Here is a 96,071-nt window from a genome sequence, read left to right as displayed (position 1 = left end):
GACGTCCGGCACGGTGCTGCTGCCGCCGGCGCAGGACGAGAAGTACATGGTGATCGGCGGCGGCGGGGTCGGCGAGTCCAAGCTGTCCAGCAACCGCACGCGGATCGTGGACCTGAAGGAGCCGGACCCGAAGTTCGTGGACGGTCCCACGCTGGAGAAGGGCACCCGCTACCCGCAGTCCTCGATCCTGCCCGACGACAGCGTGCTGGTCTCCGGCGGCTCGGAGGACTACCGCGGCCGCGGCGACTCCAACATCCTCCAGGCACGGCTGTACGACCCGAAGTCCAACGCGTTCAAGCGGGTCGCCGATCCGCTGGTCGGCCGCAACTACCACTCCGGGTCGATCCTGCTGCCCGACGGCCGGGTGATGTTCTTCGGCTCCGACTCGCTCTACGGCGACAAGGCCAACACCAAGCCCGGCAAGTTCGAGCAGCGCATCGAGATCTACACGCCGCCCTATCTGTACCGGGACGCGCGCCCCGACCTGTCCGGCGGCCCGAAGACCATCGAGCGCGGCGCCTCGGGCACGTTCACCTCGCAGCACGCCGCCACGATCAAGAAGGCCCGGCTGATCCGGCCGAGCGCGTCGACGCACGTGACGGACGTCGACCAGCGCTCGATCGCGTTGGACTACACGGTGTCCGGCGACAAGGTGACGGTGACGGTCCCGAAGAACCGCAACCTCGTCCCGTCCGGCTGGTACATGCTGTTCGTGGACGACGACCAGGGCACGCCGAGCACGGCGCAGTGGGTGCGGGTCCCCTAGGCCCTGACCCCGGTACGGCCAAGGGGCGCCCCCCGGTCGGGGGGCGCCCCTTCGTGCTGCCGCTGCCGCTCGGCTACTTCGACGCCCTGGCGAGCTTCAGGGCGTAGTCCGCCCACCACTCGCCCGCCTTCGGGCCGCCCTTGCACTCGCCGTCCGACTCCCCGGGGCGCTTCACCCACAGGTAGGCGTCGACCAGCGGGTCGGCCGTCTTCGTCGTCGGCGGCTCACCGAGCGCCCGGCCCGGCGGGTTGCACCAGCGCTCGTTCGTCTCGCCGCCGGTGTAGGGGCCGTTGCCGTTGCGGCTGGTGTCGATGACGAAGTGCTTGCCGCCGGTCTTCGCCGACAGCTGCCTGCCGTAGGCGATCGAGTCCTTGGTGGAGTAGAAGTTGGACACGTTGACCGCGAAGCCGTCGGCCTGGTCGACGCCCGCCCACTTCAGCGGCTCGACGACCTGATCGGGGTGGCCCCAGCCCGCGTTGCCCGCGTCCAGGTACACCTTGGTGTTCTTCAGCGCCTTCAGCTTGGCGATCGCACCCTTGAGCAGGTCGTAGCGCTCCTCGTGGAACTCGTCCGGGGTGCAGCCGTCCACCAGGTGCAGCACGGCGTCCGGTTCCAGGATCACCGTGGCCCCGCGGTCGCCGATGCCCTTCGCCACGCCGTCGATCCAGGCGCGGTAGGTGTCGCCGTCGGCTGCGCCGCCCTGCGAGTACTGGCCGCAGTCACGGTGCGGGATGTCGTACAGCACCAGCAGCGCGGTACGGCCGGCCTTGTCGGCGGCCTCGGTGAAGCCGCGCGCCTCGGCCTCGGGGTTCTCCGGGCCGATCCACTCACCGGTCGGCTGCTCGGCGATCTTGCGGATCTGGTCGGCCTCGGCCCGCTTGTCGTCCTTGAGGTAGGCCGCGACCTGCCGGGCCGCGGTGCCGTCCGGGTTGACCCAGAACGGGTCGGCCTCCTTGGGTTGCTGCGTGATCTGCGCGGCCGCCGCGCCTTCCTTGTCGTCACCGCTCCCGGAGGAACAACCGGCGATCAGCAGCGCCGCCCCCAGCGCTGCCGCCACCCCCCTCTTGCGGTACATCCAACTCCCCCTCGGGTGGCCTGTCTCGGGGCTCAATCCTGGCATACGACCCGCGACGCCCACGAGGTCGTCCCGGCTCACCGTCGGCGAGCTGTTACAGCCGGGTGCCCGTCAGGTAGGCGGACACGATCACGTTGGCCGTGTAGCTGCGGCTCGCCTTGTCGAAGGTGCCGCCGCAGGTGATCAGCCGCAGCTCGGCCCGCCCCGGCCGGTGGGGTCCGTAGGCGCGGTGGGCGTCGAAGTGGTCGCGGGGCAGGACCTCGACGTCGTCGACGGTGAACTCGGCGACATGGCCGTCGGCGCGCACGACACGGACCGTGCGGCCCGGCTTGAGCGTGCTGAGCTTGTAGAAGACGGCCGGTTTCGTCGCGGTGTCGACGTGCCCCACCATCAGCGCGGTCCCGGCCGCGCCCGGCGCCGCCCCGCCCGCGTACCAGCCGACCACCGCCGCCTGGTCGAACGGCGGCGGCTCGATGGCGCCCTCGGCGTCCAGCCCCCGCCCCACGACCGGCGCCTGCACACCCAGGTCGGGGATGTCGATGCGCTGCGGCGCGGCACCCTTCAGCGGCCGGGCGGCCGGGGGCAGCTCGGCGAGCGGCGGGCGGCCCGCGGCGGCCATGTCACCGGTGGTCGGCGCGGACCAGCCCTGCCGTACGTCGGTGACCTTCATCCCCCACAGCCACAGCCCCAGCAGCAGGACCGCCCAGGCCACGCCCATGACCAGGCGCGCGGTGCCGGAGGAGCGTTCGGTGTCCGCCATGGTCAGTGGGTCCCGCGGCTCCGGCGGGCGACACCGCGCACGCCCACGGCGGCCGCGGCGACACCGGCCAGGACCAGTCCCGTGACGGCCTGCGCGAGGCCGGGTCCCTCGGCGTGGGCGTCGGCGGCGGCGATGCGCGCGGTGCGCTCGGCGGTGAGCCGTGCGGTGCCGCCGCCGCCCGCGTGGACCGGGGCGATCGGGGAGGCCGGGGCGGACGCCGGCGGTTCGTGCGCGGGAGGGGCCGTGTGCCCGCCGCGCTCGACGACGGTGACCTTGCCCGCGACGGTGCGGCCGGCGCAACCGACCTTCACGTCGTAGGTGCCCGGTGCGGCGGAGGAACGGATCTTGCTCTCGCCGATGAGGGTGCCCTCGGCGCCGGCGAGGTGCGCGTCGGCGACGAAGGCGGGAGAGACGGCGGTGGCGGTGCGGGCGGCGCAGCCGTGCGCGCTCAGCGACACGTCGGCGCCGGGGGCCGGTGAGGCAGGGGACACCGAGACCGCGCCTCCGTCCGCCGCGTACGCCGCCGGGGTGAGCGCGGCGAGCACCGCGACGCCCGCACAGACAGTGACCTTCAGTGAGCCCATCGTGTACCTCCAGTTATCTGGAGGCTCCCCGTCCGGGACCGCCGACGCATCCGCTGGAACGCCGATTTTGCTCCGTCCGGGTGATGTTCCGGCCGGTCCGGGTTGGCCGGGGCCACCACGGACCGGCGACGGCCCCGCTCAGACCAGGTCGACCAGGTCCGCGATGGAGTCCACGACGTGCGAGGGCCGGTAGGGGAAGTTCTCCACCTGGCCGGTCGTGGTCAGACCGGTGAGCACCAGGAAGGTCTGCATCCCGGCCTCCATGCCGGCCAGCACGTCGGTGTCCATCCGGTCGCCGATCATCGCGCTGGTCTCGGAGTGCGCGCCGATGGCGTTCAGGCCGGTGCGCATCATCAGCGGGTTCGGCTTGCCCGCGAAGTACGGCTGCTTGCCGGTCGCCTTGGTGATCAGCGCGGCCACCGCGCCGGTCGCCGGGAGCGGGCCCTCGGTGGAGGGGCCGGTCTCGTCGGGGTTGGTGCAGATGAACCGGGCCCCGCCGTTGATCAGCCGCACGGCCTTGGTCATGGCCTCGAAGGAGTACGTGCGGGTCTCGCCGAGGACGACGTAGTCGGGCTCGTGGTCGGTGAGGATGTAGCCGATGTCGTGCAGCGCGGTGGTCAGACCGGCCTCGCCGATGACGTACGCGGAACCGCCGGGGCGCTGGTCGTCGAGGAACTTCGCGGTGGCCATCGCGGAGGTCCAGATGTTCTCGATCGGCACGTCCAGGCCCATGCGGGTCAGGCGGGCGTGCAGGTCACGCGGCGTGTACATGGAGTTGTTGGTCAGTACCAGGAACGGTTTGCCGGACTCGCGCAGCTTCTTCAGGAAGGCGTCGGCGCCGGGGATCGGCACTCCCTCGTGGATCAGGACGCCGTCCATGTCGGTGAGCCACGACTCGATGGGCTTGCGGTCTGCCATGTGCTGCGTCTCCTGGCGTACGTACGGTCCTACACGGGCTGGGGGCGCCGGAACCACGGCGTACCGACGCCCCCAGCCTAATCAGCGGTGGCCGGTCCCGGCCCCGCCGGAGCAGGTGATCTCGTCTGCCGGGCAGGGCCGCCGGGTCAGCTGCCGGTCTCAGCTGCCGGTCGCGGACTTCCAGTCGTCGACGTACGCGGTGAGGTTCTTCTCGATGTCGGACCAGTCCGGCTCGAAGACCTGGACGCCGTCCATCAGCCGGGCCAGCGCGATGGCGTCGGCGTCGGTGGCCTTGACGTCGGAGCGGGCGCTGAAGCCGCCGCCGATCTCACTGACCTGCTGCTGGGCGGCCTGGCCGAGCATGAAGTCGAGCAGCTTCCGGCCGTTCTCGCCGTGCGGGGCCTTGGTGACGAGACCGGCCGCGTACGGCAGCGCGAACGTGGTGGGCCTGCCGTCCTGGCCGGCCGGGAACCAGATGCCGAGGTGGGGCATGGTCTTGGACTGGGCGTGGTTCATCTGCACATCGCCGTTGGCGACGAGGAGTTCGCCCTTGTCGACCTTCGGCGCGAGCTTGCCGGTGGACGCGGACGGGCCGACGTTGTTGGCCTGGAGCTTGCCGAGGTAGTCCAGCGCGGGCTGCTTGCCGCCGAAGTCGTGCATGGCCTTGATCAGGACGGCGGTGCCGTCGCCGGCGACGCCGGGCGTGGAGTACTGGATCTTGTTCTTGTAGGTGCCGTCCAGCAGTTCCTGCCAGGTCTTCGGGGCCTTGGGCAGCCGCTCCTTGTTGTAGACGAATCCGAAGTAGTTGTTGACGACGGCCGTCCAGGTGCCGTCGGCGGCCTTGTCGGCGCCGCTGACGTGCTCGGAGCCCTTCGGGGCGTACTTCTGCAGCAGGCCCTTGCCGTCGGCCTGCTGGATGAACGGCGGCAGGGTGACCAGCACGTCGGCCTGCGGGTTGCTCTTCTCGCGGACGGCGCGCTGCACCATCTCGCCGGAGCCCCCCTCGACGTACTTGACCTTGATGCCGGTCTGCTTCTCGAAGTCCTTGAAGACGCGGTCGTACCAGCCGTCGCCGTTCTCGCCCTTCAGCCCGTCGGCGCTGTAGACGGTGACGGCCTTGTCGTCGGCGGCGGCGGAGGAGCCGCCGCAGGCGGTGAGCGCGGGGGCGGCGAGGACGGCGAGAACGGTGGCGATCGTGAGGGTGTTCTTGGGCATGGCGAGGCCAACTCCGGTCGTTTCCATGAGGTGAGGGTCAGCGGTGGGCGGCTTTGGTCCGTACGCGGGAGACGGCGAACAGCACGAGCAGCGTCGCCGCCATGAGGACCACCGCGACGGCGGACCCCGCGAACAGGGCGCCGCGGTCGGTGGCGGCGTAGATCAGGACGGGCAGCGGGGTCCAGTCGGGCGGGTAGAGCATCATCGTGGCGCTCAGCTCCCCCATGGACAGGGCGAAGCACAGGCCGGCGGCGGCGGTCAGCGACGGCAGCAGCAGCGGCAGCCGCACCCGCCACAGCACATGGGCGGGGCTCGCGCCCAGGGAGGCGGCGGCCTGCTCGTACACCGGGTCGAGGCGGCGGATCGCGGCGGACACCGACTGGTGGGCGAAGGCGGTGACCAGCACGGTGTGGGCGAGGATCACGATCCAGCGGGTGCCGTTGAGGAGCAGCGGCGGCCGGGAGAAGGCGACCAGCGCGGACAGGCCGACGACGACCGAGGGCACGGCGACGGGCAGGACGAACAGGGCGTCCAGCAACCGCCGGTGACGCTCCCTGAGCGCCGCGGCGGCCAGCGCCGCCCAGGTGCCGACGGTGAGGGCGAGCAGGCTCGCCGCGAGCGCGGTGAGCAGGCTGGTGGTGAGCGCCTGGAGGGCGTCGCCGCGGGTGGCGGCGCGGTAGTGGCCGAGCGTCGGGCCGGAGGGCAGGGCGCTCGACCAGTGGGTGGCGAAGGACGCGCCGAGGACGACGAGGAGGGGCAGCGCGAACAGGGGCAGGAAGAGCAGCGCGAAGAGTGCCCAGATCGCCCCCTTGGCGCGGCGGCTATGCACCAGCACGACGGCTCACCACCCGGTACAGGCCGTACAGGCCCACGGAGAGAAGGACGTTGACGACGGCGACGACACAGGCGCCCGGGTAGTCGGACTCCAGGATCGCCTTGCCGTAGACGAGGGTCGGCAGGGTGGTGACGCCCTTGGCGCCGGTGAACAGCACGATGCCGAACTCGTTGAGGCACAGGACGAGGACGAGGCTGCCGCCGGCGGCGAGCGCGGGCAGCGCCTCCGGCAGGATGATCTGCTGCACGATGCGCGGCGCGCGGGCGCCGAGCGAACCGGCCGCCTCCAGCTGCGCGGTGTCGAGCTGTGCGAACGCGGCGAGCAGCGGCCGCATGACGAACGGCGTGAAGTAGGTGACCTCCGCGAGCAGCACGCCCCACGGCGTGGTCAGGAACGGGAGGGACCCGACGATGCCGGTGGTGCCGTAGATGAACAGCAGCGCCAGCGTGATCAGGAACGACGGGAAGGACAGGTAGACGTCGATGAACCGGGCGGCCGCTTGCGCACCGGGGAACGGCACGAACGCGATGACCAGCGCCAGCAGGAAGCCGAGCACCAGGCAGCCGGCGGTCGATCCCAGCGCCAGCCACACAGTGGTCCACAGGGCGCGCCGGAACGCCTCGGAGGCGAGGACGTCGGCGTACGGCTGCACGGAGGTCCCGCCGCCGTCCGGCTGGAAGGACTGCCGGACGACCAGGGCCAGGGGGTAGAGGAAGAAGACGGAGAGGAGGGCCACCGGGGGGAGCGCCCACCACAGGCGACTACGCATCGGCGGCTCCGGCGGGCAGCAGCACCGCGTCCTGCTCGGCGAAGTGCAGGCTCACCGCGTCCCCGGGCGCCGGCGGATCCTTCAGTTCCACGACGTCCGCCGTCATCATCTGCCCGTCGACCTCGACGTACAGCCGGTGGGTGGCTCCGCGCCACTGGATCTCCCGCAGGACACCGGGGAGCCGGTTCGGCCCGTCGCCCAGCCCTACCAGATGCGGGCGTACGCACAAGGTGGCCCGCGCCCCCGCGACCGCGCCCGCCGTGTCGACCCGCACCTTGGTGCCGGCGAGAACGACACCCCCGGATGCCACGGTGACCGGCAGCAGGTTCGCGTTGCCGACGAAGGACGCGGTGAACGCGTTCGCGGGCGCCCGGTACAGCTCGCGCGGTGTGCCGCAGGCCTGCAGGCGGGCCCGGTCCATCACGGCGATCCGGTCGGCGAGGGTGAGCGCCTCGACCTGGTCGTGGGTGACGTACAGCATCGACACGTCGGGCAGTTCGCGGTGCAGCCGGGCCAGTTCGGTGAGCATTCCCGAGCGCAGGCGGGCGTCGAGCGCGGAGAGCGGCTCGTCCAGCAGCAGGACCGAGGGGCGGATCGCGAGCGCGCGGGCGATGGCGACGCGCTGCTGCTGGCCGCCGGACAGCTCCCGCGGGTGGCGGCGGGCGTATCCCGCCATGCCCACCATCTCCAGCGCCTCCGCGACCCGGGAGCGGATCTCGCTCCTGGCGGCCTTGCGGGCCTTGAGCCCGAAGGCGACGTTGTCCTCGACCCGCAGGTGCGGGAAGAGGGCGTAGCTCTGGACGACCATGCCGATGCCCCGGCGGTGCGGCGGCAGGTCGGTGACGTCCCGGCCGCCGAGGTGCACGCGCCCGGCGGCGGGCCGCACGAACCCGGCGACCGCCCGCAGCGCGGTGGTCTTGCCGGACCCGGACGGCCCGAGCAGCGCCATCACCTCGCCGGGTTCGACGGTGAGGTCGAGGGAGTCGAGGACGACGTGGCCGTCGTAGGCGACGGTGACGTTCTCGAAGCGGATGCCGCTGCTCATCCGAGGACTCCCGGCAACTCCGCGACGGAGTCGAGGACATGGGTGGCGCCGGCCCGGCGCAGTTCCGGCTCGCGGTGCGCGCCGGTGAGCACACCGGCCACCACGCCCGCCCCGGCCCGCACGCCGCTGAGCATGTCGTAGGAGGTGTCGCCGACGACGGCGACCTGGCGGACGTCGTCGGCGGCCTTCGTGCGCAGGAGGGCGGTGAGGACCATGTCCGGGTACGGCCGGCCGCGCCCGCCGGCGTCGGCGGGGCACAGGGTGAGCGGCACGAGGTCCTGCCAGCCGAGCGCGGCCAGGATGGCGTCCTGGGTGACGCGGGCGAAGCCGGTGCTCAGCACGACGGTCCGGCCGGCGGCCCGCAGCTTCTCGATGGCCTCGCGGGCGCCGGGCACGGCTGCCACGCGGCCGGCGTCCACGAGGTCGCCGTACGCCTTCTCGAAGGCGGTGTTGGCGCGCCGGGCGAGGTCCTCGGCGCCGAACAGGTGCCGGAAGACGGAGATCTTCGACTCGCCCATGGTGGCGCGGACGTAGGCGAGCCGGCCGGCGTGGTCCTCGCTGCCGGGCTCCACGCCCAGCTCTGCGGCGGCCGCCTCGAAGGCCTGCTCGACCAGGCCGCCGTCGGCGACGGTCGTACCGGCCATGTCGAGGACGACGAGGCGGATGTCGGGGGTCGTGTCGCTCATGGGAGGGTCACCAGTTCAGTTCGTTCGCGGTGGTCTCGGCTATCGCGGGCGAGCAGGTCATGCCGCGCCCGCCGGGCCCGGTGACCAGCCACACCCCCTCGCGCACCTGCTGCCGGTGCACGACCCTGCGCGGGTCCGTGCACTGCGCGTACACCCCGGCCCAGCGGCGCCGGATCCTCGGCAACGGCCTACCCAGCAGGGACTCGACGACGCCGGTGAGGTGCTCGTAGGGGTCCTCGAGGGTGTCGAAGGCGAAGGGGTGCTCGTACTCGTGGGTGTCGCCGATGGTCAGGCCGCCGTCGGCGCGCTGCACCATCAGCAGCTGCATCTTGTGCGCGGCGGCCGTCTTCGGCTGGGGCTGCCGGGCGTTGAGGTCGTCCAGGGCGGGCGAGGCGTACGCCGGGTAGTAGCGGAAACTGTCGGCGTCGGCGACGGAGGTGGTCAGGGGCTCGCCGAGCGGGTCGGTCTGCATCATCTGCAGCCGCACCCGGCGCACGGGCAGGTCCGGCCCGGCCAGTTCGCGCACCAGGCCGCCGAGCCAGGCGCCGGTGGCGAGGACGACGGCCTCGGCGCGGTGCACGTCGCCGTGGTCGTCGCGGACGGCACTCTCGCCGATCACCTCGCGGACCTCGCGGCCCGGCAGGAAGGTGTAGTCCGGCGACTTGGCCAGCTCGGCGCGCAGGGCGAGCTGCGCGGTGCGCGGCTCCACGGCCGCGTCGCGCTCGCAGTACAGGGCGGCGTCGAACGCGCCGCGCAGGGCGGGGTTCAGGGCGCGGGCCTCGTGCGGTGTGAGCAGCTTGTAGCCGCGGTCGGCCGCGTCCTCGCGGGCCACCGCGGCCTCGGCGACGGCGAGTTCGAGGGCGCCGCGGAGCGGGGTCAGCGAGCCGTTGGGGCGGAAGCCCAGCCCGGGCACCCGCGCGCCGATCTCCTGCCACAGCTCACGTGCCCGCAGGGCCGTCGCCAGCTCCTCACCCCCCGCCCGGCCACTGACCCAGATCTGGCCGAAGTTGCGCAGGGAAGCGCCGCGCGCCTCGCTCTCGCGCTCGATCTGTACGACCTGATGGCCGCGCTGGACTGCTTGCCAGGCGTGCATGGTCCCGACCACGCCGCCTCCGACGACTGTCACTCTCACGCCGGCCACGCTCCTCTCGCCCGGGGAACCGGAAGGGTCCGGTTCCCGACGAGAGCGTGAACGAGCCATCACGTTTGGGCTAGACCCGTTATCTTTTCGTGATCGATCGACGGCGGTGGACGTCGCCGGTTCTCAGCCCCGCAGATGCGTCGTGAACGAGAACCGGTCCCCCCGGTACAGGCTGCGCACCCGCTCCAGCGGCCGGCCCTCCGCGTCCCGGGAGACCCGGTGGATGAGCAGCATCGGCAGCGCGGGCGGGGTGCCGATGAGCAGCGCCTCGCGGGGGGTGGCCAGCACGGTCTCGATGCGCTCGTCGGCGTCGCCGAACGCGATGCCGCGGCCCTGGAGGTAGGCGTAGAAGGAGGAGTCCGGCTCGAAACCGGTGTCCAGGTCGGGCACCCGGGCCACGGCGACATATGTGCTCTCCAGACCGACCCGCTCGTCGTCGGCCAGCAGCACCCGCTCCAGATGCCACACGGGCTCGCCGCGCGTCAGCCCGGTCTCGGCGGCGAGCGCCGGAGGGCAGGGGAAGCGGTCCAGGGTGACGAGGGCACGGCCGGGGGTACGGCCCTGCCGGCGCACGCCCTCCGTGTAGCTGGCCAGCGACAGCGGCTGCGCCAGCTTGGGCCCCGCGACGACGGTGCCGCGCCCCTGCCGGCGCAGCTTGCCCTCCAGCACCAGCTCGCGCAGGGCCTGCCTCACCGTCTCGCGGGCCACGTCGTAGCGCTCGGCGAGGTCGCGTTCGGTGGGGATGACGCCGCCCTCGCCGAGTTCGGCGACGAGAGAGTCGATACGGGCCTTGACCGCGTAGTACTTCGGGATGCGCCCGTGCTCCGGGATGCCGGAGCGGACGGGGGCGCCGGGGGCCTGGTCGTTCGGGTAGTCCACGCGAGGATCGTCGCAGACGGGGCCGGCCCGAACGGCGGCGCCTCCGCTCGTGCTCGTGCTTGTGCTCGTGCTCGTGCTCGTGCTCGTGCTCGTCAGCGGAGTCTGCGGACCACGAGCAGCGCGGCGCCGCCCAGCAGCAGGGCCACGGCGGCGGCGAGCGCGCCGTCGGTGATGCCGGTGCGGGCGAGTTCGTCGGCGGCGAGCGCGCCGGTGGGGGCGGGCGTGGGGGCCGGGGTGGGGTCGGGGGTGGGCCTCGCGGTGGCGGGGGTGCGGGCGGGGCCGGGAGGTGTGGCGCCCGGGTCGGTTCCCGGGCTCGGCGGGGGCGGGGGTCCGTCCGCGTTCCGTACCGTGAAGCGGTAGTCGTCGGACTGGCCCACCCAGTCGCCGTCGTCGTCGTGCCGGCGTACGACCGCCGCCTCGGCGGTGACCTCGTTGGGTACGGCGTCGGCGGTGAACGCCAGCCGCACGCGCACTGTCAGGGTGCGGCGCGGCCCGACGCTGAACCCGGGGAAGCCGTCCGTCTCCCCGAACGCGCCGACCAGTTCGTCCTCGTCGGTCGTCTCGAACCGCACGGTGCGGGTGCGCGGGCCGTCGTCGAACTCCAGCAGCGGCTGAGCCGCCGTCAGCGCTCGCCGCTCGTCGACGAGGACGACGACCGGGTGGATGGCGGTGCAGGTGCCGGGGGTGGTGTTCGTCAGGTCCAGATACCAGACGCCGTATCCGCCACCGGCGTCGTACGCCGCCGGGCCACCGCGGATACGGGCCCGCAGGGGGAAGTCGGAGGAGCCGGTGGCGGTGGCACAGGTGGGGTCGGAGGCGAGGGCGGGGGTGGCGTGCGCCGGGAGCGCGTGGGCCGGTAACGGCAGCAGGGGCAGCAGCGTGGCGGCTGCCGCCGCGGGGACACGGGCGAGCGGGAACAGTCGCATGATCACATGAGTTTGCGGGGGCGGGCGGTCGCTGCGGCGGAGGCGTACCGGGCGGGCCCCTCGAACGGCCGACGGATCCCACCCGGCCGGGCCCCACTGCCCCTGCGCGTCGGGTGTACGTCCCTGCGCGTGCCCGTGCGTCCCTACGCGTCGTGCCCGTGCGTCCCTACGCGTCCCGGATCGCTGCCGCCTCTGCCTCCGTCTTCCTCGCCTATGCGTCCCGCCCCACTTCCCCGCCCGCGCGTCCCGCCGCGTCCCCGTCTAAGCGTCCCGCCTCCCGAACAGCCGCCCCAGGACCAGGTGCCCCGCGCCCGCCGCGACCCCCCACTCCCCGCCCCCGGCGATCCGCACCGGCACCGCGCCGCCCGGCGTTCCCTCGCGGTGCGCTCGCTCCCGGAGGACCGCCGCGACCCCGCGCACGAAGGTCTCCGGTGCCCCCGCGACGACCCGCCCCCCGAGCAGCACCCCGTCGATGTCCAGCAGCCCGACCAGATTGGCCGCCCCGGCGCCGAGCACCCGCGCGGCCTCCGCCGTGTCCCCGCGCCGTACCGCCCCCAGGCACAGCACCTCGATGCAGCCGCGGTCGCCGCACCCGCACACCGGGCCGTCCAGCTGGATCACCTGGTGCCCGAACTCCCCCGCCCCGGTCCGCGCCCCCCGGTGCACGGCCCCGCCGACGACCAGTCCGGCCCCCAGGCCCGTACCGAGATGGAGGTAGGCGAAGGAGCCGCCCTCCCCGGCGACGGCGAGACCGAGCGCGGCGGCGTTGGTGTCCTTGTCGACGACGACCGGCAGGCCGAGGCGCCCGGCGAGCGCGTCCCGCAGCGGGAAGCCGTCCCACTCGGGGAAACCGGTCACCCGGTGCAGCACGCCCCGCACATGGTCGAGCGGCCCGGGCAGCGCGACGCCCACGCCCAGCACCGACGCGGCCGGCACCGACCCGGCGAGCGGCCGCACGGCCCGCTCCACACCGCCCAGCACCGCCTCCGCTCCCGCTCCGAGGTCGAGCGGCGCCCGCTCCTGCCCGACGACCGCGCCGGTGAGGTCGACCAGCACCGCCCGCAGCTCGTCGCGGTCCAGGTGCACTCCGACGGCGTGCCCGGCGTCCGGCACCAGGCGCAGCACCGTGCGCGGCTTGCCGCCGGTGGACGCCCGGCGCCCGGCCTCGACGGCCAGGCCCTGCTCCCGCAGCCGTGCGGTGATCTTGCTGACGGCCTGCGGGGTCAGCCCGGTGCGCTCGGCGAGTTCGAGGCGGCTGATGCCCTCGGCGCCGGCCGTGCGCAGCAGCTCCAGCACGAGCGCGGTGTTGTGGCTGCGCAGCCCCAGCAGGTTGACACCGGCTCCGCTGGTGCCGCCGTCACCGCCGATCGCGCCGCCGTCAGCGCCGACCGGGCCCCTGGCGCCCCCGACCGTGGCGCCGCCTCCGATCGCGCCGCCGTCACCGCCGACCGGGCTCCCGGCGCCGTCGCCTGTGATTCCACCGTTCGTACCGCTCACAGCACCCATTGTCCCCGCCGCTTGCACTTTGGCAACAGCGTTGCGAAAGTGGGTGGCATGACAGGTACGACAGGAACCCCCCTCCGCGTGGGCCTCATCGGCTACGGCCTCGCGGGCTCCGTCTTCCACGCCCCGCTGATCGCCGGCACCGACGGCCTGACCCTCGACACGGTCGTCACCTCCCGCCCCGAGCGGCAGGCGCAGGCCCGCGCCGAGCACCCCGGGGTGACGACCGTGGCCGGCGCGGACGAGCTGCTGGAGCGGGCCGGCGACCTCGACCTGGTCGTCATCGCCTCCCCGAACAAGACCCACGTCCCGCTCGCCACCGCCGCCCTGGAGGCGGGGCTGCCGGTCGTCGTGGACAAGCCGGTCGCCGGGACCGCCGCGGAGGCCCGCGAGCTGGCGGCGCTCGCCGAGCAGCGCGGGCTGCTGCTGTCGGTGTTCCAGAACCGCCGCTGGGACAACGACTTCCTCACCCTGCGGCACCTGCTCGAGACGGGCGCGCTGGGCGACGTATGGCGCTTCGAGTCCCGCTTCGAGCGGTGGCGGCCCAAGCCCAAGGGCGGCTGGCGGGAGTCCGGCGACCCGGCGGAGATCGGCGGCCTGCTGTACGACCTCGGCAGCCACGTCGTCGACCAGGCGCTGGTGCTCTTCGGCCCGGTCACCCAGGTCTACGCCGAGTCGCTGGTCCGGCGCGCGGGCGCGGAGGCCGACGACGACACCTTCCTCGCGCTGACGCACGCGGGCGGGGTCCGCTCCCACCTGTACGTCTCCTCCACCACCGCCCAGCTCGGCCCGCGCTTCCGGGTGCTCGGCTCGCAGGCCGGCTACGTCAAGTACGGCCTGGACCCGCAGGAGGCGGCGCTGCGCGACGGCCACCGCCCGGGCCCCGGCTGGGGCGTGGAGCCGGAGGAGCTGTGGGGCCGCGTCGGCGCCGGGGAGTCCCCGCTGACCGGCGGCGGCCGCCCCGAACCCACCCTGCCCGGCGACTACCCGGCCTACTATGCGGCCGTGGCGAAGGCCCTCACCGGCGCCGGACCCAACCCGGTGACCGCGCTGGAGGCGGCCGACGCCCTCGACGTACTGGAAGCGGCCCGCCGGTCGGCCCGCGACGGAGTGGTGGTGACCCTGCGATGAGCGGACTGACCCCGAAGTTCACGCCCGAACTCACCCCGAGCATCGAGGAGCTGGAGGCCCAGGAACGCCGCCTGGTGTTCCGGCAGTTCACCTACGACGACGCGTGGGCGCTCGGCTCGCTGCTGGTCGGCCTGGCCCGCGAACGGCAGGCCCCGGTCGCCATCGACATCCACCGGGCCGGTCAGCAGCTCTTCCACGCCGCCCTGCCCGGCTCCACGCCCGACAACGACGGCTGGATCGCCCGCAAGCGCCGGGTCGTCGAACGCTACGGCAGCGCCTCCTACCTGGTCGGCGCCCGCTTCCGCGCCAAGGGCACCACCTTCGAGGAGTCCTCCCGCCTCGACCCGGACGCGTACGCGGCCCACGGCGGTTCCTTCCCGATCACCGTGGAGGGCGTCGGCGTGATCGGCGCGGTCACCGTCTCGGGGCTGCCCCAGTTGCAGGACCACCGGTTCGTGGTGGAGGCGCTGGAGGAGTTCCTGAAGGTCTGACGCGCGCCGGGACCGACCCGCGGACCCCTGCGGCCGGGACCGGACGTTCGTCGCGAGCAGCCCCGCACGGCCCGCGTGACGAAGACAGGCCGGTCCCCGCCCCCGGCGGAGCGCTCAGGCGTCCTTGAGCTCCTGCCGCTGCCGGCCCAGTCCCTCGACCTCCAGCTCCACCACATCCCCGGACCGCAGGTACGGCTTCGGCTCGGGCTGCCCCATGGCAACCCCGGCCGGGGTCCCCGTGTTGATGACGTCTCCGGGGTAGAGCGTCATGAACTGGCTGACGTACCGCACGACCTCTCCCACCGGGAAGATCTGGTCGGCCGTGGTCCCGTCCTGCTTCAGCTCGCCGTTGACCCACAGCTTGAGGGAGAGCGCCTGCGGGTCGGGCACCTCGTCGGCGGTCACCAGCCACGGCCCCAGCGGGTTGAACGTCTCGCAGTTCTTGCCCTTGTCCCAGGTCCCGCCGCGCTCGATCTGCCATTCCCGCTCGGACACGTCGTGCGCGACGGCGTACCCGGCGACGTGCGCGAGCCCCTCCTCCGCCGAGCCGAGGTAGCGGGCGGTGCGGCCGATGACGACCGCCAGCTCGACCTCCCAGTCGGTCTTCACCGAGCGCCTCGGTACGAGCACCGTGTCGTTCGGGCCGACGACCGTGTCCGCGGCCTTGAAGAAGACCACCGGCTCGGCGGGCGGCTCGGCCCCGATCTCGCGGGCGTGGTCGAAGTAGTTCAGCCCGATGCACACGACTTTGCCGATGCGGCCCAGCGGCGGGCCGACGCGCAGCCCGGTCGCGTCCAGCGCGGGCAGCTCCCCGGCCTCGGCCGCGGCGCGGATACGGCCGAGGGCCGCGTCGTCGGCGAGCAGCGCGCCGTCGATGTCCTCGACGAGACCCGACAGATCCCGCAGGGTCCCGTCGGCGTCGAGCAGCGCCGGGCGCTCGGCCCCGGCCGTACCGACTCGCAGCAGCTTCATGGTCGTCACCATCTTCCTCGATCGCGGGCGCCCGGCCGATGGCGCCGCCGGGTGCGGCCGTGGCGCGACAGCCATCGGAGGACTGGTCGATCCTCCAAGAGGGGGGTCCACTCTGCAAGACCCCGTTCACGTACTGGACCGTAGGGGGCGGGCCCGGGGAAGCGGGGGCGCGGGACCGGGCCGGGCGCGGTCGCGGCTCAGCGGTAGAGCGCCGCCCGTTCCACCGCGCTCCACGCCGTGCTGGTGACGACGTACAGCGCGGCGGCCAGCGGCACGACGGCGACGGTGACGAGGGTGAAGAAGGACATGAACGGCATGACCTTCGTGACGGCTCCGAGGCCCGGAACCTGCTCCCCGGACGCGGCCGCCGGCAGGGGCGCGTTCTCGGCCATCGTCCGCCGGGTGCGCCGGAAGTTGACCGCGGCGACGACCGCGACCAGGGCGAACAGGACGAGGTAGACGAGTCCGGCGCCCCCCAGCGGCCCGCCGGCGGCGAGGGCGTCCGCCCAGCGGTCACCGAGCGGTGCGGCGAGCAGCTGGTGCCCGAGCAGCCCGTTGGCCTCACCGCCGATGCTGGTGCTGGAGAACAGGTGGTAGAGCAGGAAGAAGGCGGGTGCCTGCAACAGGCTGGGCAGGCAACCGGACAGCGGTGAGACCTTCTCCTCGGCGTGCAGCTCCATGATCGCCTTCTGCATCTTCTGCGGGTCCTTGGCGTGCTTGCGGCGCAGCTCGGCGATCTGCGGCTGCAGCGCGGCCTTGGCCTTCTGCCCGCGGGCGGCGGCCCGGGACAGGGGGTGGACCAGCAGCCGCACGAGCATGGTGAACAGCACGATCGCCGCGGCGGCGGCGGAGGCGTGGAACAGGGGCTGGAGCAGCTCGGCGAGCCGCTCGACGAGGTGGGCGAAAACGGACATGGGTGAGTGGCCCTCCGGGGTCACGTCGTGCCGGAACGATGGGGATCGATGAGATCGGCATGACGACCCGCGCGGAGATCCCGTCCGTCCGGGGACGGCGGTGGTGCCCGTGGGGAGGAGCGGAGGCGGGATGCCCTACGCGGTGGTCGCCGGGAGGGCGTGTCCGGGTGCCCTGGGCCGGCGGCGGCCGGGCGCGTCGGGGTCGCGCTGGGGCAGGAAAGCCGTACGACGGGCGCGGTCCCGTATCGCGGTGCGGACCCGGGTGGGCGGCACCGCGGGCACGCAGAGCGCCGTGACCAGCGCGCACAGCGCGAGCGCGGAGCCGACGGCGGCGGTCGCGGCGAGGGCGACGGTGGCGGAGAGACTGCCGGTGTCGAGCAGGGCGACCTGGAGGACGAGGAGCAGCAGCGCGGCGGCGGGACGCAGCCCGGCCCGGTCACGGTTCATCGGCTTCTCCCCCCCGCCCTGCTCGTCGTACGCCCGTGTTCCTGCGGGCTGTCCGTCGACGCCCGCGGTCGTGCGGGCCCTTCGTCGGACGCCCGTGATCGTGCGGGCCGTTCATCGGACGCCCGTGGTCGTGCGGGCTGCTCTTCGCACCCCTGCCGTATGTCGTACGGAACGTCCGTACAGCCGTTATACAGGATCCGGCTCGAGCGGCTGCAGCAGCCTCCGCGGCTGGAGCAGGGCCCGGCTGACCGGATCCGCCGGGTCGGGGTCGAGTCCCGGCCCCGGCAGCATCAGAACGTCCGGGACCGGCGCGATGGTTCCGCAGTCGGGGCATTCGCCGTAGGGGCCGAGCTCGCGCTCGGTGCCGCAGGTGGCGTGCCGCAGGATGCGCAGCGGCTGCTCGCCGAAGTGCTCGCGGCCCCACAGGCCGAGGGAGCGCAGGGTGGGCCACAGGGCGATACCGCGCTCGGTGAGGACGTACTCGTCGCGCGGCGGCGACTGCTGGTACCGGCGCTTGTACAGGATTCCCTGCTCGGTGAGGCTCTGCAGACGGGCGGCGAGGACGGCGCGCGGGATGCACAGGTGGACGAGGAAGTCGTTGTAACGCCGGACGCCGAAGAACGCGTCGCGGACGACGAGCAGGGTCCACCGCTCGCCGACGACCTCCAGCGCCCGGGCGATCGAGCACTCCTGCGTCGCGTAGTCCTTGCCCAGTGCCATGAGGTCACTGTACCTATTTCCCCGCGCTAGGTTCAATCACCGAACCAACCCTGCTACGGTGGCGTCGTCCTCGTAGGTTCAATGAATGAACCATCAGCCCGGCGGGCCGACGCCACAGCCCGCCGGCCACCGGAGACCCGTCCGGAAGGGAACCCGCCATGCCCAGCTCCGACCTCCCCGGCAGCGTCGAGGCGGCCTCCGCACCACCGGGGCCCGCGGCAGCCGGCCGGAGGACGGCCGCCGCACCCACCGCCGTCCGCCCCCGCGCCACGCTCGCCCTGACCAGCGCGGCCACGGCCATCGCGCTGATGACGTACACCGCGCCGATGGTCACCCTCCCCGACACGGCCGCCGACCTGCACACCCCGCTGTCCGCGCAGGCCTGGCTGCTCAACGGCACCCCGCTCGGCCTCGCCGCCCTCCTGCTGGTCGCCGGAAGCCTCGCCGACGACTACGGCCGCCGCCGGATCTTCACCGCCGGCACCCTGGCCCTCGGCCTGACCACGGCCCTCGGCGCGCTGACCACCTCCACCTGGCTGTTCACGCTGGCCCGCATCGCCCAGGGCGCGGCCAGCGCGGCCCTGCTGGCGAGCAGCCTCGGGTTGATCGTGCACGCCTACCCGACCCCGCGTGGCCGGCTGCACGCGACCGGCGTGTGGGGCGCGTTCGTCTCCGGCGGCATCGCCGTCGGCCCGCTTCTCGCCGGCTCACTGCCCGACTGGCGGGTGGCGTACGGCGTCCTCGGCGCGGCCGCCGTGGTGACGGCGGCCCTGGCGGCACGCGTCCTGACGGAGTCCCGCGCCCCGCGCGGCGGACGCCCCGACCTGCTCGGCGCGCTCACCTTCGGTCCGGCGCTGGTCTGCCTGGTCGCCGCGCTGACCCTGGGCCGGGACGGCTGGCTGCGCGCCCCGGTGGGCCTGCTGCTCCTGGCGACGCTGGCCCTGCTCGCTCTCTTCGCCGTGGCCGAACGCCGAACGGCCACCCCGATGATCGACCTGAGCCTGCTGCGCCGCCCCCGCTTCCTCGCGTCCTCGGCGGGCGGCCTGTTCACCGGCCTGGCGGTGATCGGCCTGTTCAGCTATCTGCCGGCGCTGCTCCAGCGGACGCTCGGCATGTCGGCGATGGCGACGGCGTGGCTGTTCCTGCTCTGGTCCGGTCTGTCCTTCGTCGTGGCGTTGCAGGCGCGGCGCCTGGCGGGCCGCGTCGCGCCCCGTCTCCAGCTGGCGGCGGGCTTCGTCCTGCACGCGGTGGCCGCGCTGACGATGCTCGGCGCGCTGTCGGCCCACTCCTGGCCGCGTCTGCTGCCGGGCCTGCTGATCGGCGGGATCGGCAGCGGCCTGCTGAACGCCGCGCTGCCGCTGGTCTCGGTCGAGTCCGTGCCGCCCGAGCGCGCGGCGATGGGCTCCGGCGCCCAGCAGACCTTCCGCTACATCGGCTCCTGCGCGGGCGTCGCCCTCACCATCGCGCTGGCGACCTCCACCAAGAGCCTGCCCGACGGCGCGGACGTCGCCCTGCTGGTCTCGGCGGCCCTGGCGGCCGTGGGCGCGGCCGGAGTGGGGGTGCTGCGGGAGCGGGCGTAAGGACGTGAGCACCCCCTGCCGGGCGTACGGCACCGGCCGGCGGATCCCTGACGTTTGTCATTCATCGGCAGTACGGTGTCCCCCATGCGCTCCGACACGCCTGCCGAGAACGTCGACCACACCGCCGAAGCGGCACGCCTGGAGCGGACCGCCGGCCTGTATCCCGAGGACGCGGAAGCCCTGCTGCTGCGGGCCGCGGCCCACCTGGAACTCGCCGGCGACCGCCCCGCCGCGACGACCCTCTACGACCGCCTGCTCGCGACGGGGAACACCCTGGAGCACCCCCACCTGGTCCGCGCCCGCAAGGCCGCGAACCTCTGGGAGTACGACCACGAGGCCGAGGCCCGCGCGATCATCGAGGGCATCCGCGTGGCCGCGCCCCGCGACCCGCTGCCCTGGGTGATCGTCGCGGAGGCCCTGGAGTCCCACGACGAACTGGAGGCGGCACAGGACACGTTCACGCAGGCCGCGCACCGCCTGCTCCCCGCGAAGGGCGAGCCCCCCTACTCCGTGCGCCCCCTCCTCTTCGGCCGCCACCGGGTCCGCCGCATGCTGGGCCTGCCCCACGACGACTGGGACGCCCTCGCGGACACCCTGAACACGGCGCCGGTCCCCCTGGACGAACTCCACGACCCGAAACGGGTCTGGGCCCTGGGCTCCTCCAACCCGGCGGAACTCCAGGCGGAGATCTCCCGCCTCCAGGCGGAACTGGGCACCTACCGAGAGGCCCTCTCCCGCCCGTTCCCCGTGGCCGTCCTCCACTGGCCGGCCCCGGAACTGGCCGAACTCGTCTCCGACTACCCGGCCCTCGCCGAGGAGTACCCCTCCTACGAGGCCCACGTGGCGACGATAGAGACGTCCCTGCGCGAACTGTCCGCCTCCGGCACCCCCAACCTGGGCATCGTCACCGGCACGGTCCCCTCCTACGAAGCCTTCGCAGCCTCGGAGGGCACGTCCCCCGCAGACCCGACCCTCCTCCCCCAGTACGCGACGACCCTGGCAGCACGCGGCCGCGCGGCGGCCTGGCCGCCGGAGCGGGGGGAGGACTGCTGGTGCGGGTCGGGGGCGGTTTATGGGGAGTGTCACGGCACGCAGGCCTGACCGCCCTACCAGCCGAAGATCACAAGCCCTCGATCCACTCCGGATGGACGGGTGGGCGGCTGGTGTAGGGATCCCTGACGGGCTTGGTCCCTGACGCCGCTCCAGTGTGGGTGTCCAGAGCGATGACACATGCGAGTGGCCTCGCGGTCAGCCGATGGCCGCTCGGTTCGCCCCCTCGAGCAGACTGAGTTCAGTCTCGGCAAAGGCCGCCCACCCGCACCCGCCACGCTGCTCGGCGTGCATGCGAGACGCCTTCGCGCCCCGGCCCCGGCCGGCCGCTCAACCCACGGCACGATGGCCCACCCGGGCGCCCGCTCTCCTCCGGCCGCTCGCTCGCTTCCTCCCCGCGTTGGAGCGGTCTGGGTCAAGGGTGGGCCGGAGGGCCATCGCCGAAGGCGACGCGCAGCGCCCTTGACGCGGACCGCGGAAGCGCGACACTGGCCAAGAAGCGAGTGGCCCGACGGCGCCGGCAGGCACTGGCCGACGATGACATACCCAACGCCAACGATCCGCCGGCAGAATGCTTATGTGTCGCACGCCGTCCCTTCGTCAGCCGCCGTATCCGCCCGTATGAGCCGCCAGGGCTCCCGGGACACGGCTCCTGAGGTCGCGGTCCGTAGGCTGCTGCACGCCTCGGGGCTGCGCTACCGCGTCAACGTATCGGTGCCGGGCATGCCGCGCCGGACCATCGACATCGTGTTCCCCAGGACGAAGATCGCCGTCTTCCTCGACGGCTGCTTCTGGCACGGCTGCCCCCAGCACGCGACGCATCCCAAGGCCAACGCGGAATGGTGGCGAGCCAAGCTCGACAAGAACATGGCCCGCGACACCGAGACGACCTCGCATCTGACCGCAGAAGGGTGGACGGTGCTGCGTTTCTGGGAGCACGAATCCGTCGACGAGGTCGCACACAGAATCAAGGCAGTCGTGGCCTCCAAGCGCGCGACCGCCACCGACTCGTGACGCCAGAGACAGGAGAAACAGCACCTAAATGTCCATTTCTGCTAGCCATTGGATTAATTTATCCCGGCTGATTCCGGCAGGAAACCCTCCCCCAGGGCCCCAACAAGGTTGTTGTTTCATCTACCAACGACCCTCGACACCGAATAATGTGTAGGAGTCGTGAATGGCGGGGGGCCGGTCGGCGTCCCGTGCCGCTGACCCATGCGTCGACGCAGTCGGCTGCTGGAATCTGCGGGCAGTTGACTGGACGAACGAGAGCGGGGGGCTGTCGACCCAATGACCGACGATTTCGACGCTATGTACGAGACCTTCCAGGCGTTGCTGGAGTCGTTCCCCCCTTCGGAAGCGGTCAAGCGACTGGAGTTGCTCGGCGTCGAACAACAGGTTATTGACAAAATCCGCGAGCGCCACGAGCAGCAGACCCTCCGCATCAAAGAACTCGAAGAGCCGCATGCGGTGGTCCTCGGCAACCGCGACACCTGGTACACCGGTCCCCAGGCCAAGGACAAGTGCTGGCCGGCGATCGCGAGCCTGCTCCGTAAGGACGGATGGCCGGAAGAGCCCGCCATCCGCGAACTCGACGAGTCCTCCACTCGCGTCGTCTCTCTGCTCAACCATCCGAAGGAGAAGACTTTCTCCACCCGGGGCTTGGTCGTCGGATACGTGCAGTCCGGCAAGACGACCAACTTCACGTCGGTGATGGCCAAGGCAGCAGACCGCGGCTACAAGCTCTTCATCGTGCTGGCCGGCATCCACAACGGCCTGCGGCGTCAGACCCAAGCCCGTCTGGTGCAGCAGCTGGTGGAGCCCAACCCGTCGCTCTGGTCGCAACTTACTGGTCTGGACAAGGACTTCACGCCGCAGGAAAACCCTGCCGCGTACTTCGGTAAGAACAACAAGACGCACGTCCTGTGCGTGGTGAAGAAGAACGCGACCGTTCTCCGCAAGCTTGCCCGGTGGCTGAACCAGGCGTCGGACTACCTCAGGGACTGCCCCGCCCTGATCATCGACGACGAGGCGGACCAGGCCACCGTGGCCACGAAGTCGATCAATCCCCTGATCCTCAGCCTCATGAGCAGCCTGCCGCGGTCGGCCTACGTCGGATACACGGCTTCCCCGTTCGCCAACCTGCTGATCGACCCGAGCGCGGAGGACCTGTATCCGCGCGACTTCGTCGTCAACCTGCCCAAGCCCAACGGTCATTTCGGAACCGAGGTCCTCTTCGGACGCTACGCCCTCGACGGCGAGGACGAAGACGACGTCGATGACGGCTATGACATGATCCGCTCGGTCCCGCTCGACGACGTGCCGTGCGTTCGTCCCGAGACGAAGGCCGACGTGGAGGGGTTCGAGCCCGTCATCACCGACACTCTGCGCAAGGCGATCGAGTACTTCTGGTTGGTGACGGCAGCCCGCCGTATCCGCGGGACGGGTAACCCGCACAGCACGATGCTGATACACACCAGCGTCAACACGTCGGTCCACAACAGCTTCCGACGACCGCTCGAACACCTTCGGAATCGCACAGTCCGCGCGCTCGACGACCAAGCGGTTCTCACACGCCTCCGCACTCTGTGGGACCAGGAGACCGCTCGTGTGCCTGCCGACGACTTCGGCGAAACCAAGGTTCCGTTCGACTCGCTTCTGACCGTGCTGCCGGAAGTGCTTCGCGACTGCCGGGTCATCATGGACAACTCCAGCAGCGAGGACCGCCTCGACTACGAGAGCGGCCCAGTGGTCGCGATCGCGGTCGGTGGCAACACGCTGTCTCGAGGCTTGACTCTCGAAGGACTGGCGGTCAGCTACTTCGTGCGCGCGGTTTCGGCATACGACACTCTGCTACAGATGGGGCGCTGGTTCGGCTTCCGAAACGGGTACGCGGATCTTCCCAGGATCTGGATGACTGACGAGCTGGCTGAATGGTTCCGTCACCTCGCAACGGTCGAGACCGAGATGCGTCGAGACATCGACCTCTACATGACCGAGGACGAGACACCTCTCACCTTCGCCGTTCGTCTGCGCACACATCCCGCCCTGCGGGTCACCGCTGCTGCCAAGATGCGTTCTGCTGTCACTGCGGCATCCTCCTACGGTGGCAGGCGCATTCAGACTCACTACTTCCGAACGGATGCAGAATGGTTGCGGGGCAACATCGCGGCAGCCAAGAATCTGGTCGGCTCCTGCATCAAGAGCGCCGTGCGCCTGGAGGAACGTCCTGCTGAAGGTCGTTACGTGTTTCGTGACGTGCCGTACGACGTGATCACCGAATTCTTGGGCTCCTACAATTTTCATGACAAATCACCGGAGAACGATCCCGACCTGATGAGCGCATACATCAGGAAGCGGGTCTCCGTAGCGGGTTCCCTGCGCCGCTGGAACGTCGCCATCGTCGGCAACCCTGCCGGAGAAGACTTCTCCTTCGCACCCAATGTCACGGTGGGACGCGCGGTTCGCGCTCGCCTCGACACCAACTCGGGTCCCGGGACTGTCGACATCAAGACTCTGATGAGCCGCCGTGACGCGGCTGTCGACCTGGACGGCGACACGGCGAAGCTCAAGGAGGAGGACATCATGGCGGCCCGTCAGAAGCATTGTCCTGACACGGGTCTCCTGGTCCTGTACCCCATCGACAAAACGTCGGAGCCCAAGCCTCCCAAGAAGACGCGTAAGCCCTTGAACGCGGAGGAGCACGTCATTGGCGTGGGTCTCGTCTTCCCGGAGCCGCAGCAACAGGACAGCACCGTGGAAAAGTACATCTCCGCCGACCTGTCGGGTGTCCGCATCGAAGATGAAGACCTCAGCCTCCTCGAAGGTGAGGACGCGTGAGCAACGAGGCTCTTCGGGTGGTCGTCGAGGAACTCTGGACTGCTCTTGAAGCCCGGGCGACCACCGGTGAACATCGTCTGCGTGTGGCCCACCTCCCTGTCGTAACGAACGACGGTCCGCTGGCTGCGGCCGTTGACCACGAGGGCAATCGACACCTTCTTGTTCCCATGGACACGCATCGCAAGGTGCGTTCCGGTCTCGACGGTCCTGTGCTGCAGTTGCGCAAGAGGCCGTTGGAGGACGAGGAGACCTATCAGACGTATGCAGATCTGGGATGCCTGCGCGAGGACTTCAATGATCTCTTTACGGGTCTCTGCCTGGACGTGTTGAGCGCGGCCACGGAATTGCCCGGCAACCCGGTCAAGGCCCTCTACAAGGTGCTTGACCGATGGAAGGCACTCTTCCAGACACACGGTCCGACGTTGGGCCCTGAACAGCTCGCCGGCCTCTTCGCCGAGTTGCTGATTCTCAGCGAGCTGCTAAAACGGGATCCCAGTGCTCACCGCCTGTGGCTCGGTCCGAAGGGACACCGTCACGACTTCTCGACCGGTAGCACTGCCGTCGAGGTCAAGGCCGGAACGGAAAGCAGCGGCAGGAAAGCCCGCATACACGGGCTGGACCAGCTTGAGATACCGGTAGACGGAAGCCTCTGCCTGGTGTGGTTCCGTCTACACCGTCTGACCACGGCAACAGCCAACGGGCTCGGTTTCGTGGAGCTTGTCGAGCGGGTGCTCGACCAGTGCGACGACGAAACGGCGCTGCTGACGCTTCTCGCAGAGACCGGCTACCGCCACTTCGAGGCCGAACGCTACCGGGAGACACGCTTCGCGGTTGCCGAACAGACTTGGTACCAAGTGGGATCCGATTTCCCCGGGCTCACCCGAGGCGCGCTTGTTTCTGCAGGAGTCCCCGTCTCTGTCCTGGACGTGGAGTACACCATCGACCTCTCTGGGGACACCCCCGTGCCGATGAGCCCCGACGAGGTGCCGCAGGCGATCGACCACATGCTCGAGGAGTCAGCGTGACACAACCCCGCTGGTACTCCCAGCCCTACCCGCCCGAGGGCGCGAGCGCTGCCGAAGGCATTCGCAACCAGCTCGGGCGCCCCGAGCTGGACCTGCTCACCATCCTGGTCCGCGAGTCGGCCCAGAACAGTTGGGATGCTCGCTCTGCCGCCGCGGTCGAGCCGGTCGATTACCGCATCGACATGTGGACGGTCGGTCCTGCACACGCCGCGGCCTGGAGGGAACTCCTCCAGGCAGGCGCTCCGACGGGCTCCGATCGATTCCCGCTCAACGACACCTTGAGACGAGGAGCCATCCAGGTCCTGGCCGTCTCCGATCGGGGCACTCGTGGACTCGGTGGTCCGACACGGGCCGACAACGCGGTCGGACCGGAACGGGATTTCGTTTCGTTCATCCGCAACATCGGCGAGCCGCGGGACACGGCACTCGGTGGCGGCACATACGGGTTCGGCAAGGGAATCTTCTACTTGCTGTCCAAGGCCGGGACCGTGCTGGTGCACTCCCGCTGCCGCACACCACAGGGTGGCTACGAGACCCGCCTCATTGGCTGTGCGCTCTGGAAGAGCTACGTGCCCGAGACCGGAGGCCGCTACACCGGCCGGCACTGGTGGGGTGACACCTCCGGTGATGTTGTGGAGCCGCTGATCGGGCGCGATGCGGAATCTGTGGCCCAGCGTCTGGGCCTGCGCCCGTTCGCCTCTGACGAGACCGGGACGACCGTCGTCGTCATTGACCCCAATCTCGACGAAATGGCGGCAGGCCAAGCGGCCGGCTATCTGGCCGACACAATCGCATGGCATCTGTGGCCCAAGATGATCTCGGTTGAGGGCAGGCCACCGGCCATGCGCTTCTCCGTCACGTGCGACGGCGTCAGCCATCCGGTGCCCGATCCCCGCACCACGCGGCCTCTCAACATGTTCGTCGCGGCCTACGAGGCTATGGCCGGCCCCGACGGTCAGGACCTCGCATGTCTCAAGCCCCGCAAGCATCTGGGGCGGCTGGGCCTGGTCAAGCGAATAGTGCCGCCGCTCGAGACGACCCGTGCCCAGCGCATGCTGAATATCGAGGAGCTGGTGCACCACGTGTGTCTCATGCGCCCGGCGGAGCTGGTCGTGACCTACCGCCCCGGCCCCAAACCGCCGAGCTCCAATCAGGGCTACGCAGGCGTCTTCCGGGCCGACGAAGTCATGGACGAGGTGTACGCGGCAGCCGAGCCGCCCACTCACGACGCCTGGAACCCTCACTCACTCGATCGTCCGGAGAGCACATACGTGCACAGCACGTTCCGTCGCATCGACGAGGCCCTGAACGGCCTGCTGTCGTTGACGGGGAACACGCGCCCCGGGTCCAGCAACGTCGCGCTCGGTGCTGCCAGCTCTCTCTTCTCCGGTTTGGTCGGCGGTGCTTGGGGAATCGGCGGAGCCACCGACTACTCCAAGCCCGGCAGCACTGCCAATCGGCGGTCGGTGAACGACGACGGTGAAGAGGTCGTACCCGTGCCGCGCGGCCGTGGGCGGGCGGCGCTGACCTCCGGCGCGCCGTCGGGCGGGCCGGACCGCCACTCGACCGGCGACGCCGGCAGGTTCGGCACGGCATCGGGCGAGAGTTCGACACCCCGCCGACGCCCGCGTGTGCAATACATCGGCGACCCCTATTACGACGACCGGGGAGGCACCTCCGTACTGGTCCAAGAGTTCCGACTGCCTGCTCCCGGCCCCCAGCGGATCCGCATAGACCTCGCCGTCACCCTGCCCGGCACGAGTGGACGGGAGACGGATCCCCCCATCGGGGCGAGCATGCCGGAACTCGTTGGTTGGGAGGACGAGGCGGGGCTTCTTCACACCGGCGACCCGTACGTCGTCGAGGGCGGGGAATCGGTCTGGCGCGCCCTCGTCCAGCCGGCCCCCGACACGATGACGGAAATCGGCATCAAGGTCGAGGCGGTGAAGGCCTCGTGACCCGGCGGGTTCTTCCCTACCGTGTTCCGGCTGAGGATGTCGTCACCGCCGAGCCGTGGCGCCTGGTGATCGACGACGCCGAAATAGGACTACCCGAGGCGCTGCCCGACTGGGACTACCAAATGGACCTGCATATCCGCAGGACCGTCCACGTCGACCTCGACCGCGCCCGACGGGAATCGGGTCTCCCGGCGGGCGCGGCTCTCACGCTGGCCGCCGTGTGGACGGCCACCGGTTCCAACCTGAGCGGCCCGGCACAACAGGTCGGACTGGACGAATCAGGCACGACAACGGTTCAACTCGAAGTGCGGTTGATCGGCGCCGACCTGGGCGGCCTTCTCCTGCTCGACACCGCACTCATGCTCGCCGAGCGCAGGACCGACGGCCAGCCTTCCTCGCCCCGTCGCGCCGGATCCGTTCTGTGGAGCGACCGCCAGGCGCTGCGCCTACAAGGGGACGCCCCGCAGTTCCCCATGGCATTGATCGACTTCTCGAAGACGTCATTTCCCGACAGTGCGGCCTGGCATCTCCAGATCAGCGGTGGTCTCGAGAGCGCAACCATGGGATCGCTGCTTCTTCTCGTCAACGAACAGAACGTCGCCACCGCGACGGCCTTTCAGAATGCGGCGAAGCCACGTCCGATCGATCGGATCGTACTTTCCGCGGTCTACGCGGATGCCGCTCGGATCATGATCGAGCATGCTCTGGCCCACGACGACTTCTCGGAAGACGCGGACTTTCCGGACGGCTCACTGGGCGCCACGCTGCTGAGCCTTTTCGACCAACTCTTCCCCGGCCAATCGATTACTGACATTCGACTGCGCCACAGGCAGTCACCTGCCCTGTTCTCATCGGATCTGCAAGGTGCTGTCAAGATCTTCGAGGTGTCTGCATGAGCTTCCTCTACCCGCGGCTGCTCGCTGAGCAGGCTGGCCCGCTCTTCGATGAGTACCGGACGCTCACCGCCGCCGAGCTGTCCCAACGCGTCGCCCTGACCCACGAATCATCGGTATACGTGGCCACGGGGGGTGATCGGGTGCCCGTCAACCGGCTGCGAGAGCTTCGCGAGGGCGTCCTCGACCTCGCAAAAAAGGGGGGGTTCCCCGACAACTCGGACCGAACTCGCAACGCAGAATTCGATTTGCAGTTGGCTGCCATGCTCCACGGAGAAATGGGCATGGTCCCAGCCGAAGCGGCATCGAGAGATGTCTGGGCATTTCTTGCCCTGATTCTGCTTCCGGACGTCGCTTTTTGGCGTTACCCCAGCCCTCCGAAGGACCGAATCCTCGGCACGGATCTGACCCGACACGTCTTCGGCCGGCTCTGGTGGCGCGCGCAGCTCGTGCGCTCCCCCGGGCAACCGGAGCCCTACAGCGCACTCAAGATCCTCGGCGAGGCGGCGTTCGACCAGATCTACGCCCGGCGCACGGCACTGGGTGGGAGCCCTCACCTGGTTCGCGCGATTCTGCGGGTCTGGAAGGATCTCGACCTGTCGGGGCTCAACGAGCGCGACACTCTCCGTGACTTCCTCAAGCGGCTCCTCCGCCTTGCTCCGTTCGTGCTGTTCGACGGCGTCGACGAGCGCGCCCTGGACTGCGAACTGCGGGCGGTGGCCCAAGAGTCCATCGATGCCCAGCGCGGTGGGGCATCGGTCTCGTCAGCGCCTTCCACGGATCCCCCGAAGCCTCAGAGTTCTCCACCGGAGCGCACAAGCAACGTGTCCGGAGTCAATGCTGGTGGGCACCCCGCGCCCCTGAACCGCGAGGCGGAGCCCGACACCGCGCGCCGTTTCAAGTCCCTTGAGATTTGCGCCGGTGCTGGGGGACAAGCGCTCGGACTCGAACGTGCCGGCTTCGACCCCGTGCTGCTGATCGACAGCAAGGCGGATGCCTGCTTCACCATCGATCGCAACCGGCCCCACTGGGACGTTGTATGCATCGACCTCCTCCGCTTCCGTCCGGACATGCGCCCGGAGGTGATGGATGTCGATCTCCTCAGTGGGGGCCTGCCTCGAGTGAAGTCGTTGGCCACGGCAACCCGCACCGAGGACGCCGCCGAGCGAATGGTGCTGCGAGCGGCAATCAGCCTCGCCTGCGAAATAAGGCCGAAGGCGCTGCTGTTCGAAAACATGCCGGACCTCGTCGCAAGTCCGGAATTCGAAGCGGATCGTGCCTGGATCGAGGAAGAATTGAGTCGAGCTGGTTTCCGCTCGACCTGGAAGGTACTCAACGCGGTTGATTTCGGCGTACCGCAAAACCGAAGCAGCGGCTTCCTCGTAGCCCTGCAGACGCCGTATTTCGATGCCTTCTCATGGCCGCGCCCCAATGGCGACCCGGCACCGACCGTGGGCCAGGCTCTCGGCCCCTCCATGTCTTCTTGCGGCTGGCCTGGGGCCGAGCAGTGGATCAAGGACGCGGATCGGGCGGCGCCGGCGCTGGTCGGAGGATCGGACCGGCGAGGAGGCGCCGATCTGGGCCCAACCGGCAGCAAGAAGGCCTGGGCCGCACTGGGCGTCAACGGAAACAGCCTGGGCGACGAGCCGCCCGGTGCTGACTTCCCAGCAGACGGCCAGCCCAAGTTGACTGTCGAGCAGGCGGCCATGATCCAGGCCTTCCCGCCGGACTGGGAGTTCGCCGGCGGTAAGACGTCCCGGTACCGTCAAGTGGGCCACGCGATGCCCCCACCCTTGGCCACCGCTGTGGGACACGCTGTAGCAGCCGCTCTGCGCGGCTAAGATCTAGCCATGCGTACGCCCCGCCCCGTTGCCTCTGATCCCATCACGGTCGTCGATCTCTTCAGCGGCTGCGGGGGCTTCACCCAGGGATTTCACGAGTTCCGTCCGGCGGACGCAGTGGACAACGTCCCCGTCTTCCACAGCATCGCAGCCGTCGAGCACAACCAGGCTGCGGCCGCGACGTATGCGGCAAACTTCGGGGAACTCCGACCGGACGGGCGGCTTCCATCCGCCCGCATCCACGTCGGCGACATTGAGAACTGGGAACCGACCGCAGAGGCCCGGGAGGCCGAGCTCGTGGTCGGAGGTCCGCCCTGCCAGGGCTTCTCGGCACTGAACCGCCTCAAGAAGGGCAGCGAGCGCAACCGGCTGTGGGAAGAGTACGTTCGTATCGTCGCGGACATTCGGCCCAAGGTTTTCGTCATCGAGAACGTCGACCGCTTCCTCAAGTCGGACGAGTTCAGGAATCTGCTGAGTGAGGTGGCGCCCGGCGGGCGACTCGCCGAGTACCAGCTCGTCGATCCGCCGGGCCATCTGCCAACCGACACTCCGGAAGAGAAGACCAAGCGCTACCTGCTCAACTCGGCGGATTACGGCGCGAAACAGGCTAGACGCCGAGCCATCGTCATCGGTGTTCGCCGCGACGTCGACAACGGGCGGACCATGACGTACCCGACCCGGACACACATCCGACGGTCCAGGAAGAGCCTGCCAGTTCCCGCCCAGGCCCTCGACGGTTTGGATGCAGGCATCCAGTACTGGGAAGCCGTCGACACCATCTTCGCCGAGTCGGGTCGACGCGAGATCCGTGGCACTGAGCTTCCAGACAGCAAGGAATTCATCCCGGAAGTCAATGCGGTCCTCCCCGGAATTTTCACCACAGGCGACCTGCACTTCCGACGCAACCCGGAGGCTCTTTCAAGGGCCCGCTATCGCGCCATCCCCGAAGGCGGAAACCGTAAGGATCTCCGGAACAAGTGGTACACGGTGGATGAGGCCGGTGAAATCCGTCTCTTTGACACACCAAACCCACCACGCGTCAGAACGCGGGTGGACTATCTTTCCACGGAGAGCTGGGACAATCACAACACCGGCACCGGCGACGTAATGGGGCGCCTTCGTCTCGGCGAACCCTCCGTGACCATCCGCACCGAGTTCTACAAGCCGGAGAAGGGCCGCTACCTCCATCCGAGAGAGAATCGGCCGATCACTCACTTCGAAGCCGCCCGCATACAGGGTTTCCCCTTGGAATTCCGCTGGTGCGGGACCAAGACGGAGATCGCCACGCAGATCGGCAACGCGGTGCCCATTCCCCTCGGCAAGGCGCTCGCAGCGGCGATTCACTCGTTCCTTCGAGGCTGAGCCTCGACGACGGCCAGTCGGACGGACAACGAGGTGGCTCGGCAGACTCCGATACTCTCCCCCCATGATTCACGCAGTCGTCTTCGACGTAGGTGAGTGTCTCGTGGACGAGACGCGGGAGTACGGCACTTGGGCCGACTGGCTCGGCGTCCCGCGGCACACCTTCCACGCGATGTTCGGGGCTGTGATCGCGCAGGGGCGGGACTACCGGGAGACGTTCCAGGAGTTCCGTCCGGGTTTCGACCTGTACGACGAGCGGGAGAAGCGGGCCGCCGCCGGGCAGCCGGAGACGTTCGGGGAAGAAGACCTGTACTCCGACGTCCGGCCTGCGCTGCGGCGGCTCCGGGACGACGGGCTGTGGCTCGGCATCGCCGGCAACCAGACGGTGCGTGCCGGTCGGATCCTGAGGGAGCTGTTCGCGGACGACGTCGACCTGATCGGCACCTCGGACGACTGGGGGGCGAGCAAGCCGGACCCGGAGTTCTTCAAGCGGGTCGCCGACGCCGTCCCATACGAGGCCGACGAGATTCTGTACGTCGGAGACCGTTGCGACAACGACATCCTCCCCGCCGGCGAGGCCGGGATGCTCACTGCGCTTGTGCATCGCGGGCCGTGGGCCACGATCCAGTGGAACAGCGCTCCAGCCAGGGAGCTGCCGACTTTCCGCGTCGAAAGCCTCGCAGAATTGCCCAGCCTGATCCGCGCGTTCAACGGCTGAGGGCACTCACCGTGGTGGACCAGCTGTAGAGGCGGTCGTCGAGGTCACGGACGCAGCGTTCGTGCTGGTGCGGGGCGAGGGCGCGGCGAACCTCCCGTACGCGGTCCATGCCGGTGGCGTACCAGGTGGCGGCCAATTGGTCGAGGGCCCGGCCCGCGTAAGCACAGGCCTCCTCCGGCCTACCGGCCGCCGCCTCCACCGCTGCGAGGTCGCCGTAGATCACCGACCGCTGCTTGCCCTCCGCCTGCATCAGCGCGTCAAGAGCGGACAGCAGGCTCTCACGGGCCTGCGGAAGGTGGCCGGCGATCAACTGCGTGTTGCCTTTGAAGGCCGCCAGGCGGGCCGGGGAGAACCAGTCCATCCACTCCGGTGACGGATGCTCTGTGCCGGCCGCCAGGACGTCCTCCGCGTGCCCGATCAGGTTGAGTGCCGTGCGGGTGTTGCCGCACCGCGTCTCGCACTCGGCTTCCACCGCGTCCAGCCACGCCAGGAACTCCGCCGAGGCTGGGGCACGGCGGGCGTAGGTGCGGGACGCGATCATGCGCTCGACGACCGCTTCGCGGTCGCCCACCCAGCCCGGGACGAACGCCATGTGCGCGATGATCGCCGCGCCGAGCAGCGGGTCGTCGGCCTCCCCGGCGGCCTGCAAGGCCAGGACGAGTGTGTGGTTGGCCGTGTCGGGGTCACTGAGGTCGAAGAACTCGATACGACCCGCGAGGAGGTAGGTCTCCGCGAGCGCAGTCGCGATCGTACGGCGGGTACCGTCCGCTGACTCCGGGAGCAAGCGGCAACCGAGCGTCGCGTGGGCGAGGACGGCGGGATGCAGCATGGTCGGAGTCACCGACCAGTAGAGACGACGGTGGGAACGGGTCACCGCCAGGTAGTCGGCACCGGCGGTTGCCGGTTGCAGTGCCGCCACGCCCCGACCCGATGCCACGGGCGGAACGGCGACGACCGCGGCGCCCGGCACGCGTGCGCGGGGTGAACGGTCCACGTTCGGCCCTTCAGCTCCCCAGGGGGGCGTGAAGCCCAGGCTTTCCATGCTCTGCCCCAACAAATGGACAAGGACGCGCTGACAGTCCGGCTGCGGCCAGGGCGGATTGTCGGATTCCCAGCGCCGGACCTGCCGGACCCCGACGGAGAGCCCCCGGATGCCCAGGTGCCTCGCGTGCTCGGTGAGCGCGTCGGCCAGATGCTGTTGCGAGTTGAAGCCGGCTGCCACGCGTGCAGCCTTCAGCCGGATGTTTCCTGCCGGTCGGGACACGGCGCACCTCCTGATGACGGCTGCTCTTAACGCTCCCACAGAACGTCCGCTCTGCGTCGGCATTTCACTCTCTGGGAGTCAACTCCGTCCTCTGTGTGTCCTCTTGACGTCCTTCAAAGGTCCTCGTAACGACGTGTCCTTTGCTCGACGCTAAGTGCTGTCACTGAACGCGGCAGCGACGGGAGGCATCCTCGTGTACATCCAGAGCGCATTGGACAGGTCGATTGCAGAGTGGTTCGCCAGGGCCGATCCTGCGCCGGAGCGGGCCCGAAGGGAGTGGGAGACTCAGGGCATGGCCCTGCTCCCCCTCGGCGAGCGGTTCGCTGCCGTGCGCATGCCGGCCGACATCGTTCACGCCGGTGTGGGAAGTCGGCGACACGACGAGGTAACCGTGGCGCTGGGCGAGTTATTGGGTGGGGCGATCATTCACGACACCAGGTGCTCGGGCGGGACCTACTACGCCCTCATTCATGCCCGTGCGGCCCTCACCTGGCCTCATGACCGCGTCGCCGGATGCCTGGGCAGTGGCACCTATCTCGGCGTACCGCGGCTGGATCGACAGCGGCCTCCCGGAGCCCACTGGGTGGTTCCGCCCCGCCATGAAGGCGACTTGTGCGCCCCTGAGGCGGTCATCGCCCTCGTGCAGACCGGGCGGTCCCGCCTGGACGAGCCCCTCGGCGGTCACCCCGGCTCCGGTGAAGCGGATGGCGCAGACATGCCGGCCGGCCCAGCGAAGGCGCCGTGGGCCCTGCTCCTCGTCTCCGACCGGCTTCCGGTGTCTCCGCCCTCGTACACCACGGTGGTACTGGACCCGGTCACCCAGACCGCCCGCTATACGAACGCTTCGGGTGACGTCGTGGAGATGGGGAAGCACGGAACGTCTCGGACGACCGGTACCGCATCGGTGTCCGGTGGCGGTGACGGGCAGACGCCTCAGCCGCAGACGCAGGACGACAACACGACGGACTACGAGTCGGACTGATCGATGAACTCGACCGTACTCGTTCTCACATCGCTCGAGGACGTCACTGCCGACCGGGTTGTCGAGGTCCTGAACGCGCGAGCAGCACCGGTCGTACGCGCTGATCCGGCGGACATCGGGCACGAGCTCGACTTCGGGTTTCACATCGGACCGGGCAGGCATCAGTGGAGCGGATGGTTGCGAACGGCGACCCGGAAAGTGGAACCCACGGAGGTTGGTGCGGTCTACTGGCGTCGACCCACCCCCTATGCGACCCGCTTCCGCCATTTACCGGCCCAGCAGCGGGACTTCGCGTCTGCCGAGGCACGACATGGGCTCGGCGGTGTGCTCAACAACCTGAGCACCGCTCTGTACGTCAATCATCCTCACGCTGTGGCACGGGCCGACTTCAAGCCGGCCCAGTTGCAAAGGTTCACCGAGCTCGGGCTTCGGATCCCGCCGACCTTCATCACCAACGACGTGCGCGCCGCGCGGGAGTTCGCCGACCGCCATGAGCGAGTGGTCTACAAGACCTTCCGTGGGCTTCCTCGGGCTGAAGAAGGGCAAGCCGGCGCCATCTGGACCCAGCGCATCGATCCCGAAGCCTTCGACGACTCGCTCAGGGTGACCGCGCATCTGTTCCAGGCCGAAATTCCCAAGACCGGTGACGTCCGGGTGACGGTCGTCGGCGACCGCATCTTCGCTCAGCGCATCACGACCCCGAAGCGGGACCTCGACTGGCGGCGTGGTGACTGGAACGAACTCATTCACTGCCCTGTTGTAGTGCCCGCCTCGATCGAGGGGGCGCTGCACGACTATCTGGCCTCCTTCGGCCTCGTCTTCGGCTGCTTCGACTTCGCGATCACCGGGGAAGGGGAGGACGTCACGGACTGGTGGGCCATCGAATGCAACCCGAACGGGCAGTGGGGGTGGCTCCCGGACGCCCCCGCCATCGCCGAGACGTTCGCAGACATTCTGACCTTGAAAGGAGGCGGTGGCAGTGACCTTGCCCACCGATCCTGAAACCGACGCGGTGCCCTTGCGGGTAGCAATGACGAAGACCCTGGCCCAGGACGGTCTTCTGGACGACACCGGCTGGCGGGCCGCAGTGGCCACCGTCCCCCGGCACCGTTTCGTGCCGGGCTTCTATCTCCCCGCCGAAGGTCGGGACGGGAACGGACTGACGGTCTGGGAGCCCATCACAGCGGATCGCGCCTACGGACGCTGGCTGTCCGCCGCCTACTCCGACACAACGCTGATCACGCAGTTCGACGGTGAGGAGCCCGACTGGCGGAACCCCACTGCCCGCCACGGCGGGGCACCCACTTCCTCGTCCACGATGCCATCGCTCGTCGTACGCATGTGGGTGGATGCCGAGGTCGAGGAAGGGCACACGGTACTGGAGATCGGCACCGGGACCGGCTACTCCACTGCGCTCGCCTGCGAACGTCTCGGCTCCTCCCACGTCACCAGCATCGAAGTCGACCCCCGGCGGCTGCAGGCTGCCGCCGACGCGCTGCACGACTGCGGGTACGCCCCGACACTGGCCGCCGCCGACGGACTCCACGGGTACTGGCCGGAAGCCTGGTTCGACCGGGTCGTCACCGCCTGCTCCTTCCGTGGGGTGCCGCCGACTCTGGTGAGGCAGACCCGGCCCGGCGGGAAGATCCTTCTCAACCTGTCCGGCTGGCTCTACGGCCACGCCCGTGCCCTGCTCACGGTTGCCGTGGACGGCAGCGCTGAAGGCCCGCTCCTGCCGGGCACGATCTCCTTCATGTCCGTGCGGTCGCACGCGGCACCGGCGTTCGGGAATCCCGGTGACTGGGCCGCGGGTCTCTCCCAGGAGCCGCGCCGTGCTCGGCACGCTCCCGTGTTCATCACGGATGCGACCGCGGATGCCTTTCATCTGCGCTTCCTCGCCCAGTGCGCTGTTCCGGACGCCCAGATGACCGTTCTCAATGGCGTGCACTACCTGATTGACGTCGTCAGTGGCTCCGCCGCCGCATTGTCGTCGTCCGGCGGCGCGTGGGACGTACGGCAAGGCGGACCTGTGAAGTTGTGGGAGCGCGTGGAACGCCTCATCGACCTTTTCGAGGCTGCCGGCCGTCCCGGGCCGGAGGAGTTCAATCTTCGTGTCGACAGTGCCGGGCGGCAGTTTTTGCTTCACCCGCGGATGCCCGACCTCCCGCTACCGGGGACCTGATCCGGGGATGAACGCCGTTACCGCCTCGTACACCGCCCCCGGCGCCTCCAGATGCACGTCATGCCCCGCCCCCGTCACCACTTCCACCCGCGTCCCCGGGCGGCGGGTCTGCATTTCCTCGGCTTCCTCGGGGCGCATCGTGCTCTTTTCGCCGCGGAGGAGCAGGGTCGGGCAGGTGATCCGGGACCAGTCCGGCCAGTAGTTCTGCGTCGCCAGTTCGGTCACCGCTGCGATCATCGTGTCGCGGTCAACGCGGGCGTGGAGGCCGTCCTCCCGCCTCTCCAAGCCGCGGGCCCACGCCTCGTGGCCGAAGAAGGACGTTGCCGCGGAGAAGGTCGGGAACGGGGTCGGCCAGCTGTCCAGCCAGCCGGCTATGTCGGCCGGGAGAGACGGGCCGGCGCACGCCGGGCCCGCCTCGATCAGGGTCAGGTCCGCGACCAGGGCGGGGTGGCGGGACGCCACGAGGAGGGCTGTCAGGCCGCCCAGGGACTGGCCGATCAGGGAGACACGGGGCAGCGACAGGTGGTCGGTCAAGGTCACCGCGTCCGCGACGGCCGCCGCTCGGGTCATGTCCGCGGGGGTGCGGGTGCTCGCGCCGTGGCCTCGGGCGTCGTAGCGGATCACGCGGTGGCCGTCGGACAGGAGGCGGGCGGTCAGGTCGTCCCATTCGCCCAGGTGGCCCGCCAGGCCGTGGAGGAGGACGAGCGGCGGGCCCGGCGGGTCTGCCGGGCCCTGGTCGTCGTAGGCGATGTCGATGCCGTCAGGGGTGGTCACGTAGCGCACACCGCAGTGTTGGCCGGGGGGCCCGGTCGGCGCCAGTCCGTTTGGTCGCGGCTGCGGCGGCGTTGCGTGCGGGCCCGTGTGCCCGGGGGCCTGTCCGGCGGGTCGGGTCGGAGGCTGGTCGTGCCGGGGGGCGCGGAGGCCGGGGCACGCCCGTCCGCGGGGTCGCCGTCGCCCGCGCCGGCCGGATGCCGTTCCTCGCGGCCGGCGCGATCCTGCGGACAGGCCCTAGTGGTGGTGCGGTGCCAGGTCCGCCCGGCCGAACAGCAGGGCGTAGCCCGGCGGGAGTTCGGCGAGGATACGGGTCGTCAGGTCCTCCCCTATCAGGGGCGGCAGGACGCTCAGCACCGAGCTGACGTCCCAGCGGGCCGTCGCCGGGGTCGCGCCCTCGATGCGGGCCGCCACCGAGTCGACGAACTCCGCGGCCGTCAGCCGGCGCGTGACCGGGATCTGGGAGGCGACCACACAGGCCGCCTCGGGCGGCAGGGACTGGGCGAGGGCGACGCGTTCCTCGCCTATCACGTGGCCACCGAGTGCCGACAGGACGACGCGGGTGACCGTCTCGGCCTGCCCTCTCGTCGGATACTGGCCCATCTCCATCACCGCATCGGTCAACGCCCACCAGCCGTCGTCTCCGGCCACGGCCTTGCGGGGCTGCGGCGGCGCGGGGGTGGCGGTCCTCAACGGCGTCGTGTTCGGCAGCAGTGTCGTCGTGTTCGGCACCGTCGTCGTCATGTGCGGCGTCCTCCTCCGGATCCATCGTTCGCGGGCGCTGTCGGCGTCGAGCCGTAGCGCCCGTAACCGAATCCCCTGCCGGGCGGTTCGTACACGTCTCACATCTCAGATATGGCGTGAAACCCTCGGTGCGGGCGAACGAGAGCCCGTGGCGGGCCGGGGCCGGGGGACGGCCCGTCCGCCACGGGTCTCGGTCGGCGCGCGGTCAGCCGTTGAGTTGCCTGCGCTGTCCGCCGCTTCCGCTGATCTGGATACGGCGCGGCTTCGCCTGTTCCGCCACCGGGATACGCAGGGTCAGGACGCCGGCCTCGTACGACGCGTCGATGCGTTCGGTGTCGAGCGTCTCGCCGAGGAAGAGCTGGCGCGTGAAGGTGCCGGTGGGCCGCTCGGCGACGATGACCTCGGCGTCCTGGGGCGCGGGCGACCTGCGCTCGGCGCGGACGTTGAGGACGTTGCGCTCGACGTCGAGTTCGATCGACTCGGGGTCGATGCCGGGGAGGTCGAAGTGGACCAGGAAGTCGTCCCCGGACCGGTAGGCGTCCATCGCCATCGCCGTCGGGCGGGCCATGGCGCCGAAGACCTGCTGCGTGACCCTGTCGAGCTCACGGAACGGGTCGGTACGCATGAGCATCACTGGTCACTCCCTTCGATGCCTACGTGTTCAACGTGGTGCCTCATGCGGGGGCTTCCCTTTTTATATAACTCCGGGGAGGAAAGTTGACAAGGGGGGACTCAGGAACGGCCCGTGGCGGTGCCGGGTTTAGCCTCGGGAGCAGACCGAACACAGGAGGCAGGCATGGCGAAGGTTCCCAGCTCGGTGATCGCCGCGGGCGGACTCGTCGGCGGCTACGGCGTCGCCCGCTGGACCAGGAAGCGGCAGCTCGGCGGGGCCGTCCTGGCCGTCGCCGGTGCCGCCGCCGCTCAGCAGTGGCGCACGCGGGCCGGCGGGAAGGCCGCGGGTGCGCTGACCGCCGCGTATGTCGCCGCGTTCGCCGGGTCGCACCCGCTCGCCAAGAAGGTGGGTGCCTGGCCGGCCGTCTTCGGTGTCGCGGGCGCCGTCGCCCTCGCCTCCTGGGCCGTCGCCGACCGGGGCGCCGCCGGCGAACGGTGAGCGGACGGAGGACACCTGCGACGGCCCCGGCGACCGGTGAGCAGACGGACGACGCCCGCGACGGCCCCGAGGGCCCGTGAGCAGACGGGCGACGCCCGCGGCGGTCACAGGCCGTCGCGGGCGTCGTCCACCCTCATGCCGTCGCCGGCCGGGGCGCCGGGTGCCCTCGCCCCGTGGCGGACGTGAGTGTCACGCCGTCGCCGGCTTGGAGCCCGGACCTCCCGGCCCCGTACCCGACGCACCCGCGGCGCCCGACGTCCCCGTCGCGCCCGCCGCCTTCTTCGCCACCGCCGTCAGCGGCTGCGCGATGTCCTCCAGCGAGCGGCGCTCCGCGTTCACCGCGAGGAACGCCGCCACCAGTCCGGCCACGCACATCAGCGCCGCGCCGATGGAGAAGGCGAGAACCGTGTCGCCGACCTTGCCGGTGCCGGTGAGGTCGGCGAACAGCATGGGGCCGCTGATGCCGCCGGCGGCCGTGCCGAGGGCGTAGAAGAAGGCGATGGACATCGCCCGGGTCTCCATCGGGAAGATCTCCGACACCGTCAGGTACGCGCTGCTCGCACCCGCCGAGGCGAAGAACAGCACCGCGCACCAGCAGGCGGTCAGCGTCGTCGCGTTCAGATGGCCCTGGTCGAACAGGAACGCCGTGCCGAACAGCAGCAGGCCGGACAGCAGGTAGGTGGAGGCGATCATCACCCGGCGGCCGACCGTGTCGAAGAGCTTGCCGAGCAGCAGCGGGCCGCAGAAGTTGCCGACCGCGATGACCGCGAAGTAGTAGCCGGTGTGGTCGGACGGCACGTCGAAGAACGTCGTCAGGATCGCACCGAAGCCGAACGTGATCGCGTTGTACAGGAACGCCTGGCCGATGAAGAGGGCGAAGCCGAGGATCGCGCGGCGGCGGTAGCGGGAGAAGACCGTGCGGGCGATCTCCACGAACGTGACGCTGCGGCGCTGGTGGATGGTGATCTCACCCTCGGGCTGCGGCAGCCGCGCGCCGCTGTTCTCCGACTCCACCGTGCGTTCGATGGAGGAGACGATCTCCTCCGCCTCCTGGTCCCTGCCGTGGATCAGCAGCCAGCGCGGGCTCTCCGGGACGTGACGCCGTACGAGGAGGATGACCAGGGCGAGGACGGCGCCGAGTGCGAAGGTCAGCCGCCAGCCGACGTCCGCGGGCAGGATCGCGGTGTTCAGCGCGAGGATCGACAGCAGGGAACCGCCGACCGCGCCCAGCCAGAAACTGCCGTTGATCATCAGGTCGACACGGCCGCGGTAGTTCGCCGGGATCAGTTCGTCGATCGCGGAGTTGATGGCCGCGTACTCGCCTCCGATGCCGAAGCCGGTGAGGAAGCGGAAGAGGAAGAACCACCAGGCGTCGAAGGAGACCGCGGTCAGGGCGGTGGCGGCCAGATACACCGCCAGGGTGATCATGAAGAGTTTTTTGCGGCCCCAGCGGTCGGTCAGGCGGCCCCAGAACAGGGCGCCCACGCAGGCACCGGCCACGTAGAGGGCCGCGGCGGTGCCGGTGACCTGGCCGGAACTGATGTCCAGTCCGCTGCCGGACTCCGACAGCCGGCTGGCGATGTTCCCGACGACGGTGACCTCGAGGCCGTCCAGGATCCATACGGTGCCGAGGCCGATGACGATCGTCCAGTGCCAGCGTGACCACGGCAGCCGGTCGAGACGGGCGGGGATGTTCGTGGTGACGGTACGGCCGGTCCCGGCCTCCGCGGTGGTCATGGGCACCCTCCTCCTTGAGCGAACCGCTCGATCGGGTGCCCGGCCTGCGCCTCTTTACGCTCCCAGTACCTGCGTCACGACGTAGATCAGCAGGCCGGCCAGGGAGCCCACGACGGTGCCGTTGATGCGGATGAACTGCAGGTCGCGGCCGATGTGGGCCTCGATCTTGCGGGTGGTGTGCTCGGCGTCCCAGCCGGCGACGGTGTCCGTGATGAGGGAGGTGATCTCCGTGCGGTAGGTGGTGACGACGTGCACGGCCGCGCCCTCCACCCAGCGGTCGACCTTGCCCTGCGTGGCCGGGTCGGACGCCATCCGGGCGCCGAGGGAGAGCAGGGAGGAGCGCACCCGCAGCCGCAGTTCGCTGCGCTCGTCCTCCGCCGCGGAGACGATCATGGAGCGGACGGCGGTCCACGCGGACGCGATGAGGTCCTGGACCTCGCCCCGGCCCAGCACGTCGCTCTTGAGCCGCTCCACCCGGGAGCGGGTGTCGGTGTCGGACTGCAGATCGCCGGCGAAGTCGGTGAGGAAGCGGTCCAGGGCGCCGCGCGCGGGATGCGAGGGCATGTCGCGCATCTCGGCGCAGAAGCGCAGCAGCTCCTTGTAGACGCGCTCGCCGACCTTGCGGTCCACGAACCGTGGGGTCCAGCCGGGCGCCCCGCCCTGGACGGCGTCCATCACGGAGTCGCCGTGCAGCACCAGCCAGTCGTGGGCGCGGCTGACGATCAGGTCGACGACACGTTTGTGACCGCCGTCGGCGACGATCTTCTCCAGCATCTTGCCGAGGCCGGGGCCGATGTCCTGGGCGTTGGCGCGCCGGGTGATGGCCTCGCCGACCACCGCCTGCACATCGGAGTCGCGCAGCACGGTCAGCGCGCCGCGCAGCGCGGTGGACAGCTCGGCGGTCACCCGGTCGGCGTTGGCGGGTTCGGCGAGCCAGGAGCCGAGCCGGCTGCCGATGCCGACGGCGCGCAGCCGCTGCCGTACGACGTCCTCGGAGAGGAAGTTCTCGCCGACGAACTCGCCGAGGGAGACGCCCAGCTGGTCCTTCTTGTTGGGGATGATCGCGGTGTGCGGGATGGGCAGGCCGAGGGGATGGCGGAAGAGAGCGGTGACGGCGAACCAGTCGGCGAGCGCGCCGACCATGCCGGCCTCGGCGGCCGCGGCGACGTACGCCGCCCAGGCGCCCGCGCCGGAGTCGTCGGCCCACTTGGCGAGGACGTAGACGACGGCGACGAGGAGCAGCAGACCGGTCGCGGTCAGTTTCATCCGGCGCACGCCGCGGCGGCGCTCCTCGTCGGCGGGGCCGAAGGCGGTCATGGCGCGCGTGGGCGCCTCGCCGGCCTTTATCTCCGAGTCCATCCGCTCCGTCCGCTCCCTTAGGTCCGTTCGGTCCGTCCGATCATGGATCCTTCACCATTGTCTCTTTCCCGATCTGTCCCGCCCCGTAGGAGCGACTCCCGGGCGCGGTGAAAGGTTCCCGGCCGGACGGCGAGCCGGGTGGGGCGGCCGGGGCGGCAGCGTGGGCCGCCGGGGCCGTGTGCGGTCGTTCCTTCCTCATGTCGCATCATGAGGTGATCCTTTCGGAGTACCGGGCACCCGACCCGGGCTCCCGCTGTCCGAGGAGACACATACCCCCATGGCCAGGCGTCACGGTTATGCCCTGCTCTGCGCGATCGTCGCACTCATCACGGTCGCGTCCGTCGGCATCTACCTGGCCGTGAACGACGGCTTCCCCGGCCGGGGAAGGGCCGCCTCCACGCCGTACGACTCCGCCCACCCCGCCTCCACCGGCACATGGGTCGGCTCCTGGGCCGCCTCACCGTCCGGTCACGAACCCGGCACCGAGGTCCGGGGCGTGGCGGGCTTGTCGGTCCGCAACGTGGTGCACACCGGCGTCGGCGGTACGAGTGCCCGGATCACGCTGTCCAACCTCTACGGCCGGAGTCCGCTCACCCTGACCGACGCCTCCCTCGCCGTCGCCGCCGGATCCGGCACGGCAGCGGCGCGGCCCGGCAACGTACGGCGGCTGACCTTCGGCGGGGCCACGCGGGTCGTCGTCCCGGCCGGCGGCCAGGTGGTCAGCGACCCCGCGCGGATCGTGCTCCCGCCGGACAGCGACGTGCTGGTCAGCACCTTCTCCCCCACCCCGTCCGGACCTGTCACCGTCCACCGGGTGGCACGGCAGATCTCCTACGCCGCCGCGGGCGACCACGCGCGGAGCGAGAGCCCCGACCCCTACACCAGGCGCGTGCCGTACTGGCGTTACCTCACCGCCCTGGACGTGCTCAGCGACGACGCCGACGGCACCGTCGTCCTGCTCGGCGACTCGATCACGGACGGCTCGGGGTCGACGCAGGGCGCCAACCGGCGCTGGCCGGACGTGCTGTCGGACCGGCTGCGGACCGCCGCACACGACGGCGAGAACGTGCCGCGCTACGCCGTGGTCAACGCCGGCATCAGCGGCAACCGCCTGCTCGTCGACGGTGACGGCCTGTCCACGGACAACCCCAGCGCGCCGCACCGCTTCCGGCGCGACGTACTCGGCCGCCCCCACGTGAAGGCCGTCGTCATCGACCTCGGCGTCAACGACATCCTGCGCCCGCCCCGGCCCGCCGCCCCCGAGCGCATCGTCGAGGGGCTGCGCGACCTGGTACGGCAGGCCCACGCCCACGGGCTGAAGGTGATCGGGGCGACGCTCACGCCGTTCGGCGGGCACACCTGGGACACGAAGGAGCGGGAGACCGTACGCCGGCAGGTCAACGCGCAGATCCGGGCGGGCCGCGTGTTCGACGCGGTCGTCGACTTCGACAAGGCGCTGCGCGACCCGTACGACCCGCGGCGGCTGTCGGCGCCGTACGACTGCGGGGACCATCTGCATCCCAGCGACCGGGGGTACCGGCGGATGGCGGAGGTGTTCGACCTGCGGGAGCTGACGGGCGGGTCCGCGACGCCGCAGCGGGCGGCGGCCTGAGCGGAAGACGCCCTCCCGCCCCGCAGGCGCCGGCCGGCTAGTACTCCCCGCGCCTCCCGCGCTCCCGGTCCTCCCGGCGTTCACGGTGCAGGTCGCGGTGGGCGTCGCGGGAGCGGCGGTGGGCCTCACGGACGTCCTCGTGGAAGCCGGACCGGATCTCGCGCGGCGACTTCCCGCGCTCGAGCTTCTCGCGGCGGCGCTCCTCCTTCAGCCGCAGCCGCTCCGCGCGGGGCAGCTTGCGTTCGACGCCGACGCCGCCCCAGAAGGCGAAGCCGGTGACGATCACGCGGGGGCCGCCGGGGTCGCCGACGACGTCCGCCTCCGACTGGTCGAAGCCGCCCATGACGCCGATGCCGCGGACGACGACTTCGACACCGGGCGGTACGACGATGTTCACACCGCCCATGATCGCCACGCAGTTGATCACGACCTCGCGGTCCGCGAAGAGGGCGTCGCGCAGGTCCAGTTCGCCGCCGCCCCAGAAGGCCACGCAGTCCATGCGGCGGGGCACCGTCCAGCGGCCCTTGCGCTGGAAGCCGGACATGACGGCCACGGCCCACTGCGAGGCGCCGTCGCCGCCGACGATCCGCTCCCGCCAACTCCCGCCGACCTCCGGCTCCTTGGTCAGGGAGACGGCCGGGGCCGGCACGCCCGGGGACGGCAGGTCACGGGTGATCGGGGCCAGTTCGCCGTAGGTACGCGCCTGGTACGTGGCGTCGAGCCGTTCCTCGAACTCGGCCATGTCCAGGCGCCCCTCGGCGAGGGCGTCCCGCAGGATCTCGGCGACCCGCTCGCGATCGGCGTCGGACGCGCGAAGGTCCGGGACTGCGTCGTCGGTCATGCCAGCAGCCTACGAGAAGCACCGGTCGGCGGCTACGAAACCGACTCCTCGGCGGGACGGGGCGGCTGACCGGCGGGAGGGGACGGCTGACCGGCGGCACGGGGCGGCTGACCGGCGGAAGGAGACGGCGGACCGGGAGGGGACGGCTGACCGGCCGGAGGAGACGGCTGCTCCACGTACATCCGCGCGATCACGGCCTCGATGTCCGGCTCGCGCACCGACAGATCCACCAGCGGGTACCGCGTCGCGAGCCGCGCCACCAGCGGCGCCGCCGACTCCGACGCCGGGAACGCCAGCCACTGGCGCGGCCCCTCCACCCGGACCACCCGCGCCGGAGCGGGCGCGTCGATCGGCGGGAGCTCGCGTTCCAGGTCGATCACGAGGGTGCGCTCGCTCTCGCCCGCCTCGTGCAGCCCGGCGAGCGGGCCGTCGTACATCAGACGGCCGTGGTCGATGACCATCACGCGGGAGCACAGCTGCTCGATGTCCTGAAGGTCGTGCGTGGTCAGCAGGACCGTCGTGCCGCGTTCGGCGTTCAGATCCCGCAGGAAGGCGCGGACCTTCGCCTTCGACACGACGTCCAGGCCGATCGTCGGCTCGTCCAGGTACAGCACCTCCGGGTCGTGCAGCAGCGCCGCCGCGATGTCGCCGCGCATCCGCTGGCCCAGCGACAGCTGACGCACCGGCACGTCCAACAGGTCACCGAGTTCGAGCAGTTCGACACAGCGCTCGAGGTTCTCCCGGTAACGGGCGTCCGGCACCCGGTACATGCGGTGCACCAGCCGGTAGGAGTCGATCAGCGGCAGGTCCCACCACAGCGTGGTGCGCTGCCCGAACACCACACCGATGCGGTGCGCGAGCCGGGTGCGCTCACGGGAGGGATCGATACCGGCGACGCGCAGCCGGCCGCCGCTCGGAGTGAGGATGCCGGTCAGCATCTTGATCGTGGTCGACTTCCCGGCACCGTTCGGCCCGATGTAGCCGACCATCTCGCCACGCGCGACCGTGAACGACAGCGCGTCGACGGCCCGCACCTGCCGCCGCTCCCGGGTGAGGAAGCCGGTCCTGCGGCGCACGTCGAAGACCTTCTCCACCCGGTCGACCTCGATGAACGCTTCCGTCATGCCCACTCGCCCTCAGCTCCCCGTACTCCGGTACGCCCGCAGCCCCGACCGCCAGGCGGCCGCGGCCAGGGCACAGCACGCCACCGCCACCAGCGGCGGCGCGAACGCCACCCAGCGGGGCAGGTCCAGCGGCATCGGCAGGCCGAGGACATAGGCCGCCGGCAGCCAGTTCACGAACGCCAGCGGCAGCACGAACACCACCCCGCGCACCAGCTCCGTGCCGAACACCGTCGGCGGGTACTGCAACAGCGTCGTCCCGCCGTAGGTGAAGGCGTTCTGCACCTCCGACGCGTCCTGCGCGACGAACTGGAACGCCGCGCCCGCCACGAACACCGCGCAGAAGATCACCAGGCCGCTGAGCAGCATCACCGGCATCAGCAGCAGCCGCGACGGCGTCCAGTCGATGTCCAGCCGCGCCAGCGCCCAGCCCAGCACCAGCGTGCCCTGGGTGATGCGGCCCAGCCGGCGCAGACCGAAACGGTCGGCGGCGATCTGCGCCAGCACCGGCGCCGGACGCACCAGCAGGATGTCCAGCGTGCCGTCGCGCACCCGCCGCCCGAGCCGGTCCATCGAGCCGATCGCGAGGTCGGCCCCGCCGAACGCGACGGACGACGCCCCGTAGAGGAAGGCGACCTGGGCGAGCGAGTAGCCGCCGAGGGCGTCCACGCGGGAGAACATCAGCAGGATCGCGACGAAGTCCAGGCCGGTCAGCGCGAAGTTGCCGAGCGTGGTCAGCGCGAAGGAGGTGCGGTAGGCGAGGGTGGAGCGGATCCACATCCCGGCGACCAGCCGGTACGCCCGCGCCGCCTCCCGCGCACGGCCCATCTCAGCCACCCTGGACCACCACCCTGCGCGTCGCCACCGACTGCACGGCCCGTCCGGCCGCGAGCAGCACCACGGCCCAGCCGGCCTGGAACGCGTACGTCGGCCACGGATCGGCGTGTCCCAGCAGCACATCGGCCGGGGCCTGGAGCAGCGACGACCAGGGCAGCGCGCGCACCACGTCGCCGAGCGCGCCCGGGAAGAGGTTCAGCGGCAGCATCATGCCGGAGCAGAACGTGCCGGTGATCATCAGCATCTGCATCACGCCGGTGCCGTCCAGCAGCCAGAACGCGGTGAGCGCGATCAGATAGCGGATGCCGAAGCCGACCACCATCGCCAGCGCCACGGCGACGAGGAACGCGGCCCAGGTCGCGGCGTGTGCGGGCAGGGCCACCGGGAAGAACAGCGCGCCGAAGGTGAAAGGAATCACGCCGCGGCCGAGCAGCTGGAAACAGGCCCGGCCCAGGTCGGCGGCCAGCCACCACAGTTGCAGGTCGGCCGGGCGGTACAGGTCGATCGCGATGTCGCCGGTGCGGATGCGCTCCATCAGCTCGTCCTCGACGCCCCCGCCGCCGAGCGCGAGCGTCGACAGCAGCGCCTGACCGAGCCATACGTACGTCGTCGCCTGGGCCTGGTCGTACCCGCCGAGGTGCGGTTTTTCGTCCCACAGGGCCAAGTAGGTGTATACCAAGATCAACCCGAAGACGGTGTTCGTGAACACCCCGGCGACCGTGGCCGCCCGATACGTCGCGTACCGTCTGAAACCGCCCACCGCGACGGCCGCGTACAACCGCCCCGCTCCCACGCCGACGACCTCCCGGCTCGTCCCGGCACCGAAGCGCAGGAGCCTAGTGCGTGTCCGCCGCGGTCCGCCACGCGTTTTCCGGCCGGAGGCGGAGCGGGGCGGGGCCACCGGGAACGAAACGCCCGCTGCGAGAGTCTTCAATGGGGGCGCCGGTGGCGTAAGCGGGCGCAGACGGCGCATGTGGGCGCCGGCAGGCGTAGTAGGCCGTACGGGAACGTACGACGCGAAAACAGGAGTCCGTGCACGAGATGAGCGACGAGCCGCAGCAGCCGAACCCGGGCTCGGCGAAGCAGGAGCCCGGGCCGGGCGCCGACCCCAAGGCCGCCCGAGCCGCCAGGGCCGCGCGGGCGGCGGCGGCCGCGCGAGCGGCGGGGCCCGCGGGGTCCGACCGGCAGAGCGCCGGCACCGACCGGCAGGGCCCCGGCGCGGACCGGCAGGCCGCCGACGCGGACCGGCAGGCCGCCCGGGGCGGGCGGGACGCCACGGGCCCGGGGGCCGGGCCCGACAGCGCGGGCAGCGGAACCGGGCGGGACGCCAAGGGTGCCGGGGCTGGACGTGACGCCGCCGGCAGTGGAACCGGACGTAACACCGCGGGCAGCGAAGTCGGGCGGGACGCCAGGCGCGCCGGGTCCGGGCAGGACGCCAGGAGTGCCGGGTCCGGGCGGGACGCCAAGGGCGGCGGGGCTGCACGGGTCTCCGGCGCCCCGGTCGCCGGGACGGACGCCGCTGGACCGGCCGACGGGGCGGCGCGTGCCGACGAGGCCGGACGAGCCGACGGAGCCGGACGGGCCGGTGACGCCGGGGCCGTCGGGGCCACCGGGGCCGTCGGCAAGAGCACCGGCGTGGGGCCGGTCTCCCAGGCACGGGCCGCCAGGGCCGCCAGGGCCGAGCGCGCGACCGTGGCTGCACAGGACGCGGCGCCGGAGCGCGACTCCGACACCACCCAGGTCCTCCGTGCCGTCGACGCCGGGCGGCAGCCCAAGGGCAGCCGGACTCCCGGAGCCGAGTCCGCCACGCCGGGACCGGCCACCCGCGACGCCGGAGACGGCGGCGACGCACAGGCCGGCCCGTCCACCGGCAGCCGGCCCACCGGCGGCACGGGCCGCAAGTCCCGGGCCGGGCAGTCCGCGGCGCGCGGTGCGGGTGCCGTTGCGGCCGCGAGCGCAGCGGGGGCCGGGGCGGCACAGGGCGCCGCAGCGGCCGTACCGTCGGCGAACGCGGCGGGTGGCGCGGCGGCCGCGGGCGTCCCGTCGTCCCCCGGCACCACCGGTTCCCCGCGTGCCGCCGCACCCGGCCGTGGTGCCCGCAGCACGCCCACGACCACCGCGCACACCACCACCCCGACCGCCGCGACCGGAGCCACCGCGCACGCGACCGGCACCGGCCGCGCCCCGCACTCCCCCGCGGCCCCGCGCGACACCGGAGCCACGGGCCCCGCCGCGGCCACCACCGCGACCGCGGCCATGCACGCCACCGGCGCCGGCGGTACCGGAGGCACCGGTGGCGACGGCGGAACCGGCGGAGGCGGAGGCGCCGGCGGCGGCGGAAAGAAGGGCAAGCGCCCCCGCCGTACCGGATGGCGGCGGCTCTTCCCCACCTGGCGCATGGTCGTCGGGACCTTCGTCATCGGCGTGCTGCTCGTCGTCGGGGCCTTCTTCCTCGGCTACTCCATGGTCAAGATCCCCTCGGCGAACGCGGTCGCGACCAAGCAGGCCAACGTGTACCTGTACGCCGACGGCACCGAGATCGCCCGCGACGGCGACATCAACCGCGAGAACGTCTCCCTCGCCCAGGTCTCCAAGGCCGCCCAGCACTCCGTGCTCGCCGCCGAGGACCGCGACTTCTACACCGAGTCCGCCGTCGACCCCAAGGCCATGGTCCGCGCCGCCTGGAACACCGCCACCGGCAAGGGCAAGCAGTCCGGCTCCACCATCACCCAGCAGTACGTGAAGAACTACTACCTCGGCCAGGAGCAGACCGTCACCCGCAAGGTGAAGGAGTTCTTCATCTCGATCAAGCTCGACCGCGAGAAGAGCAAGGACGACATCCTCGAGGGCTACCTCAACACCAGCTTCTTCGGCCGCAACGCCTACGGCATCCAGGCCGCCGCCCGCGCCTACTACGGCGTCGACGCCGTCGACCTGAACGCCGCACAGGGCGCCTACCTCGCCTCCCTGCTCAACGCCCCCAGCGAGTACGACGTCGTCGCCCACCCGGAGAACCGCCGCGCCGCCGAAGCCCGCTGGAACTACGTCCTCGACGGCATGGTCAAGAAGGGCTGGCTGCCGCAGGCCGAACGCGCCGGGATGAAGTTCCCCGCGCCCAAGCAGGCCACCGCCTCCACCAGCATGTCCGGCCAGCGCGGCTACATCGTCGACGCCATCAAGGACTACCTGCGCGACAACAAGATCGTCGACCCCGACGACCTCGAACGCGGCGGCTACCGCATCACCACCACCCTGCAGAAGGACAAGCAGGACGCCTTCGTCGAAGCGGTCAACGACAAACTGATCAGCAAGCTCGACAAGAAGAACAACAAGGCCGACCGGTACGTCCGCGCCGGCGGCGCCTCCGTCGACCCCAGGACCGGCAAGGTCGTCGCCATGTACGGCGGCATCGACTACGTCAAGCAGTACACCAACGGCGCCACCCGCGGAGACTTCCAGGTCGGCTCCACCTTCAAGCCGTTCGTCTTCACCTCCGCCGTCGAGAACGGCGCCACCACCCAGGACGGCCGCCCCCTCACCCCGAACACCATCTACGACGGCACCAACAAGCGCCCCGTCCAGGGCTGGGACGGCGACAGCTACGCCCCCGAGAACGAGGACCAGCGCTCCTACGGCCCCATCACCGTCCGCGAGGCCACCGACAAGTCCGTCAACGCCGTCTACGCGCAGATGGCCGTCGACGTCGGCCCCTCCAAGGTCAAGCAGACCGCGATCGACCTGGGCCTGCCCAAGGACACCAAGGAGCTGTACGCATCCCCGTCGATCGCACTCGGCGTGGCCAACGCCAGCGTGCTCGACATGGCCGAGGCCTACGCCACGCTCGCCAACCACGGCAAGCACGGCACGTACACCCTGATCGACAAGATCACCAAGGACGGTGACGCCCTCCCGCTGCCCGCGCAGCAGACCCGCCAGGCCGTCAGCCGCGAGGCCGCCGACACCACCACGGCGATCCTGCAGAGCGTCGTCGACAACGGCACCGCGACCGCCGCGCAGGCCGCCGACCGCCCCGCCGCCGGCAAGACGGGCACCGCCGAGAAGGACACCGCCGCCTGGTTCGCCGGGTACACCCCCGACCTCGCCACCGTCGTGTCCGTCATGGGCCAGGACCCCGACACCGCCGCGCACAAGCCGCTGTACGGCGCGCTGGGCCTCGACCGCATCAACGGCGGCGGCGCGCCCACCGAGATCTGGGCGCAGTACACCAGGGAGGCGCTGAAGGACACGCCCGCCGCCGACTTCGACCTGGAGCTCGAGGACGGCGCGGACACGCCGCAGGCCCCGCCCAGCGACCCCGGCCAGGACCCGACCGGCACGATCGGCGGCACCGACGGCGGCGCGACCGGCGACACGACCACGACCGGCGGTCAGGGCATCCAGGGCCAGACCCAGGGACAGACGCAGGGCCAGACCGGCGGCACCCCGACCACCGGCGGCAACACCAGCGGATCCACCTCGGGCGACACCCCCACCACCGGCGGGGGCGGCACCAACGGATCCACCTCGGGCGGCACGCCGACCACCGGCGGGGGCGGCACCAACGGCGGCGGGAACACCACCGGCGGCGGAGGCACCACGGGCGACACGACCGGCGGCGGGCCGGCCACCACCGGAGGCGGCAACACCACCGGCGGTGGCGGCACGGACACCGGCACGACCGACGGCGGCGCGGTCCCGTAGGCCGCGGCTTCCGGCTCGGCCCTGGCGTCGGACCGGCCCCGGCCGGTCGGCGTCAGTGGCCGGACGTCGCCTTCAGCCCCACGACGGCGACCAGCAGCAGACAGATGAAGAAGATCCGGGCGGCGGTGGCCGGCTCACCGAGCACCACCATGCCGAGCACCGCCGCACCGGCCGCACCGATCCCCACCCACACGCCGTAGGCGGTACCGATGGGCAGCGAACGGGCGGCGTACGACAGCAGCACCATGCTCGCGACGATGCCGGCACCGGTGAACACACTCGGCCACAGCCGGGTGAACCCCTCGCTGTACTTCATCCCGATCGACCAGCCCACCTCGAGCAGACCGGCGACGACCAGCAGAACCCACGCCATGACGACACCTCCGGAAGATCACTTCTGAACGGGGGTGCGTCGTCTTTGCGCTTGGCCCGGTACGGCGCGTCTCGTCGGGCGTGTCCTACGACCGTAGCAAACAACGGCAAAAGGGGCCGGTGACCTTGGCCACCAGCCCCTTTTCCGAACTTTCGGTCACAGATACAGACCCGTGGAGTCCTCCGAACCCTCGAACCGGTCGGCGGCCACGGCATGCAGGTCACGCTCACGCATCAGCACGTACGCGATGCCCCGCACCTCCACCTCCGCCCGGTCCTCGGGGTCGTACAGGACCCGGTCACCCGGCTCCACGGTCCGCACGTTCTGCCCCACCGCGACGACCTCCGCCCACGCCAGCCGGCGACCCACCGCCGCCGTGGCCGGAATCAGGATGCCGCCGCCGGAACGCCGCTCGCCCTCGCTGGTGTCCTGCCGCACGAGGACGCGGTCGTGCAGCATGCGGATGGGCAGCTTGTCGTGCTGGGTGCTGTCGTTTCTGTTGGCGCTCACGCCACTGAACCTACCTGCCTGAACCTGAGCCTTGCGCGGGTGGGTGGGGTCAGTCCTTACGGCGCCGGGTGCCCAGCGTGAGCAGCCCGACGACGCCGACCACGACCAGTGCGACGGGCACGACACGCTCCAGGCGCGGCGCCCCCTCCTCGTCCGTGAACTGCGCCTTCACCTCACTGACCACCCGGTTGACCTGGACATAGGCCCGGCCCACCGTGTGGTCGAGGTTGGCGACGACCTTGGCCTTCGCGTCCCCGACGATCGTCTTCGGGTGCACCCGCACGCCGATCTCGTCCAGCGTGGCAGCCAGCACCTGACGACGGTGCCTGATGTCCGCCTCGATCTGCGCCGGGGTTCTCGTGTCCGACGTGTCCGCCACCGTACGGCCTCCGAAGTAAGACGATGCTGTTCTGGACAGTCTGTCAGTTCCTGCTGCCGCCGCACTGTCAGGACCCCCGGTTACGCTAGTCCGATGAGCGAGCGACTCCAGCCGGGGGACGTGGCCCCCGCCTTCACCCTGCCCGACGCCGACGGCAACGAGGTGTCCCTGGCGGACCACAAGGGCCGCAAGACCATCGTCTACTTCTACCCCGCCGCGCTCACGCCAGGCTGCACCAAGCAGGCGTGCGACTTCACGGACAACCTCTCGCTGCTGGCCGGCGCGGGCTACGACGTGATCGGCATCTCCCCCGACAAGCCGGAGAAGCTGGCGAAGTTCCGCGAGCAGGAGTCCCTGAAGGTCACCCTCCTCGCCGACCCCGACAAGAAGGTCCTGGAGGCGTACGGCGCGTTCGGCGAGAAGAAGCTCTACGGCAAGACGGTCGTCGGCGTCATCCGCTCCACGGTCGTCGTCGACGAGGAGGGCAAGGTCGAACGCGCCCTGTACAACGTCAAGGCGACGGGCCACGTGGCCAAGATCATCAAGGACCTCGGCATCTGAGAAACGTCGCAGCAGCCAAGCGGCCCGCCCGGGAACCCCCCGACGCGGGCCGCTTGGCATTGCCCCAACTGCCATGCCGTCACCAGCGGGTGGTGCAGAGGAGGTCAGCGAGGCCGCAGCGCAGCCCAGTAGAGTAGGCACCGCGCTGCGCGCGGCCGTGGCGGAACGGCAGACGCGAGGGCCTTAGGAGCCCTTGGGCGAAAGCTCGTGTGGGTTCGAATCCCACCGGCCGCACCGCCCCGCACCTTTGAATCGAAGATGCGGGGCGTTTTGCATCACTTCACCCCAGCAGCTCCCGCACCACCGGTACCAGCGCCCTGAACGCCTTTCCCCGGTGGCTGATCGCGTTCTTCTCGTCGGCGGTGAGTTCCGCGCAGGTGCGGGTCTCGCCGTCCGGCTGGAGGATCGGGTCGTAGCCGAAGCCGCCCGTGCCGGCGGGGGTGTGGCGCAGTACGCCGCGGAGTTGGCCCTCGACGACGCGTTCCGTGCCGTCGGGCAGGGCGAGGGCGGCGGCGCAGGCGAAGTGGGCACCGCGGTGTGCGTCGGCGATGTCGGAGAGCTGGGCGAGGAGGAGGTCGAGGTTGGCCTGGTCGTCGCCGTGGCGGCCGGCCCAGCGGGCGGAGAAGATTCCGGGGGCGCCGTTCATGACGTCGACGCAGAGGCCGGAGTCGTCGGCGACGGCGGGCAGTCCGGTGGCCTGGGCGAGGGCGTGGGCTTTGAGCAGGGCGTTCTCGGCGAAGGTGACGCCGGTTTCCTTGACGTCGGGGATGTCGGGGTAGGCGTCGGCGCCGACGAGTTCGTGGGGCAGTCCGGCTTCGGCGAGGATGGCCTTGAGCTCGGTGATCTTTCCGGCGTTGCGGGTGGCGAGGATCAGGCGGGTCATGGCGTTCAGTATCCCGGGCTGTGCCGGTCCGCTCTCACGGTGTGCATACCTTCGTCAGTTCGCCGGCGGCGTCGGTGACGGGGGTGAGGTCGGGGGTGGTGTCGCCGTTCTTGACGGTGGTGCGGATGGTGTCGACGGCTTTGCGGAGGTCGTCGACGGCTTTGTTGACGTCGGTGTTGTCGGTGTGGTCGCCGATCTGGTCGAGGTTTTTGTCGATGGCGGCGAGGGCCTGGTCGGTCCGGGTGGGGTCGTTGGCGGCGTTTTCGACGGCTTGCTGGAGGTCGGTGACGCTGTCGGCGATGGAGTCGGCGGTCTGGACGCAGTCCAGGGCTTTGCCGATGGCGTCGCATCCGGTGGTGAGGCCCGTGGTGAGGGCGACGGCGGCGATGGCTGCGGCGATGGTCGTGGTGGTGCGGTGGCCTCGGCTCGCGGCCATGTGCGGTGTCCCTCCCCTGGTGGCCTCCCCGGCCCCCGTCGGCTGCTTGCGTTTCGGTATTCGTTCTGACGCGGCGGCGGGCGGCTCGGTTGCCCGGGCCGCCCGCCTTTCTTGGCGCGTTGTTTACTTTTCGGTGTGTTGATTACTTTTCGGCGGTGTCGGCGAGTGCCGCCTTCTGGAGTGCGGTGAGTTCGGTGCAGCCGGCGAGGGCGAGGTCGAGGAGGGCGTTGAGTTCGTCGCGGGCGAAGGGTTCGGCTTCGGCGGTGCCCTGGACTTCGACGAAGCGGCCGTCGCCGGTGCAGACGACGTTCATGTCGGTGTCGGCGCGGACGTCTTCCTCGTAGGCGAGGTCGAGCATGGGGACGCCGCCGATGATGCCGACGGAGACGGCGCTGACGGTGCCGGTGAGGGGCCGGCGGCCGGGCTTGATGAGTTTCTTGCCCTGGGCCCAGGTGATGGCGTCGGCGAGGGCGACGAAGGCGCCGGTGATCGCGGCGGTGCGGGTGCCGCCGTCGGCCTGGAGGACGTCGCAGTCGAGGACGACGGTGTTCTCGCCGAGGGCTTTGTAGTCGACGACGGAGCGCAGGGAGCGGCCGATGAGGCGGCTGATCTCGTGGGTGCGGCCGCCGATGCGGCCCTTGACGGACTCGCGGTCGCCGCGGGTGTTGGTGGCGCGGGGGAGCATGGCGTATTCGGCGGTGACCCAGCCTTCGCCGCTGCCTTTGCGCCAGCGGGGGACGCCTTCGGTGACGGAGGCGGTGCACAGGACCTTGGTGTCGCCGAAGGAGACGAGGACGGAGCCTTCGGCGTGCTTGCTCCAGGCGCGTTCGATGGTGACGGGGCGGAGCTGTTCGGGGGTGCGGCCGTCGATGCGAGACATGGCGCTGAGCCTATCCGGAGCGGCGTGAGGGGCTCCCCTCGTGTGTGGGGGGGAGCCCCTCGGGGGTGACCGGCCGGGGTCACATCATGTCTTCGATCTCCGCGGCGATGGGGTCGGCGTCGGTGCCGATGACGACCTGGATGGCGGTGCCCATCTTGACGACGCCGTGGGCGCCGGCGGCTTTCAGGGCGGCTTCGTCGACCAGCGCGGCATCGTGCACCTCGGTGCGCAGGCGGGTGATGCAGCCCTCGATCTCGTCGATGTTGTCGATGCCGCCGAGCCCGGCGACGATCTTCTCTGCCTTGCTGGCCATGTTCCGTCTCCCTGAACTACCTGTTCCGAACCGCTATGTCGCAGTAACCCACAGTTGGCTCAGCTTCGCGAGCGGTCATGCCGTTTGTATCGAATGATGGCGATCACGACAGCGGAACCGAACCGTACGCGACTGGTCTACACCAGCTGACGGACGGTCGCCAAACCGCCCCCGGGGTGAGGGGGCCGGAAGGACACCGCCATGAGTGCCGAGAGCGCCGCCGCCGCACCGCGCCCGGTGAGTCCCGTGCGCGAGCGCTGGAACCGTTTCTTCCAGGGTCTGCAGAAGATGGGGCGCAGCCTTCAGCTGCCCATCGCCGTGCTGCCGGCGGCGGGCATCCTGAACCGGCTGGGGCAGCCGGACGTGTTCGGTGACCAGGGTCTGGGCTGGACGAACGTGTCGAAGGTGATGAAGGGCGCGGGGGGCGCGCTGCTCGACGGCTCGCTCGGCCTGCCGTTGTTGTTCTGCATCGGTGTGGCGATCGGGATGGCGAAGAAGTCGGACGGTTCGACGGCTCTGGCGGCGGTGGTGGGCTTCCTCGTCTACTACCAGGTGCTGCATCAGTTCCCGGAGAGCTGTCCGGGCGGGTCGACGGCGGTTCCGGACGTCGGCTGTCAGGTGAGTGTGGGGGCGGGGGCCGGTTCGGTGACGCCGTTCACGTTCCAGAATCCGGGGGTGTTCGGCGGGATCGTGATGGGGCTGCTGGCGGCGTTCTTCTGGGTGCGTTTCCATCGCACGAAGCTGGTGGACTGGCTGGGCTTCTTCAACGGGCGGCGGCTGGTGCCGATCATCATGGCGTTCGTGGCGATCGCGTTCGCGGCGCTGTGTCTGTGGGTGTGGCCGCCGATCGGTGACGGGCTGGAGAGTTTCAGCAAGTGGCTGCGGGACGCGGGGTCGTGGGGTGCGGGTGTGTTCGGTGTGGCGAACCGGGCGCTGCTGGTGATCGGGCTGCATCAGTTCCTGAACGTGCCCATCTGGTTCCAGTTCGGCACATACACGCCGCCGGGGGGTAAGCCGGTGCACGGTGACATCAACATGTTCCTGGCCGGTGACCCGCATGCGGGCCAGTTCACGTCGGGGTTCTTCCCGATCATGATGTTCGCGCTGCCGGCGGCGGCGCTGGCGATCGCGCACACGGCGAAGCCTCATCGCCGCAAAGAGGTGAGCGGGCTGATGCTGTCGGTGGCGTTGACGTCGTTCGTGACGGGGATCACGGAGCCGATCGAGTACTCGTTCTTGTTCATCGCGCCGTTGTTGTACGCGGTGCACGCGGTGCTGACGGGTGTGTCGATGGCGGTGACGTGGGCGTTGGGGGTGCACGACGGTTTCAGTTTCTCGGCGGGGTTGATCGACTACGTCATCAACTGGAATCTGGCGACGAAACCGTGGGCGATCATTCCGATCGGTCTGTGCTTCGCGGTCGTGTATTACGTGGTGTTCCGGTTCGCGATCACGAAGTTCGATCTGAAGACGCCGGGGCGGGAGCCGGAGGACGAGGTGGAGGACGCCACGAAGGCCTGAGGGCGCCGCCGTCTTTCGCCAGGGGCCCCTGAACCGTGCCGGTTCGGGGGCCTTTTCGTCGTGACCTGGGTCCGGTACGCGCCGTGATGTCACGGTCGCGGAATCGCGGGTTCCTTACGCCGCCTTCATCGTGCTACAACAGGTCTACACCACTGAGTGGTGTAGACCATGCGTCGGTTCGCCGCGCATTTCCCGAAGACGCCGCCGTCCTCATCTGTCCCCTGGCGGCGCCTTGCCCAATGGAGGAAGTTGATGACCACGGCGAGCGCGGCACCCGCCGCACAGAAGAAGGGCGCCGGGCCGATGGCGGTCCTGCAGCGCATCGGCCGCAGCCTGATGCTGCCGGTCGCTGTGCTCCCCGCGGCGGCCCTCCTGGTCCGTCTCGGCAACCCGGACATGCTGGGACGGGACTCCTTCCCCACGTTCGTCACCAAGATCGCCGGCTTCATGGCGGCGGGCGGCAACGCGATCCTGGACAACATGGCGCTGCTGTTCGCCGTGGGCATCGCGATCGGCTTCGCCAAGAAGTCCGACGGCTCGACGGCCCTCGCGGCGGTCACCGGCTACCTGGTCTTCAAGAACGTGCTGGGCACGTTCACCGACAAGAACCTGCCCAAGGTGGCCACGGCGGTCGACGGCAAGGTCGTCATGGTGGACGCGCCGGTGGACGCCAAGGTCCTCGGCGGCGTGGTCATGGGCATCGTCGTGGCGCTGATCTACCAGCGCTTCTACCGCACCAAGCTGCCCGACTGGGCGGGCTTCTTCGGCGGCCGCCGGCTGGTGCCGATCCTGTCGGCGTTCGCGGGCCTGATCCTCGGCATCGTCTTCGGCTACATCTGGCCGGTCCTCGGCACGGGTCTGCACAACTTCGGTGAGTGGCTGGTGGGGTCGGGCGCCGTCGGCGCCGGCATCTTCGGTGTCGCCAACCGGGCGCTGATCCCGATCGGCATGCACCACCTGCTGAACTCCTTCCCCTGGTTCCAGGCCGGCGAGTACCACGGCAAGAGCGGCGACATCGGGCGGTTCCTGGCCGGCGACCCGCACGCGGGCCAGTTCATGACCGGCTTCTTCCCGATCATGATGTTCGCCCTCCCGGCCGCCTGCCTGGCGATCGTGCACTGCGCCCGTCCGGAGCGCCGCAAGGTCGTCGGCGGCATGATGTTCTCCCTCGCGCTGACCTCGTTCGTCACGGGTGTCACGGAGCCGATCGAGTTCACCTTCATGTTCATCGCGCCGGTGCTGTACGCCATCCACGCGGTCCTCACCGGTGTGTCCATGGCGCTGACCTGGGCGCTCGGTATGAGGGACGGCTTCGGCTTCTCGGCGGGCGCGGTCGACTTCGGGCTGAACCTGGGCATCGCGAGCAACCCGTGGGGCCTGGCGCTGGTGGGCCTGTGCTTCGCGGCGGTCTACTACGTCGTCTTCCGCTTCGCGATCACCAAGTGGAACCTGCCGACCCCGGGCCGGGAGTCGGACGAGGAACTGGCGGAGCTGCAGAAGGCCGAGGCGAAGTAGCCTCCCCCACTGCCCGCACACGAAGGCCCCCCGGCGCACTGGGCGCACCGGGGGGCCTTTCCGCATGCCCGGGTCCGCGGGCCCGGGATCGTTTCTGCCGGGGCGCGGGAGCGGGGTCAGATGTCGTACGACGTCCTCGGCGCCGCCAGGTCCACGGGGCCGGGGTACACCGCGCGGGCGTCGGTGAGGTTGGCCTGGGGGTCCGTCCACGGGGGGATGTGGGTGAGGACCAGGCGGCGGGCGCCGGCGCGGGCCGCGGTCTCGCCGGCCTCGCGGCCGTTGAGGTGCAGGTTCGGGATGGCTTCCTTGCCGTGGGTGAACGCGGCCTCGCACAGGAACAGGTCGGCGTCCCGGGCGAGTTCGTCCAGGGCGGGGGTGACGCCGGTGTCCCCGGAGTACGTCAGGACCTTCCCGCCGTGCTCGATGCGGATGCCGTACGCCTCGACCGGGTGGGCCACGCGTTCGGTGTGCACGGTGAAGGGGCCGAGCTCGAAGGTGGACGGCTTGACCGTGTGGAAGTCGAAGACCTCGCTCATGGACGAGGCCGACGGGGTGTCGGCGTAGGCCGTGGTGAGGCGGTGCTCGGTGCCTTCGGGGCCGTAGACCGGCAGGGGCTCGCAGCGGCCGCCGTCGTGGCGGTAGTAGCGCGCGACGAAGTAGCCGAGCATGTCGATGCAGTGATCGGCGTGCAGATGGCTGAGGAAGATCGCGTCGAGGTCGTAGAGACCGCAGTGGCGCTGCAGCTCGCCGAGGGCGCCGTTGCCCATGTCGAGGAGCAGCCGGAAGCCGTCGGCCTCGACGAGGTAGCTCGAGCAGGCCGAATCCGCGGACGGGAACGACCCCGAGCAGCCGACGACGGTGAGCTTCATGAAGCAGAAACCTCCGCTGGCGGGGAACCGGTGAAAGGGGGGCGACGAAGGTCGTGCGGTCCGTCGAGCGTAAGGCGCAAAAGTCCCGGTCGCTCCTCCGCCAAGGGCTGTTGTGGGCGAACTCACCTGCGCTGTCACCGGTTCGGATGGAAGTTGCGGGTTCCGGGCGCGTCCGGGCGGCCGATCGGTGTGACCGTGAGGGCGCGCTGTGTGAGGTACGCCGGTAACGTCGTCGGTATGGACACGTCCTGGTGGCTGGCGCTCGCGGCGGTGGTGCTGCTGGCGCTGGTCGCCGTGCTCGTGGACGGCTGGGGGCGCGGGCGGCGCGAGGCGCGGCGGGCGCGGGCGGCCACCGCGGCGCTGCGCCCGCGGCCGGCGGAGATCTGGTGGGCGCAGGTGCCGTACGAGGACGGGCCGCAGAGCAAGGACCGGCCGTGTCTGGTGCTGTCGGTGCGCCGGCGCCGGGTGCGGGTGGCGAAGATCAGCACGAAGTTTCACGACGAGCGGTCCGGGGTGATCCCGCTGCCGCCGGGTTCGGTGGGGGACGCGCAGGGCCGGGCGAGTTTCCTGCAGACGGACGAGCTGCGGGAGGTGCCGGTGGGTGACTTCCGCCGCCGGGTGGGCGTGGTGGACCCGGTCCTGTGGGACCAGGTCCGTCACCTGGCGGGTTAGCGCCCGGGGCTCACGCCCAGAGCTGGCCCTGCAGTGTCTCGATGGCTTCCTCGGTCGTCGCCGCCGTGTACACGCCGGTGGACAGGTACTTCCAGCCGCCGTCGGCCACGACGAAGACGATGTCGGCGGACTCGCCCGCCTTGAGGGCCTTCTTGCCCACGCCGATCGCCGCGTGCAGGGCGGCGCCGGTGGAGACGCCCGCGAAGATGCCCTCCTGCTGGAGGAGTTCCCGGGTGCGGGTGACGGCGTCGGCGGAGCCGACGGAGAAGCGGGTGGTGAGGACGGAGGCGTCGTACAGCTCGGGGACGAAGCCCTCATCGAGGTTGCGCAGGCCGTAGACGAGGTCGTCGTAGCGCGGCTCGGCGGCGACGATCTTGACGTCGGGCTTGTGTTCGCGCAGGTAGCGGCCGACGCCCATGAGGGTGCCGGTCGTCCCGAGGCCGGCCACGAAGTGGGTGACCGAGGGCAGGTCGGCGAGGATCTCCGGGCCGGTCGTCGCGTAGTGCGCGCCGGCGTTGTCGGGGTTGCCGTACTGGTAGAGCATCACCCAGTCGGGGTGTTCGGCGGCCAGCTCCTTGGCGACGCGTACGGCGGTGTTGGAGCCGCCCGCGGCCGGGGAGGAGATGATCTGCGCGCCCCACATGCCGAGCAGGTCACGGCGTTCCTGCGAGGTGTTCTCGGGCATCACGCAGACCATGCGGTAGCCCTTGAGCTTGGCGGCCATGGCGAGCGAGATGCCGGTGTTGCCGCTGGTGGGTTCGAGGATCGTGCAGCCCGGTGTGAGGCGGCCGTCCTTCTCCGCCTGCTCGATCATGTGCAGGGCCGGGCGGTCCTTGACGGAGCCGGTGGGGTTGCGGTCCTCCAGCTTCGCCCAGATGCGCACGTCCTCGGACGGCGACAGCCGCGGCAGGCGCACCAGGGGGGTGTTGCCGACCGCGGCGAGCGGGGAGTCGTAGCGCATCGCGGGTCAGGCCATGCCGCCGGCCACGGCCGGCAGGATCGTGACGTTGTCGCCGTCGGTCAGCTTGGTGTCGATGCCGTCGAGGAAGCGGACGTCCTCGTCGTTGAGGTAGACGTTGACGAAGCGGCGCAGCTGATCGCCGTCCACGATGCGGGCCTGGATGCCCGCGTGCCGGGTCTCGAGGTCGGCGAACAGCTCGGCGAGGGTGTCCCCCTTGCCCTGCACCGCCTTCTGGCCGTCGGTGTAGGTGCGGAGGATGGTCGGGATGCGGACCTCGATGGCCATGGCTCAGGGCTCCTGTCGGAAGGTGTCGTCGGTTCGGTCAGGCGCGCGCACCCGGGGATGCCCCCGGGATTTCGGCACTGCGGGAGCGCCGCGGCCACGGTCGGACGGCGGCAGCAGAAGATCAACAGATGGCGCTGTTCAGCCTGCACAGGTCGACGTGCAGCCGCGCCACGAGCAGCGTGCCCGGCGCCTTGTCGCTCACGTCGAGAAGAACCATGGGCTCATCGTATCGATTCCCGTGCCCGGTCCCGGAGTGTGATTCCGCATGCCGGACGCTATTCGTCCGGCGAGTGAGACGGGGTTCGGCTCAGTAGGACTCCACGACCCTGACCTCCTCCTCCGTGACCTCGCCGTCCACGATCCGGAAGGAGCGGAACTGGAATTCGCCGAGGCCGTCGGTGTCGGCGGTGGAGACGAGGACGTAGTGGGCGCCGGGTTCGTTGGCGTAGGAGATGTCGGTGCGCGAGGGGTGCGCCTCGGTGGCGGTGTGGGAGTGGTAGATGACCACCGGTTCCTCGTCGCGGTCGTCCATCTCGCGGTAGAGCTTGAGCAGGTCGCCGGAGTCGAACTCGTAGAACGTCGGCGACATGGCCGCGTTCAGCATGGGGACGAAGCGCTCGGGGCGGTCCGAGCCCGCCGGGCCCGCGACGACGCCGCACGCCTCGTCGGGGTGGTCCTTGCGGGCGTGGGCGACGATCTGGTCGTAGAGGGCCTGGGTGATGGTCAGCATGGGGCTCAGGATAAGCAGAAGGGCCGTTCCGTACCGAGGGTTGGTACGGAACGGCCCGTATGCCGGACGTCCTGAGCGGCGGCCGCAGCGGGGCGCCACGAGAGCTCCCTGCGGCGGGACGTCCCGGGGTGGCTCAGCCGACCCGGTCCAGCTCCGGCTCGCGGCGCTGGGTGACCTCCGGGTTGCGCGCCTTGAGCACGGCCCAGCCGATGCCGAGGGCGACGGCCCAGCCGGCCATGACGTACAGGCAGATGCGCGACTCGCTGTCGTAGGCGATCAGGCCGGTGACGAAGAGGAGGAACGCTATGGCGACGTAGGAGCACTTCGCGCCGCCCGGGGCGGGGAAGGCGGAGGCGGGCAGCCGGCCGGCGACCACCGCGCGGCGGTAGAGCACGTGGCTGACGAGGATCATCAGCCAGGTCCAGATGCCGGCCGCGGTGGCGACGGAGGTGACGTAGCCGAAGGCCTTCTCCGGGACGATGTAGTTCAGCACCACGCCGATGGCCATGAAGCCGACGGAGACGGTGATGCCGAACGCCGGCGTCTTGGTGGAGGACAGCTTCTGGAAGGCGCGCGGCGCCTCGCCGTTGTCGGCCAGGGTGCGCAGCATGCGGCCCGTGGAGTACATGCCGGAGTTGCAGGACGACAGGGCGGCGGTGAGCACCACGAAGTTCACGATGCCCGCGCCGGCCGGGATGCCGATCTCCGCGAACGCCTTCACGAAGGGGCTGACGCCGGCGGCGAACTCGGTCCACTTCACCACGCACAGGATGACGGTGAGGGCGCCGACGTAGAACAGGGCGATGCGCCAGGGCAGGGTGTTGATCGCCTTCGGGAGGGTCTTCTCCGGGTCCTCCGACTCGCCGGCGGTGACGCCGACCAGCTCGACGGCGAGGTAGGCGAACATCACGCCCTGCAGGGTCATCAGGGACGAGCCGATGCCCTTGGGGAAGAAGCCGTCGAAGGCCCACAGGTTGGAGACGGCGGCGGTGTCACCGGCGGAGGAGAAGCCGAAGGTGAGCACGCCGAGACCGATCACGATCATGCCGATCAGGGCGGTGACCTTGACCATCGAGAACCAGAACTCCAGCTCACCGAAGAGCTTCACGGAGATCAGGTTCACCCCGAACAGGATCACCAGGAACACCAGCGCCGTGACCCACTGCGGAACGGCCGGGAACCAGTAGTTGACGTAGATCGCGGCGGCCGTGAGCTCGGCCATGCCGGTGACGACCCACATCAGCCAGTACGTCCAGCCGGTGAAGTAACCGAAGAACGGGCCGAGGAATTCGCGCGAGTACTCGGCGAACGAGCCCGAGACGGGACGGTAGAGCAGGAGCTCGCCGAGCGCCCGCATGATGAAGAAGATGATCACGCCCGCGAGGGCGTACATCAGGATGAGGCTGGGACCGGCCTTGGCGATGTTGGCCCCGGCCCCCAGGAACAGACCCACGCCGACGGCTCCGCCGATCGCGATCATCTGGACCTGCCGGCTGCCGAGCCCGCGCTCGTACCCCTCCTCGGGGGCAGTGCCCTTGTCGACCTGCTCAGAGGTCATGTGTGGTGCGCCTTTCTCCATGCCGACCCGGGCCTCTCGTCGGCCTCGGATCGGGTCTCGATCCCCCCGGATGATGGAGCTGAGCGGGCTTCACTCGCCTGCTCGTGCCTGGCCGGCGGTTGCCGGCTCGGTGGCGCACCCGGCTGAACATGGGTGGTGTTCGCCGGGCGGTCGTGAAGATTTATCACGGCCGCAACAGAGATCACAGATGCGCCCTGTGACGCATCACACAGGGAGAACCGGACAAATGCCATCCGAAAGGGGCGAACGGGGATGGCGATTTCACAGGATCGTTATCCGGATTTGAGCGTCCTCTGAGCGAACACCGTCCGGGGGCGGATCAGGGCATAAGGGTCGTGACGAGCGTCTCCTGGAGGCCGCCCAGCCACAGGTACGCCATCACCATCGGCTTGCGCGGGTCCTCGTCGGGCAGCCGGTAGAGCAGATCGGTGTCGTCCTCGTCGGTGATCTCCAGCCGGGAGCCGATCGCCAGGCGCAGATCGTTCAGCGCCCCCAGCCACTGCTGGGACTCCTCCGGGGAGAGCTTGAGGACCGCGCCGCCGTCGCCCGCGGAGTTCAGGGCGTCCAGCGAGCGGATCACCGCCAGCGCGTTCTCGCGCTTGCCGGCCCGCAGGTCGTTCTCGGTGTAGCGGCGGAACTCGGCGGAGTGCGCCGCGCGCTCCTCCGCCTCGCGCGTACTGGCCGGCTGTTCCTCGGGATCGGTGTAGGCGTCGGGGAACAGACGCCTGAGGACCGGGTCGGAGGGCGGCTCGCTCGGACCCTCGGCGAACAGCTCGGCGAGCGGGTCGGCCGGGGCGTCCTCGGCGGGGCCGGGGCCGATCAGCTCCAGGAGCTGCACCGCGAGGGAGCGGATGATGGAGATCTCGACGTCGTCGAGCGCGACGGCCGCGCCGCCGCCGGGGAGCGGTTCGAAGGTTCCTGGCATGGAGGAGGTTCGCTACTTCCGGTCCTGCTGGAGGGTGGCCCACAGACCGTAGCCGTGCATGGCCTGCACGTCGCGTTCCATCTCCTCGCGGCTCCCGCTGGAGACGACCGCCCTGCCCTTGTGGTGGACGTCGAGCATGAGCTTGGTGGCCTTGTCCTTGGAGTACCCGAAGTACGTCTGGAAGACGTAGGTCACATAGCTCATGAGGTTGACGGGGTCGTTGTGGACGATCGTCACCCAGGGAACGTCGGGCTCGGGTACGGCGGACACCTCTTCCGCCGACTCGGTCTTCTCGATCTCGATGGGTGCGGCTGCCGTCACAGTGCCCATGCTGCCACCTGAGGGGGGTACTCGCACAAACCGCCCCCCGGCGGTGCGGAATTCGGGCGGGCGCAGATCACACGCGCCTGAAATCGTCAGAGTGACGAAATGGGGGTAGCATCCTGCCCATGAACACAGCGGACCTTGGGCTGCCGGTGGACGTTCCCTCGACGGCGCTCTTCACGGACCACTACGAGCTGACGATGCTGCAGGCCGCCCTGAAGGCGGGTACGGCCGGGCGGCGGAGCGTGTTCGAGGTCTTCACCCGGCGGCTGCCGGACGGACGGCGCTACGGCGTCGTCGCCGGCACCGGACGCGTCCTGGACGCGGTGGAGAACTTCCGCTTCGACGCCGATGTGCTCGGCTTCCTGCGCGAACGCGCGATCGTCGACGACGAGACGCTGGACTGGCTCGCCGGCTACCGCTTCACCGGGGACATCTGGGGCTACCCCGAGGGCGAGGTGTACTTCCCGGGCTCGCCGATCCTGCGGGTGGAGGGCTCCTTCGCCGAGTGCGTGCTGCTGGAGACGGTGATCCTCTCCATCCTCAACCACGACTCCGCGATCGCCGCGGCCGCGTCCCGGATGTCGTCGGCGGCCGGCGGGCGCCCGCTGATCGAGATGGGCGCCCGGCGCACCCACGAGCTGTCCGCGGTGGCCGCGGCCCGCGCCGCGTACGTCGGCGGCTTCACCTCCACCTCCGACCTGGCGGCCGGCTTCCGCTACAACATCCCCACCGTCGGCACCTCCGCGCACGCCTTCACCCTGCTGCACGACCGGGAGCGGGACGCCTTCCAGGCCCAGGTGGACTCCATGGGCCGGGGCACCACGCTGCTGGTGGACACCTACGACGTCGCCGAGGCCGTACGGACCGCGGTGGAGATCGCCGGGCCCGAGCTGGGCGCGGTGCGCATCGACTCCGGCGACCTGCTGCTGGTGGCGCACCGGGTGCGGCAGCAGCTGGACGAGCTGGGCGCACGGAACACCAAGATCATCGTGACCTCGGACCTCGACGAGTACGCCATCGCCTCGCTGGCGGCGGCGCCGGTGGACGCCTACGGCGTGGGCACGCAGCTGGTGACCGGCTCCGGGCACCCGACGTCGTCCATGGTGTACAAGCTGGTCGCCCGGGCCGAGACCGCTGACCCGCGCTCGCCGCTGAAGGCGGTGGCGAAGAAGTCCTCCGGAGGGAAGACGTCCGTCGGGGGCCGCAAGTGGGCCGCGCGGCGGCTGGACGCGTACGGCGTCGCCGAGGCCGAGGTCGTGGGCACCGGGGCGGTGCCGACCGAGCTGGCGGACCGGCAGCTGCTGGTGGAGCTGGTGAAGCAGGGCCAGGTCGTGGGACGCGAACCCCTCGACGTCGCCCGGGACCGTCACACGGCGGTGCGCGCGAACCTCCCGCTGTCCGCGACACAGCTCTCCCGCGGCGAGCCGGTGCTCCCCACGGAGTACGCGTAGGCGGGGCCGAGCACACGGCCGACGCGACCGGAGCCCGTGCAGGGGCGCGGGGAACCGGCGACCAGCCACCCGCCGCCCCGCCCCCGGCACCCGGCCGCCCCGAACCCGGCACCCGCTCCCTGCCCGCGCCGCGGGCACCCGGGCCGGCCCCGCGACTGGCCCCCGCCAGGGACGGGCCGCGACTGGCCCCCGCCGAGGACGGGTAGACAGCCCCTGTCGTGACTCCCTGTAGATCCCATAGCCCGAAGGACACCGCATGCGTCGCGCCTTGATCGTCGTCGATGTGCAGAACGACTTCTGCGAGGGGGGCAGCCTCGCGGTGGCCGGCGGTGCCGACGTCGCCGCCGCCATCACCGAGCTGATCGGGCAGGCGCCCGCCGGCTACCGGCATGTGGTGGCCACCCGGGACCACCACATCGCGCCCGGCGGCCACTTCGCGGACGAGCCCGACTACGTCCGCTCCTGGCCGGCGCACTGTGTCGCCGGCACCGAGGGCGTCGGCTTCCACCCGAACTTCGCGCCCGCCGTCGCCTCCGGCGCGATCGACGCCGTCTTCGACAAGGGCGCCTACACGGCCGCGTACAGCGGCTTCGAGGGCGCCGACGAGAACGGCGTCCCGCTCGCCGACTGGCTGCGGGCCCGGGAGATCGACGAGGTCGACGTCGTCGGGATCGCCACCGACCACTGTGTGCGGGCCACCGCGCTGGACGCGGCACGGGAGGGCTTCCGCACCCAGGTCCTGCTCGACCTGACCGCCGGCGTGGCCCAGGAGACCACCGACCGGGCGCTGGAGGAGCTGCGCGAGGCGGGCGTGGAGCTGACCGGCAAGCCGGTCGTGGCCCGCGGCTGACCGGGCCCCGGGGCGCCCGTCCTCAGGTCTGGGGCGTGGGGCGGCGCAGCAGGGAGCGGATCGGGTGCCACAGCTCGGTCACCAGGTCCGGCGAGCCGACACCGTTGTCCGGTGCGGTACGCCACACCAGGCCGTCGGGGTGGTGCAGCACGGCCGTGATCTCGTCCGGGGTCGGCGGGGCCGCGTTGCCGCGCAGGTAGACCGCCCGCAGTCCGAGGTTGCGCAGCCGGGTCAGGGCGCGTGCCCGGTTCTGGGCGTGGACCAGGACCCGCACGCCGGCGGGGCCGTCGCCGGCGGGGCTGGGCAGGTTCAGCGCCACCACCACCGTGCCGTTCGGCAGCTTGCAGAAACCTCCTGCGGCCATCTGGTCACATCCCCGTTCCGGTCGGCCCGGGCGCCGGTATCGACGCCGGTGTCAATAAGACAGTCACAGCACGCACCTAAACACGATCGGCGGCAACCCGCCAGGGGGTTGCCGCCGATACGCGTCTGACCTGCGGAAACAGTGACTACTTCACCGCGGGGCCGACCAGGAGGTTCATCGTGGAACCGTCCTTGGCCTCCTTGACGATCTGGATCCGGGTGTTCGTGTCAGTGACCTTGACACCGGACGCCGGGTCCGAGGCGTCCCAGTAGGTGTTCGCGTGGTCGTTGAAGACCGAGACGCCCGAGGACGGCCAGATCTTCGTCGCGACGTCCGCCTTGTGCAGCGTGATGCCGTCCGTCGGGTACAGGCTGAAGGGCGCGTCGTAGGACTGGACGCGGCCGCGCATCAGCGTGCCGTCCTTCCAGCGCAGCGCCTCCGGGTGGGAGTCGATCGGCAGGATCAGACCGGCGCCGGGGTGGGTGCCGGTGTTGTTGTCCGCCTGCGAGGTGTCCCACTTCCAGATCAGCAGACCGTTCTGGTACGGGTAGTGCTCCACCCAGTCCGGGCGGGACGCGAAGCCGAAGTTGTACGGGCCGGTCTTCAGCGTCTTGTCGTACGACACGTACTGCCGGTTCTCGGCGATGTAGTACTGCGCGTAGTCCTTGGTGAAGGACGCGCCGATGCGGGAGAAGCCGGCCGCCGTCCACGCGGCGTCCGCGCTCTCGGCGTTGTCGGAGAACAGGGTGGCGCCGTCGGCGGTCACCGCGATCTCGTCCGCCGCGAAGCCCTTGAGGGCGACGCCGCCGTCCGTCTGGTAGCGGAAGCGCAGGTCGATCTTCTTGCCCGCGTAGGCGTCGAGCGAGTACGCCAGCTTCTTGTAGCCGTCGACCGAACCGGTCAGGGCCGGCTTGTCGCTGCCGTCGCGCGGGATCGGCTGACCGTTCACCGTGCCGTCGAGGGCGGTCCAGTTGGCGCCGCCGTCGGTGGACACCTCGGTGTACAGGTAGTCGTAGCCCGCCTCGATGTCGTACCAGCCGTCGAGGGTGAGGACGGCCGACTTCTTGCCGGTGAGGTCCACGCTGCGGGTCAGCGTGTTCTTCAGGTCGTCACCGCTGCCGCTCCACCACTGGGTGGCGCCCTGGGCGGGCTGGACGACCGTGGTGGTGACCGCCTTGTCGGGCAGGTTCACCACGAGCGCCTGCTTGTTCCAGGTGTTGTACTCGGCGACGCCCAGCTTGTGGCTGGACTGCTTGCCGGCCTTGGCGGTGTCGTAGTTGAGCCAGCCGAGCTGCAGCTTGTCCCAGGCGTTCATGTCACCCGGCAGGTCGCCGATGGCGTCCTTGCCGCGGCCGAGCCAGGAACCGGAGGACATCAGCGTCCAGAAGCCGGTGGAGTTCTCGCCGCCCGCGGTGTCGTACTCGTCGGGCAGACCGAGATCGTGGCCGTACTCGTGCGCGTAGACCCCGAGGCCGCCGTTCTCCGGCTGGATGGTGTAGTCGCCGACCCAGACGCCGGTGGAGCCGATCTGCGCGCCGCCCAGCTTGTTGTTGGCGGGGCCGGTGGCGCCGGCGTCGGTGCCGTAGGCGTACCAGCGGTGGGCCCAGATCGCGTCCTTGCCCTGCGCGCCGCCGCCCGCGGACTCGTCCTCGCCGGCGTGCACGATCTGGAAGTGGTCGATGTAGCCGTCGGGCTCGTTGAAGTTGCCGTCGCCGTCGTAGTCGTACCGGTCCCACTGGTCGAACTGGGCGACGTCCGCCTTGATCTGGGCGTCGGTGCGGCCGGCGGCCTTCTGCTGCGCGACCCAGGCGTTCAGGCCGTCGCTGACGACGTTCCACACGCTCGGGCAGTTGGTGGAGCCGCAGGCGTTGTTGCCGTAGCGGGCCTCGTTGTAGGGCACCTTGACCCAGTCGGCGACCTCGCCGTCGACCGAGTAGCGGCCCGAGGACTGCTTCTCGTAGTACTTCTTGACCGACTCGGTGTTCTTGCCGGTGCCGAAGTAGAGGTCCTGGAAGTGCTGGCGGTTGTAGTCCGCCTGCCAGGCCGTGGAGTTGTCCTTGGTGCGGTCGGGGGCCGCGATCGTGTTGTGCAGCGGGCCGGGCGTGCCACCGAACTTGGGGTCCGTCTGGTCGCCGAACTCCACCAGGATGGTGAAGATCTTGTCGGTCTTCTCGCGGCCCAGCTCGACGTACTTGCTGTCGCCCTTTTTGCTCTTGAGCTGGACGACCTTGGAGCCGTTCTTGTCCTTCACCTGGGCCTTGCCCGATATGACCTGGTCGAGCGCCTCCTGGCGCTGCGCTTCCTGGGTCTTGCTGAGCGGGCCGTCCAGGTCGTGCTTCTGCTGCTTCACCGGCGCCGGGTCGTGCCGGTCCACGTTCGTGGCACCGGCGGTCGTGGCCGCCTCGGCCACCGCGAAGGTGGTGAAACCGGCGGAGGCCGCCGCGAGCGCGACACCGATGGCCGCCGCTCTGTACGTCCAGGATCTACTGGTCACTTGAGTTCCTCCCCCGCGTGAGCGCACGCGGAAGGGGGCCCTGGTCATGGCGGGGGACCGCGCGCGGTGATCAACGCGTGTAATCAAGTGACGACATTTGACTAGAGGTTTGAGAGAAAAGACAGATCTTGACTTGGACAAGTCAAGTGCACTATGCGGAGCAGGGGTTCGCTTTGCGGACACCGGGCGCTCATCCTGTCGTCGCTCGGACACGCTTCGACGGTGACTCGGTGCGCCCCCCGTGCACCGGCACTGTTGGTCAGGTCACGCTTACCGTTCGTTCCCCTCGGGCATGCACGCGAATAGAGTCGAGCACATCCCCGCTTCCGAGGACACGATTGCCATGCCCCGTCCGACCGTCGCACAGCTCGTCTACGGGTCGACCACCGTGATCTTCTCGACGCTCGCCATGCTGCTGCTGTCCCAGACCAGTTCGGGACCGGCGATCGCGGTCATAGCCGTCGCGGCACTCGCGCTCGGGTTGCTCGTCGCGGTGACCGTGCCGACGCCCACGCCCTCCCGGGCGGCACCGGCGTCCGGTGCCGCCGAGGAGGCGGTGCCGCAGCCGACGGCGTCCGTGCGCTGAGCACACCGACGGGGCGTCAGCGGGTGGACACCACGACCGTCTTGGCCGCTTTGTCGTGCAGACCCTGTTTGTAGGGTTTGTCGAAGTAGCTCCAGCCACCGCAGATCGCCGTCCAGATGCAGGCGCAGCAGAAGGCGAACGGGATCCACAGCACGGCCGCCCGGATCAGCGACGTCTGCACGGAGGGGTTCTGGCCGTTGTCGAGGACCGCGACCCGCATGTTCAGCCACTTCTTGCCGAGCGTCTGTCCCGATCTGTTGATCATGAAGGTGTCGTAGGCGATGTAGAGGACGGCGGCGACGAAGGACTCCCCGATCGACTTGCCGGCGTCGATCTTGGTGTCGTTCATCGTGTACTCGTTGACGCCGAAGCCCCAGGAGAGCAGCCAGACGACGATCCCGACGAGGATCATGTCGATGATCCTGGCCAGCGTGCGCTTGCCGCTCTCGGCGAGCGGCGGCATGCCGGCCAGCGGGTCGCCGGGATGGCCGCCCCCGCCGTAGGGAGAGCCGTAGGGCGGAGGCGGGGCCTGACCGCCGCCGTAGGGGGTGTCGTAGGGCGAGCCCTGTCCCGGGCCGGGCGGGGGCGGGCTGTCGTACGGCGAGCCCTGCCCCGGGCCGGGCGGGGGCTGCTTCCGGAACGGGTCGTCGTCGGGCGGCGGGCCGGAGCCGTGGGGCGGTTCGCTGCTCATGGCCCGAGTGGACCGCGAAGCCGGGTGCTGTGCACCCGGCGGACGGCCGGACGGAGTAGCGCAGCCCGGACGCCGGGTGACAACCCCTCAGCCGACGGCCCCTCAGCCCGCGACGAAGGTGTGCGCCGCCTTGTCGTGCCAGCACTGGTGCCACGGCCGGTCGAACAGGCACCACAGGACACCGATCACCCCTACGGCCAGCAGGCCGGGGATGCTGTAGACCAGCCAGCGGCGCAGCGCGGCCCCGAACGCCGGGGCCTCGTGCGCCTCGATGTCCCGCACCTCCAGGCCGAGCAGCTTCTTGCCGAGCGTGCGGCCCCAGCGCGCGGTCGGCAGCGCCTCGTAGAGCACGCCGGCCACGAGCAGGACCGCGAGGACGATGCCGAGGTAGACGCCCGTGGTGCCGTCCACCAGCCAGACGGTGACCTCGCGGCCGGACAGCCTGGCCGTGTCGATCTTCTCGTTGATGTGGTCGGCGGCCTTCGTCCCGAGGGGTACGGCGGCAGCGGAGGTGACGGCGCCGAGCACCAGCGTGTCGATCAGCCGGGCGGCCAGCCGCTTGCCCAGCGCCGCGGGGCGCGCCGCCGCCTGGCGCCTCGCGGCAGCCTGGAACACGTCCTCGACGGGCGGCTTCCAGGGCGCCACGGGCTGCTCGCCGTCGGCGGCGCCGGCCAGGTGATGGACCTGCTGTGCCCAGGACGCCTGCCCGCCCCCGGGGCCGGTGGTGACCGGCGTGGCGAGCGGGGCGGGGGCACCGGCGGCGGCGTGCTGGGGGGCCGGGGCGGGCTGGTGGCCCGCTGACGGCTGGTGGCCGGACGCGGGCTGAGGCGCGGCTCCCTGGTGCGGGACGCCGGGGGCGGTGGAGGTGGGCGCGGCCGCGGCGGGGGTGGAGCGCTGGGGGCCGGACAGCGGGGTGGCGGCAACTCCCGCGCCCGCGCCGGGCGTCCGCGTCCCGGCCGCACCGGGGCCGGCCTGCGGGCCCTGGGCGGAGGGAGCGGTCGCTGCCTGCGGGCCCTGAGCGGCCGGGGCGGTGCCCGCCTGCGGGCCCCGGGCGGATGCGGTGGTGCCCGCCTGCGGGCCCTGGGCGGCGGGGGCGGACGGCGTCCCTGCGCGTGGGGAGACCGCGCGGAACGTCATCGTGCCCTCGTCGGAGCGGCGGCCCGCGCCGGGCCGGGCACCGCCGCCCGCGGAGGGTGCCGGGGCGGCCTGGCCCGCGCCCGCTCCACCGGTCGGACGCCGGAAGACGAACGTGCCGTCGGCGGGCACGTCGGCCGCGGCCGGGGCGGAGCCCGGCGTACCGGCCGCGCCGGACGCCCCAGCGGGGCCTGGGGTACCCGCCGCAGCGGGGGTGCCTGCCGCGCCCGGGGTGCCGGCCGAGCCGGGGGTGCCGGCCGAGCCCGAGGTGCCGGCCGGGGCCGGGGTGCCTGCCGCACCCGGCGTCCCGGCCGCAACCGGAGTACCGGCGGAGCCCGGAGTACCGGCAGAGCCGGGAGTACCGGCTGGTCCGGTGGAGTCCGCAGAACCGGTGGGGCCCGTGGCCGGTCGGCCGTCGGCCGGGAGGCGGGGGTCGGCGCCCGGTGCCGCGCCCCACGACACGCGCCGGTCGGGCTCGCCACCGAAGCCGGACTGCCGGGACCGGTCGGCGCCCCACGAGGACGCCGGCTCCGGCCACGGCCACGGCCGCGCAGCGCCCTGCCCGGCACCGGCCTGCACCGCGCCAGCGCCGTGCCCACCGCCGCCCTGGGCCGAACCGGCCGCACCGCCCTGGGCCGTACCCGGACCGCCGGCTTGCGCGAAGCCGCCTGCCGCAGGCCCCTGCGGGCCGCCGGGCCCGGCGCCTTGCGCCACGGGTCCCTGGGCCGGGCCCCCTTGTGCCGCGCCACCGCCGTGTCCGGCGCCGCCCGGCGTCGGTGCCGAGGCGGGGCCGCCCGGTGCCGCCGCGCCCCGGTCCCCGGAGAACGCGGCCGGCTGCGGGTCCTCGTCGAAGAAGTGCGGGCCGGTCTCCTCGACCGCGGGGGCGGCCGGGCGGACGCCCGGTGGAGGGGCGAGCAGTTCGCCGTCCGTCGGCGCCGGACGGCTGGTGCCCGGTACCCAGGCGGCACCGTTCCAGTACCGGACGTATCCGGGGATGGACGGGTCCGGGTAATAGCCTTCGCGGGGCCGGTCGTCGCCGGGGGCCGGGGTTGGGGCGCTCATGTCCGTCGTCCCGTATCTGTCGAGGGGGTCGTATGACGGCCTCCACATCTATCAGACGAGCGCAAGCGCCACTGCCTCTCCGGCCGTACCCGCCCCTTTCCGGGCAACGCCGCACCCCTTCCTTCACCACCCGGGAAAAAAATCCCCGGAACCCGCGTAATGCTCGCGGCGCCGCGCCCTCTCCCTCGTGCGGGCCCCTCGCAGGGCCCCCCGACACGAGAGGAAGGTCGACCATGCACACCGTCGTGGAGCGCGAACTGGAGCTGCGGCTGATCCTGTCGCCGGAGCGCGCCGTCCCCGTCCCGGCCCGCCTGGCCTACCGCACCGACGACCCCTACGCCGTCCACATCACCTTCCACATCAACTCCGACCATCCGGTGTACTGGACGTTCGCCAGGGAGCTGCTGGTGGAGGGCGTGTTCCGGCCGTGCGGGCACGGGGACGTGCGGGTGTGGCCGACGAAGACCGACGGGCACAGTGTCGTCCTGATGGCGCTCAGCTCCCCGGACGGGGACGCCCTGCTGGAGGCGCCGGCCGCCCAGGTGTCCGCGTGGCTGGAGCGCACGCTGCGGGTGGTGCCGCCGGGCAGCGAGAGCGAGCAGCTCGGGATCGACGACGCGCTCGACCAGTTGCTCGCCCGGTGACCGGCGACGGCTCAGAAGAGTTTCCCGGGGTTGAGGATGCCCAGCGGGTCGAAGACCTGCTTGACGGCCCGCTGCATCTCCACGCCGACGGGCCCGATCTCGCGGGCCAGCCACTCCTTCTTCAGCACGCCCACGCCGTGCTCGCCGGTGATCGTGCCGCCCAGTTCCAGGCCGAGGGCCATGATCTCGTCGAAGGACTCGCGGGCGCGCCGCGACTCGTCGGGGTCGGCGGCGTCGAAGCAGACGGTCGGGTGGGTGTTGCCGTCACCGGCGTGCGCGCACACGCCGATCGTCAGGTCGTACTTCTCGGCGATGCGCTCGACGCCGGCGAGCATGTCGCCGAGCCGGGTCCGGGGCACGCACACGTCGTCGATCATCGTCGTGCCCTTCACCGCTTCCAGGGCCGTCAGGGACAGCCGGCGGGCCTGGAGCAGCAGTTCCGACTCGGCCGCGTCGTCGGCGGGGACGACCTGGGTGGCGCCGGCCGCCTCGCACAGCGCGCCGACGGCGGCGAGGTCGGCGGCCGGGTCGGCGGTGTCGAAGGCGGCGAGCAGGAGGGCCTCGGTGGTCTCGGGCAGGCCCATGTGGGCCAGGCCGTTGACGGCCCGGACCGTCGTCGAGTCCATCAGTTCGAGGAGTGACGGGACGTGCCCGGCCTCCATGATCGTGCAGACGGCGTCGCAGGCGGCGGTCACCGAGGCGAACTCCGCCGCCAGCACCAGCTGCTCGGGCGGCTTCGGCTTGAGCGCGAGGACGGCCTTGACGACGATGCCGAGGGAGCCCTCGGCGCCCACGAACAGCCGGGTCAGGTCGTATCCGGCGACACCCTTCGCGGTGCGCCGGCCGGTGGACATGAGGCGGCCGTCGGCGAGGACGACGTCGAGTCCGAGGACGTACTCCGCGGTCACCCCGTACTTCACGCAGCACAGGCCGCCGGCGGCGGTGCCGATGTTCCCGCCGACGGTGCACATCTCCCAGCTGGAGGGGTCGGGCGGGTAGTACAGGCCGTGTTCGTTCACCGCGCGGGAGAGCGTCGCGTTGATCACGCCCGGTTCGACGACGGCGACGCGGTCGACGGGGTTGATCTCCAGGATGCGGTCCATCTTGGTCAGGGACAGCGCGATGCAGCCGTCGGTGGCGTTGGCGCCTCCGGACAGTCCCGTGCGGGCGCCCTGCGGGACGACCGGGACGCGCAGCTCGGTGGCGACGCGCATCACGTGCTGCACCTGCTCGACCGTGCGCGGCAGGACCACCACGGCCGGGACGCCGGCCGGGCAGAAGCTCGCCATGTCGTGGGCGTAGGAGGCCGTGACGTCGGCGTCGGTGAGGACCGCCTCGGCCGGCAGGACGGCGCGCAGCCGGTCGACGAGGTTGCCGGTCTGCTCGTCGCGGGGCGCTTCGATACGGCTCATGATCACAGGTTCGCACCCGGGGCCATCGGTGTGAACCCCGTGTACGGCGGTCGCGGTATGCCCGGGGGCGGGCGGGGCGGCGACGCACAGTGAGCGTCATGGAGAACCAGGAGAGTGCCGTGGAAGCCGCCGCGCCCGTGCGTCGCCGGTGGCCCGTCCGGGTCCTTCTCGCCTCGCTCGCGGGGTCCCTCGTGCTCGGCGGGGCGCTGGCGCTGTGGCCCGCCGACGGGCCCGCCGGGCAGCCACCGGCGCCGGCCCCGGGGGCGCAGGCGCAGGCCGCGGTGCGCGCCGGGGTGCCGGCGGCGCTGCCCGGTCTGGACGCGCTGATCGGCGACCGGGAGGCGTATGTGCGCACGCATCCCAAGGACGCGACGGCGTGGGCGGTGCTGGGCGCGGCCTATGTGGAGCGGGGGCGCCGGACGGCTGACGCGGCCGGGGCGTTCCCGAAGGCGGAGCGGGCGCTGCGGACCTCGCTGTCGGTGCGGGCGCGGGGCAACGCCGGGGCGCTGGAGGGGCTCGCGGTGCTGGCGGACGCGCGGCGGGACTTCCGGGCGGCGCGCGGCTTCGCGGAGCAGGCGCTGACGGCGCAGCCGAAGCGGTGGACGGCGTATGCGCCGCTGATCGACGCGTGCACCGGGCTCGGCGACTACAAGGCGGCGGGGCGCGCCCTGGACTCACTGACGGCGGCGCCCTCGTCCCCGGCGGTGCGGGCGTGGGCGGCGAGCGTGTACCGGGAGCAGGGGCGGCGGGAGGACGCGGCGGCGGCGCTGGCGGACGCGGCGGCCGCCGCGCAGGGGCCGGCCGAACAGGCGGCGTATCTGGAGCAGGCCGGGCAGCTGGCGTTCGAGCGCGGCGAGCCCGACGCGGCGATGCGGCACTTCGAGGAGGCGGTGCGGCTGGACCCGGACCAGCGGGCGGCGCAGGCCGGGCAGGGCCGGGCGCTGGCGGCGCTGGGGCGTACCTCGGAGGCGCTGAGCGCGTACCGGGTGGCGCTGCAACGGCAGCCGCTGCCCCAGTACGCCCTGGAGCTGGGCGAGTTGTACGAGTCGCTGGGGATGGCGCAGCCGGCCCGGGTCACCTACGACCTGCTGCATGAGCGGGTGCGGCTGGACGCGCAGGGCGGTGTCGACGACACGCTGGTCCTCGGCCGTCTGGAGGCCGACCACGGGGACCCGGCTGAGGCGGTACGGCTGCTGCGCACGGAGTGGCAGCGCCGGCCGGGCATCGAGGCGGCCGACGCGCTGGGCTGGGCGCTGCACCGGGCGGGGCAGGACACGGAGGCGCTGCGGTACGCGGCGACCGCGACGGACCGGGAGCACGGCGGCACGGTGCGCAGCGCGCCGTACGCCTATCACCGGGGCATGATCGAGAAGTCCCTGGGACAGGCGGCGCCGGCGCGCCGGCACCTTCAGGAGGCCCTGCGCATCAACCCGTACTTCTCACCCCTGGCCGTCCGCGAGGCGCGCACGGCACTGGCGGCACTCGGCGAGCCGCCGGAGGCCGCGCTGCCGCGCTGACCTCCGGCGGAGCCGTCGGCTAGAGGTTCCCGCGCTTCTCCTGCTCCCGCTCGATCGCCTCGAACAGGGCCTTGAAGTTGCCCTTGCCGAAGCCCATGGAGCCGTGGCGTTCGATGATCTCGAAGAAGACGGTCGGCTTGTCCTGGACCGGCTTGGTGAAGATCTGCAGCAGGTAGCCGTCCTCGTCTCGGTCGGCGAGGATCTTCAGCTCGCGCAGGGTGTCCACCGGCACGCGGGTCTCGCCGACCCACTCCCCCAGCGTGTCGTAGTAGGAGTCCGGGGTGTCGAGGAACTCGACGCCGGCCGCGCGCATGGTGCGTACGGTCTCGACGATGTCGCCGCTGTTCAGCGCGATGTGCTGGCAGCCGGGGCCGTTGTAGAACTCGAGGTACTCGTCGATCTGGGACTTCTTCTTGGCGATGGCCGGCTCGTTGAGCGGGAACTTCACCTTCAGCGTGCCGTCGGCCACGACCTTGGACATCAGCGCCGAGTACTCGGTGGCGATGTCGTCGCCGACGAACTCCTTCATGTTCGTGAAGCCCATGACCTTGTTGTAGAAGGCCACCCACTCGTCCATCTTGCCGAGTTCGACGTTGCCGACGCAGTGGTCGATGGCCTGGAAGGTGCGCTGCGCGGGCGGCGCGACGATCGGCTTGGCGGCGGCGTAACCGGGCAGGTAGGGGCCGTCGTAGCCGGTGCGCTCGACCAGGGTGTGCCGGGTCTCGCCGTAGGTGGCGATCGCGGCGATGACGACCGTGCCGTGCTCGTCCTTCAGCTCGTACGGCTCGGCGACGCTCTTCGCGCCCTGCTCGACGGCGTAGGCGTGGGCGGCGCGCGCGTCCGGCACCTCGATGGCGAGGTCGACGACGCCGTCGCCGTGCTCGGCCACGTGCCGGGCCAGGAAGTGGCCCCAGGCGGTGGCGGGCTTGATCACCGAGGTGAACACGAACCGGGCGGAGCCGTTCTCGAGCACATAGCTCGCGGTCTCGCGGCTGCCGTTCTCCGGTCCGGAGTAGGCGACCAGCGTCATGCCGAAGGCGGTGGAGTAGTAGTGCGCGGCCTGCTTGGCGTTGCCCACGGCGAAGACGACCGCGTCCATTCCCTTGACCGGGAAGGGGTCGGCCTGCCGGGCGGTGTCGGGAGTGTGGTGTGTGGTCTGCGTCATAGCCGAAGCCTGGCCCTGCTCTGCAAGGTGCGCAATAGTTCGCGTATTCACTGGGCATTCTGCTCAGCGACACGGCCGCCTCGGCGGCCTTTCTGTACAGGATGACCACCCGGGGAGGCTGCTGTGGCGATCGATCACCTGGACGGCCGGATCATCGTGCTGCTCGCACAGGAACCGCGCATCGGGGTGCTGGAGATGTCCCGGCGGCTGGGGGTGGCACGCGGGACCGCGCAGGCGCGCCTGGACCGGCTTCAGTCGAACGGAGTCATCCGCGGATTTGGTCCCGAGGTGGATCCCGCGGCCCTCGGATACCCGGTCACCGCGTTCGCCACGCTGCAGATCCGGCAGGGCCAAGGGGCGGACGTACGCGCCCACTTGGCGTCCGTTCCGGAGGTGCTGGAGCTGCACACCACGACCGGCACCGGGGACATGCTGTGCCGGCTGGTGGCCCGGTCCAACGCCGATCTCCAGCGGGTGATCGACCGGGTCGTCGGTTTTGATGGCATTGTCCGGGCCTCCACCGCGATCGTGATGGAGAACCCCGTGCCGCTGCGGGTCATCCCGCTGGTGCAGCAGGCGGCGGAGGACCGGGAGCGGACCATGTGACCCGACGGGGGTGAGGCCGGTGACCTTCTGGGAGTACCTCGGCAACCGCCATCAGCAGTTGCTCACCGACGCCTACCAGCACGCCAGCGCCGTCTTCCAGTGCATGGTCCTGGCGACCGCGCTGGGCGTGCTCATCGCGGTGGCGACCTACCGCAGCGAGTGGGCGGGCAACCTGGCGACGCTGACCACGTCCACCATCCTCACCATCCCCTCGCTCGCCATGATCGGCCTGCTCGTGCCCATCGTGGGGCTCGGTGTGCCGCCGACGGTGGTGGCCCTGACCCTGTACGGGCTGCTGCCGGTCGTGCGCAACGCGATCGTCGGTCTGCGCGGCGTCGATCCGGCGCTGGTGGACGCGGCGCGCGGCATCGGCATGTCGGGGCCGGCGCGGCTGATGCGGGTGGAGCTGCCGCTGGCATGGCCGCCGATCCTGACCGGCATCCGCGTCTCCACCCAGATGCTGATGGGGATCGCCGCCATCGCCGCCTACGCCTCCGGGCCCGGCCTGGGCAACGAGATCTTCCGCGGGCTGGCCTCGCTGGGCAGCAAGAACGCGCTCAACCAGGTGCTCGCGGGCACCCTCGGGATCATCGTGCTGGCCCTGCTGTTCGACGCCGCGTACGTCCTGATCGGACGGCTGACCATCCCCAGGGGGATCCGTGCCTGACGCACCCGACGTGTCCGACCGCTCCGGCGCGCCCGCGGCGTCCCGCTCCGATGTGCCCGCGGCGTCCCGCTCCGGCGCGCCTGGGGCGTCCGTCGCCGGGGCGGCCATCGAGCTGGAGAACCTGACCAAGCGGTACCCGGGCAACCCGCACCCGGCCGTCGACAACGTCAGCATGGAGATCAAGGCCGGCGAGACGGTGATCTTCGTCGGTCCGTCGGGCTGCGGGAAGTCGACCACCCTGAAGATGATCAACCGGCTGATCGAGCCGACCGGGGGCCGCATCCGGATCGGCGGCGAGGACGTCACCGACATGGACCCGGTGAAGCTGCGCCGCAAGGTCGGGTACGCCATCCAGTCGGCCGGGCTCTTCCCGCACATGACCGTCGCCCAGAACATCGCGCTCGTGCCGAAGATGGTCGGCTGGTCCAAGTCCCGCATCCGCGCCCGGGTGGAGGAACTGCTGGACCTGGTCGGCCTCGACCCCGGCGAGTTCCACGGCCGCTATCCGCGCCAGCTCTCCGGCGGGCAGCAGCAGCGCGTCGGCGTGGCCCGGGCGCTGGCCGCCGATCCGCCGGTGCTGCTGATGGACGAGCCGTTCGGCGCGGTCGACCCGATCACCCGCGACCACCTCCAGGACGAGCTGATCCGTCTGCAGCGCGAGCTGCACAAGACGATCGTCTTCGTCACCCACGACTTCGACGAGGCCATCAAGCTGGGCGACCGCATCGCGGTGCTGCGGGAGCGCTCGCACATCGCGCAGTTCGACACCCCGGAGGCCATCCTCACCAACCCCGCCGACGACTTCGTCTCCGGCTTCGTCGGCGCCGGGGCGGCCCTGAAACGGCTGAACCTCACCCGCGTACGGGACGTGGAGATCACCGACTATCCGACGGTCACCGTGGACACCCCGCTGCAGCAGATCTTCGGGCTGCTGCGCTCGAGCGGCACCAACGAGATCCTGCTGCTCGACCGGCGCCGGCGCCCCTACAAGTGGCTCCGGCGCGGCGACCTGATGCGGGCCCGGGGCTCGCTGGCGCGGGCGGGCACGCTGGTCAGCGACACGGTGACGCGGGACGCGACCCTGCGCGACGCGCTGGAGGCCGTCCTCACCGACAGCGCCGGTCGGGTCGCGGTGACCGGGCGGCACGGCGCGTACACCGGCGTCGTGGACATGGAGACGCTGATGAACTCCGTGCACGAACTGCTGGAGGCCGACCGGCTGGAGGCGATGGAGCACCAGCACGAACTGGCGGTGGCGCGCTCGGCGCAGACCCAAGCGGAGCAGGAGGGCGAGGGCGGGGGACGCAAGGCATGAGCGACGCCGAGGAGCTGAGGGACGACCGGGTCGACGAGGAGGAGCCGCCGCCCCCGGCCCGGCCCGCCGCACGGCGGCGGGTGAGCTGGCAGAAGCTGACCTTCCTGCCCGCCGTGCTGGTCGCCGTGCTGCTGGCGACCTGGCTGTGGTTCCGGCAGGCCGACCTGGACCAGATCTCGCAGAACGCCCTGTCCGGCGGCCAGGTGTCCAAGGCGCTGTGGCAGCACGTGCAGCTGACGGTGATCTCGACGTTCTTCGTGCTGATCATCGCGATCCCGCTCGGCATCCTGCTGACCCGCCCCGCGTTCCGGCGGGCCACCCCGGTGGCGATGGCGTTCGCCAACATGGGGCAGGCGACGCCGGCGATCGGTCTGCTGGCACTGCTGGTGATCTGGCTGGGCATCGGCCGCCGGGCCGCCCTGATCGGCATCATCGCCTACGCCATCCTGCCGGTGCTGTCCAACACCATCGCCGGCCTGCGCGCCAACGACCCGACGCTGCTGGAGGCCGCCCGCGGCATCGGGATGTCCCCGCTCGGGGTGCTGCTGCGGGTGGAACTGCCGCTCGCGGTGCCGCTGATCCTCGCCGGGGTGCGCACGGCGCTGGTGCTGAACGTCGGCACGGCGACACTGGCCGCGTTCGGCGGGGGCGGCGGTCTCGGGGTGCTCATCACCACGGGGATCACCAACCAGCGGATGCCGGTGCTGGTCCTGGGCTCCGTGCTCACCGTCGCGCTCGCCCTGCTGGTGGACTGGCTGGCGTCGCTCGCGGAACTGCTGCTGAAGCCGCGGGGGCTGGAGGTGGGGACATGAGAGCGCCTGTCCGCGTCCTGCTGGGCGGTGTGCTGCTGGCGGCCGCCGGCTGCGGGCTGACCAGCGGCTCCCCCATGTCCGACGACGTGAGACCGGGGCTGATCGGGCAGGGGGAACCGCTGAAGGGGGCGGATCTCACCGTCACCTCGAAGTCGTTCACGGAGAGCCTCATCCACGGCGCGATGATGGGCATCGCGTTGCAGGCGGCCGGCGCGCACGTGCTGGACCGCACCGGCATCCAGGGCTCCATCGGCGGCCGGGAGGCGGTGAAGAAGGGCGACGCGGACGCCATGTACGAGTACACGGGCACCGCGTGGATCACGTACCAGGGCCACAGCACGCCCATCCCCGACCCGCACCGGCAGTGGCAGGCGGTGCGGGACGCCGACGTGAAGGAGGGGCTGACCTGGCTGCCGCCGTCGCGCCTGAACAACACCTACGCGCTGGCGATGAACCAGGACGCGTACCGGAAGTACGGCACGAAGACCCTGTCGGACGTGGCGGCGCTGGCGAAGAAGGACCCGGGCGCGGTGACGCTGTGCGTGGAGGGCGAGTTCGCCAACCGGGCGGACGGGCTGCCGGGCATGGAGAAGAAGTACGGTATGGACATCCCGGCGAAGAACGTCACGCAGATGGACACCGGGATCATCTACACCCAGACGGCGAAGGGCAGTTGCACCTACGGCGAGGTCTTCACCACGGACGGGCGGATCCGCTCGATGAACCTGGTGGTGATGGACGACGACAAGAAGTTCTTCCCCAACTACAACGCCGCCCCGGAGATCAACAGCGCCACCTTCCGGAAGTGGCCGGCGATCGCCCAGGTCCTGGCCCCGCTGACGGCCCGGCTGAACAACAAGGTGGCCCAGGAGCTGAACGCGAAGGTGGACGTGGACGGAGAGGACCCGCACCAGGTCGCCCTGGACTGGATGAAGCAGGAGGGGCTGGTGAAGTAGGGGGCGCGGACGCGGCGCCCGGTCCCGCCTAGCAGCTCGGGACCGTGCCCTTGCCCTTTTCCAGGGCGACGAGGGCGTCCACCGCGCTCTCCAGCGACGTGACCGGGATCAGACGCAGGCCCTTGGGCAGCTCGCCCTTGGCGTCGGAGCACTCGGCCTTCGGGACGAGGAAGACGGTCGCCCCGTCGCGGCGGGCGGCCTGCGTCTTCAGGCCCACTCCGCCCACCGGGCCGACCTTGCCGTCGGCGTCGATGGTGCCCGTGCCGGCGATGGTGCGGCCGCCCGTGAGGTCGCCGCCGCTGCCGTCGCCGTCGAGCTTGTCGACGACACCGAGGGCGAAGAACAGCCCGGCGCTGGGGCCGCCGATGTCCGCCAGCTTCAGATCGACCTTGACCTTCTGGTCGCTGAGGTGGAGGTAGCCCAGCGCGGCCTTGGTCGCCGCGTCCTGGGACTGGTCCATCTGCGCGATGTTGTGCCGCTCGATCTCCTTGACGTTCTGCCCGCTCGGGTACACCGCGTCACGCGGCATGATCGCCCGGTCGGTGGCGAACCAGCCGTCGATGACGTCGCCGAGCGAGACGCGCGCGTCGGGCCCGGTCGCCTCGATGGTCGTCATCCGCAGCTGGCCGCTGGTCGGGCGGGTGGGCGCCCCGGTGATCGTGATGACCGGCGTGCCCTTGTTGTCGCCCAGCACGTTCGCCGTCGTACCCGGCTGCGCCACCGAGAACGGCAGCGGCGCGAACGCCGCCGTGGCGAGCAGGGCCACGACGGGCAGCGCGCAGACGGCGAGGGCCTGGAGGCGTGTGAGGCGAGAGAGCACGGGGCCAATCTAACGCGAGGCCACCCCCGCCTCGGGCGCCGGTCACCACCGGCAGCAGTCACCGCGGCCCGCCCCCGCCCCCCGCTCTCACCGCCGGGCGGCGCGGCCCGCCCCTGCCTCCGACCCCGGTCACCGCGGGCCCCCGCTCCCGGCCCCCGCCTTCGCCGCCGGGCGGCGCGGGCCGCTCACCGCCTCGCACCGGTCACGGCGGGCCGCGGCCCTGCCCGGCGGCGGCCGGCGCAAGCCGCCCACCCGTCGCGGGGGTGGGCAGCTCATGCCGCTCACCCGTCCCGGCGGCGGCCGGCGCAAGCCGCCCACCCGTCCCGGGGGTGGGCAGCGCAAGCCGCTCAACCGCCCGGCGCGGACCGTTCGTCCCCTCCCCGTCCAGCCCGTCCAGGGCAGCATGGCCCCCACCCAAGGGCCACGGACCGCTCATCCACTCCCCGCCCGGGCGGGGAGGGCCGCCGGCCCCTCCCCGCCCAAGGCGGCACGGACGGTGCCGCTCTTCCCCGGCGCCGGGCGGCGCAAGGCGGCGGGACCGCTGCCCGGTCTCCGCCCCGATCGCGCTCGCAGGCAGGCCGCCGCCCGGCCCGGCCGCCTTCAGGTCCCCGGCCAACCCCTGCCGGTCCCCGTCACCGCCGTCGGTCCCCGGCCCCCGGTCGGTCGCCGCCAGGCCGACGCCCGTCCCCGGCAGACCGACGGGCGGCGGCCGTCACGGGCGGCGGCGGTACAGGTCTCGGCGTTCCCTCGTGCAGCGGCGCAGTGCTTCGGGCAGGGGTTCCACGCCGATGCCCGGGCCGGTCGGCACGGGCAGGTGGCCGTCCTTCAGCACGAACGGTTCCGTGATGTCCTCGGCGAAGTAGCGGCTGGAGGCGGAGGTGTCGCCGGGCAGGGTGCAGCCGGGCAGTGCGGCCAGCGCCAGGTTCGGGGCGCGGCCGATGCCGGTCTCCAGCATGCCGCCGCACCACACCGGCACCCCGTGCGCGTGCGCCACGTCGTGCACCCGGCGCGCCTCCAGATAGCCCCCGACCCGGGCGGGCTTGACGTTGACGACACGGCAGGCGTCCATCGCGATCGCGGAGGCGGTGTCGCGGGCGTTGTGCAGGGACTCGTCGAGGCAGACGGGGGTGCGCAGCCGCTGCTGGAGCCGTGCGTGGGCGTGCAGGTTGTTCTCCTCCAGAGGCTCCTCGATCAGCAGCAGGGAGAAGTCGTCCAGGCGCCGCAGGTGCTCCGCGTCGGCGAGGGTGTACGCCGTGTTGGCGTCGACCTGGAGGGGCAGGCCGGCCCCGAAGCGTTCGCGCACCGCCCGCACCGGCTCCACGTCCCAGCCCGGCTCGATCTTCAGCTTGACGCGGACGTACCCCTCGGCGAGATAGCGCTCGACGTCGTCCAGCAGCTCACCGACGGACTCCCGGATGCCGACCGAGACACCCGCGGGCACCCGCTCGCGCACGGCGCCGAGATACGCCGCGAGCGGCATGCCGTAGGAGCGCAGCTCGGCGTCGAGGACGGCGGTCTCCAGCGCGGCCTTGGCCAGCTCGTGGCCCTTGATCCGCGCGCAGGCGGGGGCGAGGGCGGCGGCCGTGAGGCGGGGCAGGGCCGCCGCGCGCGGCAGCAGGAAGTCCCGCAGCACGATCTCCGCCCCGGCGACGAACTCCGAGCAGTACAGCGGTTCGGGGTCGGCGGCGAACTCCGACCAGCCCTCGGCCGTGTCGGTGACGACGTGCAGCAGGAAGGTGTCCTTCGTCGTCATGGTGCCGAAGGAGGTGCGGAAAGGGGTGACGAGGGGGATCGCCACGTGCACGATCTCGGCGCGTTCGAGCCTCATGCGCCGGCCTCCCCGGCCGCGCGGGTCAGGGTGTACCAGCCGTCGCGGGACATCCCGGTCGCCCGGAAGCCGTCGGCGAAGGCCCGCGTGAACACCTCGCGCACCGCGTACCGCCAGCGCAGCGCGAGCACCGGGTCCTCGGCGCGCAGGGCGACGATGTCGTCGGGGACGCGGCACCACAGGTGCCGGTCGTCGAGGGAGCGGCGGGTGAGCGGGCCGCCGTCGGGCGCCGTGGCGGCGACCGGCCCCTGCGCACCGAGGTCGGGGCCGGGGCCGGGGTCGTACGGCTGTGAGGGGCCCGTCAGGCCCCAGGTCACCGTCAGCCGGTCACTCTCGTCGCCGTCGTTGACGCCGTCGGCCATGCGGCCGTAGAAGTCGACCAGGTACTCCGTGCCGACCGCGCCCAGTTTGGCCAGGTTGAAGCGGGCGTTGCGGCCGACGAGCGGGTCGAAGGTCCAGCGCATGGTGCTCGCGCCCACGCCGACGGCCCACTCCCGCTGCGCCTGCTTCACCGCGTGTCCGAGGCCGCGGTCGGCGGCGGCGACCAGCGAGTACGTGTCGCCGTCCGCGCCGCGCACCGCCACGGCCGCCCCGGCGAGCCTCCGTCCGGTGTGCGCCGCGTGCACGGCTCCCCCGGCGTGCACCAGGCTGTGCAGCACCTCGGCCGGGTAGGGCGGCGCGACGCGGGGGGTGCGCCACACGTCGCTGAAGAAGTCGGCCACGGCCGCGAGCGAGGCGACGTCGTGGACGGTTCGGATGGTGACTCCGGTCGTCACGGTGTCTGTCATGGCTCGAGTGTCGAAGCCCGGGCGGACGCGTGTGTTGTGCGAGAGGACAACGTGGACGTAGGTTCCTTGCGAGATCGGCCAATCATGCGCGAAGGAGCCCGATGGACGCCCGCACTCTCGGCGCCCTGCTGGACGTGGTCGGCGGGCCCACCGTCCGCCTGCACACCGCGCCGGCCGGCCTCGCCGTCCCCGTCACCGACGTCCTGCTGTACGACGCCCACGCCCCGCTGCCGCGTGCGCCGGGCGCGCTGCTGCTGGCGGTCGGGGTGCTGCCCGAGGCGGCCGGACCGCTGGTGGAGGAGGCGGCGCGGGCGGGGCTGACCGGAGTCGTGGTGCGGGGCACGGGCGGCCCGGCCGAGGTGGCGGAGGCGCACGGGGTGGCGCTGCTGTCGGTCGACGAGGACGCGGCCTGGCACCAGGTGCACCTGCTGCTGGCCTCGGCGGCCGGCTCCGGGCCCGCACCGGCCGCCGGCGGTCTCGCGGACCTGTTCGCGCTGGCCGACGCGATCGCGGCGGCGGTGGGCGGGGCGACGGCCGTGGAGGATCCGCGCCAGCGCATCCTGGCGTACTCGACCGTGCCGGGCCAGGCGGTCGACGAGGACCGCCGTCAGGGCATCCTCGGTCTTCAGGTGCCGGTCAGCGCGGAGAACACCGAGCAGTACCGGGTCCTGTTCGCGGCCGGCGGCCCGGTGCGGCTGCCCGCGCTGCGGGCGGGGGACCTGCCCCGGCTGGCGGTCGCCGTGCGGGCGGGCGGTGAGACGCTCGGCTCGATCTGGGTGGTGGACGACGGCCGGCTCGCGCCCGACGCCGAACAGACCCTCGTGCAGGGCGCGTCCACGGCGGCGCTGCTCCTGCTGCGCTCCCGCGCCGCCCAGGAACTCGCCCGGCACCAGGGCGGCGACCTGCTGCGCCGTCTGCTCGACGGCAGCGCCGACGACACGGCCGCCGGGCGGCTGGGGGTGCGGGGCCCGGTGCGGGTCGCGGCGTTCGTGCTCGGCACCGCCGCCGGCCTGCCCGACGCGGAGCAGACCGCGCTGCGGCTGCTGGACGTCGTACGCCTGCAGTGCGAGGCGCGATACGGGCGGCACGCGTGCGTGCTGCTGGACGGGGTGGTGTACGCGCTGCTGCCGGGGCCCGGGGAGCGGCATGTGAAGCTGGCCGAGGACATCGTGGCGCGGGCCGGGCAGGCACTGCGGGTGCCGGTGCGGGCCGCGCTGGGCGAGGTGGTGCCCGAGCCCGGGCGGGCGGCGGACTCGCGGGCCGACGCCGACCTGGTGCTGCGGCTGCTCGGACCGGAGCTGCCGGTGGCGTCGGTGGACGCGGTGCGCCCGCGCGTCGTCCTGCTGCGGCTGACCGAACTGCTCGGTGAGCGGCGCGAGTTGAGCGCGGGCGCGTGGCGCCGGGTGCTGGACCATGACGAGCGGCACGGCACGGAGTACGCCCGCACCCTGGTGTGCTTCTTCGACGCCGGGTGCGACATGGCGGGCGCGGCGAAGCTGCTCGGCGTGCACCCCAACACCTGCCGCTACCGGCTCCGGCAGCTCCAGCAGCAGACCGGGGTCGACCTCGACGACGCGGACGAACGGCTCGTGCTGTGGCTGCAGTTGCGCACCCTGGCCGGCCTCACCGCAGCCACCGCCTGAGCCGCTCCTCGCAGGCCCGCAGATGCGCCACGGGCACGTACTCGCCGGGGGTGTGCGCGAGCGACGGGTCACCGGGGCCGTAGTTCAGCGCGGGCACGCCGAGCGCGGCGAACCGGGCCACGTCCGTCCAGCCGAGCTTGGGTCTCGGCCGCGCGCCGAGCGCCTCGACGAGGTCGCCGACCCGGTCCAGGTGCGGCAGGGCGCCGGCGACGACCTCGGTGACCCGCACCTCGTACTCCGGGAAGAGGCCCCGCACGTACGCCTCGGCCTGCTGCGGTGAACGGGTGGGCGCGAAGCGCAGGTTGACGGTGACGACGCACTCGTCCGGTACGACGTTCCCGGCCACGCCGGCCCGTACGGCGACGGCGCTGAGCCCCTCCCGGTACTCCAGGCCGTCGACGAGGACCCGTTCGGCCGTGTGCTCGTCCAGGCGGCGCAGGACGCCGGCCGCCTTGTGGGCGGCGTTGACGCCCTGCCAGGCGCGGGCGGTGTGGGCGCGGGCGCCCTTCACGACGATGTCGGCGGTGAGGATGCCCTGGCAGCCGGCCTCGACGCCGGCGTCGGAGGGCTCCATGAGGATCGCCAGGTCCGCGTCGAGCAGTGCGGGGTGTTCGGCGGCGATGCGGTGCAGGCCGTTGCGGTCGCCCTCGACCTCCTCGCACTCGTAGAAGACGTAGGTGACGTCCCGGGAGGGCGCCGGCACGGCGGCGGCGAGGCGCAGGGCCACCGCCACGCCGCCCTTCATGTCGCAGGCACCCAGGCCGTGGACGCGGCCGTCGGCGAGCCGGGAGGGCAGGTTCCCGGCCTCCGGGACGGTGTCCAGGTGGCCGGCGACCAGGACCCGTCGCGGCCGGCCGAGGCGGGTGCGGGCGACGACGGAGTTGCCGGTGCGCCGCACGGTCAGATGGGGCAGTCGGCGCAGGGCGGCCTCGACGGCGTCCGCGATCGAAGCCTCCTGCCCGCTGACGGAAGGGAGGTCGACGAGGGCGCGGGTGAGGTCCACGACGTCGGCGGACAGGTCCAGGCCGCTCACACGTCCTCCCGGGCGGTGTCGAGCTTGGAGTGGCGGATGCCGTAGAGGCCGTAGACGACGAGCCCGGCCGCCATCCACGCGCCGAACGCGATCCAGGTGTCGGTGCCGAGGCTGAAGAGCATGTAGCCGCAGAACAGGACGCCGAGGATCGGGGTGACGGGGGAGAACGGGACGCGGAAGGAGCGCGGGGCGTCCGGGTTGCGGCGGCGCAGCAGGACGACGGCCAGGTTGACCAGCATGAACGCGAAGAGCGTGCCGATGCTGGTGGCGTCGGCGAGGCTGCCGAGCGGCACCAGCGCGGCGAGCACCGCGATGAACGTGGAGACGATCACCGTGTTGGCGCGGGGCACTCCGGTGCGCGGGTGCACGCGGGCGAACAGCGGCGGCACCAGGCCGTCCCGGGCCATCGCGAAGAGGATGCGGATCTGCCCGTACTGCACGGTGAGCACCACGCTGGTGGTGGCGACGACGGCGCCGACCGACAGCAGGACGGGCCACAGGTCGCCGCCGCCGACCGCCTGCACGAGCACCTCGCTGAGCGTGGCCTCCGTGCCCGCGAATCTCGTCCAGGGCATCGCGCCGAGCGCGGCGACGGCGACGAGGACGTACAGGGCGGTGACCAGGACGAGGGAGAGGATGATGGCCCGCGGCAGGTCCCGCTGCGGGTTCTTCGCCTCCTCACCGGCGGTGGAGGCGGCGTCGAACCCGATGTAGGAGAAGAACAGCGAGGCCGCTCCGGCGCTCATGCCGGCGGCGCCCAGCGGGAACAGCGGCTGGAAGTTCCCGGCGCGGAACGCGGTGAAGGCGACCGCGCAGAACAGCACCAGCGCGGCGATCTTCACGGCGACCATGACCGTGTTGGCGACGGCGCTCTCGCGGGCGCCGCGCAGGAGGACGGCCATGGCGAGGACGACGATCAGGGCGGCGGGCACGTTGAGGGTGCCTCCCGCGCCGGGCGGGGCGCTGAGCGACTCCGGCAGGGTCACGCCGAGCGTGAGCCGGAGCAGCTCGTTGACGTACTGCCCCCAGCCGACGGCGACGGCCGCGACGGACACGCCGTACTCCAGGATCAGACACCAGCCGCACACCCAGGCGACCAGCTCGCCGAGGGTGGCGTACGCATAGCTGTACGACGACCCGGAGCCGGGGATCATCCCGGCCAGCTCGGCGTACGACAGCGCCGAGAACAGGGCGGTGACGCCGGCCAGCACGAACGAGACGACGATCGCGGGCCCGGCCTCCGGCACGGCCTGCCCGAGCACGACGAAGATCCCGGTGCCCAGGGTGGCGCCCACGCTGAGCAACGTCAGCTGGGCGACTCCCATGGTCCGGTGCAGCGGGCTGCGCCCGGCGTCCCCGACGAGCGAGCCGACGGCCTGCCGCCGGGTCAACCGGCCGACGGGCCTTGTCCGCTGTCCTGCTGGCGCCTGCGTGCCGACTGTGTCCACGCTGCCACTCCCTCCACCGCACGGGCTTGTTAGGCCCTTGATGATGCGGAGGAGGGAATGTCACAGGGTGATGGGAACGGCCTAAGGGGCGGGCCGGTGTTTGTCGGTTGGGCCAAAACGCCGTGGCCGAGCGCTCAGCGCAGCGCCTCCGCCACCTCGCGGGCGGCGTCGACCACGCGGGGGCCGACCCGTTCCGGTACGGCGTCGGCGAGCATCACCACGCCGACGCTGCCCTCGACGCCCGTCAGCCCCAGCAGCGGTGCCGCGGCCCCGCTGGCGCCGGCTTCCAGCTCGCCGTGCGTCAGCGTGTAGCCGGGGTCGCCGAGCGGGTTGGCCCGGGCCGCGAGTATCGCCCGGCCGGCGGCACCACGGTCCAGCGGATGCCGGAACCCGGCCCGGTAGGCCACGTGGTAGTCCGTCCACGACGGCTCGACGACCGCGACGGCCAGCGCCTCGGTCCCGTCCACGAGCGTGAGGTGGGCGGTGGCGCCTATGTCCTCGGCCAGCGAACGCAGCGCCGGCAGCGCCGCCTCGCGGACCAGCGGATGCACTTGGCGGCCCAGCCGCAGCACCCCCAGCCCGACCCGGGCCCTGCCGCCCAGATCACGCCGTACGAGAGCGTGCTGCTCCAGCGTGGCGAGCAACCGGTACACAACGGTCCGGTTCACGCCCAGTTTGTGGGAAAGCTCGGTGACGGTCAGCCCATGGTCCGTGTCGGCCAGCAGCTTGAGGACTCGCAGTCCTCGGTCGAGCGTCTGAGAGGTCTCCGCGGTCACGACGCCCACTCCTCCAAGTGGTGAGGTCGGCGGGCCTCCACAGGGACGGTATGCGTCACCGAGTCCCGTCGGTGACGCGCAACGAAGGCCGCCGATCGGTGACGGTCCGGGTCGTTTCCGGACCCAGTCGCTTCACGGCTGCGCTCCGCGGCGGCTCTGCCACGGGGCGTGTGCGTAGCGGGACAGTAGCGAAGCAGGTTCGCTCAGCGGAAGGCTCCGTCCAGAATCCGGGCAATGGCCGAGACGAACCATCTGTGTTTGTCCGGATACGTACAGCGCACAACCGTGCTCGCACACCCCTCGGGGACATCGCCCGAGCGGCACTTCGGGCGCCCGGCCCACGCGTCACGGCCGGGCCGCCCGCCCCTTCCCGCGCGGGCCCCCGGCGTCACTTCATGCGGGTCGCCCACTCCTGGACCTTGGCGATCCGCTGCCGCAGCTGCCCGGCCGTCGCCTCCGCGCTCGGCGGGCCGCCGCACACCCGGCGCAGCTCGGTGTGGATGACGCCGTGCGGCTTGCCGCTCTGGTGGACGTAGGCGCCGACCATGGTGTTGAGCTGGCGGCGCAGCTCCATCAGCTCCTTGTGCGTGACCACCGGCCGCCGCTCGGCGGGCATCTCCAGCAGGTCGGCCTCCTCGGCCGGCTTCTTCCTGCTGTGCGCGATCTGCTTGGCCTGCCGCTTCTGCAGCAGCATCTGGACCTGGTCGGGCTCGAGCAGGCCGGGGATGCCGAGGTAGTCCTGCTCCTCCTCGCTGCCGGGGTGGGCCTGCATGCCGAACTCGGCGCCGTTGTACATCACCCGGTCGAAGACGGCGTCGGACTCCAGCGCCTCGAAGGGCAGCATGTCCTGGTCGCCGGTGTCCTCGTCCTGCTGGCGCTCGGCCTCCTGGAGGAGCTTGTCCTCCTCGGCGTAGGGGTCCTCCTCGCCGTCCTTCTTCGGCTTGTCCAGGACGTGGTCGCGCTCGCGCTCCATCTCGTTGGCGAAGGAGAGCAGGTCGGGCACGGTCGGCAGAAAGACGGACGCGGTCTCGCCGCGCCGCCTGGACCGCACGAAACGGCCGACGGCCTGCGCGAAGAACAGCGGCGTGGAGATCGTCGTGGCGTACACGCCGACCGCGAGGCGCGGCACGTCGACACCCTCGGACACCATGCGGACGGCGACCATCCACCGGTCGTCACTCGCGCTGAAGTCGTCGATCCGCTTCGACGCGCCGGTGTCGTCGGACAGCACCAGGGTCGCCTTGTGGCCGGTGATCTCCCGGATCAGCTTGGCGTAGGCGCGGGCGGAGTCCTGGTCGGAGGCGATGACGAGGGCGCCGGCGTCCGGGATGGCCTTGCGGACCTCGGTGAGCCGCTGGTCGGCGGCGCGCAGCACGGACGGCATCCACTCGCCGCGCGGGTCCAGCGCGGTGCGCCAGGCCTGGCTGACGGCGTCCTTGGTCATCGGCTCGCCGAGGCGGGCCTCGATCTCGTCACCGGCCTTGGTGCGCCAGCGCATGTTGCCGCTGTAGGAGAGGAAGATGACCGGCCGGACGACGCCGTCGGACAGCGCGGAGCCGTAGCCGTAGGTGTAGTCGGCGGCCGAGCGGCGGATGCCGTCCGCGCCCTCCTCGTACGTCACGAAGGGGATGGGGTTGGTGTCGGAGCGGAACGGCGTACCGGTCAGCGCCAGACGCCGCGCCGCCGGTTCGAACGCCTCCAGACAGGCCTCACCCCAGGACTTGGAGTCACCGGCATGGTGGATCTCGTCGAGGATGACGAGGGTCTTGCGCTGCTCGGAGCGGTTGCGGTGCAGCATGGGCCGCACGCCGACGCCCGCGTAGGTCACCGCGACACCGTCGTACTCGCGGCCCAGCGGCCCGGCGCTGTACTCGGGGTCGAGCTTGATCCCTATCCGGGCAGCGGCCTCGGCCCACTGCTTCTTCAGGTGCTCGGTCGGTGCGACCACGGTCACCTGCTGCACGACGTGGTGGTGCAGCAGCCAGGACGCCAGCGTCAGGGCGAAGGTCGTCTTTCCTGCGCCGGGGGTCGCGACCGCCAGGAAGTCACGTGGCTGCTCCTGGAGGTACTTCTCCATCGCCCCCTGCTGCCAGGCGCGCAGCTTGCTGGCGGTGCCCCAGGGGGCGCGGCCGGGGAACGCGGGCGACAGATGGTGCGAGTGTGACGAGGGGGAGCTGGCGGTGGTAGTCACGGTCTCCGGGATCAAGGTCGTGGCGGCTCGGCTACGTATGACAACCGGGCCACCCTACCGGCGCCGCACCCCGCACCACGCGCGGACAAGCCCGGCTCGCCCTCGGGTGGGACTCACGTCACAGCGCCCTCAGCCGCCCCGCGATCACCCCCACCTCGCTCTCCTTGCCCGAGGCCACGTCGATGACCAGGTCGTACGCCGTGTCCTGGTCGCAGCCGGCGAGATCGACGCCGTTGACGGCGAGGAAGGTCGCCGCGGCCAGCCAGGCGGTGCGCTTGTTGCCGTCGACGAGGGGATGGTTCGTGGCGAGGGCGTGCAGCAGCGCGGCCGCCTGCTCCCACAGGTCGTCGTAGGCGGGCGTGCCGAACATCCGGGCCCGCGGCCGGTGCACCGCGGAGGCCAGCAGCCCGGCCTCCCGCGCCTCGGGCGGCCGCCCGCCGAACGCGGTCGCGGCGAGCGCGGTGACCTCGGCGACGGTGAGGTGCCGGGTGGCGCGGGCAGGGGTGTGACCGGCGCTCACTCGCCCAGCCTCCGCAGCAGCTCGGCGTGCGCCGAGGCGAGCCGCTCACCGGCGGCCAGCACCCGAGCGGCCTCGGCGTCGACATACCGGCGGACGGCCTCCCGCGCGATCTCCTCGGGCGGCAGCCCGGTCGCGTCCGCGAGATCACCGAGGGCCTGCCCGAGGCCGGGGTCGAGGAAAACGGTCAGCTCCTGCATGCGGGGAGACTATGGCCGCGCCACGGGCCGCGCGACGGAATTGCCGGTCACCGCTGCCGCAGCCGGGTGGTCACCCACGTGCCCAGCAGCGCCACGCACGCCATCGGCAGGAACACGGCGGCGAAGGCAGCCGGATGCGCACCCGCGCTCTGGCTGTCCGTGTGACTCACCGTGCCCTCGCCCAGGGAGGCGAAGGCCGCGCCACGGGCCGTGCGAGGAGTGCGCGTCTCACCGCTGCCGCAGCCGGGTGGTCACCCACGTGCCCAGCAGCGCCACGCACGCCATCGGCAGAAACACCGCCGCGAAGGCGGCCGGATGCGCACCCGCGCTCTGGCTGTCCGTGTGACTCACCGTGCCCCCGCCCAGGGAGGCGAAGGCCGCTCCGCCGGCGGCGAGGAGCAGGGCGTTGGACAGTCCGTCGGAGATCTGCAGCGCCGCGGAGTTGGCGCCGGCCTCCTCAGGGGCGGACAGCTGGAGCAGCAGGACGCTGGTGGAGGAGATCACCAGGCCCATCCCGAAGCAGCCGAAGCCCCAGGCGACGGCGACCGTCCACGCCGGCACCCCGTCGATCAGCACGCTCGGCGCGGCGGCGATCGCCGAGGCGACCAGCACCATGCCCAGGGTCATCAACCGCTCCCGGTGGGGCTCCATCCGCGGCCGGGCCTGCACCCACGAGCCCAGCGCCCAGGTGGCGCCGCCCGCCGCGAGCGAGAGCCCGGCGAGCGTCGGCGCGAGGCCGCGCTGGGTGACCAGCATCAGCGGCACGAAGGACTCCGCGGCGATGAAGGACCCGGCCGCCAGCCCGCGCAGCAGCACGACCGACGGCAGCCCGCGCGCCGCCCGGTACGTGCCGCGGGGCAGCAGCCCCAGCACCGCCGGCACGAGCAGCGCGGCCCCCGCGACGCCGGGCAGCAGCGACAGCGGGCGCAGATCCTGCGCGGCGTACTGGAGCAGCCCGGCGCCGACGGAGATGCCGAGCGCGAGCCGCAGGCGCCGGCGGCCGAAGGAGGTCTTTCCGTCCGCCGGGTCGCCGTGGCCGTCCACCGGGCCGGACGCCCGCCGCCGTATCTGCGGCAGCGCGAGGGCCAGCGGGACGACGACGAGCACCGGGATGCCGGTGAACACCCAGCGCCAGCCGAGGTGTTCGGTCACCGCACCGGCGGCCAGCGGGCCGACGACGGACGGCACGACCCAGCCCGCCGCGAACGCCGCCATGATCGACGGCCGCAGCGGCTCCGGATACGCCCGCCCCACGACCACGTACAGCGCGACGATCACCAGCCCGCCGCCGAGGCCCTGCACGGCCCGCCCGGCGATGAACAGCCACATCGCGCCCGCCGTCCCCGACAGCAGCAGTCCGGCGCCGAACGCGGCGATCCCGCAGGTCAGCGCACCGAGCGGGCCGCGCCGGTCGGACCACTGCCCGGCGAGCACCATGCCGAACAGGCTCGTCGTGAAGTACCCCGAGAACGCGAACGCGTACAGCGACAGCCCGTCCAGCTCGCGCGCCGCGACCGGCATCGCCGTGCCGACGGCGGTCGCCTCGAAGGCGATCAGCACGATGACGGAGACGATCCCGATGCTCAGCGCCCGGTAGGACCGGCTCAGCACGGTCTCGCGGACAGCGGGCGCCCCCGCGCCCACCCCGTCGGCGGCCCGGTCGGCGGCCCGGTGGACGGCCCGGTCGGCGGCCCGGTCGGCGGCCTGGTCGCCAGCCTGTTCGTGGGCGACGGCGTCGTCGCGCGGTTCGAGGGCGCTCATGGTCGCCAGGGTAAGGCCCGTAACGGAGTTGCGCCCCTGTCTCGCCCTTGCTCCGGCCTCCTTCATGAACGGCGTGTGGCAGTCGCGTTGCACGACCCGGGTTTCCCTTGAGCCCCGCTCCCGCCCCGCCGTACGGTCAACTCACCGAGTTCGGAACGGAGTCCCCTGGGGCTCCACACCGACCCGGCCGTGTGCCCGAGTGGTTCAGGGACTCGCCTGCAAAGCGAGTTACGTGGGTTCGATTCCCGCCACGGCCTCCGGCGCCTGACCAGGCGAACGTAAGGGCGGCGGCCTTCCCAGGCCGCCGCCCTTACG

General features: G+C 71.4%; 92 protein-coding genes, 2 tRNA genes, 2 pseudogenes and 1 riboswitch. Of the genes and pseudogenes, 36 read left to right on the top strand and 60 right to left on the bottom strand.

The genetic code is table 11. The annotated features are described in order from the left end of the window. Positions 1-766 (top strand): kelch motif-containing protein (locus AB0E88_RS02870; RefSeq protein WP_361622710.1); only part of this gene is annotated, 766 nt, incomplete at its 5' end. Between the two features lie 73 nt (positions 767-839). Here AB0E88_RS02870 and AB0E88_RS02865 read toward each other — a convergent pair. The 13 genes from AB0E88_RS02865 to AB0E88_RS02805 form a co-directional block, all read right to left on the bottom strand. Next, positions 840-1,841: a glycoside hydrolase family 6 protein gene (locus tag AB0E88_RS02865; protein ID WP_361622707.1), complete on the bottom strand. Its 1,002-nt coding sequence runs from the start codon at positions 1,839-1,841 to the stop codon at positions 840-842. A gap of 94 nt (positions 1,842-1,935) precedes the next feature. Next, on the bottom strand, positions 1,936-2,601 hold the full coding sequence (locus AB0E88_RS02860; RefSeq protein ID WP_361622704.1) for a class F sortase: 666 nt from the start codon (positions 2,599-2,601) through the stop codon (positions 1,936-1,938). A 2-nt stretch (positions 2,602-2,603) separates the two neighbouring features. Continuing rightward, the gene (locus AB0E88_RS02855; RefSeq protein ID WP_361622701.1) at positions 2,604-3,185 is read right to left on the bottom strand and encodes a hypothetical protein; all 582 of its coding nucleotides are present in this window, start codon (positions 3,183-3,185) and stop codon (positions 2,604-2,606) included. Between the two features lie 138 nt (positions 3,186-3,323). Next, entirely contained in the window at positions 3,324-4,103 is a 780-nt protein-coding gene (locus tag AB0E88_RS02850; protein ID WP_361622698.1) for an HAD-IIA family hydrolase, read from the bottom strand. A gap of 159 nt (positions 4,104-4,262) precedes the next feature. Then, positions 4,263-5,318 carry a 2-aminoethylphosphonate ABC transporter substrate-binding protein gene (locus AB0E88_RS02845; RefSeq protein ID WP_361622695.1) on the bottom strand — a complete coding sequence of 352 codons (1,056 nt, stop codon included), beginning with the start codon at positions 5,316-5,318 and terminating at the stop codon, positions 4,263-4,265. A 37-nt stretch (positions 5,319-5,355) separates the two neighbouring features. After that, positions 5,356-6,153, bottom strand: coding sequence for an ABC transporter permease subunit (locus tag AB0E88_RS02840; RefSeq protein WP_361622692.1), 798 nt, complete (start codon positions 6,151-6,153; stop codon positions 5,356-5,358). Continuing rightward, positions 6,140-6,922: a 2-aminoethylphosphonate ABC transporter permease subunit gene (locus tag AB0E88_RS02835; RefSeq protein WP_361622689.1), complete on the bottom strand. Its 783-nt coding sequence runs from the start codon at positions 6,920-6,922 to the stop codon at positions 6,140-6,142. The genes AB0E88_RS02840 and AB0E88_RS02835 overlap by 14 nt, the downstream gene beginning before the upstream one ends. Next, positions 6,915-7,967 (bottom strand): ABC transporter ATP-binding protein, encoded by a 1,053-nt coding sequence (locus tag AB0E88_RS02830; RefSeq protein ID WP_361622686.1) that lies wholly within the window; start codon positions 7,965-7,967, stop codon positions 6,915-6,917. The genes AB0E88_RS02835 and AB0E88_RS02830 overlap by 8 nt, the downstream gene beginning before the upstream one ends. Further along, positions 7,964-8,653, bottom strand: coding sequence for a phosphonatase-like hydrolase (locus AB0E88_RS02825; protein ID WP_361622683.1), 690 nt, complete (start codon positions 8,651-8,653; stop codon positions 7,964-7,966). The genes AB0E88_RS02830 and AB0E88_RS02825 overlap by 4 nt, the downstream gene beginning before the upstream one ends. A 7-nt stretch (positions 8,654-8,660) precedes the next feature. After that, entirely contained in the window at positions 8,661-9,785 is a 1,125-nt protein-coding gene (locus AB0E88_RS02820; protein ID WP_361622680.1) for a TIGR03364 family FAD-dependent oxidoreductase, read from the bottom strand. Positions 9,786-9,917: 132 nt separating this feature from the next. Beyond that, positions 9,918-10,673: a GntR family transcriptional regulator gene (locus AB0E88_RS02815; protein ID WP_361622677.1), complete on the bottom strand. Its 756-nt coding sequence runs from the start codon at positions 10,671-10,673 to the stop codon at positions 9,918-9,920. Positions 10,674-10,765: 92 nt separating this feature from the next. After that, positions 10,766-11,599, bottom strand: a complete 834-nt coding sequence (locus tag AB0E88_RS02810) for a hypothetical protein (RefSeq protein WP_361622674.1) — start codon at positions 11,597-11,599, stop codon at positions 10,766-10,768. A 261-nt stretch (positions 11,600-11,860) separates the two neighbouring features. Next, complete coding sequence (locus AB0E88_RS02805; protein WP_361623382.1) at positions 11,861-12,967, bottom strand: ROK family transcriptional regulator; 1,107 nt, start codon at positions 12,965-12,967, stop codon at positions 11,861-11,863. A 186-nt stretch (positions 12,968-13,153) separates the two neighbouring features. On the opposite strand from AB0E88_RS02805, the gene AB0E88_RS02800 reads away from it, so the two are divergent. Both AB0E88_RS02800 and AB0E88_RS02795 read left to right on the top strand, forming a co-directional pair. Beyond that, positions 13,154-14,233 carry a Gfo/Idh/MocA family oxidoreductase gene (locus tag AB0E88_RS02800; RefSeq protein WP_361622671.1) on the top strand — a complete coding sequence of 360 codons (1,080 nt, stop codon included), beginning with the start codon at positions 13,154-13,156 and terminating at the stop codon, positions 14,231-14,233. Continuing rightward, entirely contained in the window at positions 14,230-14,724 is a 495-nt protein-coding gene (locus AB0E88_RS02795; RefSeq protein WP_361622668.1) for a heme-degrading domain-containing protein, read from the top strand. Before AB0E88_RS02800 ends, AB0E88_RS02795 begins: the two co-directional genes overlap by 4 nt. Before the next feature lie 114 nt (positions 14,725-14,838). On the opposite strand, the gene AB0E88_RS02790 is transcribed toward AB0E88_RS02795, so the two are convergent. The 4 genes from AB0E88_RS02790 to AB0E88_RS02775 all read right to left on the bottom strand — a co-directional run bounded on the left by AB0E88_RS02790 (position 14,839) and on the right by AB0E88_RS02775 (position 17,777). Continuing rightward, entirely contained in the window at positions 14,839-15,696 is an 858-nt protein-coding gene (locus AB0E88_RS02790; protein WP_361622666.1) for a fumarylacetoacetate hydrolase family protein, read from the bottom strand. A 197-nt stretch (positions 15,697-15,893) separates the two neighbouring features. Further along, positions 15,894-16,610, bottom strand: coding sequence for a YidC/Oxa1 family membrane protein insertase (locus tag AB0E88_RS02785; protein ID WP_361622663.1), 717 nt, complete (start codon positions 16,608-16,610; stop codon positions 15,894-15,896). 135 nt (positions 16,611-16,745) lie between these two features. After that, a complete protein-coding gene (locus tag AB0E88_RS02780) occupies positions 16,746-17,057 on the bottom strand; it encodes a DUF6412 domain-containing protein (protein WP_361622660.1) in 312 nt (103 codons plus the stop codon). Positions 17,058-17,243: 186 nt separating this feature from the next. Continuing rightward, positions 17,244-17,777: a helix-turn-helix domain-containing protein gene (locus AB0E88_RS02775; RefSeq protein ID WP_361622657.1), complete on the bottom strand. Its 534-nt coding sequence runs from the start codon at positions 17,775-17,777 to the stop codon at positions 17,244-17,246. A 158-nt stretch (positions 17,778-17,935) separates the two neighbouring features. On the opposite strand from AB0E88_RS02775, the gene AB0E88_RS02770 reads away from it, so the two are divergent. The 10 genes from AB0E88_RS02770 to AB0E88_RS02725 all read left to right on the top strand — a co-directional run bounded on the left by AB0E88_RS02770 (position 17,936) and on the right by AB0E88_RS02725 (position 32,044). Next, on the top strand, positions 17,936-19,357 hold the full coding sequence (locus tag AB0E88_RS02770; protein WP_361622654.1) for an MFS transporter: 1,422 nt from the start codon (positions 17,936-17,938) through the stop codon (positions 19,355-19,357). Positions 19,358-19,441: 84 nt separating this feature from the next. After that, positions 19,442-20,458, top strand: a complete 1,017-nt coding sequence (locus AB0E88_RS02765) for an SEC-C domain-containing protein (protein WP_361622651.1) — start codon at positions 19,442-19,444, stop codon at positions 20,456-20,458. 570 nt (positions 20,459-21,028) lie between these two features. Then, positions 21,029-21,421: a very short patch repair endonuclease gene (locus AB0E88_RS02760; protein ID WP_361622648.1), complete on the top strand. Its 393-nt coding sequence runs from the start codon at positions 21,029-21,031 to the stop codon at positions 21,419-21,421. Between the two features lie 276 nt (positions 21,422-21,697). Beyond that, entirely contained in the window at positions 21,698-24,247 is a 2,550-nt protein-coding gene (locus AB0E88_RS02755; RefSeq protein WP_361622645.1) for a Z1 domain-containing protein, read from the top strand. Next, positions 24,244-25,272: a PD-(D/E)XK motif protein gene (locus AB0E88_RS02750; protein WP_361622642.1), complete on the top strand. Its 1,029-nt coding sequence runs from the start codon at positions 24,244-24,246 to the stop codon at positions 25,270-25,272. The genes AB0E88_RS02755 and AB0E88_RS02750 overlap by 4 nt, the downstream gene beginning before the upstream one ends. Then, positions 25,269-27,230: a hypothetical protein gene (locus tag AB0E88_RS02745; RefSeq protein WP_361622639.1), complete on the top strand. Its 1,962-nt coding sequence runs from the start codon at positions 25,269-25,271 to the stop codon at positions 27,228-27,230. Before AB0E88_RS02750 ends, AB0E88_RS02745 begins: the two co-directional genes overlap by 4 nt. Continuing rightward, positions 27,227-28,126 carry a hypothetical protein gene (locus AB0E88_RS02740; RefSeq protein ID WP_361622636.1) on the top strand — a complete coding sequence of 300 codons (900 nt, stop codon included), beginning with the start codon at positions 27,227-27,229 and terminating at the stop codon, positions 28,124-28,126. The genes AB0E88_RS02745 and AB0E88_RS02740 overlap by 4 nt, the downstream gene beginning before the upstream one ends. Beyond that, positions 28,123-29,964: a DUF6339 family protein gene (locus AB0E88_RS02735; protein WP_361622633.1), complete on the top strand. Its 1,842-nt coding sequence runs from the start codon at positions 28,123-28,125 to the stop codon at positions 29,962-29,964. Before AB0E88_RS02740 ends, AB0E88_RS02735 begins: the two co-directional genes overlap by 4 nt. Before the next feature lie 9 nt (positions 29,965-29,973). Then, positions 29,974-31,326 carry a DNA cytosine methyltransferase gene (locus AB0E88_RS02730; protein ID WP_361622630.1) on the top strand — a complete coding sequence of 451 codons (1,353 nt, stop codon included), beginning with the start codon at positions 29,974-29,976 and terminating at the stop codon, positions 31,324-31,326. Positions 31,327-31,390: 64 nt separating this feature from the next. Then, complete coding sequence (locus AB0E88_RS02725; RefSeq protein ID WP_361622627.1) at positions 31,391-32,044, top strand: HAD family hydrolase; 654 nt, start codon at positions 31,391-31,393, stop codon at positions 32,042-32,044. On the opposite strand, the gene AB0E88_RS02720 is transcribed toward AB0E88_RS02725, so the two are convergent. Then, positions 32,034-33,308: a transcriptional regulator gene (locus AB0E88_RS02720; protein ID WP_361622624.1), complete on the bottom strand. Its 1,275-nt coding sequence runs from the start codon at positions 33,306-33,308 to the stop codon at positions 32,034-32,036. The genes AB0E88_RS02725 and AB0E88_RS02720 overlap by 11 nt on opposite strands. A 292-nt stretch (positions 33,309-33,600) precedes the next feature. Between AB0E88_RS02720 and AB0E88_RS02715 the strand changes: the two genes are divergently transcribed. Genes AB0E88_RS02715 through tgmC form a run of 3 tightly spaced genes read left to right on the top strand, consistent with a single transcriptional unit; the run spans position 33,601 to position 36,472 of the window. Next, positions 33,601-34,290: a putative ATP-grasp-modified RiPP gene (locus AB0E88_RS02715; protein ID WP_361622622.1), complete on the top strand. Its 690-nt coding sequence runs from the start codon at positions 33,601-33,603 to the stop codon at positions 34,288-34,290. Positions 34,291-34,293: 3 nt separating this feature from the next. Then, positions 34,294-35,292: an ATP-grasp ribosomal peptide maturase gene (gene tgmB / locus AB0E88_RS02710; RefSeq protein ID WP_361622620.1), complete on the top strand. Its 999-nt coding sequence runs from the start codon at positions 34,294-34,296 to the stop codon at positions 35,290-35,292. Beyond that, positions 35,270-36,472: an ATP-grasp peptide maturase system methyltransferase gene (tgmC, locus tag AB0E88_RS02705; protein ID WP_361622617.1), complete on the top strand. Its 1,203-nt coding sequence runs from the start codon at positions 35,270-35,272 to the stop codon at positions 36,470-36,472. Before tgmB ends, tgmC begins: the two co-directional genes overlap by 23 nt. Here tgmC and AB0E88_RS02700 read toward each other — a convergent pair. From AB0E88_RS02700 to AB0E88_RS02690, 3 genes are all read right to left on the bottom strand, one after another. Next, positions 36,458-37,246 (bottom strand): alpha/beta hydrolase, encoded by a 789-nt coding sequence (locus AB0E88_RS02700; RefSeq protein WP_361622614.1) that lies wholly within the window; start codon positions 37,244-37,246, stop codon positions 36,458-36,460. The genes tgmC and AB0E88_RS02700 overlap by 15 nt on opposite strands. Before the next feature lie 234 nt (positions 37,247-37,480). Beyond that, a complete protein-coding gene (locus tag AB0E88_RS02695; RefSeq protein WP_361622611.1) occupies positions 37,481-37,987 on the bottom strand; it encodes a DUF2267 domain-containing protein in 507 nt (168 codons plus the stop codon). 205 nt (positions 37,988-38,192) lie between these two features. Next, positions 38,193-38,618 carry an Hsp20/alpha crystallin family protein gene (locus tag AB0E88_RS02690; protein ID WP_361622608.1) on the bottom strand — a complete coding sequence of 142 codons (426 nt, stop codon included), beginning with the start codon at positions 38,616-38,618 and terminating at the stop codon, positions 38,193-38,195. A 165-nt stretch (positions 38,619-38,783) separates the two neighbouring features. Between AB0E88_RS02690 and AB0E88_RS02685 the strand changes: the two genes are divergently transcribed. After that, positions 38,784-39,098: a hypothetical protein gene (locus tag AB0E88_RS02685; protein ID WP_361622605.1), complete on the top strand. Its 315-nt coding sequence runs from the start codon at positions 38,784-38,786 to the stop codon at positions 39,096-39,098. Between the two features lie 189 nt (positions 39,099-39,287). On the opposite strand, the gene AB0E88_RS02680 is transcribed toward AB0E88_RS02685, so the two are convergent. After that, positions 39,288-40,835, bottom strand: coding sequence for an MFS transporter (locus AB0E88_RS02680; RefSeq protein ID WP_361622602.1), 1,548 nt, complete (start codon positions 40,833-40,835; stop codon positions 39,288-39,290). A 54-nt stretch (positions 40,836-40,889) separates the two neighbouring features. Continuing rightward, entirely contained in the window at positions 40,890-42,194 is a 1,305-nt protein-coding gene (locus AB0E88_RS02675) for a DUF445 domain-containing protein (RefSeq protein WP_361622599.1), read from the bottom strand. A gap of 277 nt (positions 42,195-42,471) precedes the next feature. Between AB0E88_RS02675 and AB0E88_RS02670 the strand changes: the two genes are divergently transcribed. Continuing rightward, positions 42,472-43,806, top strand: coding sequence for an SGNH/GDSL hydrolase family protein (locus tag AB0E88_RS02670; protein ID WP_361622596.1), 1,335 nt, complete (start codon positions 42,472-42,474; stop codon positions 43,804-43,806). Positions 43,807-43,843: 37 nt separating this feature from the next. Here the strand turns inward: AB0E88_RS02670 and AB0E88_RS02665 are convergent, their stop codons facing one another. From AB0E88_RS02665 to AB0E88_RS02650, 4 genes are read right to left on the bottom strand one after another with little or no spacing between them, the layout of a single operon-like run. Beyond that, entirely contained in the window at positions 43,844-44,647 is an 804-nt protein-coding gene (locus tag AB0E88_RS02665) for a DUF1707 domain-containing protein (RefSeq protein WP_361622593.1), read from the bottom strand. Positions 44,648-44,679: 32 nt separating this feature from the next. Further along, positions 44,680-45,771 (bottom strand): ATP-binding cassette domain-containing protein, encoded by a 1,092-nt coding sequence (locus AB0E88_RS02660; protein ID WP_361622590.1) that lies wholly within the window; start codon positions 45,769-45,771, stop codon positions 44,680-44,682. A gap of 12 nt (positions 45,772-45,783) precedes the next feature. Beyond that, positions 45,784-46,596, bottom strand: coding sequence for an ABC transporter permease (locus tag AB0E88_RS02655; RefSeq protein ID WP_361622587.1), 813 nt, complete (start codon positions 46,594-46,596; stop codon positions 45,784-45,786). Between the two features lies 1 nt (position 46,597). Further along, complete coding sequence (locus AB0E88_RS02650) at positions 46,598-47,398, bottom strand: ABC-2 family transporter protein (protein WP_361622584.1); 801 nt, start codon at positions 47,396-47,398, stop codon at positions 46,598-46,600. A gap of 1,463 nt (positions 47,399-48,861) precedes the next feature. Between AB0E88_RS02650 and AB0E88_RS02645 the strand changes: the two genes are divergently transcribed. Then, positions 48,862-51,306, top strand: a complete 2,445-nt coding sequence (locus AB0E88_RS02645) for a transglycosylase domain-containing protein (RefSeq protein ID WP_361623379.1) — start codon at positions 48,862-48,864, stop codon at positions 51,304-51,306. Between the two features lie 52 nt (positions 51,307-51,358). On the opposite strand, the gene AB0E88_RS02640 is transcribed toward AB0E88_RS02645, so the two are convergent. From AB0E88_RS02640 to AB0E88_RS02630, 3 genes are all read right to left on the bottom strand, one after another. Continuing rightward, positions 51,359-51,679 carry a multidrug efflux SMR transporter gene (locus AB0E88_RS02640; RefSeq protein ID WP_361622581.1) on the bottom strand — a complete coding sequence of 107 codons (321 nt, stop codon included), beginning with the start codon at positions 51,677-51,679 and terminating at the stop codon, positions 51,359-51,361. Between the two features lie 33 nt (positions 51,680-51,712). Further along, a riboswitch (guanidine-III (ykkC-III) riboswitch) is annotated at positions 51,713-51,776 on the bottom strand. Between the two features lie 59 nt (positions 51,777-51,835). Then, a complete protein-coding gene (locus tag AB0E88_RS02635) occupies positions 51,836-52,189 on the bottom strand; it encodes a co-chaperone GroES (RefSeq protein ID WP_103784957.1) in 354 nt (117 codons plus the stop codon). A gap of 49 nt (positions 52,190-52,238) precedes the next feature. Continuing rightward, positions 52,239-52,568, bottom strand: a complete 330-nt coding sequence (locus AB0E88_RS02630; protein WP_361622577.1) for a DUF3618 domain-containing protein — start codon at positions 52,566-52,568, stop codon at positions 52,239-52,241. 93 nt (positions 52,569-52,661) lie between these two features. On the opposite strand from AB0E88_RS02630, the gene bcp reads away from it, so the two are divergent. Further along, on the top strand, positions 52,662-53,129 hold the full coding sequence (bcp, locus tag AB0E88_RS02625; protein WP_361622574.1) for a thioredoxin-dependent thiol peroxidase: 468 nt from the start codon (positions 52,662-52,664) through the stop codon (positions 53,127-53,129). A 151-nt stretch (positions 53,130-53,280) separates the two neighbouring features. After that, positions 53,281-53,363: transfer RNA gene (locus tag AB0E88_RS02620), tRNA-Leu, on the top strand. A 46-nt stretch (positions 53,364-53,409) separates the two neighbouring features. Here the strand turns inward: AB0E88_RS02620 and rdgB are convergent. The 4 genes from rdgB to AB0E88_RS02600 form a co-directional block, all read right to left on the bottom strand. Then, positions 53,410-54,012 (bottom strand): RdgB/HAM1 family non-canonical purine NTP pyrophosphatase, encoded by a 603-nt coding sequence (gene rdgB, locus AB0E88_RS02615; protein ID WP_361622571.1) that lies wholly within the window; start codon positions 54,010-54,012, stop codon positions 53,410-53,412. A gap of 34 nt (positions 54,013-54,046) precedes the next feature. Next, positions 54,047-54,448: a hypothetical protein gene (locus tag AB0E88_RS02610; RefSeq protein WP_361622568.1), complete on the bottom strand. Its 402-nt coding sequence runs from the start codon at positions 54,446-54,448 to the stop codon at positions 54,047-54,049. Positions 54,449-54,590: 142 nt separating this feature from the next. After that, positions 54,591-55,328 carry a ribonuclease PH gene (gene rph, locus AB0E88_RS02605; protein ID WP_361622565.1) on the bottom strand — a complete coding sequence of 246 codons (738 nt, stop codon included), beginning with the start codon at positions 55,326-55,328 and terminating at the stop codon, positions 54,591-54,593. A 79-nt stretch (positions 55,329-55,407) separates the two neighbouring features. Beyond that, positions 55,408-55,641, bottom strand: a complete 234-nt coding sequence (locus AB0E88_RS02600; protein ID WP_361622562.1) for a PTS glucose/sucrose transporter subunit IIB — start codon at positions 55,639-55,641, stop codon at positions 55,408-55,410. 201 nt (positions 55,642-55,842) lie between these two features. On the opposite strand from AB0E88_RS02600, the gene AB0E88_RS02595 reads away from it, so the two are divergent. Beyond that, positions 55,843-57,162: a PTS transporter subunit EIIC gene (locus AB0E88_RS02595; RefSeq protein ID WP_361622559.1), complete on the top strand. Its 1,320-nt coding sequence runs from the start codon at positions 55,843-55,845 to the stop codon at positions 57,160-57,162. A gap of 252 nt (positions 57,163-57,414) precedes the next feature. After that, on the top strand, positions 57,415-58,677 hold the full coding sequence (locus tag AB0E88_RS02590; protein WP_361622556.1) for a PTS transporter subunit EIIC: 1,263 nt from the start codon (positions 57,415-57,417) through the stop codon (positions 58,675-58,677). A 116-nt stretch (positions 58,678-58,793) separates the two neighbouring features. On the opposite strand, the gene AB0E88_RS02585 is transcribed toward AB0E88_RS02590, so the two are convergent. Next, positions 58,794-59,546 carry an MBL fold metallo-hydrolase gene (locus tag AB0E88_RS02585; protein ID WP_361622553.1) on the bottom strand — a complete coding sequence of 251 codons (753 nt, stop codon included), beginning with the start codon at positions 59,544-59,546 and terminating at the stop codon, positions 58,794-58,796. A gap of 237 nt (positions 59,547-59,783) precedes the next feature. Here AB0E88_RS02585 and AB0E88_RS02580 point away from each other — a divergent pair, with 237 nt between their 5' ends. After that, positions 59,784-60,218 carry a type II toxin-antitoxin system PemK/MazF family toxin gene (locus AB0E88_RS02580; RefSeq protein ID WP_361622550.1) on the top strand — a complete coding sequence of 145 codons (435 nt, stop codon included), beginning with the start codon at positions 59,784-59,786 and terminating at the stop codon, positions 60,216-60,218. Positions 60,219-60,228: 10 nt separating this feature from the next. On the opposite strand, the gene AB0E88_RS02575 is transcribed toward AB0E88_RS02580, so the two are convergent. From AB0E88_RS02575 to clpS, 7 genes are all read right to left on the bottom strand, one after another. Next, positions 60,229-61,179, bottom strand: a complete 951-nt coding sequence (locus AB0E88_RS02575; protein ID WP_361622547.1) for a cysteine synthase — start codon at positions 61,177-61,179, stop codon at positions 60,229-60,231. Between the two features lie 6 nt (positions 61,180-61,185). Beyond that, entirely contained in the window at positions 61,186-61,464 is a 279-nt protein-coding gene (locus AB0E88_RS02570) for a MoaD/ThiS family protein (RefSeq protein WP_361622544.1), read from the bottom strand. Positions 61,465-61,585: 121 nt separating this feature from the next. Further along, positions 61,586-61,681, bottom strand: a complete 96-nt coding sequence (locus tag AB0E88_RS02565) for a putative leader peptide (RefSeq protein WP_019065921.1) — start codon at positions 61,679-61,681, stop codon at positions 61,586-61,588. A gap of 90 nt (positions 61,682-61,771) precedes the next feature. Then, positions 61,772-62,194 carry a M67 family metallopeptidase gene (locus AB0E88_RS02560; RefSeq protein ID WP_361622541.1) on the bottom strand — a complete coding sequence of 141 codons (423 nt, stop codon included), beginning with the start codon at positions 62,192-62,194 and terminating at the stop codon, positions 61,772-61,774. Between the two features lie 133 nt (positions 62,195-62,327). Further along, complete coding sequence (locus tag AB0E88_RS02555) at positions 62,328-63,752, bottom strand: amino acid permease (protein ID WP_361622538.1); 1,425 nt, start codon at positions 63,750-63,752, stop codon at positions 62,328-62,330. Positions 63,753-64,092: 340 nt separating this feature from the next. Further along, the gene (locus AB0E88_RS02550) at positions 64,093-64,698 is read right to left on the bottom strand and encodes a DUF2017 domain-containing protein (protein ID WP_361622535.1); all 606 of its coding nucleotides are present in this window, start codon (positions 64,696-64,698) and stop codon (positions 64,093-64,095) included. Positions 64,699-64,710: 12 nt separating this feature from the next. Continuing rightward, positions 64,711-65,028: an ATP-dependent Clp protease adapter ClpS gene (clpS, locus tag AB0E88_RS02545; protein ID WP_361622532.1), complete on the bottom strand. Its 318-nt coding sequence runs from the start codon at positions 65,026-65,028 to the stop codon at positions 64,711-64,713. 119 nt (positions 65,029-65,147) lie between these two features. On the opposite strand from clpS, the gene AB0E88_RS02540 reads away from it, so the two are divergent. Next, entirely contained in the window at positions 65,148-66,476 is a 1,329-nt protein-coding gene (locus AB0E88_RS02540) for a nicotinate phosphoribosyltransferase (RefSeq protein ID WP_361622529.1), read from the top strand. Between the two features lie 256 nt (positions 66,477-66,732). Further along, a complete protein-coding gene (locus AB0E88_RS02535; RefSeq protein WP_361622526.1) occupies positions 66,733-67,326 on the top strand; it encodes an isochorismatase family protein in 594 nt (197 codons plus the stop codon). Between the two features lie 22 nt (positions 67,327-67,348). Here the strand turns inward: AB0E88_RS02535 and AB0E88_RS02530 are convergent, their stop codons facing one another. Both AB0E88_RS02530 and AB0E88_RS02525 read right to left on the bottom strand, forming a co-directional pair. After that, positions 67,349-67,690, bottom strand: a complete 342-nt coding sequence (locus AB0E88_RS02530; protein ID WP_361622523.1) for a hypothetical protein — start codon at positions 67,688-67,690, stop codon at positions 67,349-67,351. Positions 67,691-67,835: 145 nt separating this feature from the next. Next, the gene (locus AB0E88_RS02525; protein WP_361622520.1) at positions 67,836-70,184 is read right to left on the bottom strand and encodes an immune inhibitor A domain-containing protein; all 2,349 of its coding nucleotides are present in this window, start codon (positions 70,182-70,184) and stop codon (positions 67,836-67,838) included. Positions 70,185-70,527: 343 nt separating this feature from the next. Here AB0E88_RS02525 and AB0E88_RS02520 point away from each other — a divergent pair, with 343 nt between their 5' ends. Further along, positions 70,528-70,770 (top strand): hypothetical protein, encoded by a 243-nt coding sequence (locus tag AB0E88_RS02520; RefSeq protein WP_361622517.1) that lies wholly within the window; start codon positions 70,528-70,530, stop codon positions 70,768-70,770. 16 nt (positions 70,771-70,786) lie between these two features. Here the strand turns inward: AB0E88_RS02520 and AB0E88_RS02515 are convergent, their stop codons facing one another. From AB0E88_RS02515 to AB0E88_RS02505, 3 genes and pseudogenes are all read right to left on the bottom strand, one after another. Next, positions 70,787-71,461, bottom strand: a complete 675-nt coding sequence (locus tag AB0E88_RS02515; RefSeq protein ID WP_361622514.1) for an RDD family protein — start codon at positions 71,459-71,461, stop codon at positions 70,787-70,789. 102 nt (positions 71,462-71,563) lie between these two features. Then, the gene (locus AB0E88_RS02510; protein ID WP_361623376.1) at positions 71,564-73,174 is read right to left on the bottom strand and encodes an RDD family protein; all 1,611 of its coding nucleotides are present in this window, start codon (positions 73,172-73,174) and stop codon (positions 71,564-71,566) included. Positions 73,175-73,534: 360 nt separating this feature from the next. Then, positions 73,535-73,657: pseudogene (locus tag AB0E88_RS02505) on the bottom strand (DUF2510 domain-containing protein); the annotation flags it as partial. A 233-nt stretch (positions 73,658-73,890) separates the two neighbouring features. Between AB0E88_RS02505 and AB0E88_RS02500 the strand changes: the two are divergent. Next, positions 73,891-74,301 (top strand): SsgA family sporulation/cell division regulator, encoded by a 411-nt coding sequence (locus tag AB0E88_RS02500; RefSeq protein ID WP_361622511.1) that lies wholly within the window; start codon positions 73,891-73,893, stop codon positions 74,299-74,301. 11 nt (positions 74,302-74,312) lie between these two features. Here the strand turns inward: AB0E88_RS02500 and AB0E88_RS02495 are convergent, their stop codons facing one another. Beyond that, positions 74,313-75,719 carry an FAD-linked oxidase C-terminal domain-containing protein gene (locus AB0E88_RS02495; protein WP_361622508.1) on the bottom strand — a complete coding sequence of 469 codons (1,407 nt, stop codon included), beginning with the start codon at positions 75,717-75,719 and terminating at the stop codon, positions 74,313-74,315. 92 nt (positions 75,720-75,811) lie between these two features. Here AB0E88_RS02495 and AB0E88_RS02490 point away from each other — a divergent pair, with 92 nt between their 5' ends. Next, positions 75,812-77,230: a tetratricopeptide repeat protein gene (locus AB0E88_RS02490; RefSeq protein WP_361622505.1), complete on the top strand. Its 1,419-nt coding sequence runs from the start codon at positions 75,812-75,814 to the stop codon at positions 77,228-77,230. Between the two features lie 19 nt (positions 77,231-77,249). On the opposite strand, the gene hppD is transcribed toward AB0E88_RS02490, so the two are convergent. Next, on the bottom strand, positions 77,250-78,395 hold the full coding sequence (hppD, locus tag AB0E88_RS02485; protein WP_361622502.1) for a 4-hydroxyphenylpyruvate dioxygenase: 1,146 nt from the start codon (positions 78,393-78,395) through the stop codon (positions 77,250-77,252). Positions 78,396-78,518: 123 nt separating this feature from the next. Between hppD and AB0E88_RS02480 the strand changes: the two genes are divergently transcribed. Genes AB0E88_RS02480 through AB0E88_RS02460 form a run of 5 tightly spaced genes read left to right on the top strand, consistent with a single transcriptional unit; the run spans position 78,519 to position 82,751 of the window. Continuing rightward, positions 78,519-79,001: an Lrp/AsnC family transcriptional regulator gene (locus AB0E88_RS02480; RefSeq protein ID WP_361622499.1), complete on the top strand. Its 483-nt coding sequence runs from the start codon at positions 78,519-78,521 to the stop codon at positions 78,999-79,001. A 19-nt stretch (positions 79,002-79,020) separates the two neighbouring features. Beyond that, entirely contained in the window at positions 79,021-79,668 is a 648-nt protein-coding gene (locus AB0E88_RS02475) for an ABC transporter permease (protein WP_361622496.1), read from the top strand. Between the two features lie 52 nt (positions 79,669-79,720). Continuing rightward, entirely contained in the window at positions 79,721-80,983 is a 1,263-nt protein-coding gene (locus AB0E88_RS02470; protein WP_361623373.1) for a betaine/proline/choline family ABC transporter ATP-binding protein, read from the top strand. Beyond that, on the top strand, positions 80,980-81,795 hold the full coding sequence (locus AB0E88_RS02465) for an ABC transporter permease (RefSeq protein ID WP_361622494.1): 816 nt from the start codon (positions 80,980-80,982) through the stop codon (positions 81,793-81,795). Before AB0E88_RS02470 ends, AB0E88_RS02465 begins: the two co-directional genes overlap by 4 nt. Continuing rightward, the gene (locus AB0E88_RS02460; RefSeq protein WP_361622492.1) at positions 81,792-82,751 is read left to right on the top strand and encodes a glycine betaine ABC transporter substrate-binding protein; all 960 of its coding nucleotides are present in this window, start codon (positions 81,792-81,794) and stop codon (positions 82,749-82,751) included. Before AB0E88_RS02465 ends, AB0E88_RS02460 begins: the two co-directional genes overlap by 4 nt. A 28-nt stretch (positions 82,752-82,779) precedes the next feature. Here the strand turns inward: AB0E88_RS02460 and AB0E88_RS02455 are convergent, their stop codons facing one another. From AB0E88_RS02455 to AB0E88_RS02445, 3 genes are all read right to left on the bottom strand, one after another. Continuing rightward, entirely contained in the window at positions 82,780-83,571 is a 792-nt protein-coding gene (locus AB0E88_RS02455) for a S16 family serine protease (RefSeq protein WP_361622490.1), read from the bottom strand. A 712-nt stretch (positions 83,572-84,283) separates the two neighbouring features. Beyond that, complete coding sequence (gene menC, locus AB0E88_RS02450; RefSeq protein WP_361622487.1) at positions 84,284-85,399, bottom strand: o-succinylbenzoate synthase; 1,116 nt, start codon at positions 85,397-85,399, stop codon at positions 84,284-84,286. Continuing rightward, entirely contained in the window at positions 85,396-86,187 is a 792-nt protein-coding gene (locus AB0E88_RS02445; protein WP_361622484.1) for a chorismate synthase, read from the bottom strand. Before AB0E88_RS02445 ends, menC begins: the two co-directional genes overlap by 4 nt. A gap of 101 nt (positions 86,188-86,288) precedes the next feature. On the opposite strand from AB0E88_RS02445, the gene AB0E88_RS02440 reads away from it, so the two are divergent. Next, positions 86,289-87,830, top strand: coding sequence for a helix-turn-helix domain-containing protein (locus AB0E88_RS02440; RefSeq protein ID WP_361622481.1), 1,542 nt, complete (start codon positions 86,289-86,291; stop codon positions 87,828-87,830). Here AB0E88_RS02440 and dapE read toward each other — a convergent pair. From dapE to AB0E88_RS02400, 8 genes and pseudogenes are all read right to left on the bottom strand, one after another. Then, positions 87,811-88,863, bottom strand: coding sequence for a succinyl-diaminopimelate desuccinylase (dapE, locus tag AB0E88_RS02435; protein ID WP_361622478.1), 1,053 nt, complete (start codon positions 88,861-88,863; stop codon positions 87,811-87,813). The two genes, AB0E88_RS02440 and dapE, sit on opposite strands and share 20 nt — an antisense overlap. Next, a complete protein-coding gene (locus tag AB0E88_RS02430) occupies positions 88,860-90,311 on the bottom strand; it encodes an amino acid permease (protein WP_361622475.1) in 1,452 nt (483 codons plus the stop codon). Before AB0E88_RS02430 ends, dapE begins: the two co-directional genes overlap by 4 nt. Positions 90,312-90,445: 134 nt before the next feature. Beyond that, on the bottom strand, positions 90,446-91,087 hold the full coding sequence (locus tag AB0E88_RS02425; protein WP_361622472.1) for a helix-turn-helix domain-containing protein: 642 nt from the start codon (positions 91,085-91,087) through the stop codon (positions 90,446-90,448). Positions 91,088-91,475: 388 nt separating this feature from the next. Next, entirely contained in the window at positions 91,476-93,278 is a 1,803-nt protein-coding gene (locus AB0E88_RS02420; protein ID WP_361622469.1) for a DEAD/DEAH box helicase, read from the bottom strand. 118 nt (positions 93,279-93,396) lie between these two features. Beyond that, positions 93,397-93,798 carry a type II toxin-antitoxin system death-on-curing family toxin gene (locus AB0E88_RS02415; protein WP_361622466.1) on the bottom strand — a complete coding sequence of 134 codons (402 nt, stop codon included), beginning with the start codon at positions 93,796-93,798 and terminating at the stop codon, positions 93,397-93,399. After that, entirely contained in the window at positions 93,795-93,995 is a 201-nt protein-coding gene (locus tag AB0E88_RS02410) for a hypothetical protein (RefSeq protein WP_361622463.1), read from the bottom strand. The genes AB0E88_RS02415 and AB0E88_RS02410 overlap by 4 nt, the downstream gene beginning before the upstream one ends. Positions 93,996-94,042: 47 nt before the next feature. Next, positions 94,043-94,204: pseudogene (locus AB0E88_RS02405) on the bottom strand (MFS transporter); the annotation flags it as partial. Positions 94,205-94,223: 19 nt separating this feature from the next. Next, positions 94,224-95,756, bottom strand: a complete 1,533-nt coding sequence (locus AB0E88_RS02400) for an MFS transporter (RefSeq protein ID WP_361622460.1) — start codon at positions 95,754-95,756, stop codon at positions 94,224-94,226. A gap of 185 nt (positions 95,757-95,941) precedes the next feature. Here AB0E88_RS02400 and AB0E88_RS02395 point away from each other — a divergent pair. Next, positions 95,942-96,013 (top strand) — tRNA-Cys (locus AB0E88_RS02395). Positions 96,014-96,071 lie beyond the last annotated feature (58 nt).

Source organism: Streptomyces sp. NPDC028635, from assembly GCF_040637635.1.
Classification (GTDB): Bacteria; Actinomycetota; Actinomycetes; order Streptomycetales; family Streptomycetaceae; genus Streptomyces.
This window is presented reverse-complemented; position numbering and strand designations above follow the sequence as displayed.

Coding starts and splice junctions, on each gene's coding strand:
- AB0E88_RS02520 (WP_361622517.1), top strand. CDS start 70,528: ATGCCCCGTCCGACCGTCGCACAGCTCGTCTACGGGTCGACCACCGTG.
- hppD (WP_361622502.1), bottom strand. CDS start 78,395: ATGACGCAGACCACACACCACACTCCCGACACCGCCCGGCAGGCCGAC.
- AB0E88_RS02675 (WP_361622599.1), bottom strand. CDS start 42,194: ATGGACTCGGAGATAAAGGCCGGCGAGGCGCCCACGCGCGCCATGACC.
- AB0E88_RS02685 (WP_361622605.1), top strand. CDS start 38,784: ATGGCGAAGGTTCCCAGCTCGGTGATCGCCGCGGGCGGACTCGTCGGC.
- AB0E88_RS02575 (WP_361622547.1), bottom strand. CDS start 61,179: ATGCGCTACGACTCCCCGCTCGCCGCGGTCGGCAACACCCCCCTGGTG.
- AB0E88_RS02490 (WP_361622505.1), top strand. CDS start 75,812: ATGGAGAACCAGGAGAGTGCCGTGGAAGCCGCCGCGCCCGTGCGTCGC.
- AB0E88_RS02535 (WP_361622526.1), top strand. CDS start 66,733: ATGCGTCGCGCCTTGATCGTCGTCGATGTGCAGAACGACTTCTGCGAG.
- AB0E88_RS02565 (WP_019065921.1), bottom strand. CDS start 61,681: ATGGTTCTTCTCGACGTGAGCGACAAGGCGCCGGGCACGCTGCTCGTG.
- AB0E88_RS02595 (WP_361622559.1), top strand. CDS start 55,843: ATGAGTGCCGAGAGCGCCGCCGCCGCACCGCGCCCGGTGAGTCCCGTG.
- tgmB (WP_361622620.1), top strand. CDS start 34,294: ATGAACTCGACCGTACTCGTTCTCACATCGCTCGAGGACGTCACTGCC.
- AB0E88_RS02780 (WP_361622660.1), bottom strand. CDS start 17,057: ATGAACCGTGACCGGGCCGGGCTGCGTCCCGCCGCCGCGCTGCTGCTC.
- AB0E88_RS02810 (WP_361622674.1), bottom strand. CDS start 11,599: ATGCGACTGTTCCCGCTCGCCCGTGTCCCCGCGGCGGCAGCCGCCACG.
- AB0E88_RS02580 (WP_361622550.1), top strand. CDS start 59,784: ATGGACACGTCCTGGTGGCTGGCGCTCGCGGCGGTGGTGCTGCTGGCG.
- AB0E88_RS02850 (WP_361622698.1), bottom strand. CDS start 4,103: ATGGCAGACCGCAAGCCCATCGAGTCGTGGCTCACCGACATGGACGGC.
- clpS (WP_361622532.1), bottom strand. CDS start 65,028: ATGGGCACTGTGACGGCAGCCGCACCCATCGAGATCGAGAAGACCGAG.
- AB0E88_RS02835 (WP_361622689.1), bottom strand. CDS start 6,922: ATGCGTAGTCGCCTGTGGTGGGCGCTCCCCCCGGTGGCCCTCCTCTCC.
- AB0E88_RS02790 (WP_361622666.1), bottom strand. CDS start 15,696: ATGAAGCTGCTGCGAGTCGGTACGGCCGGGGCCGAGCGCCCGGCGCTG.
- bcp (WP_361622574.1), top strand. CDS start 52,662: ATGAGCGAGCGACTCCAGCCGGGGGACGTGGCCCCCGCCTTCACCCTG.
- AB0E88_RS02855 (WP_361622701.1), bottom strand. CDS start 3,185: ATGGGCTCACTGAAGGTCACTGTCTGTGCGGGCGTCGCGGTGCTCGCC.
- AB0E88_RS02760 (WP_361622648.1), top strand. CDS start 21,029: ATGAGCCGCCAGGGCTCCCGGGACACGGCTCCTGAGGTCGCGGTCCGT.
- AB0E88_RS02465 (WP_361622494.1), top strand. CDS start 80,980: ATGAGCGACGCCGAGGAGCTGAGGGACGACCGGGTCGACGAGGAGGAG.
- AB0E88_RS02660 (WP_361622590.1), bottom strand. CDS start 45,771: ATGACGGAAGCGTTCATCGAGGTCGACCGGGTGGAGAAGGTCTTCGAC.
- AB0E88_RS02800 (WP_361622671.1), top strand. CDS start 13,154: ATGACAGGTACGACAGGAACCCCCCTCCGCGTGGGCCTCATCGGCTAC.
- rph (WP_361622565.1), bottom strand. CDS start 55,328: ATGTCTCGCATCGACGGCCGCACCCCCGAACAGCTCCGCCCCGTCACC.
- AB0E88_RS02830 (WP_361622686.1), bottom strand. CDS start 7,967: ATGAGCAGCGGCATCCGCTTCGAGAACGTCACCGTCGCCTACGACGGC.
- AB0E88_RS02670 (WP_361622596.1), top strand. CDS start 42,472: ATGGCCAGGCGTCACGGTTATGCCCTGCTCTGCGCGATCGTCGCACTC.
- AB0E88_RS02600 (WP_361622562.1), bottom strand. CDS start 55,641: ATGGCCAGCAAGGCAGAGAAGATCGTCGCCGGGCTCGGCGGCATCGAC.
- AB0E88_RS02445 (WP_361622484.1), bottom strand. CDS start 86,187: ATGACAGACACCGTGACGACCGGAGTCACCATCCGAACCGTCCACGAC.
- AB0E88_RS02860 (WP_361622704.1), bottom strand. CDS start 2,601: ATGGCGGACACCGAACGCTCCTCCGGCACCGCGCGCCTGGTCATGGGC.
- AB0E88_RS02665 (WP_361622593.1), bottom strand. CDS start 44,647: ATGACCGACGACGCAGTCCCGGACCTTCGCGCGTCCGACGCCGATCGC.
- AB0E88_RS02655 (WP_361622587.1), bottom strand. CDS start 46,596: ATGGGCCGTGCGCGGGAGGCGGCGCGGGCGTACCGGCTGGTCGCCGGG.
- rdgB (WP_361622571.1), bottom strand. CDS start 54,012: ATGACCCGCCTGATCCTCGCCACCCGCAACGCCGGAAAGATCACCGAG.
- AB0E88_RS02585 (WP_361622553.1), bottom strand. CDS start 59,546: ATGAAGCTCACCGTCGTCGGCTGCTCGGGGTCGTTCCCGTCCGCGGAT.
- AB0E88_RS02460 (WP_361622492.1), top strand. CDS start 81,792: ATGAGAGCGCCTGTCCGCGTCCTGCTGGGCGGTGTGCTGCTGGCGGCC.
- AB0E88_RS02680 (WP_361622602.1), bottom strand. CDS start 40,835: ATGACCACCGCGGAGGCCGGGACCGGCCGTACCGTCACCACGAACATC.
- AB0E88_RS02540 (WP_361622529.1), top strand. CDS start 65,148: ATGAACACAGCGGACCTTGGGCTGCCGGTGGACGTTCCCTCGACGGCG.
- AB0E88_RS02440 (WP_361622481.1), top strand. CDS start 86,289: ATGGACGCCCGCACTCTCGGCGCCCTGCTGGACGTGGTCGGCGGGCCC.
- AB0E88_RS02715 (WP_361622622.1), top strand. CDS start 33,601: ATGGCCCTGCTCCCCCTCGGCGAGCGGTTCGCTGCCGTGCGCATGCCG.
- AB0E88_RS02755 (WP_361622645.1), top strand. CDS start 21,698: ATGACCGACGATTTCGACGCTATGTACGAGACCTTCCAGGCGTTGCTG.
- AB0E88_RS02765 (WP_361622651.1), top strand. CDS start 19,442: ATGCGCTCCGACACGCCTGCCGAGAACGTCGACCACACCGCCGAAGCG.
- AB0E88_RS02645 (WP_361623379.1), top strand. CDS start 48,862: ATGCACGCCACCGGCGCCGGCGGTACCGGAGGCACCGGTGGCGACGGC.
- AB0E88_RS02515 (WP_361622514.1), bottom strand. CDS start 71,461: ATGAGCAGCGAACCGCCCCACGGCTCCGGCCCGCCGCCCGACGACGAC.
- AB0E88_RS02570 (WP_361622544.1), bottom strand. CDS start 61,464: ATGGCCATCGAGGTCCGCATCCCGACCATCCTCCGCACCTACACCGAC.
- AB0E88_RS02555 (WP_361622538.1), bottom strand. CDS start 63,752: ATGACCTCTGAGCAGGTCGACAAGGGCACTGCCCCCGAGGAGGGGTAC.
- AB0E88_RS02695 (WP_361622611.1), bottom strand. CDS start 37,987: ATGACGACGACGGTGCCGAACACGACGACACTGCTGCCGAACACGACG.
- AB0E88_RS02590 (WP_361622556.1), top strand. CDS start 57,415: ATGACCACGGCGAGCGCGGCACCCGCCGCACAGAAGAAGGGCGCCGGG.
- AB0E88_RS02775 (WP_361622657.1), bottom strand. CDS start 17,777: ATGGCACTGGGCAAGGACTACGCGACGCAGGAGTGCTCGATCGCCCGG.
- AB0E88_RS02795 (WP_361622668.1), top strand. CDS start 14,230: ATGAGCGGACTGACCCCGAAGTTCACGCCCGAACTCACCCCGAGCATC.
- AB0E88_RS02640 (WP_361622581.1), bottom strand. CDS start 51,679: ATGGCGTGGGTTCTGCTGGTCGTCGCCGGTCTGCTCGAGGTGGGCTGG.
- AB0E88_RS02610 (WP_361622568.1), bottom strand. CDS start 54,448: ATGGCCGCGAGCCGAGGCCACCGCACCACCACGACCATCGCCGCAGCC.
- AB0E88_RS02560 (WP_361622541.1), bottom strand. CDS start 62,194: ATGCTGACCATCACCCAGGCCCTCTACGACCAGATCGTCGCCCACGCC.
- AB0E88_RS02845 (WP_361622695.1), bottom strand. CDS start 5,318: ATGCCCAAGAACACCCTCACGATCGCCACCGTTCTCGCCGTCCTCGCC.
- AB0E88_RS02825 (WP_361622683.1), bottom strand. CDS start 8,653: ATGAGCGACACGACCCCCGACATCCGCCTCGTCGTCCTCGACATGGCC.
- AB0E88_RS02770 (WP_361622654.1), top strand. CDS start 17,936: ATGCCCAGCTCCGACCTCCCCGGCAGCGTCGAGGCGGCCTCCGCACCA.
- AB0E88_RS02735 (WP_361622633.1), top strand. CDS start 28,123: ATGAGCTTCCTCTACCCGCGGCTGCTCGCTGAGCAGGCTGGCCCGCTC.
- AB0E88_RS02785 (WP_361622663.1), bottom strand. CDS start 16,610: ATGTCCGTTTTCGCCCACCTCGTCGAGCGGCTCGCCGAGCTGCTCCAG.
- AB0E88_RS02550 (WP_361622535.1), bottom strand. CDS start 64,698: ATGCCAGGAACCTTCGAACCGCTCCCCGGCGGCGGCGCGGCCGTCGCG.
- AB0E88_RS02690 (WP_361622608.1), bottom strand. CDS start 38,618: ATGCTCATGCGTACCGACCCGTTCCGTGAGCTCGACAGGGTCACGCAG.
- menC (WP_361622487.1), bottom strand. CDS start 85,399: ATGAGGCTCGAACGCGCCGAGATCGTGCACGTGGCGATCCCCCTCGTC.
- AB0E88_RS02725 (WP_361622627.1), top strand. CDS start 31,391: ATGATTCACGCAGTCGTCTTCGACGTAGGTGAGTGTCTCGTGGACGAG.
- AB0E88_RS02865 (WP_361622707.1), bottom strand. CDS start 1,841: ATGTACCGCAAGAGGGGGGTGGCGGCAGCGCTGGGGGCGGCGCTGCTG.
- AB0E88_RS02530 (WP_361622523.1), bottom strand. CDS start 67,690: ATGGCCGCAGGAGGTTTCTGCAAGCTGCCGAACGGCACGGTGGTGGTG.
- AB0E88_RS02410 (WP_361622463.1), bottom strand. CDS start 93,995: ATGCAGGAGCTGACCGTTTTCCTCGACCCCGGCCTCGGGCAGGCCCTC.
- AB0E88_RS02500 (WP_361622511.1), top strand. CDS start 73,891: ATGCACACCGTCGTGGAGCGCGAACTGGAGCTGCGGCTGATCCTGTCG.
- AB0E88_RS02400 (WP_361622460.1), bottom strand. CDS start 95,756: ATGAGCGCCCTCGAACCGCGCGACGACGCCGTCGCCCACGAACAGGCT.
- AB0E88_RS02730 (WP_361622630.1), top strand. CDS start 29,974: ATGCGTACGCCCCGCCCCGTTGCCTCTGATCCCATCACGGTCGTCGAT.